Genomic DNA, 114,259 nt, shown 5'->3' with positions numbered 1-114,259 from the left:
GCAAGGTCAAAGCGGCGCTTGCTGAACAGGGGCTTGATGGTCTTTTGATCTTTAAGCAGGAGACCATGTATTATCTGACGGGGTACGACACCACGGGATATTCGCAGTTTCAGGGATTGTACTTTGGCGCTGACGGGGCTTTGGCGCTGCTGACCCGCTCTGCGGATCACCGGCAGGCGATGCATACCTCGTTGATCAAGGACATACGCATCTGGATGGACCGTGAAGGGGCGAGCCCCGCCGAAGATCTGAAGGATATGCTAAGGTCGTATAAATGCGAGGGCAAACGGCTGGGTATCGAACTTGATGCAGGCTGCCTGACGGGCGCACGATGGGATATGGTGCGCCATTCCTTTGAGGGGTTCTGTGATCTCGTGGATGCGTCCAACCTGGTGCAGGCCATTCGTATTGTTAAAAGCCCTGCGGAACTGGAATACGTCACCAAAGCTGCCGAACTGGGCGACAAGGCCATGGAGGACGTCTACGCCGAACTGAAACCCGGCGTCGATGAAGGGCATCTGTTCGCCGTTGCTCATAACGCGATCTATGAAGGTGGCGGCGATTATTCCGCCGGTCGGTTCATCATCGGATCAGGGGAGGGCGCGCTTTTGGTCCGGAACTTCACCGGTCGCGAAAAGATCGGTGTTCAAGATCAGGTCCAACTGGAATTTGGCGCGTCCTACCGGCACTATCATGCCTGTATCATGCGAACGGCCCTCACAGGTCAGGTTTCACCCGAACACCAAAGAATGCACGACGCTTGCAGCGAAGCTCTGGCGGCCTGTCAGCAGGTGTGCAAGCCCGGCAATCTTGTTGGCGACGTGTTTGACACTCACGCCCGGATTCTGGACGACGCCGGGTATAGCGAGCATCGCCTGAACGCCTGCGGTTATTCGTTAAGCGCCAATTACCCGCCGACTTGGATGGAGCAACCCATGTTTTGCACGGGGCAGAGCACTGTCGTCCAACCAAACATGGTGTTCTTCATGCATATGATTTTGGCGGATACGGGCAGGGGGCTGACCATGTCGCTCGGGGAAACTGGAGTTGTGAGTGATACAGGCTTCAACCCGTTGTCCCGACTGACACACGACTTACACGTTAGCTGAAACAAACGAGGACTGCCTGTACGCGCTATAAACGCCTCAAAACAGGCTCGATGTGAGTTCGCCCCATGAAATTTGGACACTGGCGTAAGCTGCGATTTGCTGTCTGCTGATCATCAACACAATCAAAGATGCCCAAACGGAAGCAACATCATCCAGAGTTCAAGGCCGAGGTCGCGTTGGATTCGCTGAAGTGCGAGGAGGCGGTCACCCAATCACGCCGTGGTTGACTACGCCTTCGGACCAAGCGTCGGAACACCGCTATACAATCTCGCTCATACCTACACCGCTCCAACCCTTCGGGACGGGCTCGGATTGTGGGCGTTTTCTGCGCTGCTGCCCGTCGCCTGCGTCTGTCAGGCGCATATCGGTATCGAGCGTGCCTTGAGGTATGGGCTGAAGTTCGAAACTACCTTTGCCCACTAAATCTTGCTGTGAGTAAATTTCCAGGGCGTGCGATTTATTTTTTTCGAGGTGCTGGGATTTGAGATGCCTTAACATGTGGGTGATTTAGGGATAAAGTTAGGGCTAGTATAAATTTTATGTATAAATATCTTTTTGATTCAGTGTGTTGACGTTTTTCTGGCGGAGGAGGTGTCCGTCGTCGTGGTGGCCGATAGAGTATAAGTAATTGAAAGAATTTATAATAAAAGTTGGCGTATAGCAAAATGTATAGCAAGATCTTGGCTTGCGCTCTCGCCAATTCCAGTTCCTCCTTCTGAGCCACATCAACGTGTAAGTGCACCAAGTGCGGTTCCTGGCCATCAATCACCTGAAGGGTTTGGAGATGATAGATGCGCCTGGACGACCGGATCTATTCTCCTCGAGTTCCTTGGGAATATCCCGCAGGAAGATATGACGTCGCGGACTGTCCGGTAGCTCTCGACCCTTTTCCAAACGACATCCGAGCTTGTCGGTGCACGCAGCGGAACAGAGGCGAGGAAGAGCATCTTGCCGAAGAGATACTGCCTGTTCTGTCGGTGTGGCGGAACGAGGATGGACATGGTTAGCGAGCCCGTATCCGTGGTCTCGTTGTCTAGTACGAAGATCCGCCCGTTTTGATATCCGACCTTGCCATCGCAACGTGTCCAGCGGCGGGGCCGGCCTGGTGCCCCCGCCAGAGCCTCGATCAATCGCGAGCGCACCATGCCGGGGGACTCGTCCAGGAACATTGCGTTCACGACGATTGAACCTGGCGCCGCCGTGGATGTGAAGTGGACCTGGTAGGCTCCCAGGTGGGGCCTGAGCGCCGCCAGATTGCCTGGGAAGGCGGTTGCGAGAGGATCACTGCGCCGTTCGGCAAAGGATTGGGTTTGCCTGTGATAGACATTGAGCAGAGCGTCATGGGGGCCGAGCAGTGTGGCGTCCGATAGCCCGAAATACTTGGAGATGCGGCGGAGGTTGTGGGCAGAGGGTCGCGACTTCCCGTTCAGGTATTTGCTGAATTGTTGATGATTGATGCCGATCTCACGGCAGACTTGCGCCACCGATGGCTTCTCGGCGCAGAGGAATTGCAGGTTTTTCTCAAGTTCATTTGTCATATGGAAGTTTGTCGGTGTTCCGAGGTGCTTAGCTTCGCGTTATATAGCTTAAAGTCGCTTAATTGTATAACGCGATGATTCGATTGATGTTCAGGCAAATCCAATCACAAGGAGGGCCTGACATGAACCGGAATGAATATCTCAAGCAGCTTGAAGGGCGACTCCTCAGAGGAGCGATCGGACGCCGCCAATTTATGCGGGGCGCACTTGCTACCGGCATCGGCCTTACGGTGGCCAGCGGCCTTGCTGGACGCGCGGCGGCAGCCACGCCCCAAAAAGGCGGAATGCTCACCGCTGGTCTCGGTCATGGCGCCACGACTGATACGCTCGATCCCGGCCGTTTCGAAGCGGGCTTCCTGATCCCGCTTGCCTATGGAATGCATGGCTACCTGACTGAGATTGACGCGGATAGCGCGGTGCGCCCGTCGCTGTCCGAGTCCTGGGAAGCATCAAACGGTGCTTCGGTCTGGACGTTCACCCTACGCGAGGGGTTGGAATTCCACGATGGGAATTCCGTCACCGCCAATGATGTCATCGCATCGATCAACTACCATCGGGGTGACAGCTCGGACTCGGCGGGTGCTCCGCTGGTCGCGGACGTGACCGATATCAGAGCCGATGGCCCTCGCACCGTCGTTTTTACCCTAGCAAGTGGCAACGCAGATTTTCCGGCGATTCTTAGCGATTATCACTTCCCGATCATGCCTGCGGTCGATGGTAGCATCGACTGGAGGGCAGGGATCGGCACGGGCCCCTATCGTCTCGATAGCTTCAAGCCCGGTGTTTCGGCCGAACTCTCACGCTTCGAGAACCACTGGAACGACGCGGTGGCACATGTCGATCAATGGCGCCTTCTCGCGCTGCTCGACACCAACGCGCGAATGACAGCCGCCGTATCGGGGGATGTCGATTTGATCGACAAGGTCGATCTCAAGACGGCGAACCTGATGGCCCGAAAGCCGGGTGTGACGCTGCATTCGGTGGCCGGCACACAGCACTATACTTTCCCGATGCTCACCAATGTAGCGCCCTTTGACGACAACAACCTGCGCCAAGCGCTGAAATGGGCGATGAACCGGGAGGAGATGGTCGAAAAGGTGCTCTTTGGCTATGGCGCAGTTGGCAATGATCATCCGATCGGTCCAAACCAGCGTTATTATAACGACCAAATGGAGCAGAAGACTTTTGATCCGGACAAGGCAAAGTTCTACTTGGAAAAAGCCGGCATCAGTGACCTGAAAATCCCGTTGACCACTGCCGATGCAGCTTTTCCGGGTGCGGTAGATGCGTGCCTCTTGATACAGAACTCGGCCAAGCAATGCGGCATTACTGTCGACGTCGAGCGTGCGCCAAACGATGGCTACTGGAGCGATGTGTGGCGCTCGCGCCCGTGGTTGCGCCAGCTACATGGCGGGGCGCCCTGTTGTGGATATGATGTTCTCGCTAGCCTACAAGTCGGGCGTGGCGTGGAATGAATCCTACTGGTCCCACGATGCGTTCGACCAGCTTCTTCTCGCGGCACGCGCGGAACTGGACGAGGCAAAGCGCCAGGAAATGTATTTTGAAATGCAGGACATCGCCGCCAATCAGGGCGGCGTGGCGATCCCGATGTTCGCTTCCTACGTCTTTGTCACCGCCGACAGCGTGGGCACTCCAGAAGCCTTCTCTTCCAATCTCGACCTCGACGGTGCGAGGTTCATGGAACGCTGGTGGAAAGCCAGCTAGGCGTCGCCAAAATGACGAAGTGAAGGCTCCGAGTACGTTCCGGGGCCTTCGCGCGGCCCCACTCCTTGGGCTGGGGCTATTCATTAAACTGAGACAACCCGGGAATGACGATGCGGCTGTTCATGGCGACCCTCTCAACCGAAACGAACACCTTTTGCTCGATGCCGACCGCGATGTCGGGCTTCGAAGAGTTCTACCTGCGCCACGGCACTGCAACGCAGGAGGCGCCCAATCTGATGACCGAGGCGCTGCATGTCTGGCGGGCAGGGGCCCTGGCCGAGGGGTGGCAGGTGACCGAAAGCCTCGCCGCGATTGCCGAACCAGCGGGCCTGACTACCGCGCCCACTTTTGACGCTCTGCGCGAAGAAATCCTGTCTGATCTGGAAGCGGTTGGCGGCGCGGATATTGTCCTGTTGCAACTCCATGGAGCGATGGTGGCCGAGGGCACCGAAGATTGCGAGGGGAATATCCTCGCCGCTGTGCGCGCACGCTGCCCGGATGCGGTGATCGGTGTCGCGCTCGATCTGCATTGCCACTTGACGGCGCAGATGTGCGAGGCTGCGGATTTGGTCATTACCTTCAAGGAGTATCCTCACGACGACGCCACCCCGCGTGCCGAAGAGCTTTTCGACATGGCGCGGCGCATGGTGCTGGGTGAAATCGACCCGGTCATGAGAGTCTTCGATTGCCGGATGCTGGGCCTTTACATGACCAAGGAGGGCGAAATGGCACGCATCGTGCGCGAAATGCACGAATTGGAGTCACGACCCGGTATCCTATCGGTGTCTCTGTCGCATGGGTTCGCTTGGGCCGACGTGGCCGATCTGGGCGCTCGGTTTCTGGTGATCGCAGATGGCGATGCGGATCTCGCATACACGACCGCCGAGACTTTCGGGCGCTGCTTTTATGATCGCCGGCGCGTGCTCACGGTAGAGTATCCCACTTTGGGCGAGGCCCTCGACATGGCACAGGACGAGGAGGCCCCGCAGCCGGTTGTGCTTGCCGACATGGGCGACAATTCGGGCGCCGGTGCGCCAGGTGACGCGACTTTCATGCTACGCGAGATCCTGAGCCGCAAGCTGCCGGGCGTCGCGCTCGGTCTGATCTGGGATCCGATCGTTGTGCGCATCTGTTGCGATGCCGGCGAGGGCGCGACTCTGTCGCTGCGCGTGGGCGGCAAGACCAGCGCTTTTTCAGGCGATCCTATCGACATTGAGGCGCGGGTCATGCGCATCGCATCCGGGTTGGGACAGCATCTTGGCCCAGGTCTCGAGCCGCTAGGATGTATGGTGTGGCTACGTATCGGCACGGATACAGACCTATTGGTCAACGATCTGCGCACGCAGGTCTATCATCCCGAGGCCTTCGAGCAGATGGGCATCCGCCTGGCCGAGAAGCGCGTGGTCGCGGTGAAGTCCACCTTTCACTTCTATGCCCCGTTCCGCGCGATCGCCGTGCGCGTGATCCAGGTGGCGACGCCCGGTGGCGCCTCGCCTGACTTCCACAATTTCGAGTTTCGTCGCGGCGGGGCGGAGCTTTGGCCGTTTGTAGAAAACCCGGTCGGACTAGGCGTTCTCGAAATTCACGCATCATCAAATTCGATTGAAGTATAGCTGCCGCGCTTCACAAAATAGGGCGCTACCCACCAGCCACGCTTCAAGGATATCAGGCCAGCGACGATGTTCGACGCATACGACAAGGTGATATGCGGCGAGCCGTAGGCCAGGCACCGGTCTTCAAGCCAGGCGTTCAACTCGGCATAGGGTTTGAATTTCGGGCGTAAGGGCCGTCTGAATCGCCCCGGGTTTGCCGGAGACCATCAACTTAACTAAGGATGATGGTTATGACGAAAAGCAAAATGGCAAATCGCTAATCGCCAGAGGTCCGCGCGCGTGCGGTCCGCATGGTGTTTGAGCATCAAGGCTCATACGAAACGCAGGCGGGCGCGATTGCGGCCATTGCATCCCGCTGACCGGCAGTGGTTTGCTTGCAAGCCATGAGCGGGGAAGAGCGGCTGTATTCCCCCGACCCTGGCAGCGGTTGATATGGATCAAGGCGCATATGCGCTGCGGCGCATAATCATTCGACCATGCAGGATGTACTTACCGCCATTTGCGACCCGACTCGCCGAGCTGCGCTCGCGCTTCTCTGGGATGGGGATGAGCATTGTGTCTGTGAATTGATGGTAAGGCTCGACGTGAGCCAAAGCCGGATGTCGCGGCACATGAAGGTGCTGCGTGAGGTCGGCCTCGTGCTGGACAGGCGCGATGCGCAATGGGTGCGCTATCGCCGGAACCCCGACCTCGCGTCGGAATTCACGGTAGTGATCGACGCTGTGCTGGCTGCAGAGTTCAATCTTGAAAGGAAGGTCGCATGACCGCCGAAACACATGACTCCGCCCCGCATCGCGGTGCGCCCGACTGGCTTTGGTATGTGGGCGTGCCTGTTGTGGGCGTGGTCCTGTATCTGCTTTACGGTCGGCTGATCCCGATTTCGGAATGGGTGACGGCGCTGTTCCCGGTGGCCCGCAACAGCCACAGCGGTGAGGCCATCGCCTTCTTCGTCTATGATGTGCCCAAGGTGCTGTTGCTCCTGACCGGCATCGTCTTCGTCACAGGCGTGTTGCGCAGTTGGTTCAGCCCGGAAAAGACCCGCGCGATTCTGGCGGGCAAGCGGCAGGTCTGGGGCTATCCACTTGCCTCGCTTCTGGGCGTTCTGACGCCGTTCTGCTCCTGCTCCTCGGTTCCGCTCTTCATCGGCTTCGTCTCGGCGGGCATACCTCTGGGTGTCACCTTCTCTTTCCTGATCGCGGGTCCGATGGTTGGGCCGGTGGGCCTCGGGCTCCTCTACGGTCTGGTGGGCTGGGAGATCGCCACGATCTATCTTGTATTCGGGTTCACAATTGCCACCGTGGCGGGGTTTGTCCTCGGGCGCATGGGGCTGGAGCGCTACCTGCAGGATTGGGTGCGCGAACTGAATGCGGGCCCGGTGGGCGATCTGCCGCAAGAGCAGTTGACGCTTGTCGACCGGCTGAAGATCGGCGTCGAGCAGGTGCGCGAGATCGTCGGCAAGGTCTGGATCTGGGTGCTGGTCGGCATCGGCATCGGCGCGGCGATCCACGGTTATGTCCCCGAAGAGATGATGCTGCGGATCATGGGCGGCGAGGCCTGGTGGTCGGTTCCCGCCGCCGTCGTAGTGGGCGTGCCGATGTACACCAATGCGGCTGGCGTTATCCCGATTGTCGAGGCGCTTCTGGGCAAGGGTGCGGCCCTTGGCACGACGCTGGCCTTCATGATGTCGGTCATCGCCTTGAGCTTGCCTGAGATGATCATCCTCAAACAGGTTCTGAAACTTCAACTGATCGCAATTTTCATCGCCGTCGTCGCTGCGGGAATCCTCGCCACCGGATTTCTCTTTAATGTCCTGATGTGAGGGAAGCTCCGGGGCGATGCTATTCTCTGAAAGGATACACACATGAAAACCGTCAATATCTACGGTCCCGGCTGCAAACGCTGCGAAGCGACAGAAACCATGGTCAAGGACGCGGCATCCCGCCTCGGTATCGAGGTCGAAGTCGTGAAGATCAGCGACGCGAAATCCATCGCCTTGGCGGGCGTCATGTCCACGCCGGGCATTTCGGTTGATGGCAAGCTCGTCCATACCGGCGGCTTGCCGGATACGGCCAAACTCGAAGGATGGCTCCGAGCGTGATGCCGCTGAAGACGCCGGGCGGCTAGGTGTCGCAGTCGCCCTGACGCAGCCACCCTGCGTTACGACACTATTTCCGTTAACGTCGTTATGTCCCTGTTGCCGATCCGTTGCGGAGGAGAGGCCGCAGGTTGTCTAGCCGGCTGTCACGACACCACGGAAAAGTTCGATGCCGCATTACGCTGGAGCGGCTCGCCGTCCTCGTGATCGGGGTGCGTTGGTTGACCGGCTACGCAAAGGCGGCATTTCAAGATCAGGTGCGAAGCGGCCCATGGTTTCCCACTTGTTACGCCCTTCGTATCGGGCCTCGTGCGAATGTGTCCGGAACGTCTGTCGGCAACCTGACGGAAGCCTGGAAACCGGAAGACCCACCCGGACGCGGTGACTCCAGAAGGAGCGTGCTTCCGATCCGGTCCGCGATGGCGGCGGCGATGGCGAGGCCAAGCCCGCTGCCATCGGGGCTTGCACTTGCGCGCACGAAACGGGCGGTCAGGCGGTCAAGAGTGTCGCGCGGCAGGACGGGACCGTCGTTCGCTACGATCAGGTGCCCTTCTTCCGTCAGGGTCACTTTGACCGGAGCATCCTTCGCCCCGTGACGGAGGGCGTTTTCAACGAGGTTTCGCAAGAGGATTCCGAAGGCGTCGGGATCAATGTCCGACATGAGGGCCGTCTCCGGCAAGGTCAACGTGATCCGCCCCGGCGCGCCCGCGCGCCCGATATCGTCCACGATGACACGCGCGACGGCTCTCAGGTCCGAGCTTTGGTCCTGCCTCAATCGCCCGCCCTCCGCCCGAGCGAGCTGCATGAGGCGCTCGGAAAGCCGCGTCAGCCGCTTGAGCGTCGCTTCGATCTCTGCAGCGCGTGCGTCAGTGGCCGGGTCACAGGTCTCTGACCGGATCCGCTGCGCCTGCGCAATGGCGCCCGCCAGCGGTGTCCGAAGTTCATGGGCCGCGTTCGCCGCAAAGCTGCGCTCGGCTTCGAAAGCTTCGCGCAATCTGGCCAGAAGGCTGTTGAGGGTCGCGGCCAGCGGGCCGATCTCTGCCGGCAGGTCGTTCGCGGGCACCTCGGACAGGTCACGGGCGCCGCGCGACTCGAGCTGCGCGCGGAAGCGGCGTAGGGGGGCGAGGCTGAATCGGACGGCCAGGATGATGGCTACAAGTGCGACCGGCAGCACGATCAGCAGCGGCAGGCTGAGGCCCATCTGAATTTCTCGCGCGACCGCCTCGCGATGCGCCAGCGGTTCGGCCACCGTGATGCGGATCGTCCCCTCAAGCACCGCGTCGCTATAGAGACGGTAGGTCGCTGTCTGGGTGAATCCTTGGCCCTGATAGGGGGGGAACACGGTTGGGTCCGCCGCGTGGGATTGCAGCAGGATGCGCCCCTCGGAATCGCGGACGAGATAGGTGAAGAATTCGTCGTGCTCCCGGACCGGGGCGAGCCGCTGCGTCACGCCCTGGTCTTCGCGTCCGATGATATCGGTCACAGCCAGCGGCAGGATGCGCTCCGCGGTCTCGCGCAGGGCGCTGTCGAAGACCTCGTCGATTTCGCCGCGGACGATTAGGGACGTTACCGTCGCAGCCAGCAGCCACAGGATTGTCAGCACGAGGCCCAGCGACAGACCGAGCCGCGCCTGAAGGCTGCGCGGCAGGCTCATGGTTTGCCCAGCCTGTAACCCATGCCGCGCTCGGTCTCGATCACCGCGCTGCCGAGCTTCTTGCGCAACCGGCTGACATGGACCTCGATCGTGTTGCTCTCCACTTCGGCGTCAAAGGCATAGAGCTTCTCCTCCAGTTGCGCCTTGGACAGAAGCTGGCCGGGGCGGGCTAGGAAGGCCTCGAACAAAGCCCATTCCCGTGCGGTCAGGTGGACGGGCTTGCCGTCGCGGAGGATGCTGCGCGCGGCCAGATCGACCTCCAGCGCGCCATGGGTAACGATAGGGTTCGGGTTGCCGCTATAGCGCCGAGCGACCGAGCCGATCCGGGCGGACAGCTCAGCAAGGTCGAAGGGCTTCACGAGGTAGTCGTCTGCACCGGCGTTCAGACCTTCGATCCGGTCCGAGATCTGGTCGAGCGCGGTCAGGATGATCACCGGCGTCACGTCGCCCTGTGCGCGCAGGGTTTTGAGGAAACTGATGCCGCGCCCATCTGGCAGCATGAGGTCGAGCAGGATCAGGTCGTAAGAGGTGGTGCGCAGAGCGTCGCCCGCAGCGTCGAGTCGCGTGACCCAGTCCACGGACTGGCCGTCGGCCGCGATCTGGTCGCGCACGGCGGCGCCGAGAGTTGTATCGTCCTCGATCAGCAGAATGCGCATGGTCGTCCCTGTCCTTTCTTGATGGCCCTCCATGATCCGTCTGGCTGACACGAAGCTGAAGCGGGTGGTTCGACCCCTTCAGGTTGCCGTCAGCTTCGGCGCGCATAAATTTCATCAAGATGGCCGCATAGGGGAGTTTGACTCATGAGGAAGACATTGACAATTCTTGGTTTTCTCGCGGCCTTTCCCGCCGGGGTCGCACTGGCGGATGACGACTGCTTCGTGCCGATGGCCGATTGGCAGCCGCGCGATGCCGTGGCCAGCCTGGCCGAAGAGAACGGCTGGACGGTGCGCCGCATCAAGATCGACGACGGTTGCTATGAAATCGAGGGTCGCGACGCCGAGGGGCGCCGGATCGAGGTCACGGTCCATCCGGCAACGCTTGAAGTGATCGAGTTCGAATATGAGGACGACGACGATGACTGAAGCGCACGCTCAGAGTGCGCCCGGTCCCGGCGAAATCGTCTGACCTCCCGGATTTTGTGGGCTGATCGCCCCTCGGTCTTGGCCTGGCCCCGCTCTCACCGGCGGGGCCTTCTCATTTCTGACGGCAAGCTGAAGCGAATTTCGCTCCGACGTCAGGAAAGCCTCAGGTCCACCCTCCAGATTGATCGCAGCAGACACAAAGGAGACCCCGCCATGAACAATACCCTGACCGTATTTGCATTGGCTGCACTTCTGCCCATAGGCGCAGCGCTCGCCGATGACGACGATTGCTCCGTGCCCCGCAGCCAGTGGCAGCCTCGGGAGGCCGCAATGCAGGTGGCCGAGCAGAACGGCTGGAGCGTGCGTGACTTCGAGATCGACGATGGCTGCTACGAGATCGAGGGCCGCGACAGCAGTGGCCGGGAGATCGAGGTGAAACTCGATCCGGCGACGTTGCAGGTTATCGAGATGGAATATGAGGACGACGACGATCGCGGCGGCGCCCGCAATCCAGCGCCGGCCGGCACCGCCCAGCCGCCGGAGAACGGCCTCTTCGAGAACGGCGCTTCTCCTCAGGTTCAGGTGAAATGATCTGCTCCGCTGCACCTCTTCGAACAAGGATCCATCCGATGAAATCGCTATTCGCCACGCTCGCGCTCACCACGGCGCTGACGTTCCCCGGCATCGCCACGGCACGGCCGGTGACGCTTACGACCACCCTCAACAACTATGGCGGGGACGGGGCTTACCTCGCTCTCTACGTCACCGACGCCTCGGGCGCCTATGTTGGCAGCCTCTGGATGGCTGGCGGAAAGTCCAAATACTATGAGCACCTGAGCGACTGGTACCGCGCCACGGGCGGTGACACCGCGCAGGTGAATGGCATCACCGGTGCCAGCGTCGGCGCGGGCCGCACGCTCGAGATCACGCTCGACCTTGCGGATGCGCTGTTCGATGCGGGTTACACGCTCCATATCGACGCCGCCGTCGAGGACATGCGCGACAGTCCGAACGAGGTGGCGGTGCCCCTGACGACCGATGGCGCCGGCACGCCCGTTCGCGGCCGCCGCTACGTCGCAAGTTTCGCTTACGACATGTGAGGAAAGAGGCCATGATACGGGCACTCCATCGCTGGCCAGGTCTTCTGGCACTGGCTCTCGTGACCATCCTGTGCATGAGCGGCGCGGCGCTATCGGTCTTTCCTGCGGCCGAGCGACTCGCCGCGCCGCAGGTGGAAGCCGGTCTGAGCATCGCCACCCTCGCGGACCGCATCCAGGCGGCCTATCCGGGCGTCGAGCAGATCCGCCGGTCTCCATCGGGCCGGATCACCGCCTACTGGTTCGACCAAGGCACGCCCGGCGCTGCCGTGATCGATCCGGCGACGGGTGAGGGCGTGGCCTCAGCCGACCCGAACCAGACCCTCCGCTGGCTCACCAACCTGCATCGCTCGCTGTTCCTCGGGGATGGGGGGCGTATTGCCATGGCGACGGGGGCTTTGGCGATGCTGGTCCTGTCGCTGTCCGGTGCTGCGCTGATCGTGCGGCGGGCCGGCGGCTGGCGACGCTGGTTCGCGCCTCAGCGGGGGCCGCTTGCCGCTCGACTGCATGTCGGGATTGCCCGCATCGCTGTGATCGGTCTCGTTCTGTCGTCCACTACGGCGTTGTGGATGACGGCCTCGACCTTCGATCTTCTCCCTGATGGTGGTGCAGCGCCAGCTTTCCCTGCGAAGGTGAGCGGCCAGACAGGCGTGGCCTTCGACCAGATGGCGCTCCTGACCGATACCCCCGTGGCCGAGCTGCGTGAGCTGAGCTTTCCTCATTCGAGCGATGCCGCCGACGTTTTCACGCTCAAGACAAACGGGGGCACAGGCTATCTCGACCAAGGCAGCGGCGCGTTGCTGGCTTGGGCTGACCTGTCCGGGTGGGAGCGCGTATCGGAAACCATCTACATGCTACACACCGGACAGGGCGCGGCGATGCTGGGGCTTGTGCTTGGACTGATGGCGCTTGGCGTGCCGGTGATAGGCGCGACGGGAGTGCTGATCTGGCTCGCCGGACGGCGCGGGCGGCCCCGCATCCGGGGCAATCAGCCAGCGAGCCGGGCCGAGACGATCCTGCTTGTCGGCAGCGAGGGCGGCAGCACCTGGGGCTTCGCCGCAACGCTGCACGCAGCGCTGTCGCAAGCCGGGCAGAGCGTGCATGTTGGCCCGATGTCGGGTTTCGCACCGAAGCGCTATGCGCGGGCGCAACGGATCATCCTGCTCGCCGCGACCTACGGCGACGGCGCGGCACCGACCTCGGCCAAGGGGTTCCTCGACCGGCTGAACGCCCTCGAACACACGCCGGACGCGCCGCTTGCGGTGCTTGGCTTTGGCGACCGCAGCTTTCCGGCCTACTGCGGCTATGCCCGGACCGTTGCCGAGGTCGCTGCGGCGAAGGGCTGGCCCGAACTCATGCCGCTCGACATGATCGACCGCCAGTCGCCTCAGGATTTCGCGCGCTGGGGTCGTGTGCTCGGAGACGCTCTCGGCATCGAGCTTGACCTGTCGCACCAGCCCGTTCTTCCGAAAAGCCAGACACTGACCCTGGTCTCGCGCCGGGACTATGGCGCCGAGGTGCAAGCCCCGACCGCGATCCTACGTTTTGCCCTGCCGCGCGTCTCGCTCTGGCAGCGGCTGACCGGGGGAGGGTTCGCGCGCTTCCTGGCCGGGGACCTGATCGGAATTTTGCCCGAAGGCAGCGCCGTCCCGCGGCTTTACTCGCTCGCCTCAGGAAGCCGCGACGGCTTCATCGAGATCGTGGTGAAAAAGCATGCCGGTGGCCTCTGCTCGGGCCAGCTTACGGCGCTGGAGCCGGGCGACACGGTGACCGGCTTCCTCCGTCGTAACCCCGGTTTTCGTCCGGGACGGAGCCGCGCGCCGCTGATCCTGATCGGTGCAGGGACCGGCATCGGGCCGCTTGCGGGCTTCATTCGCAGCAACAGGAGTGGCAGGCCGGTACACCTGTTCTTCGGCATGCGTGACCCCGACAGTGACTTCTTCTACGGCGAGGAATTTCCCGTCTGGAAGGAAGAAGGGCGGGTGACCCGGCTGTTCACCGCTGTCTCGCGCGGGGCGCGTCCGCACTACGTACAGGATGCTCTGCGGGGCGAGGCCACTCAGGTTGCGGAACTTATCCGAAACGGGGCTCGCGTGATGGTTTGTGGTGGACGCGACATGGCGGCGGGCGTGGCTGATGCGTTGGTCGAAATCCTCGCGCCGGCCGGGCTCACGCCGGCAGTTCTGAAGGCGGAGGGGCGGTATGTCGAAGATGTCTACTGAGAGTGTGCGCATCGCTCTGAACGGCTCGACGATGGGCACGCGCTGGTCGGCACTGTTCTTCGCGGAGCCGGGTGTCAACTCTGATCCGATCCGCGCGGCGCTGCAAGCGGCCGTGGACGAAGTGGACGGACAGATGTCGACCTGGAAGCCCGACAGCGACCTGATGCAGATCAACGCGGCGCGGGTGGGCCAATGGGTGGCGGTGCCCGAGCACCTTGGACACGTCCTGCGTCTGGGCCTCGAGATCGGGCGCGCCTCGTGCGGGGCCTTTGATGTCGGCATGGGGGACGCGGTGATGGCCTGGGGCTTCGGGCCGGAGGCCGCCGCGCCTGATGGCATCCGTGCCGCGATGGTCGCGCCGCGCCGCCCTGCGCATGAGGTGCTGGAGATCTGTGGCGACCAAGTGCGCAAGTCCGCGCCCATCGCGCTTGATCTCAACGGCATCGCCAAGGGCTATGGGGTGGACCGGCTGGCCGAGACATTGCGCAACCACGGGATCGACAATGGTCTCGTCGGCATCGACGGTGAAATGCGCGCGCTCGGCCTTCGGCCGGACGGAAAGGCATGGACCATCGCGGTCGAAGCGCCGGACCCGGAGCGTCGGGCTCCCCATTCGATTCTCGCGCTGCAGGACGCTGCCGTCGCGACCTCTGGCGATTACCGCCACTGGGTCGAGGTGCAGGGACGACGCCTTGCGCACTCGATGGACCCGAGGCTCGGCGCGCCGCTGATCGCTTCGCCGGCCTCTGTCACCGTCGTGGCCCGTACCTGTGCCGAGGCCGATGCTTGGGCGACGGCCCTCATGGTTCTCGGCGCCGATGCGGGCGCGGCGCTCGCAAGAAGACGCGGGCTCGACGCCCTGTTCCTGCTGCGTGATGATGACCACAGCACAAGGAGCGTGGGATTCGGACGGCTTTTTGCCGAAGAGCCAGCGGCAATCGCCTCGGCAGAGGGGGACGAGCCGCAAGGAAACAATCCGGACCGGTCGCTTAAAGATCGCGCGTTCGGTAGGGTTTTGCGGTGCGGATGGCTGCGCAACCCGCGCGACAGCGTTTACTGGCAACCGTAGGACAGATCATGATAGCTGAGTCTTACATTCCTGTTCTAGCATCCGGGTGGATATCGTGAAAAAGCTTTTTGCTGCAGATCGTGCCCTGGTGTTGACGGGCCTGACGCTCCTCGGGATGCTCCTGGCTGCGCTCGCTCTCTGGCCACTGCGGGACATTGCAGCCCAACGCACTTCCATGGTGGGTCTGCTGCTCGTGTATCTGGCCGGGGGGGTGCCTGCGACTTGGCGGGCGCTTGTGACCCTGTGGCAAGACCGCATTCTGGATATTGATCTGCTGATGGTTGTCGCGGCCATTGCGGCCGCAGCCGTTGGCGCACCCTTTGAGGGTGCGGTGTTGCTGACGTTGTTCAGCGTTTCGACAACCCTGGAAGAACGCGCACTCGGACGCGCGCGGCGGGCTGTCGAGGCCCTGATGGCGCTGCGCCCCGAGACCGCCTTGCGAAAGGCACCCGACGGCAGGGTCATGGAAATTCCAGCCGCCGAGCTGAAGGTCGATGACATCTTTGTTCTGCGGCCGGGTGCGCGCGTGCCCACCGACGGGGTGATCACCACCGGCCGTGGTGCGCTGGACGAGGCGAATATCACGGGTGAATCCATGCCCGTCAGCAAGCAGCAGGGCGCAAAGGTGTTCGAGGCGACGGTCAACCTCGACGGAGTGCTGGAAGTCGCGGTCACGAAAACGGTCGAGGAAAGCACCGTCGCGCGCATGATCGCGCTGGTCACCGAAGCGCAGGCGGAAAAGGCGCCGTCTGAACGTTTCAGCGAATGGTTCGGACAGCGGTATACAGTTGCGGTTCTGCTTGGTGCCATCCTCGCCTTCGCCGCCTTCATCTGGCTTGAGAATGAATGGCACGAGGCGCTCTATCGCGCGGCAGTGCTGCTGGTTGCGGCAAGCCCCTGCGCCATCGTGATTTCGGTTCCCGCCGCAATCCTGTCTGCACTCTCGGCCGCAGCGCGCGGGGGCGTACTGTTCAAGGGCGGGGCTGCGCTCGAAACGCTCGCGGCGGTCAATTCCTTTGCCTTCGACAAGACGGGCACGCTGACGACTGGCAAGGCATCGGTCACCAAAGTTGTTGCGCTTGACGGTAACGAGGAAGAATTCCTGTTCCTTCTGGCCGGCCTCGAAGCCAATTCGGAACACCACAGCGGCGCGGCGATCCGGCAGGAAGCGGCTGATCGCGGGATCACACCCGCCGAGGTGGAGAATGTCGTCACGCTGCCGAGCGAGGGTATCACCGGCGACAGGGCAGGTGAAAAACTGTGGGCTGGCAATCCACGCATGGCGGCACGGATGGGGGCAGGGATCGAACATGCGTCCCTGACGGTGCTAGCCGAGGACACCCAGACGGTCATTTATTTTGGCCGGGGTGCCCGGCTTCTCGGTGCCGTCAGCCTCGCGGATCAGACCCGCCCGAGTTCCAGACCGGCGCTGGCGGCGCTCCGCGAGAGCGGCGTTACGAAAATCCTCATGATGACCGGCGATAGAAAGCCGGTCGCCTTGCGGATAGGTCGCGAACTCGGCCTCCAGCCCGATGAAATCCATGCCGACATGCTCCCCGAGGACAAGCTTCGCATGATCGGCACGCTGGCGGCCGAGGGCAGGATCGCCTTTGTCGGAGATGGCGTCAATGACGCGGCAGCGCTCGCGCGGGCCGATGTGGGAATTGCGATGGGCGCGGCGGGGTCGGAAGTCGCCCTTCAGGCCGCCGACGTCGCGCTCTTGTCGGAAGATATGGGGCAGCTTGCGGAGGCGCACAGGCTGGCGCGCCGGACCGCTTCGATCATCCGTCAGAACCTTATCTTTGCCATGGGCGCCATGATCATACTCGTCACGGGCGGGCTGTTCTTCGATCTGCCCTTACCTTTGGCAGTGATCGGCCACGAAGGGGGGACGGTTCTGGTTGTGCTCAATGGCCTGCGTTTGCTCCGCACACCCCGCCGGAATGGCGAAACGAAAATGCCCGAGAATGCGGAAGCGGTCGCCTCTTGAGTGTTCAACCGGCGTTCACAGCAGCGGATTTTATGTTGAATTTCGAAAGGCAATGGCTTGGTCGGTAGAGAAGGTTCGACGCCAGTTTCGCAAATGACCCCGGCAATACGCTGTTGTCAGCAGCGGAGGTTTGCCAGTAGCCGACAGGATGACTCCTCGATCTGGCCAGTTCGGCTTCGATCATGAGCGATACAGGGCCTAGTCCCTTCGCCGAACTTGACGAGTTCTTTGCCTGGTGAAGACCTACATAGGTGAACTCGGGCTGACGCTGATGGCCTGTGCGCGCCTCGATATCGCTCAAGGAAATCCGGTCGACGAGGTGACCGCTATTGAGTTCGTGCCCGTCTAAGCTGACAGCAATGGCAACCGCAGCAAACGGCCAATACATATTTTCTGTGTTCGGGGAGAAGCACGGAAATATACGTCGAAACGATTACTTAGGAGATGAGCGGACAACTTTGATCGTGTCCTTTCGGTGCGGGCTCGCGTCCAATTCTGCCAAACCGACGTTACACAGGTTTGTACATATCGGAGACTGCCTCAAAGCTTGTTGCCTGGCCGCCACCCTAGAGGTCGGTATCGTTGCGCATTGCGCGTCTACTAAATCCTCAGAAGAAGACGGAGACAAAATGCCGGGGATTGATAAGGATCACTTTCAGAATTGGCTGCACATTTTGTTGCAGCCAAAATTTCGGAATTCCTCATCAGGTACGTGTTCAGTTCAGTCATCGACCAAGCCCTATGATCTTATTGCTCAGTCTTTGTCTTTCATACGTAATTGTCCACAATACGTAAGAATTGTGGCTATTTTGGAAACAATGGAAATTCCCCGCAAAGTTTGTGGCCGGCGAACCCTGCGAGACCTCTGCCGTTGAAGGGTTAGGGGCCATACCCCTTCTGTTTCCCTGCCCAATTCTCACTCGCAATATGTGGACGCCATCAATTTCCAGACAGCACGTTCTGGTTCACTATGCCGTTTGATCGAGAGGCATCGTAGCGAAGTCTTTGAAAACCCGACCCCAATTCGAAATGCGCCCCGGATCAAGACTCGCCAGGCGCATCGCGTGTGCTGCGGTAATGGAAACGGAATCGAGTATCGTAACACCCAGCTCGACCTCTAGCGCCGCGGCCACTGGTGCTCCGCGGAAATTGGTGCAGATAATCGCGATTGCATCAGGTTGCGATGGTGCCACGTCGCGGATCATATCGGCTATGCGCTCGGGCGGATAGCAGCCATAGGAGAAGTTTCCTTGATCCTTGAGGTGCCGTTCAGCGCTGATCTGGTATCCTTGCTTTTCGAAATTCGCGACGATCGTTGACTGTATTTCGCTTAAATATGGGGTGACAAATGCTAACCGTTTGACACCGAAATGGCTGAAATACGCATCATAGGCGAGCATGGACGAGGTGGCCGGGATGCCGGTGCGTTCCGTGATGGCGCGGCAGAGCGCCCGATCCTGTTCGAGTCCCAGCCAAGAGGCGGCCGTGCCACACCACGCAATGCAGTGCGGATTCGCCTCGGCCAGACGATCGGCAGCTTCGAGGATGGTTTCCAATTGGAATTGGTCACGCGAAGCTCCCGAGTTCGAGATTTCGACCACGCGGAAGCGATTGAAATGCACCGAGGCATCTTCTCCGAAGGTGGCGAACATCGCCGAGGTGTAGGGCTCCAGTACCGTGTTCGAAGACGGCACCAACATGCCGACGCGTCGAGCGGGGTGGTGGTCGTTCGTCATAGTTTCAAGCTCCGTGCCAGGATAAGTGCATCGTCAGCGAGCATCCGAACATGATCATTCATGGCTTGTGCGGCCGCTTTTCCGTCGCGATTTTTCAGAGCAAGGGCCAGTGCTTCATGCTCTTTCTCTGCAGTTTCCCGACGGTCGGGTCGGAAGGTGATGAAACGCCTGTAAGGGGTCAGGCGTTTGCCAAGCTGCGTAATTTGATCGGCGAGCGCGCGATTGTCTGCGGCAACATGAATGGCATGATGAAAGGCGTCGTTGCGGTCCATATACAGTGCGGCATCATTGCTGTTCGCCGCCTCGCAGCAAGCCTGATAGGCGCCTGCGATCTGGTCGGCGTGAAAATCGGTCATCCGCTCGCAGGCGAGGCGCGAGGCGACGGCCTCCAGCTCACCGACCAGTTCGAATATTTCCATCACCTCGCTGACAGTCGGGCGCGCCACAACGGCACCGATCCTTGGCTTTAACACGACCAGCCCCGTGGTGGCCAGTGCACGTAGCGCCTCACGGACGGGGGTGCGCGACACGGCAAAACGCTCGCTCAGCGTCACCTCATCGAGCCGCTGACCGGGGGCAATATCGCCGTTGAGAATCTCTGCTTCCAGGGCCTGGATGATGCGTTCGGTTTGGGTGAGTTTTGGGTTTTCCGTCTTTTCTTCAAAAGAACCCTGCGATGCGGCATTATTTTTTATCATTATATTCAAATCCTTATTCCTATAATGCTTAAAATTTAAGCAACGAACGTTTCACCTCAACATTTTTGTATGCATCTCGCATACATAATGCTAGCCTGATTCGAGAGATCTGGCCATCACGGGTGTCCAACAGACATCAGGCTCCATGCGCCGGGCATTCGATATTCTAGAGTTGAGAGGCGTCGATTATGGATCTGAGATTAACGGGCAAGCGCGTATTGATCACCGGGGCCTCGCAGGGGATCGGTGAGGGTGTGGCAGAAGTTTTTGCCGAAGAAGGCGCCGTTCTGCATCTGACGGCGCGCAACGAGGCCAATCTTACCCGAGTTGCCACGCATCTGCGCAAAACATATGGCGCTGAGGTTTCGATTTACCCGATGGATCTGGGGGGTGGTCAGGCCCCGCTGGATCTGGCCGATGCCGTGGGCGATGTGGATATCCTGATCAACAATGCAGGTGTTATTCCCGGCGGTAATCTTTTCTCCACCGACGATGCAACATGGCGCCAAAACTGGGACCTCAAAGTATTCGGCTATATCAACATGTGCCGGGTCTACTACGAGCGCATGAAGGCGGCAGGTGGTGGTGTCATCATCAACGATATCGGAAATGCCGGCGAACGGTTTGATGCCGACTACATTGCAGGGACCACCGGCAACGCCAGCCTGATGGCCTTTACCCGCGCCCTGGGCGGTCGCAGCCTTGACGACAATATCCGGGTTGTTGGCGTAAATCCGGGACCGGTCGATACCACCCGCATCTACACGCTCCTCAAGCGGCGCGCGGTTGATTGGTACGGTGACGAGTCTCGTTGGGAGGAATTGCTGGCGACCTATCCGTTGAAGCGCCCTGCCAAGGTGGCTGAAATCGCCGATCTCATGGCCTTTTTGGCCTCCGAGCGGTCAGGTTATACATCTGGAGCAATCTTCACCGTTGATGGCGGTATTGCTTCTCGGGCCTCGATTATCTGATGGAGCAGGTCACCGCATTTCAACCCTCCATGGATCCTGCATCGGGGCAGAGCTTTCCTCTGCATGTCGGCGGGCAATGGTGTGCGGCGCTAGACGGCGCCCAACGCGATGTGCTGAATCCTGCGACCGGTGCTACGAGTTGGCATGTGGCCGAGGCCGGTCAGGCCGATGTCGCGCATGCCTGCGAGGTGGCGCACGCGGCCTTCCCGGATTGGGCGGCATCTACCACTGACGCGCGAGCCAAAGCGTTGCGCAACTTGGCGCAGATTATCCGCGAGCGGATGGGCGAACTGGCGGTCCTTGAAGCGTCGGTTACCGGACGTCCCGTCCGCGAGATGCGCGCACAGATGGGGCGCATTCCCGAGTGGTTTGAGTATTTTGCAGGCATCATCCTGGGCCTGGAAGGTAGCTCGAACGCGCTTCAGGGTGGGTTCCTGAACTACACGCAATACCGTCCGCATGGTGTTTGCGCGCTGCTGACACCGTGGAACCATCCGATCCTTATCCTGAGCAAGAAATTGGCTGCTGCACTTGCCGCTGGGAATTCGGTCGTTGTGAAACCCTCGGAACTGGCCCCGATTACGCCGCTTATTCTGTCCCAGTGGGCCGTCGAGGCGGGAATTCCCGCTGGGGTCATTAATGTAGTAACGGGTGGGGCCGAAACCGGCGCCGCGCTGGTGGCTGATCCGCATGTCAGGCATATCGACCTGACAGGCGGTACGGAAACCGGCAAACGCGTGGCCGCCGCCGCCGCCGAGCGCCTGGTGCCCTGTGCGCTGGAATTGGGTGGCAAAACACCGGTCATTGTCTTTGACAGCGCCGAACTGGATGAGGCTGTCGCGGGCGCGTTGTTTTCGGGTTTCGTGGCCGCAGGGCAGACCTGCGTCTCTGGTAGCCGTTTCTTGGTGCAGCGCGGCGTATACGACGCTTTCCTTGACCGTCTTTCGGCGCGGGTAGGGATGCTCCGTCAAGGCGACCCGGCCGACCCGGGCACAGATATCGGTCCAGTGATATCGGCCCGGTCGCGCGACCGTTGCATGAATTTTATCCGAGAGGCCGAAACCGCTGGCGCGCGTTTGGTCGCGGGCGGGCATTTGGGCGATTTGCCCGAAGGCTTCGAAAGCGGGTTCTTCGTACCGCCTACGGTGTTTGCAGACGTCACTCAGGACATGCCTCTTTTCCGTGACGAAGTGTTCGGCCCCGTGGTCAGTGTCACTCCGTTCGAGGATGAGGCCGACGCGATCCGTCTCGCCAATGCCGGGCCGTTTGCATTGGGTGCGTCAGTGTGGACGCGCGACATTCTTTTGGCACATCGCGTGACCGAAGGGCTGGATGCCGGTGTCATCTGGATCAACGATCATCACAAGAATGACCCACGCGCGATCTGGGGTGGTTCGGGGGCCAGTGGCTATGGTCATGAAAATGGCTGGGACGGGTTACTGCATTACATGATCAAGCGCTCGGTCACGGTGCGCACGGCTCAGGTCTTCTCGGATTGGTTTGGAGGAGGGCAGCGTTATGGGTAGCACTGTTGTGATGGATGATCCTGCCGTTCAGGTAGAGAAACTGACGCTGATCTATGAGAGTAACAATCAGAGGGTCGAGGCGCTTCACAATGTCGATCTAACCGTAGACAAAGGCAGCTTCGTTTCACTGATCGGCCCGTCGGGTTGTGGCAAGAGTACATTGTTGCGGGTTCTGGGTGATCTTCTGACCCCAACCAGCGGGCAAGTCCTGATCAACAGGAAAACCCCGCGCGAAGAGCGGTTGGAGCGCAGGATCGGCTTTGTTTTTCAAGAGCCGGCGCTGCTGGAGTGGCGTAGCATTCTGGCCAATGTGATGCTGCCGCTTGAATTGCGCGGGACGCCCAGAGAGGAACGCGAGACCCGGGCGCATGAGCTGATGAAAATCGTCGGCCTCACAGGGTTTGAGAATGCCTATCCGCGGCAGCTGTCCGGGGGTATGCGTCAACGTGCGGCAATTGCGAGGGCCTTGTCCACCCGACCTGACATCCTGCTGATGGACGAACCCTTTGGCGCGTTGGATCAGATCACCCGCGACCGGTTGAACATGGAACTTTTACAGATTCATGAGGTGACCGGCATCACCGTCGTTCTGGTGACGCATTCCATCCGGGAAGCGGTGCTTTTGTCTGATCGGATCATGGTCATGTCACCGCGCCCAGGACGTATTTCGCGCATCATTACCAACGATACCCCGCGCCCCAGAACACTGGAAAGCCGCAACAGCGAAGCGTTCGATGCGTTGGTCCGCGAAGGTAACCGAGAGCTTGAAAAGGGCTGTGCCGATGGCTGATACCGTGACACCCCAAAACTCCAGAAGCACGGCAAAACGTGTGATGGACAATGTCGGCCCGCCGCTTGTCGTACTGACCGTGATGCTGATCGTCTGGGAGGCAGCGTGCCGGTGGCTGGATATCGCCGTCTATATCCTGCCTGCGCCGTCGGATGTGTTTTCGGCCTTCGCCAAACATGGCGGAACCTTGCTGTATCATACCGGAATTACGTCGATGGAGGCGGTCTCGGGCTTTGTTATCGGCTCGGCACTTGGCGCGATCCTTGGCACGATGTTTGCCTATTCGCGGTTTCTGGCAAGAGGCTTTCTGCCATTCATCATTGCGGCCAACACGATCCCGGTCGTCGCCATCGCCCCGATCATCATCATCTGGTTCGGACATGGCATCACATCGAAAATCGCTGTGACGGCCTTCCTGTCCTTCTTTCCGCTGGCGCTGAACATGATGAAAGGCCTGCAAAGCTATGATCGCGTGGTGATGGATGTTTTTTATATCGCCGGAGCAAGCCCGATGCAGCGGTTCTTCAAGATGCGGCTGCCGAATGCGCTTCCTTACGTCTTCGTAGGACTGAAGTTGAATGTGACCTTCTCTGTCATCGGCGCGATCGTTGCTGAATTCGTGCAGGCGGACAGGGGGTTGGGCTTTGTTATCATGACTGCCTATCGCTCCATGGGGATGCCACGCCTGTGGGCTGCGATGCTTTTGTCGGCGCTGCTGGGAATTGTGTTTTTCCTGATCATAGCGCTGCTCGAACGCATTTTCGTGCCGTGGCATGCATCCATGGACGAGCGTGACTGAACATCACCAAGCCACAATAGACAAGAAACGAAACGACCCAAAAACAGTAATAAAGCAATCAGGGAGTATCAAATCATGAAAACCAAATCTTATTGCCTTGCCGCGATGGCCGCCACAGCGATTTCCGCCGCAGGCCTGTCTCACGCAGAATCCATGCGTCTGGAATGGGTCATCCAGGGGCAGTTCGCCGGCCCTATCGTGGCCTTTGATAAAGGATACTACAAAGAAGCGGGGATCGAGATGAGCCTGCAACCCGCCGGGCCGGACCTGAAGCCTACCACGATGGTTGCCACCGGCGTCGATAGTTTTGGCATCGGCCATCCACATCAAATGATCGCAGCGCGCTCGAACGATGTCCCTCTGGTCACGGTCAGTCAATGGGGCCAAAAATCCGCGACCACCTATGTGACGCGCAAGGACAGCGGGATTGAATCGCTGGCCGACATGCCCGGCAAATCTGTTGGCCTGTGGTTCGGTGGCGACGAGCACGAGTTTCTGGCGATGCTCGCGAATGAAGGTATCGAGCAGGGCGATGTCAAGATCATCAGCCAAGGATACGATATCATCAGCTGGCTGAATGGTGATTACGACGTGACACAGGTCGCGCGCTACAATGAATTGCTGTTGATCTACGCTAACGGCTACCCACCTGAAAAGCTGAACTTTCTTAATGCCGAAGACGCTGGCGTGACATTCGTCAGTGGCGGGCTGTTCACCACCGAGAAGCAGATCTCCGAGCATCCCGAGGTTGTGCAGGCTGTCGTTACCGCCAGCTTGCGTGGGTGGAAAGAGGCATTCGAAGATCCCGAAGCCGCCGCCGAAATCGTCATGAAATACAACACCGAACTGGAGCATGATTTCCAGGTGGCCCAGATCAAGGCGATGAATGACATTGCCTGTGCCGGCCCATCGTTGGAGGGCAGATTTGGCGAGTCCGAAATGGCAGATTGGGAGACTGTGCAGGGCATCCTGCTGGAGGCGGGGCTGATTGATAGCGAGATCGACTTGTCAAAAGGCTTTACCAATCAATTCGTGGATGCCGCCCCGGCCGAGTATCGGGACATTCCCTGCTCGTAAGTTACCAACACATCAACAGGCGAGCCGCACACTGCGGCTTGCCTATCGCAAAAGGATCCAGCCGCAATGAGAGTAATTCGTATCAGGCTTTTGTGGCACAAACAGGCGCAGTTCGCTGGCTATCTACTGGCAGAAAAGCTGCAACTGGCCCGCAAGGCTGGGGTGGAGATTGTTTGTGAAGGGCTGGATTTCTCCTGCAAACACGTCGCATCAATCTTGACCGGACAGGCCGAAATGGCTGTTGCAAGCCCGGCTCATCTGATGGAATCCGCAGACCCTGATCGTTTGCGCTGGCTGATGACCATTCAGCAGAAAAGCCCGCTGGTCTATCCTGCGCGCCGCTCGGATGGTATTTCGGAGCTGGGCGATTTGCGTGGGCGCAAGGTGGGTGTCTGGCCCGGTGGCGAGGATTTGGAATTCCGCTGGATGTTGCATCACGCCGGGATTTCCGAGGCTGATGTCGAGCGCGTTGAAATGCCCGATACGGTGACGCCATTTCTTGATGGTGAAACCTCGTCAGGGCAAATGACAGTCTATCATGAGCTGCACGCTGTCGAAGACCAAATACCGGCAAGCGATCTCGTCCTTTTCGATGCGCAGACACTGAATTGCAGCATCCTCAAGGATGGTCTTGTCGCCGATGCAGGTCTTTGCCGGGACGAGCCCCAAGTGGTGCAGGCCGTGGTAGACGCGGTGCTGGAAGGTTGGAGCATGACCATTGAGGACCCGGAACAGGCGCTTGATGCCTGTTGCGAGGCGCGCCCGGATATGTCCCGCGCTATGCACGCCGATCAGTTGCGCCAAATTCTCGACCTGTCACTGGTTGGTGCCACTCGAACTCAAGGTCTTGGCTATCCAGATCCGGCACATATGGAGCGCGCCGCACAGGCCATGCGCGATATCGAGGGCCACGCGCCAGACACCGGCCCCCTTCGTGACGCACGGTTTTGGGAGGCCGCACCAGATCAGTTCCGCCGTACTGAATGGCCTGCGGAGCGCAGTAAATGACAGACTTGCCGACATCGTCGGACGTCGTTGTTGTCGGTGGCGGTGTCATCGGCATGTTCATCGCATTTTCCCTTGCCGAAGCCGGAATGAAACCGCTCCTGCTGGAAGCTCGCGCCTTTGGTGGTGCCGTTACGGGGGGCAGCCTTGCAGCTATTGGCACGCATATGCACGGGAGAGAGGAATTCGACATTCTCGCCTATGCCCGAGGCCGCTGGCGGGCGTTTTCAGATGCCTCGCAGGATAGGATAGAATACAACGCCTGCGGCAAGATGGGGTTCATCCTGAATGACGCTGAACTGGCCGCAGGAAAATCTCTGGTCGCCCAGGAAAAATCTCAGGGAGCGCGCTCAGAGCTGCTGACCCCCGAACAGGCGCGACTTCACGAACCGCTGCTGAAAGGCCCAATTCTGGCGGCAACCTTTGATCCCGATACAGCCACGGTAAATCCCTTTCTGGCGGTGCGTGCATTGATGAAGGCGGCGCGTAAGGCCGGTGCGCAACTCCGAGAAAATACGCCTGTTGCGCGCGTGTTAAGTGACGCCGGGCTGGTCACAGGAGTTCAGACTGCTTCAGGGCATTGCATCTCTGCGCCCCATGTCGTGTTGGCCTGTGGTCCGTGGACTGCGAAACTAGCGGCCAATTTCGACATCAATCTATCTATTGTGCCGAGACAGGCGCAATGCCTTGCCTCAATCCGTCAACCACTCGGAACACTGCATAAGGTCATCAGCTCGTGTGAAGCGGAAGGCGGCGTTGACAGCGGCTACACCCAGATTCAACAATGCCCCAGCGGGCAAATTCTGTTCAACACCGTCACGGCCCCGATCCCGACCCCCGAAGGGGCCGAAGATCGCGTGGGCGAGGTGCCGCCGGGCTTTGTCGCGGACTCGGTGGAAACACTGTTGAAGCTTTTCCCCGCGCTGAAAAGCCTGCCGATACTGCGTTCTTGGGTACGGTTTGAGGGGGTCACGCCTGACGCGCGATTTTTGGCCGGGCCGTTGCCGACGGCAGGTCTGTTTGTCTGCGCGGGAGACAATGGATCGGGCTTTTGCCGCGCGCCGCTTTTGGCGCAGTTCATTGCGGATGGTATCACGGGTGCAGGGACACTACCCGACGCCATGCGTCGCGATACAGAGCGTCTTTATAACCCCTTTCGGTTCAGCGAGGGGCACACAGCATGAGCAAAACCATTCAGATTCTCATTAATGGTGACCCGATCACCTGTTCCCCGGGCATTCCGCTTAGTCAGGTTTTGACCCAACATTACACTTCATGGCGCAAAAGCCCGCGGTTGCATCAGCCGCGTGGAATGTATTGCGGTATGGGGGTCTGTTTTGAATGCATGGTGATTGTGAATGGTACGTTGCGCCGGTCCTGTCTGACAGATTGTGCCGATGGAATGACTGTCATCATCGAAAGGACATCCGATGACGGCTGAACATCTTTGCTGTGATGTGGCCGTTGTCGGCGCAGGACCGGCCGGGTTGGCCGCGTCGCTGGCTGCCGCCGAGGCCAATGCTGTCGTGATTTGCATAGATCAATTCCCCCGCGCCGGTGGCCAATATCATATGCAGCCCAATGCATCCGGTACTCCCTTCGCAAACACGCCACAGGTGCAGCAGGGGCAGCAGGCCATCCAGGCCTGCGAGGCCGCAAATGTTCGATTTTTGACCGGAGCCGAACTGTTTTGGGCAGAGCCCCCAAAAACGCCTGACGCTCCGTTCCGACTGCATCTTGCGCGCGATGACCAAGCGATTGTCATTGAAGCGAAAACCGTCGTCGCGGCCACCGGAGCGATGGAGCGACCAATGCCTTTCCCGGGATGGACATTGCCCGGTGTTATCGGCGCAGGGGCAGGGCAGCGGCTGTTGAAAACCTCTGGGGCGACCTGTGCGTTGCCATTCGAGGGCAAGACGGTATTGGCCGGGAGCGGCCCGTTTCTGCTGGCGGTGGCATCCACCTTTGCCAAGGCGGGGCAGGGGATAGATCATTTCGTTGAACGACAGCCCGCAGCGCTATGGACCAAGGCAAAAGCGATGCTGCGGCATCCTTCGCGCCTGCCGGATGCGATTGCATTGCTGCGTGATCTGTCCCGGACCGGCGCAAGGCGTCACATGGGCGCAATCGTGACCCGTGCCATGGGCAACGGCAAGGTCGAGGCGGTTGAGATTTCGCCGGTTGGGGCGAATGGACAACCTGATTTGCAACAGTCGTTCGTGGTGGATGGCGTCGGCGCGTTATGTATCGGTTATGGCTTCCAGCCTGTGATCGATTTGACCACCGCGCTGGGTGCTGCTCATTCCTATGACCTCAGCCTTGGTGGCTGGTATTGTGGGGTCGATGCCATGAGCGGCGCGACCTCCGTTTCCGGCCTTTATGCTGCAGGCGAAGTGACCGGCCTTGGTGGTGCAAACCCCGCACGCATTTCGGGCCAATTGGCGGGTCTGCACGCGGCGGCGACCTGCGTAAAAGAAACGTCTGGTTTAAATGACACGGCTATTCAGGCCATAGTCACGCAACTGAACAAGCACCGCGCTTTTGCCGCCACGCTCGCACAGCTTTATCCGATGCCTGAGAGTTTCCCTGTGCCGTTGGCCGAGGATGACGTTGTTTGCCGGTGCGAGGATGTGACACTGGCCGACATAAACGCTGCGATCGCCGAAGGTGCACGGGAGAATTTGGCAGTCAAGATGTGGACCCGCGCAGGCATGGGGCTGTGCCAAGGCCGAAACTGCGGCGCGAGCATTGCGGCGACCTTGAGAGAAGCGGGCGTTGAGCCTGAGCATACCGGCTACAACCGTAGTCATTTTCCCCTGCGTCCCGTATCTGCGCGGATTGCCAAGGAAGCGCTCACATGTGAATTCTCACCTGATTGAACCTCGCCGCTTGGCCGAAATCCACAAACGATCTTGCCAAGAAAAATATCCAACACCTTGATGCGCATCAGGTGCTCCTCTCTCCACCTATTCCCGCCGCTGTAGCAGCGGTTTGGTGGGACGGCTGTTACATTGACTGGAAGCACCCTGTTTGGCGCTCGAGCCCATTCCGCGTATTCTTTCGGTCATGGGCTACGTTACTTCATTATTTGCACGAAAAATGGTCGCGGCGGCGGGCAATGAAGTCGATGCGGCAGCTTTGCTTGCATCGGTCGGTCTCGATGCGGAGGGCTCGTGGAATCCGAAGGCGATGATCCCCGCCGGCGCCTATTACGACATGCTGGAACGCATCGCCGCGCAGACGGACGTGACAGATCTGCCTGTGCGCGTTGGTGCGTCCATGCGGCTCGACGAGTACGGCGCGCTGGGGCTGGCCTTCAAGGCTGCCACGACTTTGGGCGCATCCTATGGGCGGGTGGAGCGCTATGCCCGGCTCTGGACCAGCGTGGTGGAATACGAACTGCGCCCCCATCCTCGTGGTACGCTTTTCATCCTGCACAGGTCGGGCATGCGGCGATTGGGGCTTCGGCTGTCGAACGAGGCGACCTTGGCCAGTGCCGTATCGATTGGTCGGCAAGTCTGCCCAGTGTCTTTCGTGCCTCTGGAAGTCCTCGTTCAGCATGCAGCCCCGAAAACGATTGCCGCCCACGAGGGATGGTTCGGCTGCCCAGTCCGGTTCGATGCGGGTCTCGACGCGATCCTGCTGTCGCCGGAAGCGCTGGCGCGGCCAAACATTCTCGGCGACGAGGGGATTTCGCGCTACGTGATCTCGCATCTCGATGCCGAGCTGTCAGAGATCGCCGCGGAAGCACCGCTCGTCGCCAGTGCCAAGGATGCCATCGCGCAGGCGCTCAGCGAGGGCGCGCCAAAGATGGCGGATATCGCACGCGGCCTGGGCCTGAGCGCACGCTCGTTTCATCGGCGTCTGTCAGAACATGGGATGAGCTTCCAGACCCTGACCGAGGAAACCCGCCGCGACCTGGCCGAAGGGCTCTTGCGCGACGAGCGGCATTCCCTTGCCGAGATTGCTTTCCTGACAGGGTTCTCCGAACAGAGTTCCTTCACCCGAGCGTTCAAGCGCTGGCTGGGCACAACGCCGGCAAGCTACCGCAAGGATCGCAGGGGCCGTTGACGCCGTTTTGGCGACGGCGGTCAAAACGGTGGCAAGGCCGGTCAATACCGCGCCGACTATCGACGTCTATCCCTTGGCCATCAAGTGGAACCAAGGAGCAAGACCCATGCAAACCAAACCTATCCTTGTCATCGGCGCCACCGGCAAGACCGGCCGTCGCGTCGCTGCAAAGCTGGAGGCCAAGGGCGTGCCCGTGCGCCGGGGCTCGCGCAGTTCTGCCACACCGTTCGACTGGGAGGCGCCCGAGACCTGGGGCCCGGCGCTCAACGGCGTTCGGTCAGCCTATGTCACCTACTTTCCCGATCTCGCCTTCCCCGGTGCTGTGGAGAAGCTGGACTCGCTGTGCGAGACCGCAAAGGACTGCGGTGTCGACCACCTGGTGTTGCTTTCGGGCCGGGGTGAGCATCATGCGCGGCTGGGAGAGGACGTCGTGCGCAATTCAGGTGTGGATTTCACCATCGTGCGGGCCGCGTGGTTTGCACAGAACTACAGCGAGGGCTACTTGCGGGACCCTATCCTCGCAGGCGTCCTGCCTATGCCGGGCGGTGATGTAGCGGAGCCGATCATCGACATCGACGACATCGCCGACGTCGCGGTGGCCGCGTTGACCGAAGACGGCCACCGGGGCGAGCTCTACGAGGTGACCGGCCCGCGCCTGATGACCTTTGCCGCTATGGCGGCGGAGCTATCCGTGGCCACGGGGCGGCCGATCCAGCACATCCCGATCAGCTTCAAGGAGTTCCACGCCAACATTGCGCAGGCGGGCGGGGAGTTCGTGGCCGACGTGTTCACTGCCATCGCCCGAGAGACGTTGGACGGGCACAACGCGCATGTCACCGACGGCGTGCAGCGCGCGCTTGGGAGACCGCCACGCGACTTTGCGGATTTTGCGCGGGCTGCGGCCCGGTCTGGCACATGGCCGGTCGCGGCTTGACCTTCCTCTTGCACCGATCACGAAAGGATATCCCATGACCCTGACCCGCTTGGAAAAGATCGCCCTTGGCATCTCCGGCGTCACGGCGGTCGGCATCGGCGGCTTTATTTTGGCCGCGCCGCAGACCTTCTATGCAAGCTACGGTATCACACTGGGCAACGACGCCAGCTTGCTGAGCGAATTGCGGGCTCCGGCCGCCGGCCTTGCTGCTCTCGGCCTTCTCATGCTGGCCGGAATCCTGCGCCAAGCTTGGGCTGGCACGTCGTTCGTCGCCGCGCTGATCGTATTTCTGGCCTTTCCGGCCGGGCGGTTGGTCGGGATCGTTGCCGATGGCATACCTTCGAGCGGCATCCTTGGGGCGCTCATCCTCGAACTCATGATCGCCGCGCTGTGTCTGACTGCCGTTCGACACAGGCTGTGGCCGATGGCGTTCACGAGGAATCAAGTGGCTACCGATTGACATCGAGGCCTGGGTGAAAGTGCCCGGACCTCCCACCGGCATCTCTCTGACAGGGAACTTTCACAATGTCCCCGTTCTATTTGCTCCTGATGCAATTCGCCGTCATTGCCTATGCGTTGGTCGGCGGTGTCTTCCTTGCTTTTTCCGACTTCATCATGCGGTCGCTGTCACTCACCGGCGGTGTCGGCGGCGTGGAGGCCATGCAGGTGATCAACCGCGAGGTATTTCGCTGGGTCTTCATGGCTCTGTTTCTGGGCATGGCGGCAGCGTCGCTCGTAATCGCGGCCTATGGCGGGCTGCTCATTGGCGGTGGCCCCGGCAAGCTGATAATGCTTGCGGGCCTCGTCTATTTCATCGGCTGTTTCGGCGTCACGGTTATCTTCAATGTCCCCATGAACGAGGCTCTGGCCGGGATGGACCTGTCGTCCGAATCCACCCGCCACTATTGGACCCGCACCTATCTGCCGCGTTGGACCTTCTGGAACACTGTCCGAACGATGGCCTGCGGATTGTCTTCAGCGTTGCTGCTTTTCGGGGTCTTCTGGACAGTGCAAGCCTAGGTGCAAGCAACCTGACCGACCGAATATGGATGGTCAACGCGCCTTCACGTCAGTCAGCCTTGCGATCGGAAGAGGAAACAGAGATGACACCTCAAACTCTTGCCTGCGCGGTGATCCCGGCACGCCCCGAGCGCATGCTCTGGGGCCCGATCACCCTCGCAAGGAGCGCCACTGCGATAAGCGTCTCGTGGCTTTGAAGAGAGATACCACGACGATCTCTGTTCGGCGGTCTGCCCGACTGCTTATTCGACACCGGGCATTGCCATTCTGGCCGTGATCTGGCCGGAAGCTTCATGCATATACTCGTCCTGAAGCAAGAAACCATACCGCTCGTAGAACGGACGCCCGATGGCGTTCGCCGAGAAGACTTCCACCTTCAGCGGGCCCTTGAAGGCGACCACATGGTCCACCATTGCCTTACCCCAGCCCCTTCCATGATGGGCGGGGTCCAGAAACAAACCTCCGATATCATTGCCGATCATGGCGATGAAGCCGATGGGCTGTCCCTGTTGCTCTAGCACCCATGTCTCGGCGTTCGGCAGGTAGATGTTTCGCATGTCCGTCTTGACCTGGGCGACGAAGTCTTGGGGCAGGAACGGATGCGCCAGCGCATTGGCCTTTTCCCAAATTTCGACGAGCGCATCGGTATCCTTGGGTTCGTATGCTCGGATCATTTCTGACGTCCTGTTTTGCTTCTGGATGGGGCGGGTCGTCTTGATGGGGGAGGTCATCGGAGTGTCGCCTTTCTGTATATGCCTAATTGCTGCTGATTGTCGCCGGGTCCGTGACCGGGCAGGGGACAGGGCGTGGCCGCATACCGAAGATCTCCGCCGAAACGCTGCTGCCAGCATTGATGACGAAACCGGTCCCGGCGGGCAGCCCGGCTTTGACAAGGATGTCGGGGGCGTCGCCGCCTTTGCCTGCAACGCCCTCACGGCCCTCGCTGATCAGATCGCGGCCTTCTTAAAGCGCGCGGACCATCGCGGGCTTCTAGACCAGCAGTCGGATCGGGCCACCTTGACCGATTGCAACACCATCCCCGCCGAACTTGCCGGCGATAAAGCGGACGGGCATGCTGTGACACTGTCCGTCAATCCGGATCAGGGCCGTGCGCGCACCGGAATAGCCGTGCAGTTGAAGAAGTGAGGCTTCGTGGGGATCGGGATCGTGATGAGAGTCCAAGACGCGACGGCGGACGTCGACGCGGTGTCTGCTTTGGTGCCTTGCGCCTGCGCGGACGGCATTGTTGTTGCAAGGCCGATCCCTGCGATGATCGTTGCGACGCGACTGGTGAGGATGGGTTTCATTTTTCTTACCTGATCATGCGTCGGGAAGTCGGTTTGCCCAATTGGTGCGCCCGATGCGGCCAAGATGCGTGAGGCCGAAGGCGGTTTCCGATTTCAGGCCAAAGCCCAACGCGCGGTCGATCCCGATATGCGCCAGCCAAACGCAGGCGATCAGAAGCAAGGCGGGGAGCGCCCAGAGGCCAATTGCCGCCAGAAGGGCAGGGGCGACGTAGGTATGGGCGAGATTGTAGAGGCGGGCTCCGACCTTGGGCCCGAAGGCGTAGCCAATCAACGCGAGATCGGGGGCCAGCGCGAAAAGCGCGATTGTCATCCAGCTATCGGTCAGTGAGAAATAGCCAGCAAGGCCAGCGGCAAAGGCGGCGGCGCCTTCGAGGCGGAGAAGGGCAAGGATCGGGCGTTCGGTGATCGGGGTCATGGCGGGGTTCCTGTGGGCGTAGCGATGCGTTCTTATTGCTCTGTCTTTGTGGTCAAATAAACTGCATATCTTCGGATATTGGCTATACAAAAACGTATGAGTAGCAGGATCGATTGGGCGCTGTGGCGCAGCTTTCTCGCGGTGGCAGGCACTGGCAGCCTGTCCGCCGCCGCGCGGGCACTTGACCTGCCCCAGCCTACGATTGGCCGCCACATCGATACGTTGGAGGCAATGGTAGGCCAGACCCTGTTCCTGCGCACGCCGCAGGGCTTGAGCGTTACGGAGACCGCTGCCCTACTGGTTCCAGAGGCGCGGGCGATGCAACTGACCGCGGCTACCCGGATCAGCTTTCCGGGGATAAGCCCATGATATTGATGATCTTTGCCGTACAGGTCGCGCTTCCGCTGATTTTGATCGCTTGGTTGGGTTTCCTCCCAGCCAGCAGCCTTTTCGGCTTCGTGTTGCAGGCAGCAGGCGCTGGCGCGTTTCTTTTTGCCCTGGCGCGAGTCGCGCAATGGGGCGGGCCGGGGTGGTGGATGCCGTGGTGCCATGGCGGGCTTTGGCTGTTGGCGGTTCTGGTCTGGCTTTTGCGCAGAGGCTATGCGGGGGCATCGCTTTTCCCAGAAACACTGCCGGGATGGCTCGGGCTGAGCCTGTCCGTCGCCCTGCTGGGTCTTGGCATCTGGTATGGGGCCAAGGCCGTCGCAGGGCAACGCCCGCCGCCGGTCGACATCGTGGATATCGCCAATCCGTTTGGGCCGGGGCGATACCTTGTCGGGCATGGCGGTTCGAACCGGCTGGTCAATGGGCATCTCAAGACGCTTGATCCATCGGTTGAGCGGTTCCGGCCCTGGCGGGGGCAGTCCTATGCGGTGGATTTCTTCGGGCTGGGCCCGTGGGGGCTGCGCGCGCGGGGGCTGCATCCTGCCGATCCGGTGGCCTATGCGATATTCGGAGCCGAGCTGCGCGCGCCCTGCGATGGCACCGTCGTGGCGGCCGAGGGCGACATGCCGGATTTCAAGGTGCCTGAAAACGATCAGGTCAACCGGCTGGGCAACCATGTGATCCTGCGCTGTGGCGATGCCGAGATCGTGCTGGCCCATATGCGCCAGGGCAGCGTGAGCGTCGCGCCCGGAGAGGTAGTGAAGGCGGGCGACCGGCTGGGCGAGGTCGGCAATTCCGGCGCCTCGACCGAGCCGCATCTGCACATCCATGCCCAACGCCCCGCGCCCGAGGGCGCGCCGCCGCTGGCGAGCGAGCCGCTGGCGCTGCGTATCGACGGGCGGTTCCTTGTGCGCGGCGACAGGTTGAGCGGGCAGGGCGGGTCAGGCCAACCAAGTTAGAATCGCGAGCGCTAGTGCGATGGGCATGCGAGCGAGGCCGACGCGGCGCCATTGGCGCGGATCGGAGAGGCCCGTGACGGCCGCGCGCCCGGTGGGGTTGAACACCAGCGCCACGGCCTTGATGGCCCAGAGTGCGGGGATGACTGCGGCGAAGGTCCACCCCGCCCAGTTGCGGCCCTGCGCGGGGCGTTGGGCGAAATCGGCAAGGCCAAGCGCCCAGAACGCCAGCAGAAGCCCGGCCAGCGCCCAGACCTGCCAGGGACGCCGCGCGCCACCATAGGCGTAGTGTTCGAGCCTCTGCCAATGCCTCGGGGCCAGGATCATGCCCGCGCTCGTCATCGCCGCGATCACGGTTAGCACTGCGCCGAAAATCGTGAGCCAGGGCAGGGTCATTCCCTGCGCTCCTCGGCAACCTCGGCCCCGAAGCTGCGCACCGTTTCGACAAAGCGCGCCGTTTCGGTCAGAAAGGGCGCGTGGCCGGAGGCGTCGAATATCTCCAGTCGCTTGCCCTGTGGTGCCTCAACATGTTCCAGCCAGTCCCGCACAAGGGCGACGGGCGTGTTCATGTCTGCCTCCCCGGTGATGAGGAGCATGGGCACGGGCATTCGTGGCACCTCGGCCATCAGGTCGCGGGCCTGATATTCATCCCACATCGGCCCGCTGCCGCGGTTCGCGCCCTTGAGCCAGCGCAGGTAGTCGGGCAGGCGGTATTCCGGTGCGGCGAGCGCGCGTGGCAGCATGGAAGCGAGCGAGACATTCATGCTGCCGCCCTCGGCCTCGACCGCCTGCATCAGCCGCACATAGAGGGCGTGATCGCGGAAGGCTTCCGGCTTCATGCCGGCAAGTTCGGAGTCCGGTGCGACCCTGCCCAGCCAGTCGAGCGCCAGCGCCACACCGCGCTTCGTGCTCACCTGCTGGCCCACGCCGATATAGGCGGCATAGTCCTCCGGCCAGCGCGCCGCCAGTCGCGCGCCCAGCATCGTGCCCCAGGAATGGCCGAGCAGGATGATGGGCTGGTCGCCAAGACGCTTTCGCAGCAGTGCCGTGACCTCGCGCGCGTCGGAAAGGAAGCGTTCGAGTGTCATGGTCGCGGGGTCGAAATCGGGCGGGTTGGATTTGCCCGCGCCGGGCTGGTCCCAATGTACCACGACGAAATCGCGCTCCAGTTCCGAGGTGACGCGGTGGATCGGCATCTGCGCCGCGCCCGGCCCGCCATGCAACCACAGAAGGATCGGCGCGCGCCGGTCCGCGCCCCGGATCAGCAGCCATTGCGTCATGCCGCCGATATGTGCCGGGATCAGTTCGGTAATCGGGTCGGCACCGGTGATGGGAGGGGTGCGGGCGGGCAGGGTTTTCCACGCTAGCCCGCCCGCGATGGCGGCGAACAGGACCAGCGCGGCAAGGCGCAGGAGGCTCATTTCTGGCGCTCCGGTGTCAGGGCGATCGCGAGCAGGCCGAGGCCCGTCAGAGCCAAGGCCGCCCCCAACCAAGGCCAGAGGCCCGGCAGGATCGAGAAGAGGAACAGGTAGTTTTGTGCCGCCGCCCAGAGCGGCCAGAGGATCAGCACCGCGGCCACTGCGCCCGCAGCGCTCCGGACGAGAGTGGACCGCCGCCCACCGCGATACGCGCCCCATAGCCCGAGCGCCGCCACGCTGAAGCCAAGGGCGATGGCGCCGCGCGCGGCCCGTTCGGCCCAGAGCACCCGCGCCATGCCGACAGGTGCCACGCCGAGGCTGCCCGACCAGTCCCGCAGGATGGCGGCGAAAAGTGGCCAAGCCCGCTGGCTGTTCGACAGAATCACGATGCCGTCGCCCGTTTCGGGCACAAGGTGCATGTGGCTCATCCAGCCATAGCCTTGCCCACCATGCCAGACCGCCGCACGCCCGTCCGAGAGCGTTTCGGTGAAATGGCCGAGCCCGTAGCCTTGCGCGGCAAAGCCGAACAGCCCGCCCACCGCGACTTCGGGGCGGTGCAGGTTGGCCACCGCTTCAGGCGACAGCACCGTCTGCTCCGCGCCCGCCAATCCGGCCATGGCAAAGCGCGTGATGTCCTCGGCAGTTGCGACAAGCCCGCCAGAGGCGCGACCGGGATAGACATAAGGCGCAACGGGCTGCCCGCGCAGGTCATGGCCCACGGGCATGAGGGCTACGCTCCAGTCGAAACTGGCCTGCGCCATGCCGAGGGGCTTCAGAACTTCGCGCGCCATCAGGGCGCTGAAATCCTCGCCCGTGCACTCCTCGATCACGAGTTCGAGCAGGTTGTACCCGGCATCGGAATAGGAAAAACCGCCGCCCGGCGGGGCGATCAGGGTGAAGTCCTGCGCAATGTGGTCGGGAAGCGCGGGGCTGGGCGCTTCGGGTGGGAAACGCGCGGTGAAATCGCCAAGGCCGATGCCTGCGCTGTGGTTGAGCAACATGCGCGGCGTGATTCCGGACGCGGCATCGGGCGGCTGCCAGCGTGTCAGGCAACGGGTTATTGGCGCGTCCAGTTCCAGTTGCCCGGTTTCGGCCAGCCGCATTGCACCCCAGGCGGTGACGGGTTTCGAGATGGATTCGCCCCGGAAGAGGGCGTCAGTGGTCATCGGGCGGCCCACCGCTGGATCAGCCATCCCGAAGGCGCGGGACCAGACCGGCGCGCCGTTCTCGATCAGCACGACAACTGCGCCAGCGACCCCATCCGCCGCCATGCGTGCCTGCACGATGCTGGTCAGACGGTCTGTGCGGTCATGAATGTCCTCCTCAAACGCCTCCGGCGGAATCGCAAACGCCGCCCCCTCTTGCGTCATGGGGGGCGTCGCGGCATTGACCAATGCCAGAAAAGCGGTTGCGATAACGACCTTGCGCATGGACTAAATCCGCAGCTTGGGAAAGAGCTGGGATATTAACCTGGTTGAGCCCGGTTCGCACCCGTCTGAAGGGCCGGTATCAGCCCATTTTATGTGTTCTTCAACGCGATGCGATCAGCGAAACCGGCACCCTCTGGCATCTCAAGCTGGTTGAAAAAACGCAGCCGAAGGCCCTACGGGGCATATTTCCGAATTGCGTCGTCATAGACTGGAGCCGTGTAGGCGGGCATGTCGACCCGGCGCGGCACGTATTCACCGCTCTCGGTAACCTTGCGCACATGCGCCGCGATTTCCTCCATCGGGGCGAACCATACATCGCCCTTGTCGACAGCCTGCTCCAGAAAGCTGGCGACGACGTTCCAGCGTGCAAGCCGTCCGGTGGCAAACGGATGCACGACCGCCACCCAGAGACCACCGTAATCGCGGATTGCGTTGAATTCCTGAATATAGGGCTCGAACCCCATAGCGGGGGACATGATATTGCCCATGTATCCCAGATCCTCGGACTGCACGAATTGCGGCCAGTCATCGAGGCCCCAATGTGTTGGCAGTTCCACCAAGGTTCCCTTGGGCGTGTCCAGCATATAGGGCTGGTCGTCGCCCATCAGCGACGCGTCATAGGAAAAACCGCGTTCGGCGAGCAAGGCGCAGGACGCATCCGACATGTTGTAAAGCGGTGCGCGCCAGCCGCGTGGGGCTTTGCCGGTTGCGCGTTTCAGGATGTCGATGCCGACGTCCAGCCAATGCTCTTCTTCGTCCGGCTCCAACTCATTCGGGTGTTCGTGGATGTACCCGTGATGCCCGATCTCGTTGCCGCCCTTCAGGATCGTCTCGACGGCCTGCGGGTAACGTTCAACGCACCACGCCGGGATAAAGAATGACTGCTTGATGCCCAGCCGACGGTAAGTCTCGACGATGCGCGGAATCGCCACCTCGGGGCCGTATTGCAGCATGGACGTCGTCGCCGCCTTGCGGTGACTGTCTTTGGGATGGTTGATATGCACCAAACTGTCGGCGTCCATGTCGAAGGTGACACAGGCGGCGCATTTGGCCCCGTTTGGCCAGGGAACTGGATTGGCAATCATGGCATGATACTCCCACCGTTTACACCGATGCCCTGACCGGTGATGTAAGCTGCGTTCGGCCCTGCAAGAAAGAGGGCCATTTGAGCGATCTCCTCGGGCTGACCAAAGCGGCCCATGGGAATCGCGAGCTCTTTTTCGCGCCATTCCGGCGTCATGTTCGCGGCGGCCAGCATCGCAGTGTCGATCGGGCCGGGGCAGAGGGCGTTGATCAGAATATCCGGCGCGAATTCCTTGGCCCAGGAGCGCACGAGGCCAAGGACGCCGTGCTTGGACGCCACATAGGGCGAAAACGTCTCGCGCCCGTAATAGGACAGATCCGAAGCGATCATGATGAGCCGCGCCGGCTGACCACTTTGACTGGGCTGCCCGTGCATCGCGCGGATGGCTTCGCGTCCGATCAGGAACGAGCCGCGCAGGTTGACCGCGATGACGCGGTCGAATTCCTCAACCGGCGTTTCCAAAAGCGGGCGTTCGTGGATGATCCCGGCACAGTTGACCGTTGCATGAAGCGGGCCAAGGGTTTCGGCCTTGCGGAAAAGGGCGAGCACAGAGGATTCGTCGGACACATCGCAAACCATGCCTTGCGCGATGCCACCTGCATCGGTGATGCCGGCAACTGTCTCGACCGGATCGTTCAGGTCGGCGCAAAGAACCTGCGCGCCGGCCTGTGCAAAGGCCTTGGCACAGGCGGCGCCGATGCCCCGGCCCGCGCCGGTGATGATGACGTTCGTTCCTGCCAAATCGCTCATGCCATGACCTCGCCGCGATCCAGATGATAGGCTTGACCGGTGATGTCGCGCGCACCATCCGATGCAAGGAAGAGGTAGATCGCTGCCATGTCTTCGGGTTCAAGCAGCCCGTCCAGCACTTGCCCGCCGATGATTTCCTCCAACAGCTCTGCCTCGGGGCGGCCCGTGCTTTCGGCCATGCGCTCGAGTGACAACATCGCCGCCTCCGTTTTGACCCAACCGGGGCAGACCGCGTTCACGTTGATGCCCATCGGCGCCAGCTCATGCGCGATAGAGCGCATGAAACCGATATTGGCGTGTTTGGATGCGCAATAGGCTGAAAACTCGGCAACCGCCGTGCGCCCCCAGATGGAGGAGGTCAGAATGATCCGTCCACCTTTGCCCATCTTTCGCAGCGCGTGGCGCGTCATCAGGAAGGTACCCATGACGTTGATGTCGATGATACGGCGGAAGGTGTCTTCGACCGCGTCATCAGGGTCAGCCAACGGGGTGATGCGTTCAAGGCCCGCGTTGTTGATAAGGACGTCGATTGAGGTGATCTCTCTCAACGCTGCCTTGATCTGCGCGACATCAGTGATGTCGCAGTGGAGCGCCTTTACGGTGGTTCCTGTTTCGGAGGACAGAGCTTCGGCAGCAGCTGTCACGCCCTCATCATCGGCAAGGATGGTGAGGTTCGCACCCGCGCGGGCAAACCCTTTGGCGACGCCATAACCGATGCCCCGACTTGCGCCTGTCACCAGCACCGATTTGCCCGAGAAATCGTAGCTAACCTGACCCATTTCCTATTTCGCCTCTGTCTTGGATCGATTGTGCATGATCCGCCCAATCGTGTTCATCAGGATTTGCGCCGCCAAGATCGCGGTGGTGCCGGTGTGGTCGTAATCCGGTGCCACTTCGACCAGATCCATGCCGACGATGTCGCCGCGCTTGGTCAGACCATCCAGCAGTTCCAGCACTTCGTAGTAAAGGAAACCACCGTGGCTGGGCGTACCGGTGCCGGGGGCGATGGACGGGTCGAAACCGTCGATATCCAAGGTGACGTAATAGCGCACGCCCGCGGGAATACGCTCCAGAACCTTTTGCACGCCCTGCGCGCGAAACTGGCGTACGGACATGATGTCGGACCCCATCGCGCGGGCGTCATCATAGCCGTCCTTGGCGGTGGAGGAGACGTTGCGGATGCCGATCTGCGACAGGCCGGTTACATAGTCCTTTTCCGCTGCGCGGCGCATCGGATTGCCGTGGCCAAAGCGTACCCCGTGGCGCACGTCGACGAAATCAAGATGCGCGTCGATCTGTACGACGTGGATCGGACCCTGATCAGAAAAGGCGTTGATGCAGGGAATGTTGATGGAATGATCCCCACCCAGCGTGATCGGAACGGCCCCGGCGGCCAGGATCTTGCGCACACCAAATTCGATATTTGCGTGGCTTTGCTCGGTGTCTGTGTGGACGATGTCCGCATCTCCGATGTCGACTATGCGCACCTTGTCTGCCGGCAGGTAGGTCACGTCGTCTTCATGATCGTAGGCGCCGCCATGCCCGAAGGAAAACAGAGTGCTGGCTTCGCGGATGCCGCGCGGGCCAAACCGCGCACCGGCTCGCCATTGGGTGCCGAAATCGAAGGGCGCGCCGAGTATTGCAAAGTCGGCGTCGATGCTGTCCCAGTCCTGCACATACTGGTTCTTGCCAAATGTCGAAATGCCGACGAATGGCAGGTCGAGCCGACCCTTGTCGTATCCGTGTGTTGTCATGATTTCCCTCGCAAATTTTTCTGGGGCGCCTTGTCGGCAAAGATGAGGCCGAGGTCGCGGCGGAACCGTTTGTCGGCCTCTTCCTCTTCCTGCGTATGGTCCGAGATGAAGAGGAAAAACCGAATGTTCTGCATCTCGAAAAGGGTGTCTGCGAACGCTCGCGCATCGATACTGCGGCTGAGCGTTCCGCGCCGCTGATAGGACAGAACCAGCTTGGCCATCACTACGACCAGCGCGCGGTCAAGCGCCCGATAGGTGGTGCCGAACTGTCCGGCCCCTTGCAGAATGCTGGCCGCAAGAACTTCGCGCCATGTGCTTTTGGTGAGATATGTCATGGCATGATGGCGCATGATCTTGCCGAATTGGGCGACCGCATCGACGATGTCATCGGGCAGATCGTCGGTGAGGGCGCGCAACTGGGCCAGAAGCCGTTCGTCGCTTTCCTTGACCAGCTCAAGCAGCAGATTGGCCTTGGTGCCGTAGTAATTATAGATCGTGACGGCGGATAACCCGGCCTCTGCCGCGATGCTTTCAATGGTGACTGACTCGTAACCCTCTGTCTGAAACCGGGTGCGTGCGACTTCCAGTATCCGTTTCGAACGCTCGAGCTTTTGTTGTCTTCTAAGTCCCACGCGCACGACGCTCCTTGCTGAATTGTCGAAATTGCCAAGGTCCATACAAGGGCGGGGCGACGAAACATACCCGGAAAAAACCTCTAGACAGAAAGAAGTTTTAGTGACTAAACTTTCTTAGTCAATAAAAATTTCGCAATCAGGAGGGGGAGTGAGATGATTCGAGAAATGGTGATATCGGCGGCTGCGACTGCGGCAGTCATGACGTTTTCGACCGCTGCAATGGCGGATGAACGGGTCAATGTCGGGATCTGCGTGTCCTGGCCGGGCTATGCCATGCTTGAGCTTGCGCAGCGCAAGGGGCTGGCAGAGGGCTACAATATCAACACGGTCATCTTTGACGACCCGCTGGGTGGGCATGCCGCGCTCGCTGCCGGCCAGATTGATGTTTACGAATGCACTGGCGACTACACGCCATTGGCAATCGAACGCGGCACCGGTGTTGTCAACGTGGGGCTGGCCAATCCGTCCTACGGTGTGGACAAGATCATCCTGGCGCCGGGTGTCACGGCAGAGAATATTGCCGGTAAGAGCATCGGCGCGCCACAGGCTTATATCGGCCAGCTTTTGATGGGCGTCTTTCTTGAAACCAAGGGAGTGCCCCTGGACAGTGTCGAGTGGGTCAACCTTCTGGCGGACGAGGCCGTGGGCCCGATGATGTCGGGCGAACTGGCGGGGGCCTACCTTTATGAACCCTGGGTTACCAAGGTGATGGAAAACCTGCCCGGCTCTACCTCGGGCTTTGACACGGCCTATCCGGAAGCATTGAGGACCGGGATTTTCACCGACGTGATCTACATGAACGGCAAGTTCATATCCGAGCGCCGTGATGTTGCGCGCGACATTCTCAAGGCGCGGTTTGACGCTTTGGGCTGGTGGCATGACAATGTTGCGGAAGGCAACGAGATCATGGCCGATTTCCTCAAGTGGCCACTTGCCGACGTTGAATCGGTGATCGGGACCAACGGCAAGTATCTGGATGACGGCATCTACATGTATGATTTCGACGAGGCTGCGCAGGTCTGTGGCGTGCTTGAGGGCGAGCCGCCGTTCGAGATTGGCAACGGGTCGATCACGGGCGTGGTCAGCACGATCAACGAGTTGTGGGTGAGCCTGGGCTTGATGACCGAGATGGTCGATCCGGCGTCCGGTGTTGACTGCTCGCTGATGGCCGATCTGGTGGAGAGCGGCTATCGCCAGTCCTTCGGCGCAAACGAGTAATCGCAACACTTTGACCGATGGCCGGGGTCCGGCCATCGGTCACGCGTAACATGACAGGAAGCCTTGATGTCTGACATTCATGAACCTCTCACACGCAAGCGCTGGCTGGAGCTGCGCAAGCCGGTCTCGCAGACCCAGTCCATCCTGTCGGGGATCCTGATCTGGACGGTTTTCTTTGCGATCTGGGAGGGCGTGTCGCTGGCGGGTCTGGTGAACGACCTGCTGGTCCCGGCGCCTTCGCAAGTCGCCGTCACCCTTGTGGACATGCTGGCGAACAGGGATCTGTTATCGGACATCCTGATCAGCGTTGGGCGCGTGTTTCTGAGCTTTGGCATCGCCTGCGCCGTGGCTATTCCGCTGGGCATTCTGATGGGATCATTTCCGGCGATCGACGCCGTGGTAAACCCGTTCGTTTCGGCATGGCGCTATCTGCCCGCGCCCTCGTTCATCCCCATCCTTCTGATGTGGTTCGGCACTGGCGAGGCGCCAAAGCTGGCCCTGCTGTTTATCGGAGTGGTGTTTTTCCTGATAACGCTGATCATGGATCACACCCGGCAGGTGCGTTCTGAACTGGTGGAAACGGGTCTGACGCTCGGCGGAGGGCGCTGGACCATCGTGCGGACGATCATCTTTCCGGCCGTGATGCCAAATGTGCTTACCGCGATGCGCCAGATGTTGGCGATGACCTGGACCTACCTGGTGATCGCGGAAATCGTCGCCTCCACCACCGGCATCGGCGCGATGATGATGCGGGCCCGGCGGTTTCTGCACACCGACGAGATCATGGCGGGCATTTTTGTAATCGGGGTCTTGGGGCTGGGTTTCGACGTCCTGTTTCGCAAGCTGCATCACTGGCTCTTCCCTTACATCCAGAAGCGGGGACACTGAATTGGGCGACGTCACTACAGAGTTGAAAACAGCACGAACCACCGCTGCCACCAAGCTGGTCATCGATGGCGTTTCCAAACGGTTTCCGATGCAGGGCGGGCGCGACATTCTCGCGATCGAGGATGCGACCTTTACCGTTGAGGAAAACGAGATCTGCATCCTCCTCGGCCCGTCGGGCTGTGGCAAATCGACGGTGCTGCGGATGATCGCGGGGCTGGAGACGCCCTCCACTGGCACGTTGCGGCTGGATGGCAGAGTGATCTCCGAGCCGGACCGGGAGCGCGGCATGGTCTTCCAAGCCTACACGTCGTTTGATTGGCTGAGCGTGCGGGGCAATGTCGAATACGGGATGCGTATCAACGGTGTGCCGCGCGAAGAACGGAAGGCGCGGGCGCAAAAATACATCGACCTCGTCAATCTGGGTGGTTTCGAGGACGCCTATCCCTCGCAGCTATCGGGTGGGATGAAGCAGCGTGTGGCGATTGCGAGGACGCTGGCAAACGACCCCGCGCTATTGCTGATGGATGAGCCGTTCGGCGCGCTTGACGCAGAGACCCGCTGGCATATGCAGGAGCTTCTGGTCGGTATCACCGAGGCTGCAAAAACTACCACCGTCATGGTGACCCACGACATCGAAGAGGCGATTTATTTGGGGGACAAGATTGTCTTCATGTCCAGCCATCCGGGCAGGGTGCACAAGATCATCACCCCGGAGTTCAAGAAAGGCCGCCGGTATGTCAGCAAAGAAGAGGTGCTAGACCTTGATGGCTATGCTGCGCTGGAGAAAACAATCATGGGTCTCATGCGTGAGCAGGGCAGCAATGATACCCACTGACTTTGTCGCCTGATTGATGCAAAGCCCCAGAACGAGAATGGAATGAGATGAGCGACCCGTTTTTTCAACCTGTCTCCGGTTTTGAACTGCCGCGTTTTGCCGGCATTCCCACATTCATGCGCCTTCCGCATGTGCCACTGGACGACCCGCGTCTGCGCGACGTGCAGATTGGCCTGATCGGCGTGCCGTGGGACAGCGGCACCACCAACCGGCCTGGCCCGCGCCATGGTCCGCGCCAGTTGCGCGATCTGTCCACGATGATCCGGGCGCAGAACGGGGCAACCGGGGTGCGCCCCTTCGAGGCCGCCAATTGCGCCGATCTTGGGGACGTGCCGCCCAATCCTGCTGACCTCATGGACAGCATGGAACGGATCACCACCTTTTATCGCAAGGTGATTGCAGCGAACGTTCTGCCGTTGACAGCGGGGGGCGATCATTTGTCTACCCTGCCGATCCTGCGGGCTGTCGCGGAAAAGTCGCCTGTCGGCATGATCCACTTCGACAGCCATACCGATCTGTTCGAGAGCTATTTTGGCGGGACCAAATACACCCACGGCACGCCATTCCGCCGCGCCGTGGAGGAGGGGCTTCTTGATCCCAAGAGGGTCTGCATGATCGGCATACGCGGCTCTACCTATGATAACGAGGATCGCGATTTTGCCGATAGCGTTGGCATCCGCGTCATACCGATCGAAGAGTTCCACGCGCGCGGCGTTGCGGATGTGATGACTGAAGCGCGCGAGATAGCGGGCGAGGGGGATACCTACATCTCTTACGACATTGATTTTGTCGATCCGGCCTTCGCGCCGGGCACCGGAACGCCAGAGATTGGGGGGCCGAACAGCTATCAGGCGCTCGAAGTCGTCCGCCATCTTGCGGGTGTTCGCATTGTTGGAGCTGATCTCGTCGAAGTCTCTCCTCCGTTCGATCCATCAGGCAACACGGCGTTCCTTGGGGCGTCGATCATGTTGGAACTGCTATGTGTGATAGCCGAGACGCTTTGATGCGCCCAACCTAGAGCAGGGGCGGTGTCTGGGGAAAACCGCTGAACCGGGGAGCCTTGTACTTCGCTTAGGCTCAACTGTTCAAAACGCCCGGCCAGCCTGCGGGATTTATGACGTGAATCCCGCAGGTGATTGGTGCAGCAAAGCCCGGCTGGGGTTAACGCTTACGATACATTGAAAGAAAGGCGTCAACTGCACTTCGAGAGGTCGTCAAAAGCCTCTCTTCAGGTGGCGGAGACGTGATTCTGCCGAAAAGGCACTGGCGCCACAAGCCTGCTGTCGAGAGCTCGATAAGTTGATGCGCAGCGAGTGTGATATCTGGAATTTCGAGCGTGCCCTTAGCCGCTTCGTCCTCCAGAACCCTCTCGATAAAGCGCCGCATTCGCAATGGACCGTTATCGTAGAACCGATTGCAGAGTTCGGGCATGCGCTCGGCCATAGCGATCACGGTGCGCTGTGATCGGATCACCTCGGGAGAACAAAGCAATTTTGCCAGCGCAAAAGAGAAATCATAGAGCTTGTCCTGCAGGGGGCGATCACTGGACAGGCTTTCTTCCAAATCCTTGAATACGCGATCTCTTTCTCGATCCAACAGGGCTTCGAACAGGTCTTCCTTGCTACCGAAATAAACATACATCGTACTTTTTGAAACACCCGCAACGCGGCAAATGTCGTTGACGCTTGCTGCATCAAATCCACTGTCCATGAAAACGCGAGCCGCTCCATTGAGGATCGTTTCGCGTTTGGCCGGATCGTGACCTGCGGCGTGGCGGCGTGGTTTCGTTGCTTCAGTTTCCATGATCACAAGTTAATCGAACCGTTCGGTTTGATAAAGGCTTGTATTTGGAGAAATCCCTATTTACATCGAAATCGAACCAAGCGGTACGATCCGCGTTTTATCAAGTCCGCGCGCCTAGGAAAGCAGGGGAAGCCAGATGTCCCGTTACGATCGTACGATTGAGAAGCCTGCCAAGATTGACGTTGCGCCGCCAGCCAGCGACGTGCCGGAAAAGGCAAAGAAGCCCCGCGGCAAGCGGATCGTGGGCATCGCAGTTGCCGTTGCCATCACAGCGGGGCTTGCAAACTTTGGCCATGACTATTGGACGACGGGCCGCTTCATGATCGAAACCGATGACGCCTACGTGACGGCAGATACCACACTGATCAGTAGCAGGGTGCAGGGCTATGTCGTGGAGCTGCCTGTCAAACAGAATGACAGCGTACATGCGGGTGACATTCTCGTGCGGCTGGATGATGGAGATTTCCGCATCGCGCTTGAGAGCGCCATCCAGCGCGTAGAAATCGCCGACCAGACGATCGCCCGTATCGGGGCACAGATCAAAGCGGCCGAAGCCAGCGTCGAGCAGGCGAAAGCGATGCAATCCTTTTCAGAAGCGGAGGTGCGGGCGGCTCAGCGAGACCATGATCGGGCGCAGAAATTACTGGAAAGCAACGTGACTTCACAAGCATCGCTTGATGACGCGACAGAACGTCTTGAAACGGCCACCGCTTCGTTGGCGAGTGCAGCTGCGGCGGTCCTGAATGCCAAGGCGCAGGTGGGTGTCTTGCAGGCCCAGAAGGCCGAAGCCGAGGGGACCAAACGCGAGTTGGAGCTGGCCGTAAAACAGGCACAGCGGGACCTGGACCTGACCGTCTTGCGCGCCCCGGCAGACGGGACAATCGGGAATATGGCAGTTGAGGTTGGCGATTTGGTGACGCCCGGAGTCCGCCTTGCCGCGCTTGTCCCGCTGAGTTCGCTCTATATCGAGGCGAATTTCAAGGAAACGCAGATGTATGATATCGCTCTTGGGGCGGATGTTCACATCACCTTTGATGCCATCCCTGACGAGACTTTCGAAGGCAAGGTGGCCTCGGTATCCCCTGCGACAGGATCGGTTTTTTCGTTGCTGCCCGCCGATAACGCGACCGGAAATTTCACCAAGATCGTGCAACGGGTTCCTGTACGGATCGCCCTTCCCAACGAAGCACTGGAAAGTGGCCACTTGCGCGCGGGGTTATCTGCGGTGGTCGAAGTTGACAGCCGGACAGGCGCACCGCTCCACGCCATTGCTCAGGCTGAGTGACTTCAATGTCGACCCAAACCCAGGACGCCGAAACCGAGCTGACACCTCGGCGCGTCTTTGCCTTTTTCATCATGGTTTTCGGGATGTTCATGGCCATTCTGGACATCCAGATCGTTTCCGCATCGCTTCCGGATATCCAGGCTGGGTTGGGGGCAAGCGCAGATGAAATCAGTTGGGTTCAAACCTCGTATTTGATCGCCGAAGTCATCATGATCCCGCTCTCGGGTTTTTTGGCACGGATGATGTCGACGCGCATCCTGTTCACGATCTCGGCGGCGGGCTTCACGGCGGCAAGTTTCATGTGCGCCACCTCAACCTCAATCACCGAGATGATCATCTGGCGCGCCTTTCAGGGGTTTCTGGGCGGTGGCATGATCCCGTCGGTTTTCGCGGCAGCCTTCACGATTTTCCCGCCATCCAAGCGCAATGTGGTGTCGCCCATGATTGGGTTGATCGCAACGCTCGCGCCAACGGTCGGACCTACCGTTGGCGGGTATCTGAGCCACGCCATGTCCTGGCATTGGCTCTTTCTCGTGAATGTCATTCCGGGCATTGGTGTCGCAATCGGGGCGTGGATGCTGATAGACTTTGACCGCCCCAAGTGGAAGCTGTTCGACAGCTTTGATTGGTGGGGGCTGGGCGCGCTCGCCGCTTTCCTGGGGGCGATGGAATTCGTGCTTGAGGAAGGTCCGGGCAACGACTGGTTCGATGACCATATGGTTTTGCTCATGACTGTCGTCATGGTCGTCGGCGGCATCGTCACGTTTTGGCGCGCCTTCACGCGGGACGAACCATTGGTCGATTTCTCGGCTTTTCGGGACATGAATTTTGCCGTCGGATCAATGTTCAGTTTCACGATGGGGATCGGCCTTTATGGGCTGACGTATCTCTACCCTCTCTATCTTGCATCGATCCGCGGTTATGACAGCCTGATGATCGGACACACGGTTTTTGTCTCCGGCCTTGCCATGTTCCTTAGCGCCCCATTGGTCGGCATGCTGTCGTCCAGGGTTGATTTGCGTGCCATGATACTGGCCGGTTTCATGGGCTTCGCTCTTTCGACATGGATGCTGACGGGTATGACGGCCGAATGGGATTTCCAGGAACTTCTTTTGCCCCAGATCCTGCGCGGTGCCTCCCTGATGTTGTGCATGGTGCCGATCAACAATCTCGCGCTTGGGACATTGCCTGCGGACAAGATGAAGGGAGCGTCGGGGCTGTATAACCTGATGCGTAACCTTGGCGGTGCGGTTGGTTTGGCCGTCATCAACACCGTGCTTTCAGATCGTAGCTATCTGCACAAGGCACGCCTTTCCGAGGCGGTGAATTGGTCAAATTATGAAGCATTGCGTCAGTTGGATCTGATGGCCGCCAATCTGGCCGCGCGAGGCCTCGATGGTCCGACAGGGGCGTTGCAGCAGATGGCAGGGCGCATATTGGCACAGGCAACGGTGATGTCATTTATCGACGTGTTCGTCTTGATCGCTGGCTTGTTTGCCAGCCTCGCCTTTGCAGCGCTATTGATGAAATCCCCGAGCGGCAAGGCATCACCCGCAGCGCATTGATCGCCGCTCGGACCATTTATAGAGTTCCCGGTGCCTCAGACCCATTCAGAAACAGAGCTCATGATGGCGAAGCGCGTTGCGGATTGAAATGCCGCAGCGCATCGGCAGCCAAATCGTGGGTCAGCTTGAAAGCTGTCGTCCGGCGCCCAAGTGGGGCTGATTGACCGCAGTAGTGAGCGCTGAAATCTCTTCTCCCGATTTTCTCGGCAGCGGATCGTATTGGGCCTGATGCGGCGAAACCCTTGGGAGAGGTCGGCGGGGCCTCTGACATCGGACCAAGATCGTAAACCATTCGATTGGCAAGTACCCGGCTTGGCCTGCCGGAAATCACATTGCTTACAACCGTTTCGCTGTTTGCGGCGTCCTCCAGGGATTGCCGATAGACAGGGTTTATGGTGGCCTCGTCGGTGAACAGGTACGCCGTTCCGATCTGCACGGCGCTTGCCCCCAGCGCGAAGGCTGCGACGATGCCGCGGGCGTCGCCGATGCCGCCAGCGGCGATGACCGGCACATCAACCGCGTCGGCAATCTGCGGCACCAGGGCCATGGTCCCGATCTGACTGCCAATGCGTTCGGTCAGGAACATGCCCCGGTGACCGCCGGCCTCAAAGCCCTGGGCGATGATGGCATCACAGCCAAGGCATCACACAATTGCAGGATGCCTACGATGCTGACACTTTTTCATGCCCCGAACTCCCGCTCGACTTCGATTCTCCTCCTGATCGAGGAAATGGGCATCACCGACCGGATCGACGTGGTCGACGTCACGGTTATGCGACAGGATGGCAGTGGAGGTCCGGATGAACGCAATCCGCACCCTGAAAAGAAGGTGCCCTATCTGACCAACGGCGACGACCATGTGCGCGAGCGCGGCGCAATCGTCGCCTACCTGACGGATATGTTCCCCGAGGCCGGGCTCGGTCGGCCCGTCGGACACCCGCAGCGTGGGAAATTCCTGAGCTGGTTGTTCTATTATCAGGGCGTGATGGAACCCGTGCTGGTTCTCGACTGGGCCAAGATCGAACATCCCGCGCTCCATGCGACCTTCCGCGATCTGGATGCCGTTGTTTCGTGCCTTGCCAATGCGCTGGAGGACCAGCCTTACCTTCTTGGAGAGGACTATTCAGCGGTTGATCTGCTGCTTTCCAGCCCCTTCCAATGGCTTCCAGACGCCACGCCGCGACAGCCGTCCATTCAGGCCTGGATAAAACGCTGTGCCAACCGACCGGCATTGACGGCCGACATGGAGCGGGAGAGCGCGAGATTGCAGAAGTAGGGAGCGGGCGCGAAGCAGTCGTTCAGCGAACAAATCGTCCCGAAGCAGCGGGCTCGATCTGGTAGACGGTATCCAGGGGCGGCTCGGGCGATGATGCCTGATAGACTATGCGACGGGGACGTTCAGACACCCACGACGTTGGGGCGAAGGGTGTGAAATATGTAGAGCACTTCAGCTTTCTCATGATCGCCCACGTCAGCATTCGTCAGGGCCTTCATCAGATCATCGACGGCCGCCATATATTCGTTGTCGGAAATGTTCATGTGTTTGTGGGCGCTGAGCATGTCCAACCCGTCATAATTGTTTGGGCCGCCCGAGCCCATCGCGAAGAAATCCGCCGCCTTTTTTTTCATGGCGACCGGATCGCTGCCCGCGAAACGCTTGCCAATCAGCGGATTAGCCACGTGGTTGTCGACGAGATCGGATGCGATTCTGGCGATTGTGTCCGCGCCTCCGAGGCGCGCGTAAAGGGTATCGGTCATAGCTTACTCCATTGCACTAGGGGGGCTGAGAAACAGTGAAAGGAAAAAAGAAAGCACCGATAGTCCTGAAACTGGACTCCCCCCAGGGCTTGACGGCTAGCCGACAATCTTCTTCTGAGCTGCGAAGTGACTGAGGCCCAACCATTGCGCCATGGATCGGGCCAATGCGGGGTCTCCATCAACAAGGAGTTTCGATTGAAGCTCGCTCATCGAAGATAACCCCATCCAGATGGCGGTCATGGTTTTGAGGTCCGTCGTGACCCAGAGGTCGACCTCAAATCCCGGATCCGTCGCACACAGATCGACTTCGACCTTTGCCTTGGGATCAATGATCAGCCACCATTCGCGACGATTGGTGGGGAGTTCCGGATAGCAGAACTGCACGACAGTCCGTTGTGATGGCAGCGGCGCGGGATTGATATTGCGCCGCATATCCCACATCAAAAGCGCAGGATCGAGGTTTTCCAGAGTGGCTTGGGTCTCAACCCATTTCTGCCCCCAGATACCAAAAGATTCGATAATGTGTTTGAGGTCTCGCCCGGCGGCAGTCAGCAGATATTCGTAAATGCCCACCTCATCGGTTACAGGCGTGCGCTCGACAATCCCCGCGGCTTCAAGCTCCTTCAGGCGTTGAGACAGAAGTGTGGGCGACATCCGGGGAACGCCTCGTCGAAGGTCTCCGAACCGCGATGAACCTGCCAAAAGCTCACGGATAAGCACCATGGTCCATCTCGTGCAGAGAACTTCGGATGCCATCGCAACCGGGCAGAATTGTTGATAGCTCCCTCTCGTCATTTGAGTGACCTCTATAGGTCAAAATGACCTAGTGTTTCAGCCTAGCATCAATTCCGCTCAACTTCATTCGTCTTGTGCAGCGCCAGCGCTATCTGATACCGCGAGAGCAATTCGTGCAGGATATCGCTCGTCCTATCCTGCCGGCACCAACCTTACATCTCGAAACTGAAATCTGGAGATTCCGCCATGGCAACCACCGGCAAGCAACTGTTCACGACATTGGACGCGAACGGAACTTTGACAGTCGCGATCGAGGACGTCACGTTTCCAGATCCGACTGGCAATCAGGTACTCGTGAAAATGGAAGCGGCGCCGATCAATCCGTCGGACCTCGCCATTCTGGTTGGTGCGGCTGATACGGAAAATGCCAGCTACTCGCAGGGCAAATTCGTAGCCACCGTGCCCGAGCCGTTCAACGCGGGCTCGAAAGCGCGCCATGGACTCAAGTTGCCTGCCGGGAACGAAGGTGCCGGCACGGTTGTTGCTGCCGGCGACAGTGACACGGCCGAGGCGCTGGTCGGGCAACGGGTCGCTTGCGTTCCGGGCAATGCCTACAGTCAGTATTGTATCGCCGATGCTGGCATGTGCCTGCCGCTTGGCGATCATTCAGCAGAGGATGGCGCGAGCGCCTTCGTCAATCCCATGACCGCCCTGGGGTTCACCGAGAATGCCAAGATGGACGGGCAGGACGCGATACTGCACACGGTCGGGGCATCCAACCTGGGCCAGATGCTGACCCGCATTTGCAAGGAAGACGGCATTGGCCTGGTGAATATTGTCCGCAAGGACAGTCAGGTCGACTTGCTCGCAAAGCTAGGGGCCACGCATGTCGTCAATTCTTCGGATGACGACTTCATGCGCCAGCTGCAAGCCGCGATTCAGGACACCGGCGCATTCTACGGCTTCGATCCGATTGGGGGCGGCCAATCGGTGGACAATGCCTTCAAGGCGATGGAGCAGGTCGCGGTGAGCAGGATGACAGAATACTCGCGCTATGGCTCGAACCAGCCAAAGCGCATGTTCATCTACGGGCGTCTGGACACCGGTCCGACGATATTGTCGCCGAGCTACGGCTTTGGCTGGACGCTTTCGGGGTGGCTGCTGTTTCCCTTCCTCCAATCGGCGGGGACCGAAACCGTCGCCCGTATGCGCAAGCGCGTGCTCGACAATCTCACGACGACCTTCGCCAGCACTTACAAGACGCGCGTCAATCTCGACGAAATGCTGACCAAGGAGGCGGTCACCGATTATCGTGCGATGAAGACTGGTGAGAAATACCTCGTCACGCCATGGTCGTAAGGCTGTGTTGCGAAGGTGGCTGGATCATACTTGGGGGCAAAGGTCATCTATAGGTAGAGGCTGACCTGCTCGAAGCCAGAGCGGGGCAAACCAGTGCTTTGGCTTCGCGCATGATCCGCGCCTTCGCCGCCGCCGCCATTTACGCCGCAGCGGCCCTCGCCATGGCCGAGGTTCTGGATATCCAGCCTGTCACCGATGAACCAAGCGTCATCGACGATACGCTGGAGGGGACACGCGCCTGTACTCCGCCACTCCATACGGGGCGACCGCCGCGACCAGCCCGCCCCAGATGTCGCGCGTCGCCGTTTCCGCCTCTTGCCTCAACAGGCCGCTATTGCAACGACAAGTTGATTCGAAGCCCCTCGCAGCGTATGCTCAGGGGATACTTGGCCCGGGTGGTCATTGTTTTCGATTTCAGTATTCACCTCGGAATGGAGGGCAAGAAATTGATTTTCAAGGAAAAACACTGAACTCCAATCAATGATTGACGGTCTGGTCGGCGGTGCTTTCGATTTGGCAGTCTCATCATGTCAGAAAATTGGCATTTTGGGTACCTCTTTGAGCTAGATCAAAGTCCCCTGATCGAACGACGGATACCTGTGCTGACATGAAGAACCTGATTGCCTCTCTGTTCAGCCTTTTCCTGGTTGCGAGCCTTGCTTTGTACGGCCCCACAGGCATGAGCAAAACGGGCAGTGACGGTGACGTTTTCTCTATGGAGCTTTGCGCCGACGGCGTTTCAAAACCCGTGCTGATCGGGGCCGATGGAAACCCGGTCGAGCCGGCCCATGACTGCGCTGAATGTCTGATGTGCTGCAGCACGGTCCCGGCCCATCTGAACGTGGGTTGTGATACTGTTGCACTGCTTGCCATGATTGAGGTGGCGCCCGGCCGCCCAACCTTCCATCACCCTGTCTTCAATACCCGTAACATCCTCCCGGCGCCGCGCGGCCCGCCGATCATGCATCACTTTGTGCCAGGTTCATTTGACCTGGCCGGGCATGGTCGGGCTTTGACTGGCCACGAAAAGCGTAGCGACGGGCGACCTTTCCCCAAGGACGCCGACGCATGAAGAACCTTCATTTCCTCCTGAAAATCATGACGCTTGTCGCAGCGATGTTGCTGCCCGGGCTCCCCGTTGCGGCCGAGACGGTGCTGGCCAAGCTGCTGCCGGACGTCAAGCCCGGTGAACTGGTCGAGGGCGCCGACGCCTTTGGAGCGTCCCATTCGGACATACCTGCCGTACAGATCCTCAAGGGAGGTGAACGGCTCGGCTGGGCATTTGTCACCTCGGATTTCGTCTCGACCACCGGGTATTCGGGCAAGCCGATCCATACGATGGTCGCCATCGACGATGAGGCTCAGGTGATCGGTGTTCAACTGGTCAAGCATTCCGAGCCGATCGTCCTGATCGGTATCCCCGACAAGAAGATGAAGGCCCTTGTGGCCAATTACCGTGGTCTGGACCTCGTTGCAGAGGCCGAAGCGGGCGGGTCGGCGCACCAGCTTGATATCATCTCGGGCGCGACCGTCACGGTCATGGTGATTGACGATTCCATTGTCCGTGCGGGCCTGAAGGTTGCCCGCCAGCTTGGGCTGGGCGGCTTGGCGGTCGAGGAAACCGGAACCGGCCCACAATTTGAAATCAACCCCGATGCGGAAGCCGCCAGCGACTGGATGACACTGGAAGGCGATGGCACGCTGCGCCGTCTGTCGCTGGATGTCGGGCAGGTCAATGCCGCCTTCGCGGCAATGGAAGATCCGCGCGCGGCCAAACGCGCGCTGAAAGAAGCGCCCGAGACCACCTTTATCGAGATGCAGGCCGCATTGGTGTCGCATCCCGCGATTGCGCGGGCCCTGCTCGGAGAGGCTGTCGCGGAAAACCTTGATGACTGGCTGGACGAGGGCGAGCATGCTGTCGCGATCATGGGGCGGGGGCTCTATTCCTTCAAGGGGTCCGGCTATGTGCGCGGCGGCATCTTTGACCGGATCGTTCTTATCCAGCATGACGTGTCGGTTCGGTTCCGCGACCGAATGCACAAGCGGATCAACACGATCGCTGCCGCAGGCGCGCCGGTTTTCAACGAAGCGGACCTGTTCAAGATTCCGGCAGATAGTGGCTTTGATCCGACCAAGCCATTTCGCATTCAGCTACTGGTGCACCGCGATGTGGCGGCAATCGAAAAGGTGTTCACGACATTCGATCTGGGCTACCAACTGCCGCCGAAATACATCCGCACCGTTGCGCCGCCGCCCGCTGCGAGTGTTCCCCCAAGTGTCGACGAACTGACATCGCAGTCCGAAGCCGACGCGCATCAGGCCCTGTGGAAACGGATCTGGGCCGGCAAGAAGATCGAGATCGCCGTGCTGGCCGTCATGCTGACGATCCTGACCGGCGCCTTCTTCTTTCAGAGCCTGGCAACACGCAATGAACGGGCTTTCTACTGGTTCCGCATTGGGTTTCTTACCGTCACGCTGTGCTACTTGGGCTGGTTTGCCAATGCGCAATTGTCCGTGGTCAACCTGTTGGCTCTATTCGGTTCGGTTGTTTCCGGCTTTAGCTGGCAGGCTTTCCTGCTCGACCCGCTGACGTTCATCCTGTGGTTTGCGGTGGCGGCTGCGCTGCTGTTCTGGGGGCGTGGTGCCTATTGCGGCTGGCTCTGCCCATTCGGCGCATTGCAGGAACTCCTCAACCAGGTTGCAAGGGCGTTGCGCATCCCGCAATGGACTTTGCCTTGGGGGCTTCACGAGCGTCTGTGGCCGCTGAAATACATGATTTTCCTTGGGCTGTTCGGCGTCTCACTGACCAGTATCGAACAAGCCGAGCGGTTGGCCGAGGTGGAGCCGTTCAAGACGGCGATCATCCTGAATTTCGTGCGGGCCTGGCCGTTCGTGGCTTATGTCGGAGCCTTGCTGATCGCGGGCCTGTTCGTCGAGCGGTTCTTCTGTCGCTACCTGTGTCCGCTTGGTGCTGCCCTTGCCATTCCGGCGCGTCTGCGGATGTTCGATTGGCTCAAACGCTACCATGAATGCGGCAATCCGTGTCAGACCTGTGCCCACCAGTGCCCGGTGCAGGCGATCCATCCCACGGGTGAAATCAACCCCAACGAATGCATCAACTGCCTGCATTGCCAGGTGTTGTACCAGTCGAAAACAACCTGTCCCGTCGTGATCAAGAAGATCAAGCGTCGCGAGAAAGTCGGCGCGGCGCCGGATCTCTCGCGCGTGGGATTGGGGCACCCGAACCAAACCAAATAGACAAATCACCAACTGAAAGGACGAACCATGTCTGGAGACAAGAAGCTACCAATTACGCGGCGTGGCCTGTTAGGGGCAACTGCCGGAGGTGCGGCACTTGCCGGGGCGCTTGGCGGCCGGGCCATGCTGGCCGGGGGAGCCATCGGTGGGGCGGCAGTGGCGACTGCCAGCAGCGCCCGCGCTGCGGCCGGTGCCGAAGTCGGCCCGGGCCAACTGGATGAATACTATGGTTTCTGGTCTTCGGGCCAGTGCGGCGAAGTGCGTATCCTGGGCGTTCCCTCGATGCGTGAGCTGATGCGCATTCCGGTGTTCAACACTTGCTCGGCCACCGGCTGGGGCATCACCAACGAATCCAAGAAGATTCTGACCGAGGGCCTGCTGCCCAAGACCAAGGCATATCTGGCAGCCAATGGCCACGAATTCCCGCCCAACGGCGATTTGCACCACCCGCATATGTCCTTCACCGAAGGCACGTATGATGGTCGCTACCTGTTCATGAACGACAAGGCCAACACCCGCGTTGCGCGTGTGCGTTGCGACGTGATGAAATGCGACAAGATCATCGAGATCCCCAACGCCAAGGCGATCCACGGATTGCGCCCGCAAAAATGGCCGCGCACCAACTATGTCTTCTGCAACGGCGAAGACGAAGTGCCGATGATCAATGATGGCAAGATCCTGGACGAGCCGGAGAAGTACGTAAACTTCTACACCGCCGTGAATGCCGACGAGATGACCGTCGCGTGGCAGGTGATGGTGACGGGCAACCTCGACAACACCGATTGCGATTATGAGGGCAAATACGCCTTCTCGACCTCGTACAATTCGGAAATGGGCATGACCCTGGCCGACATGACCGAGGCCGACATGGACCATGTCGTTGTCTTCAACATCAATGAGATCGAGGCTGGAATCGCGGCCGGTGATTACATCGAGTTGAACGGCGTCAAGGTGCTCGACGGGCGCAAGGGCCAGAACAAGAAATACACCCGTTACATCCCGATCCCGAACAACCCGCACGGCTGCAACATGGCCCCCGACAAGATCCACCTTTGCATTGCGGGCAAGTTGTCGCCCACCGTATCGGTGATCGACGTGCGCAAACTGGACGCGGTGTTCGCCGACGAGGCCGAGCCGCGCAGTGTTGTCGTGGCCGAGCCGGAACTGGGTCTCGGTCCGCTACACACATGCTTTGACGGACAGGGCAACGCGTTCACCACGCTGTTCCTGGACAGTCAGGTGGTGAAGTGGAACATCGAAAAGGCGATCCAGCTTTACAATGGCGAGGATGTCGATCCGATCATCACCAAGCAGGACGTGCATTACCAGCCCGGCCACAACTCGACCGTGATGGGCGAAACGCTGGAGGCAAGCGGCAAGTACTACCTCACGATGAACAAGTTCTCCAAGGACCGGTTCCTCAATGTGGGGCCGCTCAAGCCCGAGAACGAGCAGCTGTTTGCCATCGACGGCGACAAGATGACGCTGATCCACGACGGCCCGACCTTTGCCGAGCCGCACGATTCGATCCTGGTCGATCCCAGCAAGGTGAACCCGGTTTCGGTCTGGGATCGCAACGATCCGATGTGGGCAGACGCGCGCATTCAGGCCGAGGCCGACGGCATCGACCTGGACGACTATCAGGACTCGGTCATCCGGGACGGCAACAAGGTGCGGGTCTACATGTCCAGCAATGCTCCGAACTTCTCGTTGGAGTCGTTCACTGTCCGGCAGGATGACGAGGTGACTGTATATGTGACAAACCTCGATGACATCGACGACCTGACCCACGGCTTTACCATGGGCAATCACGGGGTCGCGATGGAGGTCGGACCACAGGCAACGTCGTCGGTCACTTTCGTGGCGGCACAGCCGGGTGTCTTCTGGTACTACTGCCAGTGGTTCTGCCACGCGCTTCACATGGAGATGCGCGGCCGGATGTTCGTTGAGCCGAAAGCGAGCTGACGATGATGCGTGTTCTGACACTGGTGCTTGCGCTGCTGATCGGGCTGCCCGTCTGGGCAGGCGAACGGGCTGTGGCACCGGGGCAGGGCACGCTTGCCAATGCCATCGCCGGGGCGGACCCCGGCGATGTGCTGCTCTTGTCGCGGGGGCGCTACCAGGGGGCGGTTGTCATTGATCGCCCACTGACCCTGACTGGCGGCGCGGGGGCGATCATCGACGGGATGGGAGACGGCACCGTGGTGACCGTTGATGCCGCCGACGTCACGATCCGTGGCCTGACCGTGACCGGATCGGGCCTGGACAGCCAGGCGCTGGATGCCGGGATCAAGATCCTGAAGAAAGCCGACCGCGCGGTGATCGAAAACAACCGGGTACTGGGCAACCTGCACGGCATCGACGTGCATGGTGGCCGTGACGCGCAGGTGCGCGGCAATACGATCGAAGGCACCCGGGACCGCCGGATGAACGATCGCGGCAACGGGATCTATGTGTGGAATTCACCGGGCACGCTGGTCGAGGGCAATACGGTCCGCTGGGGTCGCGACGGCATATTCTCGAACACGTCCCGGAAGGGGACGTATCGCAACAACCTGTTCCGCGATCTGCGGTTTGCCGTTCATTACATGTACACCAACGATTCCGAAGTGTCCGGCAATGTGTCGATCGGCAATCACCTGGGCTATGCGATCATGTTCTCGAATAATGTGGTTCTGAAGAACAACCTGAGCCTGTCGGACATCAGCCATGGTGTGATGTTGAACTTTGCCAACAATGCCGATGTCTCTGGCAACCTGGTCCGTGGCGGGGCGGACCGGTGCACCTTTATCTACAATGCGCATAAGAACCTGATCTATGACAACCGGTTCGAGGGGTGCAACATTGGCATCCACTTCACTGCAGGATCGGAGCGCAACATACTGACAGGGAACGCCTTTCTTGGTAACCGCACGCAGGTAAAATATGTCGGAACGCGTGATATAGAATGGAGTTTCGAGGGCAGGGGAAATTACTGGTCGGATCATTCCAGCTTTGACCTTGGTGGTGACGGCATTGCCGACAGTGCCTTTCGCCCCAATGGCCTGATGGATCATATTCTGTGGTCGCAGCCCGCCGCGGCACTGCTGACGGGCGCGCCGGCGGTTCAACTGATCCGGTGGGCGCAATCCAGCTTTCCTGCAACTCTACCCGGCGGGGTCGTGGACAGTGCCCCGCTGATGGTCGCGCCGACCGTGACCGTTCCACCTGAATATCTCGCCATGGAGGCCGAGGCGATCGCCCGGCGAATTGAAAGCGATATAGATGACTTCGACGTTAACGATCTCAAATCTCACTAAGGATTTCGGCGGGGTCAAAGCCCTGTCCGAAGTGTCGATGCACGTCGCCCCCGGCGAGCGGGTGGCCCTGCTGGGGCACAATGGTGCAGGCAAGTCGACCATGATGAAGGTCATCCTTGGCCTGGTCGCGGCGGACAGCGGCGAGATTTCCGTATGTGGTGCCGCGCCGGGCGATGCCGATGCGCGTTCCAAGGTGGCATACCTGCCCGAAAATGCCATGTTCCATTCCGCGCTGACGGGGCTGGAGCAGATCAGCTACTACATGCGCCTGCGCGGCGAGGATAGCGTGGGGGCGATGGCGCTGCTGGACAAGGTCGGGCTGGGGGCCGCTGCCAAGCGCCGGATCGGCACCTATTCCAAGGGTATGCGGCAACGGGTGGGGCTGGCGCAGGCCCTGATCGGGCATCCGCGCCTGTTGGTTCTGGACGAGCCCACCAGCGGGCTGGACCCGGTCTCGCGGCGCGATTTCTACGAGCTTCTGGATGCGCTGGCCGCCGAAGGTGCCGCGATCCTGCTGTCGAGCCACGCCCTGACCGAGGTTGAGGCGCGCACGGACCGGTTGTTGATCCTGTCCCGGGGCAGGATGGTGGCCGAAGGCTCGCTGGCTGAGTTGCGGCGCGATGCCGCGTTACCGGTGGCCATGCATATCACGGCGATCAACGGGTATGACGCGGATATCCTTGCAGCGATCCCCAATGCCATCCGGGTCAATGACGCGGTGCATGTCACCTGCTCGCAGGACGAAAAGCTGGCCACGCTGGCGCAGGTTGCCGCGATGAAAGGCAAGATTGCCGATATCGAGGTGATCCCGCCCAGCCTTGAGGATATCTACAGCCATTTCAGCCGGAGGGACGGCCAATGATCGCGCGCATTCTGGCCACCGCCATTATCGAATTGCACATCGCACGGCGCAATCTTTGGGTCGTGATCGCCGTGGGGCTGATGGTGGTCTTTTCGCTGGTTCTGTCCGCTGTCGGCTCGGCACCTATCGGTGAGCTTGGCGCGGACCGGCTGTCGGTGACAGTGGCGTCGCTGACGTCATTGTCGGTCTATCTGGTGCCATTGGTGGCGCTGCTGATGTCGTTTGACGCGGTGGCCGGAGAAGCGGAGCGGGGCACACTGCCGTTGCTGCTGACCTATCCGGTTGCCCGATGGGAGGTTCTGGCGGGCAAGTTGCTGGCGCATTGCGCGATCCTGATCATCGCGCTGGTGGCGGGTTACGGCGCGGCCGCTGCAATCGCAATCGTGAATGATCCGGCTGCCTTGTCCGGTATTGGCGCGTTGTGGCGGCTGACATGGACCTCAAGCCTGCTCGGCGCGACGTTTCTGGGGATCGGCTATGCCCTGTCCTCACTGGCACGGCGCACTTCTGGCGCGGCAGGACTGGCAATCGGCCTCTGGTTGGGGTCGGTGGTGTTATATGATCTGGCACTGTTGGCGGCTGTCGTGGCCGACAATGGGGGCAGCTTCACCAAGAACGTCTTTCCTGCCGCCCTGCTTGCCAACCCTGCCGACGCGTTCCGCCTGTTCAACCTGACGGCCTCGCAGGCAGGTGGGGTTGCGGCGGGGATCGGCGGGGCGGCGGGAACCATTCCGCAATGGCAATCCTTGATGTCGATCCTGCTCTGGCCGGTCTTTGCACTTTGGCTGGCCTCTGCGGCATTCAGAAAGGTGGAGCCATGAAGCGCCTGTTGCTTGTTCTGGCTTTGCTGGGCTTGGCAGCCTGCAAGGAGGAGGCGGGGCAGGATACCTCTGCGCTGCCGCTCACGGCGGACGCCGTCGGGCATTTTTGCCAGATGAACCTGCTTGAGCATGACGGCCCGAAAGCCCAGGTGCATCTGGCGGGACTGCCCGGCATGCCCCTGTTTTTCAGCCAGGTGCGGGATGTTGTCGCCTATGCGCGCATGCCCGAGCAAAGCCACGAGATTCTGACGATCTGGGTCAACGACATGGGCGCACCGGGGGCAACATGGGCCGCACCCGGCGCGGACAACTGGATCGCAGCACAAGAGGCAACCTATGTCGTGGGTGGTCGCGCTGTGGGGGGCATGGGGACGCCGGAAATCGTGCCCTTCGCGGAGGCCGAAAAAGCGATCGCTTTCGCCGAGGCTAATGGCGGCAAGGTGATGCCGCTGGACGAGATACCGGATGAAGCCGTTCTGGCGCCTGTCGTGCTGGACGGTGGCAGCGGTGATGACGAATTTGAAAAACGCCTGCGCGCATTGTCGCGCAAAAAAGGAGAGTAAGATCATGACGACGCGCCGCCGCTTTCTGGCAATCAGTGCCGCTGCTGCCGCCTTTCCGACGCTGGGGAGGGCGCAACCGATCTACACGTGGCAGGGGACAGCTCTGGGCGCACGCGCGACGCTGCGTCTGGCGCATCCCGACGCCGCAGCGATCAGTGCAGAGGTCGCAGATGAAATCTCCCGGCTCGAAGATATTTTCAGCTTGTTCCGCGGGCACAGCAGCTTGGTGCAACTGAACAGTTCCGGCGTGCTGCATGAGCCGCCGTTCGAGTTGCTGGAATGTTTGTCGCTGGCGGGCAGGGTGCATGCTGCCAGCGAGGGCCGGTTCGATCCGACCATTCAGCCATTATGGGCGACCTTTGCCGCTGCCTCCGCGACGGGCGCGTTGCCGGATGAGGAAAGCCTTCATCTGGCCGGTGCCCTGACCGGCTGGCAGCGTGTCAGGCTCGATGCGCTCAGCATCACGATGGACCCGGGCATGGCGCTGACGCTGAACGGGATCGCCCAAGGTTACATCGCCGACCGCGTGGCCGAGGTGTTGAGCGCGCGGGGGTTGACGAATATCCTGATTGATACGGGCGAGTTTCGGGCGCTTGGCACGCATCCCGACGGCAAGGCATGGCCGGTCAGGCTGGCAGCGGGCGGGGAAGTTCCCCTTGCGGGGCGGGCGCTGGCTACATCTGCGCCACTTGGCACGGTCTTTGATGAAAATGCCCGGGTCGGGCACATCCTGGACCCGCGCACCTCGCGCCCGACGCGCAGCCGGTGGCAAGAGATCACGGTATCTGCCAGGTCAGCGGCCCTTGCCGACGCGTTTTCGACAGCGGCGTGCCTGTTCGATACCCGCGCCGGTATTGAGGCCTGTCTGGCACAATTCCCGGATGTCAAACTGGAGGCGGTCACGCCCGCCAAAATCGCGATTTGAGCTAGATGAGAGCCGTGAAAATACCCTCGGTTGTGGTTGATATTTTCCGTCTGGTGCCATTGGCAACAGAGGCAACGGCGTTGACCTGCCCGGGTTTCGCGGCGTCAAGCGCGAGCGGATTGGATCTATGCGTCATTGCCACTTCTCCACCCTTTGGTAAGATGACAAAGACGAAAGACGGTGTTGGCCATATGCTTAACCAAATTGGCCGCAAAGTTTTGGAAACAAACCGTTTGTCTGTTTCTGCCTGCGCCCGATCACGACGCTGGCAGATGCGCTTTCGACCGGGACTTGTGGAGTTCTCTCGATGAACAAAGCGATGCGTGCGGTGAAGTGGATCAAGGACGAATGTTTGGAGAACGGGCATATCGTCGCAGAAGCGACCTAATTAGCAGGAGAAATACCATGAAGTTTGGAAAGCTGTTTTCGGTGCTTTCAATTCTAACGATGTCGGCCGGTGTGGCGCAGGCCGGTGACGCGGCCAAGGGCGAGTCCGATTTCAAACGGTGCAAGGCTTGCCACACCATCGTTGCGGATGATGGAACCGTCATCGTCAAAGGTGGCCGTACGGGTCCGAACCTCTATGGCCTCATCGGCAAGACCGTGGGTACGGCCGAAGATTTCAAATACAGCGCCTCGCTCGCTGCGGCTGGTGAAGCCGGGATCGTCTGGGACGAAGAGAAACTCGCGGCATGGGTGACTGACCCCAAGGCATGGCTGGTGGACGTTCTTGACGATCCGAAGGCCAGAACCAACATGACTTTCAAGCTTCGCAAGGGCGGAGAAGACATGGCTGCATATCTGGCGACATTGGGCGGCGAAGCTCCGGCGGACTGATTGTCGGCGGGGTCACGTCTGGGGCAGGGTGAAGCACGACCCGGTCCCGAACAGCACATAGCCTGAATGAATGCGTCTTGCATTTGATCTGACGGACAGATCGAATGCAGGACGCTCACGACACCAAAGGGCGTACGCGGTTTGTGCTTTCCGCTTAGGCAGGCAAAACGCAACAGGCTCTTCGGGATGAACGGATGATCCCCAAGCGTTTTAGTGGTGAGGGTCGTCCAGCGCGCCGTGGACTGCGAATTGTTCCAGTCCTGCGGCCTGCGCTTCGATCACGCGATAGGTTTCCCGGACACCAGCCTCGGTCAGATCACGCGCAACCGTGAGCAGCGTGTTGGTGTCATGCTCGTCGCAGAGGTCAGCCATCTGCGAGAGTTCTTCCAGCGCCACGTTGCGGGCCGCTTCAATCGACGGCGCGCCGTAAATATCGACAAAATGCTGCGCCAGAACGTCGGCCAGTGCGGCGTGCTCGACTGGTTCAATCGGGGTAACGGCGACAAAACTCACCCGGCCAAATGTCTCGCAGCCCATCCAGCCATTGGCAAACGCCTGCCGGGCCTTGCCGGTCAGATCGGCCTCGGACCAATTGGAAAATTCGAACCCGCCGGAAATGCACCATTCTCCGGTTCGGGCCGGGTTGTGAAAAACACGGGTGTCGCTTTCGTCGAAATGAATGGCGCGGGCAAGTTTCATGCGGGCTCCGTCAGCAGGTCGGTCAAGGGGATCAAACGCGAACCGTCGGCGGTTTTCAACAGCAGACCGAGGTTTTCATCCAGCCCGGTGAAGGTTCCGTGATGCCCGGCAACGGATATTTCCTTGCCGCGATCATGTGCCACGCCAAGCCAGTTGGCGTGCAGCCGTGCCGGGCCGTCATCAGCCCAGGCGTTGATCTCGACCAGCGTGTGGCGCACCCAGGCCTCGATCAAGGTTATCGGGTCCACCTCGGTGCAGCCTTCGGCATAAAGCGCGGTGGCGTCGGGTGTCAGGCCGGTCTCTTCCGAGGGTGGCCAAAGCTCCAGTGACAGCCCGACCACGAGCCAGCCAGGCACAACCGCCGGATCGCGGTCGGAGGCGGCAATCTTCAGATCGCCGCAATGACCGCCATTGAGGTAAATCCCGCCGCACCACCCCAGATGTACCGCTACTTCGGGCGGGGCAAGTGCGCCAAGGGCGTTCTGAAATCCAACGCCACAAAGCGGCAGCATGCAGGCGGCGTCGCGCAACGGCACCTCGGGCGCGAATACGATCGCCGCCCGCAGGCGATCCGGGGCAAGATCGTAGATCACCAGCCCCGCGTCGCAAACATTCGCCGCCTTGGCACAGGCCAGCGCGAACGGGTCCGCACCTTCCGCATCAAGCCCGGAGAACAGCGGGGGGAAGGCAGGCCGCGTCATGCGTGACCAAGCGCGATCAATTGTTGTGCCACGGAACGGAAGCCCGCCGCCTGTGCGCTGTCGGGGTTGGAAACCACGATGGGCGCGCCGCCATCCGCGGCCCGCCGGATATCCAGATGCAACGGGATTTCTGCCAGCAGCGGCACGCCGAGCTTGGCTGCCTCTGCCGTCACACCGCCATGCCCGAACGTGTGTTCCTCATGCCCGCAGTTCGAGCAGATATGAGTGGACATGTTTTCAATCATCCCGATGATCTTGGTGCCCAACTGATTGAACATGTCGATCCCCTTGCGGGCATCCAGCAGCGCAACGTCCTGCGGCGTCGACACGATGATCGCCCCGTCAAGCTGGGCCTTCTGCGCCAGCGTCATCTGCACATCGCCGGTTCCCGGTGGCAGATCGACGATCAGAACATCAAGCGCGCCCCATTGCACCTGTGTCAGCATCTGCTGCAACGCGCCCATCAGCATCGGCCCGCGCCAGACGACTGCCTGATCGTCATTGGTCATCAGGCCGATGGACATCATCGTGACGCCGAAATTCCGCATCGGCAGGATCGTCTTGCCATCAGGAGACGATGGGCGGCCAGAGACACCCAGCATGCGCGGCTGCGACGGGCCGTAGACATCCGCATCGAGCAACCCGACGCGCCGCCCCTCGGCTGCCAGTGCACAGGCAATGTTTGCGGCAACGGTGGATTTGCCCACGCCGCCCTTGCCCGAGGCGATGGCTATGATCCGGTCCACGCCGGGCACTTTTTGCGGCCCGTCCGGTTCTGCGCGGCGTTGCGGCTTGAGATCCGGCGGGGCGGCGGGCGTGCTGTGTGCGGTCATGACGACCGACAACGACTCGACGCCAGGCAGGTCTTTCACCTTCGCCTCGGCCTCTTCCTTGACTTTCCCATAGGCGGCGGCATGACTGCCGCTCACCTCCAGCACGAAGCGCACGGCGCCGCCATCGACGGTCAGCGCCTTGACCAATCCGGCATCGACCAGCGACGCGCCGCTGACCGGATCGGTCAGCGTTTTCAGCGTGGCCAGCACATCCTCCCGACGTAATGTCATGTCCGGATCAGGCCTTGATCGTGCCAGTCACCACATGCTCCAGATCGACGCCTTCGACGGTCAGGACCATGCGGGCCTTGAACTGCTTGCCTTCGGTGTTGTCCGTCTTGCGGAAGGCTTCTTCGATTGCCTGTTGCGAGGTGACGCCGACCTGCTTGAGAAACTTGCGCATCGACATGTTGAAATCTTCTTCACTCATCTTCTTTTCCTTCATTTATGCGTGGTTTTGATACACTGTGCTGCGCTGGCTTAATGGTCCTTGCGCTTAGACAGGTAATCTTCGGTGGTGCGCACCCGAGGGCGTTCGGCACCGGTAAAGGGGTTGTCTGTCGAGTGGAATTGCGCCTGAACACGGCAATTGTCGCACATCTGGATCATTCGCGCAGCAGCGGGATTGGCGAACATCGCATGATTTCCCGACAGTTTCTCCATGATCTTCTCGACGGTGGATTTCACGCCGAACAGGCTACCGCATTCGACGCAGGCAAAAGGCTCTTCCTCGTTCAGTACCACCTGGCTCAGCGCCGCGTCGGTCAGGTTCATCTGCGGCTGCAAGGTGATCGCGGCCTCTGGGCAGACATTGGTGCACAGGCCGCATTGCAGGCAGGCGTCTTCCTGAAAGCGCAGTTGCGGCATGTCCGGATTGTCGACCAGCGCGCCGGACGGGCAAAGCGAGACACAGGCCAGGCAGAGCGTGCAGGCATCGGTATCGACGAGCACGGCACCGTAAGGCGCGTGGGCGGGCAGGGGGGTGATCTGTGCGTCTGGCATCAGCGCCTTGGCGGCAAGGCGGGTGATCTGGCGGCGCGAGCCTTGCGGCAGGATCGGGGGTGTGACCTGTACGGTTCGTACGGCGCGGTCGTACAGGTGATCTGACAGCGCATCGGGGTCGGAAATGTCGAGCAGCGTCACGGCATCCCCTGCGCCTATCGCGGCGGCCAGATCGGCCTGCGCCTGCAACACGTCGCGGTCACTTTTCGGGGCCAGCAGGATATCGACGGCGGCAAAGCCGCTTGCCAGCGCGGCCAACATTTCGGCATGGCCGAACATTGCGAGCGCGTCGATTTCAAGAGGAATGACATGCGCGGGCAGGCCGTTGCCGAAACGCGCGGCGAGGCGGATCATTTCGGCGCCGTGTGCGTCATGCACCAACAGCGCGCCGTCCTGACCGCCGGCCTTGCGATAGGCGGTTGCCAGAGTGCCAATGCGGCAGAAGACGTGATCGACCGGCGGCGCGTCATAGCTGATCGCGCCGGAGGGGCACACGGCCGAACACGCGCCGCAACCGGCGCAGATCAACGGATCGATGCTGACATGTTCGCCCGCGGGCAGGATCGCGCCGGTGGGGCAGACATTGAGGCAGTTCGAGCAGGCGGGTTTCTCGGCGCGCGAATGGGCGCAAAGCGACGGCTCCAACCGGATATGCAGTGGTTTTTCGAAGGTGCCGACCATCTGGCTGGCGGCGAGGATGGCATCGGACACTGCAGGCAGGCTGGCCGGATCGGCGCGCAGGTAGCCGTCGCGCTTTTCGGGGGCAGGGAACAGCGGTGTGTCGCCTGTCAGGTCGAGGATCAGATCGCATTGCGATTGCGCGCCATCGCGTGGCTCGGTCAATGTCGGTGCGCCGCGCCCGCCCGGCAGAACCTGCTGGAATGCGTCGATCGAAACCTGGAACTGGCCGAGCGTACCGCTTGCACGGCGCAACTGCCCGATGCAGCAATCAAAGTTACGGGTCACGGGCAGATCCGCGGCCTCTGGCACCAGCACGGTGACGGCCAGGAAATCTGCCAGCTTTTCGGCGGCAGCGAAAGCGGCCTCGGGCGCGCCGATGATCAGGCAGACCCCGTCAGAGACGACATCGACGACCTTGGGCGTGGGGTGCGTCAAGGCGGCCTCGGCCACCAGTGCGGCCATTTTTGCGGTCGTGTCGGCCGTGTCTGCCGTCCAGCCCGCGCGGTCGCGCAGGTCTACGAAATCCGGCACGGGCGCGCCGATGTCTTCGGCAAGGTCGGCAAAACGCGAGGCTTCTTGCTGGCAGGCGATAATCACGTCGCCGGTCGCCAGCGCCTTGGCCGCGAGATCGATCTGGGACTGGCATAGCCCGGTATGCAGGCGCGAGCATTCAAGCCCGGATGCCGCGCTTAAGGCGGCGGCATCAATGGACTGTGTTCCGAGGCAATCACAAATGAGCAGAGTTTTTTTCAATTTGGTCCCTCCCGGTAAACTACAGGTAGGGCGAAATGGCGGTGGATGAAAGACAGTCTTTTACGTTTTCGTGATCATTTTTCAGATGCCGACAGTTTTACTGAATAATAATACCTCTTTGCTTTTTTTCTTTAATAAGTAAACTGGCATTTATTCGAAAACAGACTCAGCCAGCGGGTGCCAGCTTGTCCTTCGTTTTTCCCAATTCGCAATCCATCCCCCTCGGGGTTGTGATACGCAAATCGCCGGGTGTCACGCGGTGGGCGAAATGGGCTTGGCGGGTGGTTGGCATTCTGCCCGGAGCGGCGCCGGCAAACTGGAAGGTTTTGCATACGCACGGAGATGTAACCGAATATCACGCCGCGACTGTGCCGCTGAATCTCTATGTTTCGGATACCGAGGCATATATGCACGAATTGCGGACGCGTGAGCCGTCGGTTTACATCGTTCTGAGCGCTGACACAGCATCGCCGGATTTCCCCTGGAAGGTATCTCTTGTCACGGCCTCGCCTTACGAGGGGCAGGATTATTGCGACTCGGCAGAGGTGTTGGTTGAAAAGGTCTCCATGCCCGAAGGTATGCATGCCTGGATTGCCGATTTCATCAACCGTCATCACGAAGAAGAGACCTTTGTGAAGCGCAAGCGCAAGAACGCGCGCGTGGATGATGTCGAGGACGGCATCGGTGATCCGCGCATCGCGCAAGACAGCGATGTGTACCGGTCCCCCCATCAGCGTCGGGTGGCCATGAAATGACCCGCGGCACGACCTTTTGGGATATGCGCCGCGCGGCCGTTCGCGCAGAGGAAGAGGCGGAGGCCGCCGCTGCGCAGGCGGCGCTGGAAGCCGAACAGCAACGGGCCCTTGCTGAGAAGAGCGACGAGGACATTCTGACAGAGCTGGGCCTGCCCGATCCTGACACGCTGGCCAAGGGCGACGATTTTTCCGCGTTCATGGCAAAGGCGGTTCCCGAACATATCCGCAAACGCGCGCTGCGCAATTTGTGGCGCAGCAATCCGGTGCTGGCCTGCCTCGACGGATTGAACGATTACGATGATGATTACCTGACCGGCAGCTTCGGTAACGCCCCGATCCAGACCAGTTACCAGGTTGGAAAAGGCCTGCTGGCGCATGTGCTTGAGATGGAGCGTCAGGATGAGGTAATTGCCAAGGATCCGGCGCCACTCGACAAAGAGGAAAATTTGGCCGAAGATCATGGTGAGTCCTTTCCGGCGGAAACTGAGCAGGTCGCGGAGCCTGACACCGCGGGAGAGCAGGTACCAGCGCAGCAGGAACCGGAACCCGGCAGACCGCGCAGGATGGTATTTCACTTCGACGGGAATAGCGCATGACACTGGCACAAGTAGATTCCGAGATTGCCGAAGAGGACCGCCTGCGCGCGGATCTTTACAATTACCTCGGCGTCATGCTGGCCGGTCCGCCGGACGAAATCCTGTTGGCGCAGACTGCGGCATTGACGGGCGACAGCTCGCCTCTGGGGCAGGCGATAACCGGGCTGGCGGCAGTTGCAAAAGTCACCAAGCCCAAACCCGCGCGCAAGGAATACAACGCATTGTTCATCGGTCTGGGGCGGGGCGAGTTGCTGCCTTATGCCAGCTATTACATGACCGGTTTCCTGAATGAAAAGCCGCTGGCCAATTTGCGTGCCGACATGGCCGCGCTTGGGATCACCCGTGCGCAGGACACGTTCGAGCCGGAGGACAACATCGCCTCTTTGATGGAGATGATGGGCGGCATGATCGTCGGGCGGTTTGGCCGTGCGGCCCCTCTCGCGCGGCAGAAAGAGTTCTACAACAAGCATATCGGACCCTGGGCCACGCATTTCTTTACGGATTTGCAGGCTGCCAAGGCGTCGGTGCTTTATGCCTCGCTCGGGGCTGTTGGGGCCGAGTTTTTGAAAGTTGAACAGGAAGCATTTCGTATGATGGCGGGCTGATGACTGCCCGTTAACCGGCGGCAGGGGCCGCCATGACAACAAGACTGCAGGGAAAAGGGAGCTAACAGATGGCTGACAAAAAGAACGGCACGACGCGCCGGAATTTTCTGAAGATCGTTGGCACCGCGGTGCCGGGGGCCGTTGCCGTTGCCGCGGGCACCGAGGCGCAGGCCGCGCCTGCACAGGTCGATCTGTCATCGCAGGTGATGCAGGATACCGAACATACGCGCGCGTATCTTGAAAGCGCCCGCTTCTAGGATTGCGGGGCCTGCCCGGCGACGAGAGGGCAGAGGGGACTTGAAGAGTACCAAGACTGCGATAGCGCAGAAGTAGGGAGAGAGAGCATGCTCAGGAAAAAGACAAATGGCAACGCGCGCCGGTCTACGGGACCGCTGGTCGCAAGCGCTGCTTCCGCAACCGTTGACCGCCGCACATTCCTGCGCGGGTCCGGTCTTGCCATCGGTGGGCTGGCCGCGGTTGCCGCAACCGGCGGCACCGTTTCGCAAGCCACTGCGCAAACCGCAGCGGATCGGGCGATCGAGATCAAGAAGACCGTCTGCACCCACTGTTCGGTCGGGTGTACGGTTCTTGCCGAAATCGACAATGGCGTCTGGGTCGGGCAGGAGCCCGGCTTTGACAGCCCGTTCAACCTCGGTGCGCATTGCGCCAAGGGCGCGTCCGTGCGCGAGCATGCCCACGGTGAGCGCCGCCTGAAATACCCGATGAAGAAAGAGAACGGCGAATGGGTTCGCCTGAGCTGGGAACAGGCGATCAACGAGATCGGTGACGGCATGATGAAGATCCGCGAAGAAAGCGGTCCGGATTCTGTCTATTGGCTGGGCTCGGCCAAGCATAGCAACGAACAGGCCTATCTGTTCCGCAAGTTCGCCGCCTACTGGGGCACCAACAACGTCGATCACCAGGCGCGGATCTGCCATTCGACTACCGTTGCCGGTGTGGCGAATACATGGGGCTACGGCGCCATGACCAACAGCTACAACGACATTCACAATTCCAAGGCGATGTTCCTGATCGGGTCGAACCCGGCCGAGGCGCATCCCGTTTCGCTTTTGCATCTGCTGAAGGCGAAGGAGGAAAACAACGCGCCGTTGATCGTTTGCGATCCGCGCTTTACCCGCACGGCGGCGCATGCCGATGAATATGTACGTTTCCGGCCCGGCAGTGACGTGGCGCTTATCTGGGGCATCCTGTGGCACATCTTCGAGAATGGCTGGGAAGACCGGGAATACATGCGCACCCGTACCTGGGGCATGGACCAGATCCGCGAGGAAGTGAAACGCTGGACCCCCGAAGAGACCGAGCGCGTGACCGGCACCCCCGGAGCGCAACTGGAGCGGGTGGCGCGTACGCTCGCCAACAACCGGCCCGCCACCTTGATCTGGTGCATGGGCGGCACCCAGCACAGCAACGGCAACAACAACACCCGTGCGTATTGCATCCTGCAACTTGCGCTTGGAAACATCGGCCGCCAGGGCGGCGGGGCCAATATTTTCCGAGGCCATGACAACGTGCAGGGCGCCACGGACCTCGGGGTCCTGGCCGATACGTTGCCGGGCTATTACGGGTTGTCTGAAGGATCCTGGGCGCATTGGGCGCGAGTCTGGGAAGAAGACCTCGACTGGCTCAAGGGCCGGTTCTCCGATGCGACGGTGGGCGACACCAAGATGATGAACCTTACCGGTATTCCGGTCAGCCGCTGGATCGACGGGGTGCTGGAAGACAAGGCCAATCTTGACCAGCCCGACAACACCCGCGCGATGGTCCTTTGGGGCCATGCGCCGAACTCGCAAACCCGCATGAAAGAGATGAAGACCGCGATGGAGCGGCTCGACATGCTGGTTGTGGTCGATCCCTATCCGACGGTTTCGGCGGTCATGCAGGACCGCACTGACGGTGTCTACCTGCTGCCGGCCTGCACGCAGTTCGAAACCCGTGGTTCGGTGACGGCCTCGAACCGGTCGCTGCAATGGCGCGAGCAGACCATCGAACCGATGTTCGAGGCGCTGCCCGACCATACGATCATGGCGAAGTTTGCCGAGAAGTTCGGCTTTCATGACCGGCTGTTCCGCAACATCGCGATTGACGAGGGCGGTGAGCCGAATGTCGAGGACATCACCCGCGAGTTCAATCGCGGGATGTGGACCATCGGCTATACCGGCCAGAGTCCTGAGCGGATGAAGATGCACATGGCCAACCAGCATACGTTCGACAAGACCACGCTGCGCGCCAATGGCGGCCCGGCGGATGGCGATGTCTACGGTATGCCCTGGCCCTGTTGGGGTACGCCCGAGATGAACCATCCCGGCACCCCGGTTCTGTATGACATGTCGATCCCGGTGGCCGAAGGCGGCCTGACGTTCCGCGCCCGGTTCGGGGTGGAGCGTGATGGTGACAACCTGCTGGCCGAAGGCGTCTATTCAGCCGGGTCCGAGATCAAGGACGGCTACCCCGAATTCACCATGAAGATGTTGATGGATCTTGGCTGGGATGGCGATCTCACGGCAGAGGAGCGTGCGGTGATCGAATCCGTCGCAGGCTACCAGCCTGTCGAGACAGCCGATGATGGCGGGGAAGAGGTCGGCGAGACATCGCAGACCGGTGAACGGCCTTCGGACTATTCCGAAAAGGTCGGTGGCGTGAACTGGAAAACCGACCTTTCGGGCGGTATCCAGCGGGTTGCGATCAAGCACGGCTGCGCGCCCTTCGGCAACGCCAAGGCCCGCACCGTGGTCTGGACTTTCCCCGATCCGGTGCCACTGCATCGCGAGCCGCTCTATTCCAACCGGCGCGACCTTGTGGCGGATTATCCGACCTACGAGGACAAGAAGTTCTGGCGCGTACCGACGATGTACCGCTCGATCCAGGAAAAGGATTTCTCAAAGGATTATCCAATCATCCTGACATCCGGCCGGTTGGTGGAATACGAGGGGGGCGGCGAGGAAACCCGCTCGAACCCGTGGCTGGCGGAATTGCAGCAGGATATGTTCGTCGAGATCAATACGCGCGACGCCAACAACCTTGGCATCCGTGACGGCGAACAGGTCTGGGTCGAAGGGGCCGAGGGCGCCAAGGTCAAGGTCATGGCGATGGTGACCGAACGGGTCGGCACTGGCGTGGCCTTCATGCCGTTCCACTTTGGTGGCCATTTCGAGGGCAGGGATCTGCGGGAGAACTACCCCGAAGGGACCGACCCTTATGTATTGGGTGAATCGACCAACCTGGCCCAGACATATGGCTATGACAGCGTAACCCAGATGCAGGAGACCAAAGCGACTCTCTGCAAAATCTGGACGGCATAAGAGGAGAACGATCATGGCTAGAGCAAAGTTTCTCTGCGACGCTGAACGCTGCATCGAATGCAACGCCTGCGTCACCGCCTGCAAAAACGAACACGAGGTGCCTTGGGGCATCAACCGCCGCAAGGTGGTAACGATCAACGACGGCAAACCGGGTGAACGCTCGATCTCGGTGGCCTGCATGCACTGCTCTGATGCGCCGTGCATGGCGGTCTGCCCGGTGGATTGCTTCTATCAGACGGCAGACGGCATCGTGTTGCACTCCAAGGATCTGTGCATTGGCTGCGGCTATTGCTTCTACGCGTGCCCGTTCGGCGCGCCGCAATATCCGCAAGCGGGCAATTTCGGATCGCGTGGCAAGATGGACAAATGTACCTTCTGCGCCGGCGGACCCGAGGAAAATAATTCTTCCGCCGAGTTTTCCAAATATGGCCGCAACCGGATTGCCGAAGGCAAGCTGCCGATCTGCGCCGAGATGTGCTCGACCAAGGCGCTGCTGGCCGGTGACGGTGACAGCGTTTCCTCTATCTACCGCGAGCGCATCATCGCCCGTGGTTTCGGGGCTGGCGCCTGGGGCTGGGGCACCGCTTACGGCCAGAAGGGCGGTTGATCCGCTCGTCCGCGTTACGCTGAACGGGCGGTCCCTCAACGGGCCGCCCTTCGTTTGCGACACTGGTTAGGGATCGCACGGATGTTTCGACTCTTTGCCGTTATGATACTGATTTGGGCCACGCTGACCCCGGCGTTGGCCCAAGAGAGCGTGGACATGCCGCGTGCCGAGACCGGCGGGGCGCAGACCCTGGAGGATATCCTGCGCCGTCAGGCCAATCAGAAGGTGGACGACACGTTCCGCAGTTCTGTAACGGGTGATCCGGCGGCCGCGGCACCTGCCACTGCGCCCCTTGGCACGCTTGGCGGGCAGTCGGACCCGGACCTGTGGCGCGCGCTGCGCTACGGCTCTGCGGATGTGGCGACGCAATCGCGCGGTCCGGCCGCGACGACCCTGATCCAGGACGGCGGGATGTGGTGGCTGAAGTTCCGGGAGGGGCCGCTGCTGAAATACGGCGCAGGGTTGCTGGGAGGCACGTTGCTGCTGTTGGCGCTGTTCTATCTGATCCGCGGGCGTATCCGCATCGAGGGCGAGAAGACCGGCCGCACAATCACCCGTTTCAGCGCGGTCGAACGGTTTGGTCATTGGCTATTGGCGAGCTCGTTCCTGATCCTTGGCGTGACTGGCCTGATCTCCTTGTTCGGTCGCAAGGTGTTGATACCGACCTTTGGGCACGAGGCGTTCTCGACCGTCGCGATCGGCACCAAATGGGTGCACAACAACATCTCCTGGGCCTTCATCGTGGCGTTGGTCATCATCTTTGTCTTCTGGGTTCTGCATAACCTGCCGGATCGGACCGATCTGGTGTGGTTGGCAAAGGGCGGCGGCATTTTCGGAAAGAGCCACCCCGCGGCCAAGAAATTCAATGCCGGGCAAAAGATGATTTTCTGGTCGGTCATCATCCTGGGCGGGTCCATTTCGGCTTCGGGCATTTCGCTGCTCTTCCCGTTCGAGTTCAACATGTTCGGCGCGACCTTCGCGAAGCTGAACGATTTGGGCGTGCCCGGCTGGTTCGGTGCAGATGCGTTGCCCTATCCATTGTCGCCACAGGAAGAGATGCAATATGCGCAGCTGTGGCACGCCATTGTCAGCCTTGTCCTGACGGCCATCATCTTTGCCCATATCTATATCGGTTCAGTCGGAATGGAGGGGGCGTTTGATGCCATGGGCAGCGGAGAGGTAGAGGAACAATGGGCCCGCGAACACCACAGCCTTTGGGTCGAAGAGGTACAGGAAGCCGAAGTTCGGCAGGGCAAGGAAGCGTAGCATGAAGGCGTTTTTGGCAGCATTGGTGGCTCTGGTGGTGATTACGGTTGGCGCCAACCAAATATTGATGCGGAGCGGTTTTTCGGCAGAGGCCGTCGCGACATCGCCGGACAATGTCAGGCTTTACGATTAATGCGATATTTGACTATTTCGAGAAAACAGATCCGGTCCAATCCGATCTTTATTTGAATTGGCGACGGTTTGTAAAAATTGAAAGTTTTCAACTTTTCGTGACGGGCCAGCGGTTTATTCTCTGGGCCCAATAAAAGATGTCTGTATTTATTTTGGCTGGAAATTCCGGTATATAATACATCCTTGCAAACTCGAAAAATTCTGACATTAATGGACGGGCGAGGCAGGGTGGACCTTGTCAGCTTTATACGAATGATCGATTTGCCGGGCGGGGGATGGAGGAGTGCTCCGCCATACTCGTGCAAATGAGATCTTTGTTGCGGTATTGCCAAGCGCGACCATGCAGAAAGCTGACCGACAGCCTGCGCTCCCAGCAGGATCAGTGGAGGAAAGCATGAAACAAAATACAAACCGTAGAAACGTCCTTCGGACGCTTGCAGGTGCAGGCGCCGCCGGGTTGGCCGCGCCGCATATTGCGACGGCGGCGGGTCAGGGGACAACCTGGAAAATCCAGACCTCATGGCCCGGCGGGATCGGCCTCGCCACCTTCAAGGACTGGTGCAGCACCATCGTGGAGAAGACCGGCGGAGAGCTGGCGTTCCAACCGTTCGGTGCGAATGACGTGGTTGGTGACTTTCAGCTTTACGATGCTGTGAAAAACGGCGTTCTGGACGCGGTGAATCCGTTCACGATCTACGCTCAGGGGATCATTCCTGCCGCAACATTCCTCACCAGCTATCCGCTTGGCATGCGCAACCCGCATGAATGGGACGTGTTCTTTTACAGCCTTGGCGGGCTTGAGATCGCGAGAGAGATCTATGCCGCGCAGGGTATGCATTTCGTCGGCCCGGTCCAGCACGGGGCGAACATCATTCACTCGAAAGTGCCGATCCGTTCGATCGACGATTTCGTTGGCCGCAAGATGCGCCTGCCCGGCGGCATGGTGGCCGAGGTGTTCACCGAGATCGGTGCGGAAACCACGGTTCTGCCTGGCTCCGAGATTTTCCCGGCGCTGGAGAAAGGCACCATCGACGTGGCCGACTATACCGGTCCGGCGGTGAACTACGCGCTCGGCTTCAGCCAGGTGACCAAATACATCTCGATGGGCCCTCCGGGCTTCATGTCGCTCTATCAACCGGTTGACCTGATGGACATCACCGTGGGGCAGGCGGCGTGGGATGCGCTCTCGCCCGAGATGAAACAGTTCGTCGAGATGGAGACGCATGTCTATTCCGACATGCACCACGCGGCGATCCAGGCTGCGGACCTAGAGGCATGGGCCAAATTCGAGGCCGATGGCACCGAAGTGACGCGGCTGTCGCAAGACGACGTGGAGTTGATGACCGACGTGGCCGTGCCGATCTGGTTCAAATATGCCAACCGCGACAAGAACGCGGCGCGCATCTTCAAGATCCAGCTCGACTACATGATGTCCGGCTCTCTCGGCTATGTGACGGCCGAACAGGTCGCGGGGCACACGCTCGACCTCTAGGCCGCGCGCCGTTCCACATCTCTGGCCAGTGGCGGCCCGGTCGGGTCGCCACTGGTTGTCGCTTTCTCCCAAAAAACAGGATCGTCCTATGCCTGGACTCAGTTTCACGCTGCCCCATTGGCTCTATTGGGTCGGGCTGATTGTCTTTCCCGCCATCGCCATGTACCTCGCCCGCCGGCCCCTGCCAGAGCGGCGGCTGTTTTCCATCCCGCTGGGATATACGATCCTGTTCACCGGTGGCATCATCGGGTTGCACCGGTTCTATCTGAAGAGCCTGCTGGGGTTGGTTTTTATCCCGGTGTTCATCTTTATCCTCTATGCCAACAGCGCCGCACATCATGCGCGCTCGGATGTATCGAATTTCACCAATCGCGCCAGCATGGCCCAACGTATCATTGATCGCGAGGGCCCGCGCATCGAAGCCGCGCGTGTCGGGCTGCCGGATCTGAAGGCGGCGGTGGCCGCCAGCGAGGAAGGGTCGTTTGCACGGCGCAGCGCCGAGAAGAAGCTGGCAAAGGCGCAGGAGGCTCTGACCACTGGCGCTGCGAAACTGGAAGAGGCGCAAGCCACTCTGGCGGAGGCGAAGCCGCTTGCCGAGGAAGCGGCATTGGCGCGTGGATACTGGAGCCGTGTCGGCGCCTACGCGCTCTATCTGCTTCTGGGGCTGATCGCGATTGATGCCCTTCTCATGCCGATGCTGGTGCGGCGGGCGAATGCGAGCATCGACGAAAATGAAGATGAGGAAGAAGAGCCTGATCCGTCGCTCGCACAGGTGGAAGCGGCCGAAGCCCCGGTAAAAGATGCAGATCGCGCGGACAATTTCATCGACCGGCTGTCGCTGTTTTGCGGAGAGTTCGTTGCCTATTGGTGCGTGATTGCCGTGTTCGTCTATTACTATGAGGTAATCGCGAGATATGTATTCAACAGTCCGACCAACTGGGCCCACGAAAGCATGTACCTGATGTTCGGGATGCAATACCTGATCGCGGGCGCCTATGCGACGCTGACCGAAAGCCATGTGCGGGTCGATATTTTTTACGCGCCACTGTCACCGCGCCGCAAGGCGCTCGCCGATGTTCTGACATCGGTGTTTTTCTTCATCTTTGCCGGAACCCTGTTGGTGACGTCCTGGATCTTTGCCATGGACGCGCTCGCCGTGCCCTCGGGCAACGGGCTGCTGTCGGATTGGGCACGCGGCCAGATTTCGACAGCCGAGATGATTTCGCGTTTCGACCTTGGGCAGTTCACCGATCCGGCGATCCGCTGGGGCGAGATCAGCTTTAACGAATGGGAAGTGCCGCTCTGGCCGATGAAATGGGCGATGGTCGTCGGGGGGGTGCTGCTGCTGTTGCAGGGCATCTCGAAAGTCGGAAAAGACATTCGCACGCTGGTCAGGGGGTAAGGCATATGGGCATTGATATTTCAATCGAACTTCTGACGCTGCTGATGTTCGGCAGCCTTGTGGTGCTGCTGATGGCGGGCATGCCCTTGGCCTTCGTCACTGGCGGGCTGGCCTGCGTTTTCCTGTTTATCCTTGGCGACGCGAATACCCTGAACATCGTGCCGAGCCGCATCTTTCCGATGATGACCAACTATCAGCTATCGGCCATCCCGCTATTCATTTTCATGGCGGCGATGCTGGAACGCGCGGGACTCATCAGCGAGATGTTCGATGTGATCTACAAGCTGCTGGGCGGTCTCAGAGGGGGGCTGGCTTCGGCAACGATCATCGCGTCGACGATCCTTGCCGCGATGGTCGGTGTGATCGGTGCGGCGGTGGTGACGATGGGGATCATCGCGCTGCCGGCAATGTTGGAGCGGCGCTATGATGCGAAGATCGCCATGGGCGCGATCATGGCCGGCGGCACGCTGGGTATCCTGATCCCGCCCTCGATCCTCGCGATCATCTACGCCGTCGTGGCCGAGCAATCGGTGGGCGAGCTGTTCATCGGGGCGGTCATTCCGGGGCTTCTGCTATCGGGTCTCTACATTCTCTATGTAACGGTGCGGTGCCATTTCAATCCCGATCTCGGGCCGCCGATCCCGGTTGAGGACCGCGTCAGCAATATCGAGAAGCTGCATCTTATCGGGCGGATGGCAGCGCCGATCATCCTGATCATCGTGGTGTTGGGTGTGATCTTCAGCGGGGTCGCAACGCCGGTCGAGGCCGCAGGCATCGGCACGTTCGGGGCGTTCATCGTTGCCGCCATTCACCGCAGGCTGAACTGGCCGACGGTGCGCGAAGCCTGCATCACGACGCTCAAGGCCACGTCGATGGTGATCTGGATCATGTTCGGCGCGACGATTTTCGTCGGTCTCTACGTGCTGGAAGGGGGGCAGGAGTTCGTTCAGGAAAGCCTTGCCGCGACCGGGCTGGGGGCGTGGGGTATCCTGATCACGATGCAGGTTCTGCTGATCGTGCTCGGGATGTTCCTCGACTGGGTGGGCATTCTGCTGCTTGCCGTGCCGATCTTCGTACCGATCATCAAGGCGTTGGGGGCGCAGGCATTCGGGTTGGACGATCCCAATGACCTGGTGCTGTGGTTCGGGGTGCTTTACCTGGTGAACATGCAGATGAGCTTTCTTTCGCCACCCTTCGGCTATGCGCTGTTCTATCTGCGCGGGGTCGCGCCGGATTCCATCCCGATGAGTGATATCTTCCGGGCAGCGCTGCCGTTTTTGGCGATCCAGTTGATCGGGCTGGCGCTATGCATGGTATTCCCCGAAATCATCACATGGTTGCCGCGACTGGTCTATGGATGATCGCCGGATGACGGCAGAGGTTTCTGATCAATCGTTGCTGCCCCTTAGGAACGAGCAGAAGGCGTCGATCAGGTCGGAAATCTGAGCCGCGCGGCTGTCGGGGCCATTCATGGCTGCCAGTTCGCGGGCCAGCTCTGGCAACAGGCCGGTGCGGTCAAGCAGGTCGATCAACGTGCCGATCAGGGTCGGGCCGAGCGTTTTGCGTGCGAACAGGTCGGGTGAGATGTCTTTCGGCCACCAAGGCAACTGCCGGGTCGTTGTGGCGACGGCCTGCGCCAGTTCGGGGCCGGGGGCAGTGCCGTCCATCAAAAGGCGGAGAGGCGCGTGGAATTCAGGCAGGCGGCCCGGAACAACCGCATCGAACGCGGCCTGTGGCAGATCCTCCAGTGGCAATTGAACCCGCACGCGGTCCAGCACGGTCAGGGCGCGGGTGATTTCGGACAGTTTCAGATTTTGGGCCGTGCCGAAGCGTTCTAGCCCCGCCTGTTCGAGCCCCGGTTGCCCCTTGGTCGGCTCTGGGAAAATCATCCATTTGCGCAGCGCCGGGTCGAGCAGGGCGGGATGCAGCATCGGTAATTCGTTTGCGGGAAAATCGTAAAGGTCGGGTGGTACGAGACGGCCCGGCTGGCGTTTCCCCTGACGCTGACGCTGGGACATCAGTATCTGGTAACGCCAGTCGAGCGCGGTTTCTATCTGGCCGGTCGTGGCCGGTAGCAAAGCCTCGCGCCCCAGCGCTGGTTCCAGTGCAGCCGCAGGCGCGTGTGGGGCTGACGCGATGGCCATGGTCATCATGGCGAGCCGCGCGCGGGCGCGGTCCTGTCCCGCGCTCCGGTCAAGGGCCTCCAACAGTGTCGCGGCCCCACCGTCTCTGCCTTCTGTCTCGGCCCAGTTCCTTGCCGCGCGGGCCAGCCCGCCACGCTTGTCCGGCATCAAAGTGGCGATGCTGGCCAGCCATGCGGGATGCGAAAGGTTGAAATCCCGTTTCTCGATTGGGGCCTGCGCCGCCACTTGCGCCCAGAGCGCGCAGGCAAGATGCGGGGCGGCATCGGCAAGCCGGTCGAAGGCAGCGGCGGCAAATTCCGATTGCGCAAGTTCGCCATCATCCGACAGGTAGCTTGCGAAACGGGCGGCGCTGTCGGGCGCGGTCATGGCTTGCGCATCTTCGGCCAGTTCGCTCAGGACGGTCTGCTCCAGCCCCTCGGACACTTGCTGAGCGCGGCGCTTTTGCGTGGCGCGGTTGCGGGCCTCACCGGTCAGCGTGTCGATTTCAGCGCGTGTCAGAACCGAACCCGAGGCTTCGCGCAGCAATGCCTGCACATGGGGTGCAAGGTCCTCTGCCGCAGCGCCAAGATGGTCGGCGATGGCCAGAAGGTCGGGTGTTGCAAGCCCGTCCAGCGCGCCGGGGTCGACAAGGCAGCGGTAGTAGAGCGATTCCCACATATCCGGCCCCGGCTGGCCCGCCGCCGCGTCCTCGTACCAGCGGGCGGCGGTGCGGGCGACATCCTCTGCCGCCGGTAGCGCCAGAATCTGTGGCAGCATCAGCCGGCGCAGGTCGGGGACATGCTCCAGCGCATCACCGGACAGGGCGGGGCGCACCAGCCATACCTGGCCCGCCAAGGCCTCATAGAGCGCATCAGCCTGACCGGGCGGCAGCGGTTGGGGCAGCCCGCATGGGCCGGCCAACACCTCTTCGATCAGTTCAGGGGTGATCCGGCGTAGCACCAGACCGGGGCTGGCCAGCGGGCGCAATTCCGGGTCGGCAATGCGGTGCAGGATGCGCGTGTAAAGGATCCGCTGGCGCATTTCGGTGCCCAGTTCAGCGCGCAACCCGTCATCGCCATCCTCGGCCAGTGTCACGATCTCGCTGCGCGGGCGGTTGCGGCAGAACGTGGCGACGATCTCGATCACCAGCGGGTTGGAGCCGAAGGCGGCGATGAGGTCAGGCACCAGATCAAGGTGATCGATCTTGAACCGGCGGAACGTGTCGCGCAGCTTGGCCCGGCCCGAATTTGTGCCCAGATCCCCCAGTTCGATATGCGCGACGATGGTCAGGCCGGGGAAGTCGCGGCCGACGATCATGTCTGCTTCGCGCCCCGACAGGATGACCCTGAGGTTTTCGATACCCGCGATATCGCGCAACAACATCAGCCAATCCGCGATCAGCCGTACGCGTGCTTCGCCGGCGACCAATGCCTGCTCGAACGTGTCGAAAACCAGCGCGAAACCGTGGGATTTCACCCCTGCGGTTTCCAGATGCGTGCCCAGTTCGGAGAGCGCGCTATAGACGGCGGAGGAGGCCATTTCCAGCAGCGCGCCGTCATCCGTGACTGATGACAGCATGTCGCGCAGCATCCCGCGCAGCGCCGAAAGAGGGTGGTCCAGCTGGGGGTGCAAGAGCCCGATCTGGCGCAACAGTTCCATCGTCAGGGCCACCCGTTCGCCCGAGCGCAACGATGTCTGATCCAGATCGAAGGCCAGAAATGTCATGTCCTTGGCGCGCTCGGCCTTGCGGCGCAGCGCCTCGATCAAGGCCGATTTTCCGGTGCCACCAATGCCCGAGACGACCACCGCGCGGATATCGCCCGATTCCGGGTCTGCTCTCAGCGTCTCCATCACCGGTCGAGAGGCGTGATCGACGGCGTCGCCATTGCGGACATAGTTCATCAGGGCCTTGAGTTCGCGCCCGCGGCCTCGAAAGGGTGTCGGCAGCAACCGGTGCGCGGCGCGCGCGCGCCGGTCGAGCACCACAGCGCGGCGCAATCCGCGTACCGTCGCCGGGTCGGCTGCCCAAGCGGGCAGGGGCACGCCCGCCTCTTCCAGAAGTTCGAGCGCCTGTCCCAGTGTATTCGGATCAAGCCCCTTCTTCTGGGCGATGCCGCCCGTGTGGTTGCTGCCACGGTGCAGCAGCGCGCGCAGGTCCGCACCGGGTTTTGCCGACAGGGCCGCGCGCAAAGCCGCACCGAGCGCGTCGCCCTCAAGCCGGGGGGCGGCGGCAAGGGTTGCCGTGCGGGCCGCCTCGTCGGTGGGCAACAGCGCCAGCCCGGCGCGCCGGGCATCCGGCGTCAGCGCCCAATACCAGCGCCCGTCCATCTCTCGTTCGTTCGCCAGTGCTGCAAGGGCTGCCAGCCGTTCCTCCGCATTCTCGGCGTTCTGCGGAATCAGCGCGCGCGGATCGAACACACCGGCCAGTGCGGCGCGGCGCAGATCGCCGGCGGCAAGGGGGGGTTGCTGGGCGGTCATTTCCATTGGCGTGCCGCCGTCAGCCAGACCTTGGCCAGCACTTCGGACATACGTTCCAGCCTGTTCATGGGAGGGCCGATTGTCTGGATCATGTTGGCCACCCCGGTGACCAGATCCACCTGCCGCCTGAGCTCAGCCGGGGAAGGGGCCAGCATCTTCTCGGCCATAAGGGCGCCGAGGCATGTTTCCAACGCGTCCGGGTCGACCTGTTCGGGATGGTCCATGTACTCTACCCGCGTGATGGCCTGATCGATCCCCGGCAGGGCCGCGTCCAGCCCGATCAACACCACCCGTAGGGTGCGCATCGCTTCGGCATCGGCATAGAGCGCGTCCAGCAGCTCTCGCGCGCCGGTTTGCGGAATCGGCACGATGTCCAGCTCGTCGATGATCAGCCACAGGGTCATCGTCTGGGCCGGGTCGATCCGCAAGAGCGCCATCAGCGCCTGACGCAGCGCGGGCAACAGTGCCGAGCGGATCCAGGCATTGTCGGTTCCGTTCGGCGTGTCGGCACCGGGCAGGGCCGCGACAGCCGCATCCTGCGCGCCGGCTCGGGTCAGGATCAACACCGCCAGTTCGCGCGCTTCGACCGGCATTTCAGAGGCCGAAATCTTGACGATCCGGCGCCGGTGGTGCGGGGTGCAGTCGCGGATCAGTTCGGCGGTAAAGCTTTTGCCCGAGCGCGGCGGGCCGCGTACGTAGAGGATCGGGCGGGAGGCGTTTTGCATCATCTCATGCGCCATATCCTGCGACGCACCGCGCCCCAGAATGGCGCGCGATCCATCCGACAGCTGGGTAATGCGGTCATGGGCGGGGTCGGGCGCGCCAAGATCAGGCATCAGCGCGTGGATCGCCGAAAGGCGCACGGCGCGGTTGAATTGAAACGCGCCATTCTGATCGGTCACGGCGGCATGGTGCAGCGCCAGTGGTTGAAATCGTTGATCCAGACAAAGCCCGCCGGATGATCCTTCGTCGGTCCAGGCTTTGTGTCGCAGAAAATCCGGCCCGTTTGGGTCAGGCGTGACCCCGGTGGTGATGGCAAGCCGCTGCGGATTGGCGAAAGGGTGCTGAAAGACAAAGAAGTGATCGGTTTCGGCGTTCAGCGTGCCGAGCTTGGCCATATCGTAGTAGCCGCGCTCGCGCCCCGGTGAACCGGGCAAGCGCAGGGCGCAGAAATCCAGCGCGTGCGGACGTAGCGCGGTCATGTCGACCATTCCCGGCGGCGCGGGGGCAGAGACGGCCAGCGGGCTGAAATCGACCAGCCAGTCGTCGAGCACCGGAAAAACACGCCCCTGCGCACTGCCAAGGCTTTCGAATGTGCAGCGGATCGACTGTGCGCTGCCCGGCTGCGGCTGGCCTGTCGCCGGATCCAGCAGGGGGGCCATGACATGCCAGTTGGTCAGTACGGTTTGCGGGCCGATCAGAAAGCCGGTGCCCTGCGATGCGCCGGTCTGCACCAGACAGACCCGCCGCGCCGCCAGATTGACCGCGCGCAGCAACACGGACATATCCAGCGTCGCGGCGACATGGGCATTCCAGCCCTGCGGCAATGTCACAAGGCCGGTTGCATCCTGTGGCCAGAGCAGGGCGTCGAGCCCCCCATCGTCGCCCGGTGTCGTCTCAAGCGCAGCAATGACGGCGCCAAGGTCGAGACACCCCAGTGTCGCCAGTTCGGTCAGGAAAGTTCGGTGTATATCCGCTTGCGCGGCTTCAAGGAGTGCCGCCGCAAAGGCGTCTTTGGTATCGTTCAGCCCGAGCGCGACGATCTTGAAATCCCGCAACCGCCCGCCCGAGCGTCGGGCAATTTCGCCATAGATCTGCGACAGTGCCGGGCGTCCCGCGGTGAAATGCGCGGCGATACGGCGCGCCTGAGTTGCATTGATCGCAGCCGGGATCGACGCTTGTTGCGGCGGCGGATCCGGGGCCATCGTCACGGCAGAAGCCCGACCAGACCGGGCCGCGCCGCCAGAACCGCGATCAGATCATGCGCGTGATTGGCGCGCAGCCAATCTCCGGCGAAATGCAGCCCGACGGCAGCCACCTCGTCGGACAAGGTGCCGACCAGAGAGCCGGAATTGCCACCCAGCGTGGTTGCGTCATGGTCGAACACCCATTGGTGCGGCTGCGCCATCATGCTGCCGGGACTGAAATACTTGCGCCGGTACTGCAGGCCGAAAATCGTGCGCAGCCGTTCGATCACGTCCTGACGCATCTGCCCGTCTTCGTCGCGCGGGATGTAATGCGGCGGGGCGGGATAACCGAGGGCGAAGAGGCTTTGCGCCTGGGACGGGGCGTTGGCGGCAATCGCAACGGGCGCTGGCAACGCGCCGCCTGCGTCATTGTTCGTAGCCACGGTCAAGAGCGCCAGATCCAGCTTGGCAAAGCTGACCGGGTAGGTGCGGATCTGCTGCGCGCCCGCAAAGGCTACGCCTGTTATCTTGAAATTTTGCTTAAGATCAACGGCCTGGGGTGAAAAGTTGATCCACGTATCGCGGTAGATCTGCCAACTTTCGGGGTCGTCCAGACGCGGCAGCGGGGCGGCGAATTCCTCCAGCACATGCCGGTTGGTCATGACAAGGCCGGGGCCAACCACCCAGCCGGTGCCAAGGTGGATGCCGTCCCCGTCGATCCGCCCGACCGAGGCCAGCGCGCCCTGTTCCAGCGCAGGCAGCGCGATTGCGGCCATGCCGGCAAAGCGGCCAAACTCGGGATCGTTCACGTCGACGGTCTGCACGGTGTCGCCATCGGGGGTCTGACGTGTGACGACAGGGATCGCTGGGCGCTCGGTCAGGGAGACCAGAGCTTCGAGCCGGATAGCATTGATTTCATTCAGTTTCGCGCCCGTGCCGTGTGTGTGCAATTCGGCCAGCGCGCGGTCGCTTTCTTCGATGAGTGTTTCACCGGCGGCATCGGCGCTGCTCTCCAGTCGTCTTTCCAGCGAGCGCAGCGCGCGGGCCCGGCCGGGTCCATCCAGCGCGGTGCGGCCCTGCTCGGGCGAGACCGAAGCGGCGGCTTCGGGGGCCAGCCCCGGTTGCGCGGCGGCGCCAAAGCCTGACAGCAGCCGCCCCAGCCTTTCCGGCGAGACGGAACTGCGGATCATGATCGAGGGGGCGGCGGGGCGCCCGCGCAGCACCAGATGCGCGATGCGGCTGTCCCGAGAACTGGCGGCAGCTTCTGTCAGCGCGCTGGAAGATTGGCGGAACGCGCGCGCCTCGGTTGCGGCGTCTTCACGGCCACGTCCGGCCCGGATGTCAGCGACGAGCAGCGCCGATAGCTCGGCGCCGTGGGCGGCCCAGTCGAATGCGGGATCGGGTGCGCCGGGGCCGAACAATGCCCCCAGCGCATCGCTGAGCCCGCCAGACGGGTCCGCCGCATCGGGTGAGGCGGTTTCGATCTGTGACGTGCCGATCTGTGGTAGCGGCAGTGCAACGAGGGCCTCTGCGTCGATAACTCCCGCACCCAGCCCCGAGGGGAAACCTGCAGGCCGATGGGCCGTCTGGCGCACGGCGGCGGCGAACAACGCCTGCACGGACACGCCGCGCGTGCGGGCCTTGGCGATCACCGCGCTGCGCCCGTGGCGCTCCAGCCAGAGTGCCGCGATCCCGGCGCATAGGGCGGTGGCAAAGGACGTGCCCTGACCCGGAGCGATGGCATTGGTCTGCGATACCGTGTCCGAGCGGACCGCCTTCCAGACATGCTGGGCGGGGGCCGAGAAATCGACGCTGGAACCGGTCGAGGAGCCTTTCCATTTGCGGTCATCCACATCGGTGCCGCCCACCGCGATCATCTCGGGGTAGCGGGCAGGCCAGACCACCAACCCGACGCAGTTGCCGGCCGCTGACAGAACGATGACATCGGCGGCAATCGCCCGCCGGATCGCGGCGCGCAAGGGGCTGCTCCAGAGGCCGCCCAGACTCATCGTGATGACATGCGCGCCCACCGATACGGCGTGATCGACGGCCCGCGCCACCGGGATGGCGTTGAAAATCTTTACATCGTTGATGCAGCGGATAGGCACGATGGTCGCACCGGGGGCCGAACCCGAGATCGTGCCGCTGCCCGCCGAGGCCAGAACGCTGGCGGTGCCGGTCCCGTGGCCGGGGTTCGACATTGCCGAGGTCAGCGGGTCGGTCGGCTGCTTGCCGCCTTCGATCAGGTTCAGGCTGCGGGTAAAATCGAAATGGGTCTGCGCCAGTTCCTGGTGCTCTGCGATGCCGGTGTCGGGCTGGGCAACGATGATGCCCTCACCCTTGCCCGGTGCCAGCGCCCAGGCGGCAGGGACGTTGGTCTTGGCAAGCGCCCAATCCTTGGGTTCGGGCGGTGTGCCATGAACCCAGCATGTCGCATCAAGGACCGCGCCTTCGGTCGTCGTTGGCGGGTCGGGATCGGGATCACTGAATACCTGCGCCCCGGTATCGGGCTCGCACGAGACCAGATCCAGCTCTCGGCGCAGGTCGTGCGCGATGGCAAAGAGCATTTCGTCGGGAAGCGTCCTGTCGAGGCCGTCGGGGGCAAAGACAAAGAACAGGTTTTCGGCTCCGGACTGGTCCTCGAAGAGTGGCTCGAGGGTGAAGTTGTGCGAGCCGGTGATGGTTTCCAGTCGCGATCTGAGGGTAGGCAGGAAATCGCTTGCGGATTTTCCGTTTTGGGCGAGTTCAAGCGCAAAACGCAATCTTTCAGGTGCATAGAGTGAGCGCGCGTCGGCGTGAGTCTGCGCCATGATCCGCTTCAAAAGCGGTAGTCCAGTCGCATCGGACATTTTAGCTAACCTCCTGAAAGTTTTTATTAAAAACCACCAGATCGCAACGTGAACGACTTGCTGGCGCACCGAGGAAGTACCAAAAAGTTAAACAAGCGCCTGCTCTGGGTCAAAGGAAAACGGCGAATTTCCGCGCTCAGGCTCGTTCGACCTTGGGTGGTGGGAGATTGTACGAATCGTGCAAAACGTGTATGAATGAGGCCTGATCCTGCACGAACGCACAACTTCTGACGTCCCATTTTTGGGCGCCCGAGAGAGGTGTCCGGCAGAGGCGAGCGGTAGACGATTTCGTTGTCCATTTTATTTGGAAGGAAGTTGAAATGACCGACACAATCATCAAGAACGAGTACGGCGAAGTTGTCTATTTGCGAAATCCGAAGCCACCCGGTTACGAAAGCGCGGCCCCAATGGCCACGCCGCAACAGGTCGCCGAGTATTACTTGCGCGGGATGCGCGGAGAGATCGGGCTGGCCGGAACCGCGCTGACCGCGGACGGCGTGCCGGGGCTGGAAGGTGCCTCGGCGCAGCCGGTGATGGAATTCCAGATGGAGAAGGACATCGGCGGCACCAAGGTCGTAGTCTATCAGCAGGCGATCATGGGGCTTGATGTGTTCGGTGCCACGCTGGGCATGCAGATGGACGGTGACAGCCTTGAGCCGCAGAGCATGCAGAATTCGATGCACGGTTCGGTCGTCATCGAGAACACCGAAGCCCTGTCCAAGGCTGACGAAACGCGCAAGGTCACGAATGCCGCGCTGAAGAAGATGTTGGGCTTTGCCCTGCCTGACATGGACAACGCCCGCGTCAAACGCCAGGTCGTCTACCGGTTTGAACCCGACGAGCGCGAGGAAACCCATGATCACGAGGGTTGCGTCGGGGGCGAGCACACGAAGATCCCGGCTTTGCCGAAACTCACGATCAAGGGCATTGCGAAGGGCAAGCACTATATCGTCGACGAGGTGCTGTTTCAGGCCGCAATGACCGAGGGCCAGGCGCAGGTGAACTGGCGCGCGCTGGTCGAGCCGACTTCGGGCGATGTGCTGTACCTGCGGGCCTTGGTCGCCTGTGCCACCGGTATGGTGTTCGCGCCGGACCCGCAGACCCAGACGGGCGCCGCGGTATCGGCCAATTCGACCAACGCTCAGCTCAACCCGTTCCGTAGTTCAAGAACGCTGGACGGGCTGATCCCGTCGATGCCGCAAACCTTGCGCGGGAACTTCGTGCATGTGACCGAGCGGCAAAACCCGGTTCAGGCGCCGCCGACGGTGCCAACCCCGGCCGGTGCGTTCAACTTCAACAGCCAGCACGAGAGCTTCAACGCCGTCAATGCCTACTATCACTGCGACCGGTTGTTCCGCAAAATGCAGGAACTGGGATTCAACGTTTCCACGTATTTCAACGGAACGTCCTTTCCGGTGCCGGTGGATTCACGCGCCTTGGGCGATGCTGTCAATGCGCAGGCGCCCGGCAATGCCGCGGGTAATGGTTTGCTGGAGCTGCGCTTTGGCAAGATCGTGTCGGGGCAGGCGATCGGGATTGCCACGTCGAACCGCGTGGCGTGGCACGAGTTTGGCCACGCATTGCTGTGGGATCATGTAAGCAGCCCGAATTTCGGCTTTGCCCATTCGGCTGGCGATGCGCTGGCGGCGGTCCTGAACGATCCGGGGTCGAATGCCGCGGACCGGTTCGACACCTTCCCTTGGGTGCATGCCGGGGTGCCGGGGCTGAACCGGCGCCATGACCGCGCCGCCACCTCGGGCTGGGCCTGGTTCGGGCCAAACTGGAACACACAGTATGGTGGCGAACAGGTGCTGTCCTCCACGCTCTTCCGGTTCTATCGGTCGATAGGCGGGGATTCCACGAACCTGAACACTCGGCGGCGTGCCGCTGACACGACGGCCTACCTGATCTTCAAGGCGATCGGCCTGCTCACCTCGACCACGCAATTCCCCGAGGTCTACGAGGGCAATCTGGAAACAGCCGACAAGACCACGACCAGCCTTGCGGGCATTCCCGGCGGGGCGCTGCACAAGGTCGTCCGTTGGGCCTTTGAGAAACAGGGGTTGTTCCAGCCGGGGGCCGCGCCGGGGCAGGGCAATAATGTCTCGACCGAGGGCAACCCGCCGGCGGTGGACGTCTATATCGATGATGGACGGGGTGGCGAGTACGAGTATTTGCGCAATCACTGGTCGTGTCAGGACATGTGGGTGCGCCGCTCTGCCGATGGCGGAACCATACACCAAGAGCCCTTTGTCGGTCAGACCAACTATATGTATGTCCGGGTCAAGAACCGCGGCATGCAGACCGCCAATGCGGTGCGTGTGGATGCCTATCACGCATTGCCGGGCAGCGGCCTGGCCTTTCCTGATGACTGGACACCGATGGCGACAGCGACGCTGCCTGCCGCGGGGTCTATCGCGCCGGGCGGCAGTACGGTTGTCGGGCCTTTCGCCTTTGTGCCGACGCAGGTGGGGCACGAATGCCTGCTGGCGATTGCCCATGCCGACGGCGATCCGGGCAACGATACCACGATCACCGGGACAATCCCGGAATCGCGGTTGGTGCCGTTCGACAACAACATCGGACAGCGCAATATCAATCCGATCTGGCCATTCTATCGCTATATCCTGAAGTATCTGCGCAAGCATGTGATCTGGGTGCGCAACCCGTTCAAGAAGCCGGTGGTGGGATATATCGAAATCGAGATGCCGGTCTTCATGCGCCGCCTCGGCTGGGAATTGAATGTGGTGTCGGCCGGTGGTCGCAAGTTCGAGATGGGTCCGCGTGAGAAGCGTGAAGTGGTTCTGTCGATTGAACCGGGCCGCGACTTCGATCCCGACATGGTGCGCAAGGCGATTGCCAAGGGCGATGACCGGATCGAGGTCAGGACCATTCTGGACGGCGAAGTGTCGGGCGGGATGACCTATCAGCTCAGCTTTGAAAAGGACGAGAAGGACGAGCGCGAAGACAAGCCTGATCCAAGGGATCCCAAGGAGCCCAGGGATCCCGACTGGCCGATCCGCCGGACGCAAGACTATCCGGTGATCACGCGCCGCCCGACAATCGAGGAAATCCTGCGCATCCTGCGTGGAACGGCCGATCTTTCGGCCAGCGGCGGCAGGGTCAAGACCGTGCGGCTGGAGTTTGACCTCGATGATGGCAGCGACGACGCCTGACACGCCCATGGGTGCCGGCCCGGAACATCCCGGGCCGGCACCGGACGTCATTCAAGGATAGTTTCCATGGCCAATGAATTTACGCCGATCCTGCGCCGCCGCATTCACGAGGTGCACAAGATTTTGCCCACGCCCACGATCCTGCGAAAGTATCCTCTCAGGATCTGGTCCTCTTCGATGATCCTGGTGCGTCATGCCGAAAGGGAAGGCGGTCCCAACCCGCCATTGTCACAGGCCGGACAAGCCCGCGCGAATTTGCTGTGTCACATGCTGCAGGATGAAAACCTGTCGGCGGTGTTCGTGACCAACACCAACAGATCCCGGCAGACCGGCCAGCCCACCGCCAACGGGCAGGGGCTGCCGTTGACACAGTACGATGCCACGGACGGTCCGGCGCTGGCCAGCACGATCCGTTTGCACCACCCCGGCGGGAAGGTGCTGGTGGTGGCTCACTCGAACACCGTTGACGACATCGCTGGCGCGTTCGGCGTGCCGGGGTTGCAGGAACTGGCCGAAAGCCAATTCGACCGGATGTTCATCCTGTCCCGCAACTGGTGCGGTACGCGCCTGACCCGCCTGCGGTACGGAAACTCGACCCCTTGACGCTTTTCGGCATAGTGCCCGTTCACGACTCTGTGCCGAAACGCCCACCACGATTGAGCGCTGCGCGCGTTTCGAGCCCAAGTCGTGTCTCAACCAAATCTCGAAACGCTATAGGGAGGCTGTCATGACCAAGATCACCAAGGCCGTTATCGTTCTGGATCAGGCCAGCGGCGCGTTACGGCTTGACGAGAACGACCGCCCCGTGGGGCTGGACCTTTTTCCCGATGTGATCCGGCTGGCATCCAGGACGGGGATTGTGGGGCTGGATATCACGCTGGCTGTGCCAGGGTTGATGGGGGCCGATTTTGCTGGTGACGCTGACAGTTTCGCTGTGCCGCCGGGGTTGCGGATAGTGCCGTTGCCGCCCTTGGAATATGGCGACGGCGCTGATCTGGGTAGTCTTTCGGGTGGCGACGAGGCCACTGCGCTTGTTGCGGCCGACCGGCGGCTGCGGGGCGAGGCGGCCGCCGCGGGGCTGGTGCCGGTGCCCCATCCCGCGCTGTTGCCGATGCTGGCTGCCGGGGCGCGGCCCATCGGCGTTCGGGTCACGGGGGATCGCGCCACGCTGGAACGTCTGGTGCGTCAGGGCGATGCGGTGCCGATGTGGTTTCAGCCCGTCCCCGAACCACAATCGCCTGACTGGGCGCTGATTGCGCTGCTATCGCCCGCCCGCCTGATTGATGCCGTGCTGGCCGGGCTGGGGGTGCAGCCGCTGGATTATGACCCGATGACGCAGGATCTGTTCTGGTCGCGGACCGAAGGCGATGCGGCCGAACTTTCCGCGGCGCTGGCAAAGCGCAAGGTTCTCTACGCCGAGCGCGGTCAGATCCTGATCGCCATGCGTCCGGAGGAATCCGCCGAGGCGTTTCACGTGCACGGCGCGCATGGCCACTCCGAGTATCTGGCCCCCGATCCGGGCCTGTTGCGGACAGGCGCGAGTGATAGCGTCGATTTCGAGGCGCCCAAAGTGGGTGAGCTTCCGCAAATTCTGGAAGCGGTCAAGATCCACCCCAAGCTGCGCAAGGCCATCCTGTATCTGCGGCCCGCCTGTTCGACGGTCACGCCCTGTTACGTGGATGATTTGCACCGCTATACGGGCGTCACCGCGCTGGACACGCAGGGGCCCATCGCGTCGCGCCATACGGCGCATCCAGATAACAAACGCGTGGAAAATCAGCTGATGCGCGATCTGCGCGCCATGGGGTATTGCCCGACACGGCATGATTTCACCCATGCGGGTGCCACCCATTCCAACATCATAGCGGACCTGCCGGGGATGGGCCGATTTCGCATCAAGCCGAAGATACTGGAGCGGTATCGCAAGATATTGCGCGAACCACTTCCGCGCCCGCTGCGCCCGTTTCTTGATGAATTGTCCCAGATGATGCCGGAGCTGGGCTTTGCGCCCGACGCCCTGGCCGAATTGCCCGAACGGGTGGTCCGGATCGAAATCGAACGGGTTTTGAAACTGCGCCCCTGGTATCCGTGGTGGAAGCTGAAATGCCCGCTGCCGGGGTTTGGCGCGAAGATCATCATCGTCGGCGCGCATCTCGACAGCACTGCCGGGTTTGACTCGGGCTATAACGCGGCCACCGATGCGGCACCGGGGCAGGATGACAATGGCTCTGGCGTGGCGGCGGTCCTGTCGATGGCGCGCTGGTTCGCTTCGCTTCAGGGGCGGCTGACGCATACGGTAAGGTTCTGTTTCTTCAATGCCGAGGAATCCGGGCTGGTCGGCTCCAAGGCCTATGCCGCCCATCTCAAGGCGATGGGCGCGCCGGTGCACGGTGTCGTCTGCACAGACATGATGGGGTACAATTCGGATGCCGAACTGCTGTTCGAGGTGCATGCGGGCTATACCGACCCGGCGGTGCGTGACCTGAGCGACCCGCTGGCCACCAAGCTGGCGGCAGCGGCGGCAGAATACGGCGCGCTGGGGCCTGCGCAGATCTATCGCGGCACCAGTTGGAGCGGGGCCCCCGACCGCGATGTATATGACGGCGCGATCAACCGGTCCGATCACGCGGCGTTTCATCAGCAAGGTTGGGGGGCGGTGCTGGCGAGCGAGGATTTCTTCGCGAACCTGGCTAGCGAGCCATCCAGCGATCCGAACCCGAATTATCACCGGCAGAGCGATCAGGTGGTGGATACGGCCTATGCCCGCAATATCACCTGCGCTGTTGCGCGCATGGTGGCGTTGATGGCGGTCTGAGCCCGATGCGGGACGGGCGGGAGAACCCGCCCGCATCATGGCCGGGTCAGGACCCGGCTGGCGCCACCCGCTCGACATCGGCCGATGAGGGCGCGTTATCGGGGTCGAGCGCGCGGATACGGTAGGCGGCTGCCTTGGGCTGCCAATCGGCCAGAAGCCTGCCCATATCGCTGAGCGGATCGGAGGAGAAATCGACGCGCAGATCGACATCCTTGATGTCTTCCGTGCCCATCACGATTATCGCACCCGATTGCAGCGGTTCGTTTTCGCTGCCGGCGGCCTCGCCTGCGCGCATGCCCGTCAGAAGCCGTTCCGCCAACGTGCCGCTGGCGGTCTCGAAGGCGTCTACCATGTCGGGCAGGACGCGGTCGCTGCCCAGAAAATTGCCCAGCGACATGGAGTGCGCGCCGATATGGGCGCCGCAATGTGCCAGACAGGAACTGCCGGTGTGATGCGCTGGCGTCCCAGTGGCGGGCAGAACGCCCAGTTGCCGCCAATGCGGCGCGGTGGCGGCAACAACCATCGCGGTAAGGGTTTCCTGCGCGTCCTGCGTTGTCGCCCATGCGCTCAGCCCGACGGCGTGCAGGCGCGGATCGGTCCGGGCCTGTGAAAACACCACGCAGCCTTGCGTGACAGCGCCGACGCGGGCGCCGACACAGACGGATGAGGTGGCCACGGCAAAGCCTATCTGGCCGGTTACCGGGCAGCGCCCGGCGAGCGAATAGGTCATTCGGGCACCTTTATTCCGGTTTGTTCAGTGATCAGGCCGTAATGTTCGATCCGCCGGTGGCGGGCAAAGTCGAAGACCGAGCGGCGGATATAGGCGCCCATGTCCAGATCACATCTATGCGTGATGACCTCGTCGTCCTCCGAGGCCGCGCGCGCCACCACTTCGCCGGTCGGTGCGACGATCATCGAGCCGCCGATCATCGCAAACCCGTCCTCCGAGCCGCCTTTGCCCGCCGCCATCACCCATGCGGCGTTCTGGTAGGCCGCCGATTCAAGGCTGAGGCGGTGGTGAAACTCGCGCAAGTAGGCTGGTTCGTGGTGGTGGATGTTGCGGGTGGGCGTGTTGTAGCCCAGCATGAACACCTCGGCGCCCTGCAGGGCCATGACGCGGAATGTCTCGGGCCAGCGGCGGTCATTGCAGATACACATGCCAAAGCGCCCCGATGGGGTCTTGAACGTGGGAAAGCCCATGTCGCCCACTTCGAAATAGCGCTTTTCCAGATGTTCGAATTCCAGATCACCGATCGGCTCCTTGGTGCCGGGCAGATGGATCTTGCGGTACTTGCCCAGCAAATCGCCGTTCGGTCCCACCAGAACCGAAGTGTTGAACCGCCGCGTGCGCCCGTCCTGATGCACCTTTTCCGCGTAGCCCAGATAGAATCCGACGCCCAGTTCACGCGCGAGATCGAATAGCGGCACCATCGCGGGCGAGGGCAGGCCCTCTTCGAAGAAGGCGTCGTATTCTTCGGGGGTATCATAGATGTAGCGTGGAAAGAATGTGGTCAGCGCCAGTTCGGGATAGGTGATCCATGTGGCGCCGCGGCTGTGGGCGTCGCGCATCATGTCGATCAGGCGCGCGACCACCTGCTCGCGGGTATCGGCGAGGTTTACGGGCCCCATTTGCGCGACGGCGAATACCTCACTACGGGTCATATTTGTCTCCTGAACTGCACTGCACTTGTCGAGGTCGGCAAGACGTCGTGTCTGTAGCCTCTCCGAGCGTTCCTATTTTGCTAGACAGCCAACCTATCAGTGTGAAATAAAATAATGGGCAGATAGAATAATCAGAGGTTATTGGGTTGATAAATGCGCGCCAGCTGGAAGTGCTCTGTGCGGTGATCGAAGTGGGCACGACCGCCAAGGCGGCAGAGCTTCTGGCGGTCAGCCAGCCTGCGATCAGCAACATGATCCGTCACACCGAAGCCCAGGTCGGCTTTGCGCTGTTTGCGCGCGAGCGTGGTCGCCTTGTTCCGACCCCCGAGGCACTGCACATTGCGCAGGAAGCGCAGCATCTGTTCATGCAGCAACGCCGGGTGGCAACCATCATAGAAGAGCTGCGCGGCGGCACCACCGGGCGGCTGAGCATCGTGGCGACGCCGTCGATCGGGCAGGGTATCCTGCCGCATGCGCTCGCCGAATTTCTCAAGACCCGCCCGAAGCTGAACGTGTCACTGGATCTGGGTCATGTCGATCATATCGCCAATCGTCTCGTCAGTGGGCGCGCCGAACTTGGCCTGTCGATCACCGCGCCGCGCCATTCGGCGCTGACCGTGCGGCCGATCTTCGAAGGTCAGATGGTCTGTGTCTGCCCGCAGGATCACGAAATGGCGCTGTCGCGGACGATCCGCATCGCTGATCTCAACCATGTTCGCCATATCTCTTATGCGGCAAACACGCCTTTGGGACAGATGATCGACGCGGCATTCTCGAAGCGCGGGCTAGAGCGGCGTTATTTTTTCGAGGTGCGTCATACCATGGCTGCTCTGGACATGGTGGCGGCCGGGCTGGGCGTGGCGCTGGTCGACGGCTATGCGTTGGTGGGGCGGAATCTGGGCTCGGTCGTGGTGCGCCCAATTGATCCCCCCATTGCGTTGAATATGCATTCGTCGATGTCCAACCTCTTTCCGACATCGAATATAGCATACCAATTTCAGGTGTTTTTCCGCGATTTCGTCGCAAACCATTCGCTGCCGCAAGCGGGTGGTGTGCCGGATATGGTATAACCTGAGATTATTTTCTTGCCTCGGTTTTTTATTTTGCCGTAGCGGTCTGCCGTGTTTTCTGGTCGGTGCGGTCTGCGATTCTGTGCCGCGCTCAACAGAGAGAAACAGCTTGCCCTCATGACCGATCCAATCCTTTCGATCCGCAATGCAGTCAAGACATATGGCAAGATCAACGCGTTGGACCGTGTCGATCTGGATGTCGCCGATGGTGAATTCCTGACGTTGCTGGGCCCTTCGGGGTCGGGCAAGACCACGTTGCTGACGGCGATTGCCGGATTTGCGCCGCTGACATCGGGGACGGTATCGCTGCGCGGGAAGAACATCTCCGGCGAGCCGCCCGAACATCGCGGTTTCGGCATGGTGTTTCAGGGCTACGCGCTGTTCCCGACAATGAGCGTACGCGACAACGTGGCGTTCCCCCTGCGGGTGCGCAAACGCCCCAAGAGCGAGGTTGATGCCCGCGTCGAGGAATGTCTGGACCTGGTGCAGATGAACGCCTTTGCCGACCGGATGCCATCGCAATTGTCGGGCGGGCAACAGCAGCGCATCGCGCTGGCGCGCGCGCTGTCGTTCAAACCGCAAGTGTTGTTGCTGGACGAGCCGTTGTCGGCGCTGGACAAGAAATTGCGCGCGGACCTCCAGTGGGAGCTGAAGGCGCTGCATGACCGGTTGGGGGTGACCTTCATATATGTGACCCACGATCAGGACGAGGCGCTGTCGATGTCCGATCGGATCGTCATCCTCAAGGACGGGCGCATCCAGCAACAGGGCGACCCGGAAACCCTGTACAACCTGCCACGCACCCCGTTCGTGGCGGATTTTCTGGGAAAATCGAATTTCATGGACCTGACCGTGACCGCCCGCGAAGCGACCGGTCTGAGCTGTACTATCGGCAACGCCGCGTTTCCGGTGGATGCCCCCGATGCGCTGGCCATTGGAGAGCGCGTCAAGGTGGCACTGCGCCCCGAGCGCATCCGGCTGGCCGAGGCCGGCAAGGAAATGCTGTCGGGCACTGTCCGGCAGGTCAGCTACCTGGGGGAGCGCTGTCAGGTGATCGTCAAGCATGAGGAGTTGGGCGAGATCCTGGTATCGCGCCCGACCTGGAAAGTGGGCGTACATCCCGAGGCCGGGCTGGCCGTCAGCTTTGGCTGGGATCGCGATGCCTGTGTGGTTCTGGAGAACGACGAGAATGAGGCCGCGTAAGGGCTGATAAAAACTGAAATTTTTAGGAGAAAGCCATGACTGATACAACTGACCATGAAGCAAAGCTGGATCTGGTCGAGATCGCGGCATACCGTTATCGCGAGGGTCGCCTGACCCGGCGCGGGTTCATTTCGGCGATGGCCGCACTTGGCGTGTTGCCCGCGCTTGGCAGCAAGGCGCTGGCCGGGGCTAACGAACTGGTCGTGGTAAACTGGGGCGGTCGTCCGACCGAGGTTCTTCAGGAAGTTCTGGGCGACACCTATACCGCCGCCACGGGCGTGAAGGTCATTGTTGACGGCTCTGGCCCTTCGGGCGGCAAGATCCGCGCCATGGTCGAAAGCGGTGCTGTGGTCTGGGATCTCTGCGACAGCGGCATGGGTACCGCGATCATCCTGGAACAGCAGGGCATCACCCAACCGATCGATTACAACATCGTGGACCGTAACAAGGTTATCGAAGGCACGGCCTATTCCAACGGCGTAGGCAACTATGTCTATTCCTATGTGCTGGCCACCAACTCGAAGATGCTGGGCGGCAACGTGCCAAAGACCTGGGCAGATGTCTGGAACACCAAGGATTTCCCCGGCATGCGCACCTTCCGCAAATCCGTACGCGGGATGCTGGAATCCGCGGTTATGGCACAGGGTGTCCCGACCAAGGACGTTTACGAGGTTCTGGGCACGCAGGATGGCATCAACGGCGCCATCGACATGTTCCGCAAGCTGCGTGAAAACATCATTGTCTGGGGCTCGGGCAGCGACAGTCAGAACCTGTTCCTTCAGGAAGAGGTTGCGATGGGCAATATCTGGCACACGCGCGCCTTCCTGCTGAAGGACCAGATTGAAGGCGGGACGTTCGACATCAGCTTTGACGGCGGTGTGATTGCGCCCGGTGTCTGGGTTGTGCCCAAGAACAACCCCGCAGGCACCGAAGAGGTGATGAAATTCATCGCCCACGGTCAGGATCCGGCGCTTCAGGTCAAGTGGCTTGAATTGATCGGCTCGGGCCCGATCAACCCGGCGGCTGCCGCGCTCGTGCCGCCGGAACTGGCTGCCTGGAACCCGTCCAGCCCTGAAAACCTGGCGACCCAGATCCTTTATAACGATGAGTGGTATGCCAAGAACCAGCAGGCTGCGGAAGAGCTGTATATCGACGCGCTGATCAACTGATCAGCCCGACCCGATACTGTCCGACACGGACTGACAATGGGGCCGGCGTTGCGCCGGCCCCATCGCCGAACAGGAGCGTTTGATGCCACGTTTTTCCGACAAGTTTCGCTATTGGGCCCTTGTTCTGCCCGCGCTTGCGATCATGATCGTCTTCTATATCTGGCCGTTGCTGGGGATCTGGGTGATCTCGTTGAACGAGCCGGTGGTGGGCTTGGGCAACTATGCCAAGATGGCCGATTCCAACGCGGTCAAGACCAGCTTTGTAATCACGTTCCGGGTGGCGTTCGTCACCACGATAGGCTGTCTGATCCTGGGCTATATCGTGGCCTATGCGATCAGCAATTTCGCAGGCCGGGTCAAGCCGCTGATGATCGCGCTGGTGCTGTTGCCGTTCTGGGTGTCGGTGCTGATCCGGTCCTTCAGCTGGATCGTCCTTCTGGGGCGGTCTGGCATCGTCAATGATGCGTTGCGCGGGGCCGGGATCATCGATTCACCTCTGCGCCTGATGCATAATGAATTTGGCGTCGTTCTGGCGATGATCCATGTGATGCTGCCCTTCGCGGTGCTGCCCATGATGGCCAACATGCGGGGTATCTCCAGCTCTTACGTGGACGCCGCGCGCGGATTGGGGGCCAGTGAATGGACCGCCTTCCGCAAGGTCTATTTTCCTCAGACGATGCCCGGCGTGATGTCCGGTGCGTTGCTGGTCTTCGTGTTGTCGCTGGGCTTCTATGTCACGCCGGCGTTGCTGGGGGGCGGGCGCGTCCTGATGATCTCTGAATATATCACCTATCAGATTCAGGAATTCCTGAACTGGGGGCTTGGATCGGCGCTGTCGGTGACACTGCTGGTGGCGACGGCCCTTGTGATCGCGGTTGCGGCGCGGTTCGTCAACCTGCGCAGCGCCTTGTTGGAGCGTGGATAATGGCCCAATCAACCTTTCGCATCTTCTTTTCGACGGGCGCCTGGCTGGTCCTGGCCTTCCTGCTGCTGCCCATCCTGGTGGTGATCCCGGTCTCTCTGACCGATACCAGCTATATCGGACTGCCCAAGGAAGGCCTGTCCTTGCAGCATTATGCCGCTTATTTCCAATCGCCCGGCTGGATGGCCGCGACCTGGACCAGCATCTGGATCGGGCTTGTGGTGGCGGCATTGGCAACGGCGTTCGGAACGGCATTCGCGATCGGGTGCTGGTTCCTGTCTGACCGGGCCTCGACCGTGGCGCGGTGGATCCTGATCACACCGATACTGGTGCCGCCGGTGGTGCAGTCTCTGGGGTTCTACCGGTTCTGGGTGACGCTGGGCCTGATCGACACCAATTTCGGTGTGATCCTGGCGCATACATTGCTGGCGCTGCCCTATGTGTCGATCTCGGTTTTCGCGGCGCTGGCCAATCTGGACCGGCGCATCCCGCAGGCGGCCCGCAGTCTGGGGGCCTCGGTCTGGCAGACGGTGCGGGCGGTGGTGGTGCCAGCCGCGATTCCCGGAATGATCACCGGCGCGATCTTTGCCTTTATCGTCAGCTTTGATGAGATCGTCGGCGTTCTCTTTATCACGGTGCGTAATGTCACCACTCTGCCCAAGAAAATCTGGGAGGGCATTCAGGAAGACATCGACCCGACAATCGCATCGGTGGCGACAATGCTGGTGGTGCTGACCCTTATCGTGACGGCAATCAGGATCCTTCGCAAATGAACACCCGCTATCTGATCAGCAACGCTGCCCATGTGGCCCACGACGACGGCGCGCCGGTGGTGCGCGGCGGCCATATCGCCATCGATGGCGGGCAAATCGTTGCCATAACTGACACCCTGAACGGCACCGATTTCGCCGGGTTCGAGCCGGTGGATATGTCCGGGCGTCTGGTAATGCCCGGCCTGATCAACAGCCATACCCATGCTGTCCTGCTGGCGCTGCGCGGCACGATCGAGGACATCGAAGGCAATCTGGTCTATCAATACATGGTGCCAGTGTCCTATCTGCTGACGCCCGAGGACCGCACCGCCATCGCGCGGCTGGCCTGTGCCGAGGCGATCCGCTCCGGTACGACGACGATGGTCGATCCGCTGCGCCATGTGGCCGACTACGCGCCGGGGATGATCGATACCGGCATGCGGCTCTGGCTCGCCGAGAGCTGCGCCGATGCGGTGACAACCGAAATCGGCGCGGGCACCTATCGGTTCGACCGCGCCTTTGGCGAGACATTTCTGGACCGCACCCGCGATTTGATCGAGCGGTTCCACGGCACCGAGAATGACCGCGTTCGCGTCATCATGGCCGCGCACGCGCCCGACAATTGCAGCCCGTGGATGCTGGATCAGGTGACGGAACTGGCGCGCAAGCACGGGCTGCGCCGCACCATTCACCTGAGCCAGATCATCAGCGAAAAACTTCAGGTCGAAAAGCTGCATGGCTGCACCTCGACCGAGTATCTGGCCAAAAATGGATTTCTGGGCGAGGACCTGCTGGCGGTTCACTGGACCTTCTGCAACGAAAGCGATGTAGCCACCCTGGCCGAGACCAAAACCCGCCTGGTGCATTCGCCCGCGTCGATGTCGGCCAAGGGGCCGCATCCTTTGCCGATGAAGGCCATTCTGGACGCGGGGATCGATATTTCCATCGGCACGGACAACATGACCGAGGATATGTTCCAGGCGATGAAAACCGCGCTGGTGCTGCATCGCGGGGCCTACCAGCGGTCTGTCACGCCGACGCCGGGGGATGTGTTCAACTATGCCACGATCAACGGCGCGCGCGCGTTGGGGCATGACGGGATCGGCACGATTGCGGTGGGCAAGAAGGCCGATCTGGCGGTGGTCAACCTGACCGCGCCTGCCATGGTGCCGCGAATTTCGGCGATCTCCAACCTGGTGCATTATGGCCATCCCGGTATCGTGACCGATACCATGGTCGATGGCCGTTTCCTGATGCGCGATGGTGTGCTGCTGACAATTGACGAGGCCGCCGCCGCCGAAGAGGCCCAGGCCGTGACCCAATCCATGTGGGAACGGTTTGCCGCCAAGGGTACGGATGTGCCGGTTCCAACCCAAGACATGATATAGCCACGTGGAGGTGACGACGTGACGTTTTCGATTATTGGCCGGTGCGAAGAGACCGGAAGTTTCGGCGCAGCCATTACCACATCCGATCTGGGGGTCGGCGCGCGCTGCGTGCGTCTGGCGCATGGCAAGGGTGCGATGCTGTCGCAGCACCGGACCGATAGCCGGCTTGGGGACCTGGGGGTTTCACTGCTGGAAAAGGGCATGACCGCCGACGATGTGGTGACGCAGGTTTGCGCTTCGACAGACAATATCGAGTGGCGCCAGATCGGCGCGCTGGATGCGCGCGGGCGCGCTGCAGTTTATCACGGGCGGCGGATGTACTCGATCTATTCGCACACCATCGGCAAGAACTGTCTGGCGCTGGGCAACATCCTAGACAATGACAAGGTGACCGATGCCATGGCCGAGGCGTTTCAGGCCGGGCGCGATGTGCCCCTGGCCGAACGTCTGCTGCGCGGGTTAGAGGCCGGGCGCGATGCGGGCGGCGAGGTTCTGGGCGCGCTCAAATCCGCGGCCCTCAGGGTGACGGCGGAACATGGCATCGATGCCTACGATCTGCGCATTGATATTTCAGATGGCGATCCGATCGAGGATTTGCGCGCGCTCTACAAGGCTTATGGTAACCGCGAAGAGGTGCTGCGCAATGTGGCGCTCAACCCCGATCCGATCCCGGTGATGCGCTCGTTGTTTGAAGCCAGCGTACGGCGGATCGAGGAGTTGGGCTTGGAGTCGCGGTTTCCGACGGCACGACATGCCGAGCGTTGGACCTTGCGCGATTGAGGCGGTGTTCATGCGATCCGGCGCAGGCAGGTAAACTGCGCCCCGGATGGCGAAGGGATTGAAAGCATGGCCGAACAGGGCGAGCGTATTTACTGGCTGGACACTTGCGATGCCGCGTTGCCGCCCGTCGCGACAGGGCTGCCGAAACGGGTGGATTTCGCCATCGTCGGTGCCGGTTATACCGGGATCACCACTGCGCTCTATCTGGCGCGGGCCGGGCGCAGCGTTGCGGTGTTCGACGCCGTGGCGCTGGGACATGGCGCCTCGTCGCGCAATGGCGGGATGGTGGGGCCGGGGTTGCACAAGCTGGGGATTTCCGGGCTGGTGGCGCATTACGGTGAGGATCAGGCCGTTGCGATCCTGAACGAGGGCCTGCTGGCGTTGGAGCATCTGCAGGCGATGGTCGCCGAAGAGGATCTGGATGGCGACCTGCAAATCCGCGGACGTTTCAAAGGCCTGCGTACCGCCGCGCATTACGAGGCGTCAGCCCGCGAAAGCGACTGGTTGCGCACCAAGATCGGGCTGCCCAGCGATATGGTGCCGCAATCCGAGCAGCGCAGTGAGATCGGCAGCGATTTTTATCGAGGCGGCGTGGTCTATCACCGTGACGGTGGCGTGCATCCGCGCAAGCTGCTGGTTGCGCTGGCAACCCGCGCGGCAGAGGCCGGGGTGGAGTTCCATGCGCCTTGCGCTGTCACGGGCCTGCGCCGGGATGGCAATGACGTGACGCTGAACACCGCCCTTGGCTCCGTTGTCGCGGGCGAGGTGGTGATGGCCACCAACGGCTATGCCGACCGCCACAGTCAGCCGCTGAACCGCCGGGTGGTGCCGATCCGCACCGGTGCGGCGGCGGTTGGGCCGTTGTCGCCCGAATTGATGGCTGATCTGACACCCAAGGCCCGCATGCACGCCGAATCCGCGCGCGTGTTCATGTGGTACCGCCCGACGCCGGATGGGCGCTCGTTCATCTTTGGCGGGCGCTTTGGCGGGCAGGGCACGGCGGTGGAAAAACGCCGCGCCGCGATCCGCCGGTCGGTGTTGCGGGTGTTTCCGCAACTGGAGAACGCCCCGTTCTCGCATGTCTGGTCGGGCAATGTGGCCTATACACCTGATCACTGCCCGCATCTGGGGCGCGAGGATGGCGTTTGGCTGGCGGGGGGGTATTGCGGCTCTGGTGTGACGCGCAGCATCTATTTCGGCACGAAACTGGCGCGCCGGATTCTGGGGCAGCCGGGGTCCGAGACCGCCTTTGACGCCTTGCCGTTCAAACCCGTCCCATTCAAGCCGTTCTCGAAATGGGGTGCCGGGATGCTGATGCGCTGGTATGCGCATCAGGATGCCAAAGAGTTGAAAAACCGCGACTGAATGCAGCCGCGCAAACTGCAAGGGAAGACCCTGACATGACATTCGACACGGTGATCCACGACGGCACGATAGTGGGCGCATCCGGCATGTTCAAAGGCGATATCGGTATCAATGAGGGCCGCATCACCGCCATCGCCGAGCATCTGAGCGGCGGGACGCGCCGCATTGACGCGGGCAATCGTCTAGTCATGCCGGGCGGGATCGAGGCGCATGCCCATATCGCGCAAGAGAGCGCGTCGGGTATCATGACCGCGGATGATTACCTGTCGGGGTCGATTTCGGCGGCGTTCGGCGGCAACTCATCCTTCATTCCCTTTGCCGCGCAGCATCGCGGCCAATCCATCGACGACGTGATCGCCACCTATGACAGCCGCGCAGCACCGTCGGTGATCGACTATTCCTTTCATCTGATCGTTTCGGACCCGAGCGCCGAGGTGCTGGAGGATCAGTTGCCGCGTGCCTTTGCGCGCGGGATCACCTCGCTCAAGGTGTTCATGACCTATGATCTGCTGAATATCGGCGATGGCGGGATGCTGGACATTCTCAGCGTGGCGCGCGCGCATGGGGCGCTGACCATGGTGCACGCCGAAAACAACGACATGGTGGGTTGGATGAACCGCCAGTTGGCTGCGCGGGGCATGACAACGCCGAAATATCACGCCATTTCGCGCCCAGAACTGGCCGAGGAAGAGGCGATCAACCGCGCGATCATGCTGGCGCAACTGGCCGATGCGCCGCTCTTCGTGGTGCATGTCTCCACGGCGGGGGGCGCGGAACGGGTGCAGCGTGCCCGCGCGCAGGGCGCGCCGGTCTTTGCGGAAACCTGTCCGCAATACCTGGCGCTGACGCGCGATGATCTGGACCGTCCCGGCATGGAAGGGGCGAAATTCATGTGCTCACCCCCGGTGCGCGACGCGGCTACGCAAGAGGTCTTATGGCGGCATGTGCGCACTGGCACATTTGACAGCGTGAGTTCCGATCACGCACCTTACCGCTATGATGAGACGGGCAAATTGATGAACGGTGCCGATGCGCCATACCCCAAGATCGCCAACGGGATGCCGGGAATTGCCGCGCGCCTGCCGTTCCTGTTTTCCGAAGGGGTGGTCCGAGGCCGCATCACGCCCGAACAATTCGTGGCATTGAGCGCGACAAATGCCGCGCGGATTTTCGGCGTGACGCAAAAGGGGCGGATTGCCCCTGGGCTGGATGCAGACATTGCGATCTGGAACCCCGAGGTGACGCGCCGCGTGACCCTTGCGGATCAGCATGACAACATGGATTACACCCCGTTCGAGGGGATGGAGCTGACCGGCGTGCCCGAAATCGTGATGACGCGCGGGCAGGTGATTGTCGAGCATGGCCAGTTGCGCGGGGCAGAGGGGCAGGGACGGTTCATCGCCCGCGAACGGGTGGACATGCGCGGGCGCTCGGGGCTGGGCACCAAGGAAACCGCGCTGATGCACAGCGATGAAGCGGGAGCGACGTCATGACCGGCCCGATACTGTTCATCAATCCCAACTCGTCAACGCTGGTGACGGATGGCATCCGCACCGTTCTGGACGCGATGCGCCCCGCGAATGGCCCGGAATTCGAGGTGATCGACATCCCCGAAAGCCCGGCCACCATCGCCACGGCAGAGGATGTGGCGCGCTCGGGGTTGCGGCTGGCGCAGATCGCGCAATCGCGGCCCGATTGTTCGGCTTTCGTATCAGCTTGCTTTTCCGATCCGGGGGTGGAACTGACCCGCTCGCTGGTGACGCAGCCGGTGTTCGGGATGCAGGAATGCGGCATTCTGGCGGCGCTTGCGCGGGCCGACCTGTTCGGCATCATCGCACTTGGCCCGGTGGCAGTGGCACGGCACCGCTTGCGCATCCGGCAGATGGGGGTCGAGGCGCGCATGGTGGCGGAACTGCCGCTGAACAATGCCTCGGCGGCGTCGGTGGGGCACTCGGATCAGGTGTTCGCCGACACGATGGCGCTGGGGCAGATGTTGAAAGAGCGGGGTGCAGGGGCGCTGGTTCTGGGTTGTGCCGGGTTTGCGCCGCGCCGCGCGGCACTGGAAAGCGCGTTGGGCATCGCGGTGATAGACCCGGTGCAGGCGGCGGCAGGGATGGCGCTAGCCGCGAGCTAGGGGCAGGGCGTTCGCGCAAGGCGCGCGCGGCGTGATCAAAGCCCGACCATCTCCGACCGGGTGAAGCCTTGGGCGTAGAGCAGGGCTGTCAGGTCGCCGTGCCGAATATCCAGACCAACCAGGCCGCGAATGACGGGTTTTCCCCGGTAACTGGCGGGCAGGCCGCAGGCGCGCAACATCGCCGCATCATTGGCACCATCGCCGATGCAGCAGGCCATCTGCGGGTCGATGCCCAGCGTCGCACAGCATTCCAACAGCACGTTCTGCTTGGTTTGGGCGGTGCCGATCGGGGGGCGCAACTCTCCGGTCATCACGCCGTCGCGCAGGATGGGATGATTGGAAAAAATCTTTTCAAATCCACAGGTTCTAGCCACGACTTCAGCAAACACATCATAGCCGCCCGTTGCAAGAACCGTGACCGCACCAGATGCGCGCATGGTCTGGACCAGCGCGCGTGCGCCGGGAGCAAGTTGGATGTGTCGGCATAGGTCCCTGAGCAGCGCCTCGGGCGTGCCCGCGAACCGTCTTGTGCGCTCGACCAGCGACTGCTCGAAATCAAGCTCTCCGGCCATGGTCCGCGCGGTGATCTCCGCGATCTCTTCGCCGATGCCCCGCTCTGCCGCCAGCACGTCGAGCATCTCGTTCAGGATGATCGTCGCCTCCATGTCCGCGACGAGCAACTTTCGTTTGGCCGGCGCGGCGTCAGAGGCGTAGACATCCACGCCGGACGTGTCGGCCATGTGCTGGATCACATCCCGGCTCAGGGTGTTCTGCGGATCATGGCACTGGACCAGCCAAGCGGCATCCGCGTCGATCACATGCGCTGTGCCGGGTTGCACCTTAGGCAGCGCGCTTAGCGAAGCAATGAATTTGTGCGCGCCCGCATCAGGCCCGATAACAACAAAATAAGATACCATATCAGCGCCTTGCCCAATGTCAGATATGTGCAGGATGTCTTGGTTTCGGCAGGTTTGCCAGTTCCGAAAATGGGCAATTGTCCACTCAAGGCTGGGAGTGGAGGGCCCAGACCTTCATGAGGGATCGTTCAGATTGATTTCAGCATGTTTAATGCAACGAACGATTGCCTCGCTCTACGGAGGGAAGATTTCTTAGATTTTTCCGGCAATTGGCGGGCATATTTGCGGCGCCACCTTGCGTATCTTCTTTGACAATGTGATGCGCTCAAGAAATAGTGAGTTTTGCGATGCGTGTCATGCGCCAGAGGAGCATTTCTTTGGCCGGTTGACTGCGAAATGCCAAAAGGGAGAGTGATATGCACAAGATTATGAAACTGGGAACGATCGCCGCGACAGCCATGGTCGCTGCGGGCGCCGTTTCCGCGGGGACGCTGGAAAAGGTTCGCGAAGCCGGAGAATTGGCCTGCGGTGTCAGCGAAGGCGTGCCGGGGTTTTCAAACCCGAATTCCGATGGCGTCTGGGTCGGCCTTGATGCCGATTTCTGCCGCGCTGTCGCGGCGGCGGTTCTGGGGGATGCAAATGCGGTTCGCTATGTCCCGCTGGCATCCAAGCAAAAGGTTCTGGCCGTTTCCAGCGGTCAGGTCGACATGACATCGCGCACCACCACATGGACTATGAAGCGTGACAGCGCCGAGGGCGTCGATTTCACGGCAGTGGTCTATTATGACGGGCAAGGCTTCATGGTCAGCGCCGAGGCGGGGATCAACAGCGCCAAGGAAATGGACGGTGCAACGGTCTGCGTCACCACCGGCACCACGACCGAGCTGAACCTGGCCGATTTCGGCCGCGCCAACAATCTGTCGCTTGAGCCTGTCGTGTTTGAAGGCAAGCGCGAGGCCGTCGATGCCTACGCCTTGGGACGCTGTGACGCGCTGACCACGGATATGAGCCAGCTGGCGGCGTTCCGCACCAGCTTTGCCGACCCAAGCGCGCACAAGATTCTGCCCGAAGTCATCTCGAAAGAGCCTCTGGCGCCGCTGGTCGCTCATGGCGACAACCAGTGGAAAGACATCGTCACTTGGGTGGTGTACGGGATCATCACGGCAGAAGAGCTTGGCGTGACTCAAGCCAATGTTGCCGATATGGCTGCGAATTCCGCCGACCCGAGCGTGCAGCGCATGCTGGGCAGTTCCGGCGATACCGGCGGTTTCATCGGGCTGAGCAGCACCTGGATGCTGGATGCGATCAGCGCCGTCGGCAATTACGGCGAAATCTATGAGCGCAACCTCACCGAGACACTCGGGCTGGAGCGCGGCCTGAATGCGCAATGGAAAGACGGCGGTATCCTCTACGCGATGCCGATCCGCTGAACCTACCCGGCGATTTGCCTGAAAAAGCGGTTGGCGTAACAGCCAACCGCACCAAAATGACGTCATAGTGGAAGCGAAAATGTCCTTCACCAAAAGAACGGCGAAACCTGGCTTTTCGGTGCAGAACATTGGGTCTGCACTGTCTCAGGCAGTTGTTCTTACTGTCGTTCTCGGCATCGTTTACGTGCTGTTCACCAATACGCAGGAAAACCTTGCGCTGCGCGGGATCGAAAGCGGATTTGAGTTTCTGGACCATGAAGCGGGCCTGCCGATCGGTGACAGCCTGATCGCGTACAATCCCACGCGCAGTTATGGCTACGCCTTTCTGGTGGGGATACTGAATACGCTTTTCGTTTCGTTTCTGGCGGTGGTATTCGCTACCATTCTGGGCGTTTTCGTCGGGATCGCCCGGGTTTCGCATAATTGGCTGCTGGCCAAGGTTGCCGCGATCTACGTGGAAACGCTGCGAAATCTGCCGCTGCTTCTGACGCTGTTCTTTATCTATTCCGTCGTGCTTGCGGCGTTGCCGCATCCGCGCGCCGCGATCGAGCTGGTGGAAGGGGTCTACCTTTCCAAACGCGGCTTTTACCTGCCGCGCCCGATGGCCGAAGCAGGGTTTTCGATTTTCCTGACCGCCGCACTGGCTGCCTTGGCTCTGGGCCTGGGGTTCTGGCGGTGGGCAGTGACCTACAAGATGCGCACCGGCAGGCCGATGCCGGGGTTCTGGGGCGGCTTGGGGATATTCGTGATCCTGACGGGTATTGCCTACCTGGCAACCGGGCGCCCAATCAGTAGCGAACTGCCGGTCTATGCAGGTTTCAACTTCAAGGGCGGGCTTGCGATGAAGCCCGAATTTGCATCGCTGCTGATCGGGTTGGTGCTCTATACGGCCGCCTATATCGGCGAGAATGTCCGCAGCGGCATCCAGTCGGTTCAGGCCGGCCAGATCGAAGCGGCCAACGCGCTGGGGGTCTCGAACGCGGTGGTCACGCGCAAGGTGCTGTTGCCACAGGCGTTGCGGGTCACGATTCCGGCCACGACGAATGATTACGCTAGCCTCGTGAAAAATAGCTCTCTGGCGGTGGCGATCGGCTATCCCGACATGGTTTCTATCGGCGGGACGATCATCGGGCAGAATGGGCAGGCAGTCGAGATCATCGGGATGTGGATGGCGGTCTATCTGACAATCAACCTCATCATTTCGCTTGGCATGAACTATCTGAACGCCCGCGTTCTGCATGTCGAAAGGTAGCCGGATGGACGACAACACCATAATTTTCCAACCAGCGCCCGCACGACCGGCCCCATCCAACCGGGTCGGACCACGGGCTTGGTTGCGCGCGAACCTGTTCGGGGGCTGGAAGGACACTGTTGTCACGTTGATCCTGCTGGCGATCCTGGCGCTTACGCTGCCAGGGCTGGTGGATTGGATGTTTGTCCGCGCCACCTTTTTCGGTGATGCCGACAACTGCCGGCAGGCGGGCGGGGCCTGCTGGCCGTTCATCGTGGACAAGTTTAATGTTCTTATGATGGGTGTTTATCCGCAGGAACTGGGTTGGCGTCCCGCAGTCTGCGCGATTGCGTTGATCGTGCTTGCGGCGCTGACCTACACGAACCGGGTGCGTGGGATTGTTCTGATCGTGGCTTGGGCGATCCTGCCGGTCTTTGCGCTGTTCATGATCGGTGGCGCGTTCGGGATGCGCGAAGTGGATCAATCGCTCTGGGGCGGGTTGATGCTCAGCATCATGCTGGCGCTGGTCGGAGTGATCGTCTCTATCCCTTTGGGGGTGCTTCTGGCGCTTGGTCGGTATTATGGACCGCCCGTGGTGAAATCGCTTTGTGTGGCGTTCATCGAACTGTTGCGCGGTGTGCCGTTGATCACGATCCTGTTCATGGCCTCGGTGATGATGCCGCTGTTCCTGCCCCCCGATCTGGTGATCAATAATCTGCTGCGCATCCAGATCGCCATGATCCTGTTTTCAGCCGCCTACATGGCAGAGGTGGTACGCGGTGGTCTTCAGGCCATTCCGGCGGGCCAGACCGAGGCTGCGCTGGCGCTGGGAGTGAGCCGGGCGCGCACGATTGCCTTTATCGTCGTGCCTCAGGCGTTGCGCCACGTTCTGCCCCCTCTGGTCGGGCGTTGCATTGCGCTGTTCAAGGATACGTCGCTGGTGATCATCGTCGGGCTGCTGGATTTCCTCGGCATGATCAAGAACGCCTCGCTTGATACCACCTGGCTGGGCTTTCAGGCAGAGGCCTATGTCTTTGCCGCCTTCGTCTACTGGTTGATCTGCTATAGCCTCAGCCTTTATGGGCGCGAGCTGGAACGGCGCGGCCCGTCCGCGCAAAAACGTTAACACAGAACTTGCGGAGACGATCATGACCGACACAATCGAAAGCCAGATTGGCTCTGAGGACGAGATCGTCATCGAGATGAAGGGCGTCAACAAGTGGTATTCCGATTTCCACGTTCTCAAGAACATTGATCTGAGCGTCACCAAAGGCGAGCGCATCGTTATCTGCGGTCCCTCTGGTTCGGGGAAGTCCACACTGATCCGTTGCATCAACCATCTGGAAGAGCACCAGGAAGGGATCATCAAGGTCAACGGCACCTTGCTGAATGAAAACAGCAAGAACATCACTCAGGTCCGGCGCGAGGTCGGCATGGTGTTTCAGCAGTTCAACCTGTTTCCGCACATGACCATTCTCGACAACCTGTGCTTTGCCCCGATCTGGGCGCGCAACATGCCCCGCGCCGAGGCCGAAAAAACAGCATTGCGCTACCTTGAGCGGGTCGGAATTTCTGAGCAGAAGGACAAGTATCCCGGTCAGCTTTCCGGTGGCCAGCAACAGCGGGTCGCAATCGCCAGATCGCTGTGCATGAACCCCTCGATCATGTTGTTTGACGAACCCACGTCAGCCTTGGACCCCGAGATGATCAAGGAGGTGCTGGACGTAATGATCGAGCTGGCAAATACTGGCATGACGATGCTCTGCGTCACCCACGAGATGTCCTTTGCCCGCTCCGTGGCCGACAGGGTGATCTTCATGGATGGCGGTGAAATCGTGGAGCAAAACACGCCTGATGCCTTCTTTGACAACCCGCGTGTTGACCGGACCCAGCAGTTTCTGAGCCAGATACTGACCCATTGATTCGCTTTGCATTTTCCGGGAACAGCAGAAACGCAAAACGCATTAAATCTTGACATCTTTGCGCTGCACTTTGATTGACTTGCTGAGATACCAATCGAAACGATCAGAAAGGGAGCGGGACGTTGCGTTTTCTTGCACGAATTGCCGCATCCATATGCACCGTTAACCTTGTTGTCGGCAGAACATTCGCCTGGCTTTCTCTGGGCATTGTCGCGGTGTGTTTTACCGTGGTCGTTCAACGATACCTTTTTTCGGTCAGCTATCTGTGGATGCAGGACCTCTACATCTGGTTGAATGGTGCGATGTTCACCGCCGTGGCGGGTTTTGCGCTGTTGCGTGACGATCATGTCCGGGTGGATATCTTCTATCGCCCGGCACGGCTGCGGACCCGCGCATTGGCCGATCTGATCGGGGTGATTTTCTTCCTGCTGCCGTTTACCTGGGTGGTTTTCGCATATTCCATGCCTTTCGTGCAGCGCGCGTGGCGCTATCACGAAGGCTCGGCGAATGTTGGTGGAATGCCGGGGCTTTTCATTCTGAAGAGTTTCGTCATCGCGTTTGCCGTTCTCATTGCACTTCAGGGACTGGCCATGGCGATCCGTTCGATCCTCGTGCTGTCGGGCAATGCGCATCTGGTCCCCGAACCGATGCGCTACAGCCCGGATAAAATTCGCTCTGAACCGCCCAAGGGAGCCGCCTGATGGAACCGGTACTGATTGGCGAACTGCTCGCCGCTCTGATGTTCTTTGGCGTGATCGGCTTCCTGCTGATCGGCTTTCCGGTCGCGTTCACGCTGGCCGGTGTGTCGCTGCTGTTCGGCGGTGTCGGGATGGCCTTTGGGGTGTTCGATCCGTCGAATTTCGGGTCGCTGCCCAACCGCTATATCGGTTTCATGACCAACGAGGTGCTGGTCGCCGTGCCGCTGTTCATCTTCATGGGGGTGATGCTGGAACGCAGCCAGATTGCCGAGCAACTGTTGCTGACCATGGGCAAGCTGTTCGGAAATATGCGCGGCGGGCTGGGTATCTCGGTGGTTCTGGTTGGCGCGATGCTGGCCGCCTCGACCGGCGTGGTCGGCGCGACCGTGGTGACGATGGGGCTGATCTCACTGCCGGCGATGCTGCGCGCAGGTTATGATCCGAAGCTGGCGACTGGAGTGATCTGCGCCAGCGGTACGCTGGGGCAGATTATTCCGCCATCGACGGTGCTGATCTTCATGGGCGACATGCTGTCGGGCATCAACAGCCAGGTGCAGATGGCCAAGGGCAATTTCGCGCCGACGCCGGTTTCGGTGGGCGACCTCTTTGCCGGTGCCTTGCTGCCCGGTCTGTTGCTGGTCTCGCTCTATTTGTTCTGGGTTCTGTTCAAGGCGGTGACCGATCCCGCATCCTGCCCAGCAACGCCGGTTTCGGCGGAAGACAAGAGCACCCTTGTGCGCGAGGTGTTCGTCGCGCTGATCCCGCCGCTGCTGCTGATCCTCGCGGTGCTGGGGTCGATCCTTGGCGGGATTGCGACACCGACCGAGGCCGCCTCTGTGGGGGCGGTGGGCGCGATGATCCTGGCGGCGCTGCGTTGGCGCCTGTCCTTTTTGATCCTCAGCGAAACGGTGATCGCCACGGCGACGATCACCAGCATGGTGTTTGTCATCCTGTTGGGCGCATCGGTGTTCTCGGTGGTGTTCCGGATGATGGGCGGTGACAATCTGGTGCATGAATTTCTCAGCAACCTGCCCGGCGGAACGCTGGCGGCGGTCGCGGTTGTGATGATGATCATGTTCTTCCTGGGGTTTATTCTGGACACGTTCGAAATCATCTTCATCGTGATCCCGATTACCGCGCCGGTGTTGCTGGCACTGGATGTCGATCCGGTCTGGCTGGGGGTTCTGGTGGGGGTGAACCTGCAGACCTCGTTCCTGACTCCGCCCTTCGGTTTCGCGCTGTTCTACCTGCGCGGGGTGGCTCCCGCCGAATTGCCGACAAGTGCGATCTACCGGGGTATTCTGCCTTTTGTCGTGTTGCAGATCATCGCGATTGCGGTGCTGTTCGCGTTTCCCCAGATCGTTACCTGGTTGCCGCGGATGGTGGCCGGGTAGAACGCAAAAAGGCCCGGTAAAATCTGCCGGGCCTTTGGTTTCGCATGGGGGCGGTTATCAGTACTTGAGGTACTTTGCGCGCGCCGCGACATAGGGCGAGTCGATCTTTTCGGTACGGGCCCGCA

Annotated in this window: 110 protein-coding genes and 1 pseudogene (2 of these 111 only partly in view); 79 read left to right on the top strand and 32 right to left on the bottom strand. The window is 61.0% G+C overall.

Translation table 11 applies throughout. From position 1 onward, the window contains the following. On the top strand, positions 1–1,109 hold the 3' portion of the coding sequence (locus tag O3306_RS03245; protein WP_272003255.1) for a M24 family metallopeptidase. The gene continues 43 nt to the left of window position 1, outside the view; 1,109 of the gene's 1,152 nt are visible here — the last part of the coding sequence; its start codon lies beyond the left edge, outside the window; its stop codon occupies positions 1,107–1,109. Between the two features lie 219 nt (positions 1,110–1,328). After that, the gene (locus O3306_RS22445) at positions 1,329–1,532 is read left to right on the top strand and encodes a DUF4260 family protein (RefSeq protein ID WP_442969968.1); all 204 of its coding nucleotides are present in this window, start codon (positions 1,329–1,331) and stop codon (positions 1,530–1,532) included. Positions 1,533–1,870: 338 nt separating this feature from the next. Here O3306_RS22445 and O3306_RS03240 read toward each other — a convergent pair whose 3' ends face one another. Then, on the bottom strand, positions 1,871–2,647 hold the full coding sequence (locus tag O3306_RS03240) for a helix-turn-helix domain-containing protein (protein ID WP_272003253.1): 777 nt from the start codon (positions 2,645–2,647) through the stop codon (positions 1,871–1,873). A gap of 122 nt (positions 2,648–2,769) precedes the next feature. Between O3306_RS03240 and O3306_RS03235 the strand changes: the two genes are divergently transcribed. The 7 genes and pseudogenes from O3306_RS03235 to O3306_RS03210 all read left to right on the top strand — a co-directional run bounded on the left by O3306_RS03235 (position 2,770) and on the right by O3306_RS03210 (position 8,083). Beyond that, positions 2,770–4,122, top strand: coding sequence for an ABC transporter substrate-binding protein (locus O3306_RS03235; protein ID WP_272003250.1), 1,353 nt, complete (start codon positions 2,770–2,772; stop codon positions 4,120–4,122). Next, complete coding sequence (locus O3306_RS03230; RefSeq protein ID WP_272003248.1) at positions 4,079–4,372, top strand: hypothetical protein; 294 nt, start codon at positions 4,079–4,081, stop codon at positions 4,370–4,372. The genes O3306_RS03235 and O3306_RS03230 overlap by 44 nt, the downstream gene beginning before the upstream one ends. Positions 4,373–4,476: 104 nt before the next feature. Then, complete coding sequence (locus O3306_RS03225) at positions 4,477–5,985, top strand: M81 family metallopeptidase (RefSeq protein ID WP_272003245.1); 1,509 nt, start codon at positions 4,477–4,479, stop codon at positions 5,983–5,985. 230 nt (positions 5,986–6,215) lie between these two features. Next, positions 6,216–6,341 (top strand): annotated as a pseudogene (locus O3306_RS22440) (IS3 family transposase); the annotation flags it as partial. Between the two features lie 120 nt (positions 6,342–6,461). After that, the gene (locus O3306_RS03220; protein WP_272003243.1) at positions 6,462–6,749 is read left to right on the top strand and encodes an ArsR/SmtB family transcription factor; all 288 of its coding nucleotides are present in this window, start codon (positions 6,462–6,464) and stop codon (positions 6,747–6,749) included. Further along, positions 6,746–7,804 carry a permease gene (locus tag O3306_RS03215; RefSeq protein WP_272003241.1) on the top strand — a complete coding sequence of 353 codons (1,059 nt, stop codon included), beginning with the start codon at positions 6,746–6,748 and terminating at the stop codon, positions 7,802–7,804. Before O3306_RS03220 ends, O3306_RS03215 begins: the two co-directional genes overlap by 4 nt. Positions 7,805–7,846: 42 nt before the next feature. Beyond that, on the top strand, positions 7,847–8,083 hold the full coding sequence (locus O3306_RS03210) for a thioredoxin family protein (RefSeq protein ID WP_272003240.1): 237 nt from the start codon (positions 7,847–7,849) through the stop codon (positions 8,081–8,083). 283 nt (positions 8,084–8,366) lie between these two features. Here the strand turns inward: O3306_RS03210 and O3306_RS03205 are convergent, their stop codons facing one another. Further along, positions 8,367–9,734, bottom strand: coding sequence for an ATP-binding protein (locus O3306_RS03205; protein WP_272003237.1), 1,368 nt, complete (start codon positions 9,732–9,734; stop codon positions 8,367–8,369). Further along, positions 9,731–10,390 (bottom strand): response regulator transcription factor, encoded by a 660-nt coding sequence (locus O3306_RS03200; protein WP_272003235.1) that lies wholly within the window; start codon positions 10,388–10,390, stop codon positions 9,731–9,733. Before O3306_RS03200 ends, O3306_RS03205 begins: the two co-directional genes overlap by 4 nt. Before the next feature lie 144 nt (positions 10,391–10,534). On the opposite strand from O3306_RS03200, the gene O3306_RS03195 reads away from it, so the two are divergent. The 6 genes from O3306_RS03195 to O3306_RS03170 all read left to right on the top strand — a co-directional run bounded on the left by O3306_RS03195 (position 10,535) and on the right by O3306_RS03170 (position 17,194). Then, positions 10,535–10,816, top strand: a complete 282-nt coding sequence (locus O3306_RS03195) for a PepSY domain-containing protein (protein ID WP_272003232.1) — start codon at positions 10,535–10,537, stop codon at positions 10,814–10,816. 213 nt (positions 10,817–11,029) lie between these two features. Further along, positions 11,030–11,407 carry a PepSY domain-containing protein gene (locus O3306_RS03190; RefSeq protein ID WP_272003229.1) on the top strand — a complete coding sequence of 126 codons (378 nt, stop codon included), beginning with the start codon at positions 11,030–11,032 and terminating at the stop codon, positions 11,405–11,407. Positions 11,408–11,445: 38 nt separating this feature from the next. Next, complete coding sequence (locus O3306_RS03185; RefSeq protein ID WP_272003226.1) at positions 11,446–11,916, top strand: DUF2271 domain-containing protein; 471 nt, start codon at positions 11,446–11,448, stop codon at positions 11,914–11,916. 11 nt (positions 11,917–11,927) lie between these two features. Beyond that, positions 11,928–14,135 carry a PepSY domain-containing protein gene (locus O3306_RS03180; protein ID WP_272003223.1) on the top strand — a complete coding sequence of 736 codons (2,208 nt, stop codon included), beginning with the start codon at positions 11,928–11,930 and terminating at the stop codon, positions 14,133–14,135. Then, positions 14,116–15,204, top strand: coding sequence for an FAD:protein FMN transferase (locus tag O3306_RS03175; RefSeq protein WP_272003220.1), 1,089 nt, complete (start codon positions 14,116–14,118; stop codon positions 15,202–15,204). Before O3306_RS03180 ends, O3306_RS03175 begins: the two co-directional genes overlap by 20 nt. 115 nt (positions 15,205–15,319) lie before the next feature. Continuing rightward, entirely contained in the window at positions 15,320–17,194 is a 1,875-nt protein-coding gene (locus O3306_RS03170) for a heavy metal translocating P-type ATPase (protein ID WP_272003489.1), read from the top strand. A 4-nt stretch (positions 17,195–17,198) separates the two neighbouring features. Here O3306_RS03170 and O3306_RS03165 read toward each other — a convergent pair whose 3' ends face one another. The 3 genes from O3306_RS03165 to O3306_RS03155 all read right to left on the bottom strand — a co-directional run bounded on the left by O3306_RS03165 (position 17,199) and on the right by O3306_RS03155 (position 19,628). Then, complete coding sequence (locus tag O3306_RS03165; protein ID WP_272003217.1) at positions 17,199–17,582, bottom strand: hypothetical protein; 384 nt, start codon at positions 17,580–17,582, stop codon at positions 17,199–17,201. Between the two features lie 580 nt (positions 17,583–18,162). Continuing rightward, entirely contained in the window at positions 18,163–18,930 is a 768-nt protein-coding gene (locus O3306_RS03160) for a maleate cis-trans isomerase family protein (RefSeq protein WP_272003214.1), read from the bottom strand. Next, positions 18,927–19,628, bottom strand: a complete 702-nt coding sequence (locus tag O3306_RS03155) for a GntR family transcriptional regulator (protein ID WP_272003211.1) — start codon at positions 19,626–19,628, stop codon at positions 18,927–18,929. Before O3306_RS03155 ends, O3306_RS03160 begins: the two co-directional genes overlap by 4 nt. A gap of 188 nt (positions 19,629–19,816) precedes the next feature. Here O3306_RS03155 and O3306_RS03150 point away from each other — a divergent pair, with 188 nt between their 5' ends. The 13 genes from O3306_RS03150 to O3306_RS03090 all read left to right on the top strand — a co-directional run bounded on the left by O3306_RS03150 (position 19,817) and on the right by O3306_RS03090 (position 31,821). Further along, positions 19,817–20,599: an SDR family oxidoreductase gene (locus O3306_RS03150; RefSeq protein ID WP_272003207.1), complete on the top strand. Its 783-nt coding sequence runs from the start codon at positions 19,817–19,819 to the stop codon at positions 20,597–20,599. A 29-nt stretch (positions 20,600–20,628) separates the two neighbouring features. Further along, on the top strand, positions 20,629–22,125 hold the full coding sequence (locus O3306_RS03145; protein ID WP_272003204.1) for an aldehyde dehydrogenase family protein: 1,497 nt from the start codon (positions 20,629–20,631) through the stop codon (positions 22,123–22,125). After that, on the top strand, positions 22,118–22,915 hold the full coding sequence (locus tag O3306_RS03140) for an ABC transporter ATP-binding protein (protein WP_272003201.1): 798 nt from the start codon (positions 22,118–22,120) through the stop codon (positions 22,913–22,915). The genes O3306_RS03145 and O3306_RS03140 overlap by 8 nt, the downstream gene beginning before the upstream one ends. Continuing rightward, the gene (locus O3306_RS03135) at positions 22,908–23,714 is read left to right on the top strand and encodes an ABC transporter permease (RefSeq protein WP_272003198.1); all 807 of its coding nucleotides are present in this window, start codon (positions 22,908–22,910) and stop codon (positions 23,712–23,714) included. Before O3306_RS03140 ends, O3306_RS03135 begins: the two co-directional genes overlap by 8 nt. 75 nt (positions 23,715–23,789) lie before the next feature. Next, positions 23,790–24,791 (top strand): ABC transporter substrate-binding protein, encoded by a 1,002-nt coding sequence (locus O3306_RS03130; protein WP_272003195.1) that lies wholly within the window; start codon positions 23,790–23,792, stop codon positions 24,789–24,791. Positions 24,792–24,857: 66 nt separating this feature from the next. Then, positions 24,858–25,799, top strand: coding sequence for an ABC transporter substrate-binding protein (locus O3306_RS03125; protein ID WP_272003192.1), 942 nt, complete (start codon positions 24,858–24,860; stop codon positions 25,797–25,799). Next, positions 25,796–26,980, top strand: coding sequence for an NAD(P)/FAD-dependent oxidoreductase (locus O3306_RS03120; RefSeq protein WP_272003189.1), 1,185 nt, complete (start codon positions 25,796–25,798; stop codon positions 26,978–26,980). The genes O3306_RS03125 and O3306_RS03120 overlap by 4 nt, the downstream gene beginning before the upstream one ends. Next, entirely contained in the window at positions 26,977–27,237 is a 261-nt protein-coding gene (locus O3306_RS03115; RefSeq protein WP_272003187.1) for a (2Fe-2S)-binding protein, read from the top strand. Before O3306_RS03120 ends, O3306_RS03115 begins: the two co-directional genes overlap by 4 nt. Continuing rightward, positions 27,227–28,675 (top strand): FAD-dependent oxidoreductase, encoded by a 1,449-nt coding sequence (locus O3306_RS03110; RefSeq protein ID WP_272003185.1) that lies wholly within the window; start codon positions 27,227–27,229, stop codon positions 28,673–28,675. Before O3306_RS03115 ends, O3306_RS03110 begins: the two co-directional genes overlap by 11 nt. 220 nt (positions 28,676–28,895) lie before the next feature. Next, a complete protein-coding gene (locus O3306_RS03105) occupies positions 28,896–29,867 on the top strand; it encodes an AraC family transcriptional regulator (protein WP_272003182.1) in 972 nt (323 codons plus the stop codon). Between the two features lie 106 nt (positions 29,868–29,973). Next, a complete protein-coding gene (locus O3306_RS03100; protein WP_272003180.1) occupies positions 29,974–30,801 on the top strand; it encodes an NAD(P)H-binding protein in 828 nt (275 codons plus the stop codon). Between the two features lie 34 nt (positions 30,802–30,835). Continuing rightward, positions 30,836–31,261 carry a DUF4345 domain-containing protein gene (locus O3306_RS03095; protein ID WP_272003178.1) on the top strand — a complete coding sequence of 142 codons (426 nt, stop codon included), beginning with the start codon at positions 30,836–30,838 and terminating at the stop codon, positions 31,259–31,261. Between the two features lie 65 nt (positions 31,262–31,326). After that, on the top strand, positions 31,327–31,821 hold the full coding sequence (locus O3306_RS03090) for an anthrone oxygenase family protein (protein ID WP_272003175.1): 495 nt from the start codon (positions 31,327–31,329) through the stop codon (positions 31,819–31,821). A gap of 242 nt (positions 31,822–32,063) precedes the next feature. Here O3306_RS03090 and O3306_RS03085 read toward each other — a convergent pair whose 3' ends face one another. Further along, positions 32,064–32,495, bottom strand: a complete 432-nt coding sequence (locus O3306_RS03085; RefSeq protein WP_272003172.1) for a GNAT family N-acetyltransferase — start codon at positions 32,493–32,495, stop codon at positions 32,064–32,066. A 43-nt stretch (positions 32,496–32,538) separates the two neighbouring features. Here O3306_RS03085 and O3306_RS03080 point away from each other — a divergent pair, with 43 nt between their 5' ends. Continuing rightward, complete coding sequence (locus O3306_RS03080; protein ID WP_272003170.1) at positions 32,539–32,967, top strand: hypothetical protein; 429 nt, start codon at positions 32,539–32,541, stop codon at positions 32,965–32,967. A gap of 174 nt (positions 32,968–33,141) precedes the next feature. Here the strand turns inward: O3306_RS03080 and O3306_RS03075 are convergent, their stop codons facing one another. After that, positions 33,142–33,543 carry a DUF4260 domain-containing protein gene (locus O3306_RS03075; protein WP_272003167.1) on the bottom strand — a complete coding sequence of 134 codons (402 nt, stop codon included), beginning with the start codon at positions 33,541–33,543 and terminating at the stop codon, positions 33,142–33,144. 96 nt (positions 33,544–33,639) lie between these two features. Here O3306_RS03075 and O3306_RS03070 point away from each other — a divergent pair, with 96 nt between their 5' ends. After that, entirely contained in the window at positions 33,640–33,912 is a 273-nt protein-coding gene (locus tag O3306_RS03070; RefSeq protein WP_272003164.1) for a helix-turn-helix domain-containing protein, read from the top strand. After that, a complete protein-coding gene (locus O3306_RS03065) occupies positions 33,909–34,886 on the top strand; it encodes a M23 family metallopeptidase (protein WP_272003161.1) in 978 nt (325 codons plus the stop codon). The genes O3306_RS03070 and O3306_RS03065 overlap by 4 nt, the downstream gene beginning before the upstream one ends. Here the strand turns inward: O3306_RS03065 and O3306_RS03060 are convergent. From O3306_RS03060 to O3306_RS03025, 8 genes are all read right to left on the bottom strand, one after another. After that, positions 34,869–35,279, bottom strand: coding sequence for a hypothetical protein (locus O3306_RS03060; RefSeq protein WP_272003158.1), 411 nt, complete (start codon positions 35,277–35,279; stop codon positions 34,869–34,871). The genes O3306_RS03065 and O3306_RS03060 overlap by 18 nt on opposite strands. Then, positions 35,276–36,304, bottom strand: a complete 1,029-nt coding sequence (locus O3306_RS03055; RefSeq protein ID WP_272003156.1) for an alpha/beta fold hydrolase — start codon at positions 36,302–36,304, stop codon at positions 35,276–35,278. Before O3306_RS03055 ends, O3306_RS03060 begins: the two co-directional genes overlap by 4 nt. Beyond that, positions 36,301–37,731 carry a serine hydrolase domain-containing protein gene (locus O3306_RS03050; RefSeq protein WP_272003153.1) on the bottom strand — a complete coding sequence of 477 codons (1,431 nt, stop codon included), beginning with the start codon at positions 37,729–37,731 and terminating at the stop codon, positions 36,301–36,303. Before O3306_RS03050 ends, O3306_RS03055 begins: the two co-directional genes overlap by 4 nt. 173 nt (positions 37,732–37,904) lie before the next feature. Next, positions 37,905–38,816: a polysaccharide deacetylase family protein gene (locus O3306_RS03045; protein ID WP_272003150.1), complete on the bottom strand. Its 912-nt coding sequence runs from the start codon at positions 38,814–38,816 to the stop codon at positions 37,905–37,907. Then, positions 38,813–39,565: an SDR family NAD(P)-dependent oxidoreductase gene (locus O3306_RS03040; RefSeq protein WP_272003147.1), complete on the bottom strand. Its 753-nt coding sequence runs from the start codon at positions 39,563–39,565 to the stop codon at positions 38,813–38,815. The genes O3306_RS03045 and O3306_RS03040 overlap by 4 nt, the downstream gene beginning before the upstream one ends. Next, positions 39,562–40,344 carry an SDR family NAD(P)-dependent oxidoreductase gene (locus O3306_RS03035; protein WP_272003144.1) on the bottom strand — a complete coding sequence of 261 codons (783 nt, stop codon included), beginning with the start codon at positions 40,342–40,344 and terminating at the stop codon, positions 39,562–39,564. Before O3306_RS03035 ends, O3306_RS03040 begins: the two co-directional genes overlap by 4 nt. Before the next feature lie 3 nt (positions 40,345–40,347). Then, on the bottom strand, positions 40,348–41,319 hold the full coding sequence (gene speB, locus O3306_RS03030) for an agmatinase (protein WP_272003141.1): 972 nt from the start codon (positions 41,317–41,319) through the stop codon (positions 40,348–40,350). After that, positions 41,316–41,951 carry a TetR/AcrR family transcriptional regulator gene (locus O3306_RS03025; RefSeq protein ID WP_272003138.1) on the bottom strand — a complete coding sequence of 212 codons (636 nt, stop codon included), beginning with the start codon at positions 41,949–41,951 and terminating at the stop codon, positions 41,316–41,318. The genes speB (O3306_RS03030) and O3306_RS03025 overlap by 4 nt, the downstream gene beginning before the upstream one ends. Before the next feature lie 156 nt (positions 41,952–42,107). Here O3306_RS03025 and O3306_RS03020 point away from each other — a divergent pair, with 156 nt between their 5' ends. The 4 genes from O3306_RS03020 to speB (O3306_RS03005) all read left to right on the top strand — a co-directional run bounded on the left by O3306_RS03020 (position 42,108) and on the right by speB (O3306_RS03005) (position 45,899). After that, positions 42,108–43,172, top strand: a complete 1,065-nt coding sequence (locus O3306_RS03020) for an ABC transporter substrate-binding protein (RefSeq protein ID WP_272003135.1) — start codon at positions 42,108–42,110, stop codon at positions 43,170–43,172. Positions 43,173–43,238: 66 nt separating this feature from the next. Further along, on the top strand, positions 43,239–44,060 hold the full coding sequence (locus O3306_RS03015) for an ABC transporter permease (RefSeq protein WP_272003132.1): 822 nt from the start codon (positions 43,239–43,241) through the stop codon (positions 44,058–44,060). Between the two features lie 22 nt (positions 44,061–44,082). Then, positions 44,083–44,895, top strand: a complete 813-nt coding sequence (locus O3306_RS03010; RefSeq protein WP_272003130.1) for an ABC transporter ATP-binding protein — start codon at positions 44,083–44,085, stop codon at positions 44,893–44,895. A 47-nt stretch (positions 44,896–44,942) separates the two neighbouring features. Then, positions 44,943–45,899 (top strand): agmatinase, encoded by a 957-nt coding sequence (gene speB / locus O3306_RS03005; protein WP_272003128.1) that lies wholly within the window; start codon positions 44,943–44,945, stop codon positions 45,897–45,899. A 157-nt stretch (positions 45,900–46,056) separates the two neighbouring features. Here the strand turns inward: speB (O3306_RS03005) and O3306_RS03000 are convergent, their stop codons facing one another. Further along, on the bottom strand, positions 46,057–46,698 hold the full coding sequence (locus O3306_RS03000; protein WP_272003124.1) for a TetR/AcrR family transcriptional regulator: 642 nt from the start codon (positions 46,696–46,698) through the stop codon (positions 46,057–46,059). A gap of 136 nt (positions 46,699–46,834) precedes the next feature. Between O3306_RS03000 and O3306_RS02995 the strand changes: the two genes are divergently transcribed. Both O3306_RS02995 and O3306_RS02990 read left to right on the top strand, forming a co-directional pair. Further along, positions 46,835–47,983: an HlyD family secretion protein gene (locus O3306_RS02995; protein ID WP_272003120.1), complete on the top strand. Its 1,149-nt coding sequence runs from the start codon at positions 46,835–46,837 to the stop codon at positions 47,981–47,983. A 5-nt stretch (positions 47,984–47,988) separates the two neighbouring features. Then, positions 47,989–49,548: a DHA2 family efflux MFS transporter permease subunit gene (locus O3306_RS02990; protein ID WP_272003116.1), complete on the top strand. Its 1,560-nt coding sequence runs from the start codon at positions 47,989–47,991 to the stop codon at positions 49,546–49,548. Positions 49,549–49,606: 58 nt separating this feature from the next. Here O3306_RS02990 and O3306_RS02985 read toward each other — a convergent pair whose 3' ends face one another. After that, positions 49,607–50,134 carry an NAD(P)H-dependent flavin oxidoreductase gene (locus tag O3306_RS02985; protein ID WP_272003114.1) on the bottom strand — a complete coding sequence of 176 codons (528 nt, stop codon included), beginning with the start codon at positions 50,132–50,134 and terminating at the stop codon, positions 49,607–49,609. 6 nt (positions 50,135–50,140) lie between these two features. Between O3306_RS02985 and O3306_RS02980 the strand changes: the two genes are divergently transcribed. Beyond that, positions 50,141–50,824 (top strand): glutathione S-transferase family protein, encoded by a 684-nt coding sequence (locus O3306_RS02980; protein ID WP_334312338.1) that lies wholly within the window; start codon positions 50,141–50,143, stop codon positions 50,822–50,824. Positions 50,825–50,946: 122 nt separating this feature from the next. On the opposite strand, the gene O3306_RS02975 is transcribed toward O3306_RS02980, so the two are convergent. Together O3306_RS02975 and O3306_RS02970 are read right to left on the bottom strand one after the other, a co-directional pair. Further along, on the bottom strand, positions 50,947–51,306 hold the full coding sequence (locus tag O3306_RS02975) for a group I truncated hemoglobin (RefSeq protein ID WP_272003111.1): 360 nt from the start codon (positions 51,304–51,306) through the stop codon (positions 50,947–50,949). A gap of 96 nt (positions 51,307–51,402) precedes the next feature. Next, positions 51,403–52,062 (bottom strand): winged helix-turn-helix transcriptional regulator, encoded by a 660-nt coding sequence (locus O3306_RS02970; RefSeq protein ID WP_272003108.1) that lies wholly within the window; start codon positions 52,060–52,062, stop codon positions 51,403–51,405. A gap of 225 nt (positions 52,063–52,287) precedes the next feature. Between O3306_RS02970 and O3306_RS02965 the strand changes: the two genes are divergently transcribed. The 11 genes from O3306_RS02965 to O3306_RS02915 all read left to right on the top strand — a co-directional run bounded on the left by O3306_RS02965 (position 52,288) and on the right by O3306_RS02915 (position 63,965). After that, positions 52,288–53,400 carry a zinc-binding dehydrogenase gene (locus O3306_RS02965; RefSeq protein ID WP_272003105.1) on the top strand — a complete coding sequence of 371 codons (1,113 nt, stop codon included), beginning with the start codon at positions 52,288–52,290 and terminating at the stop codon, positions 53,398–53,400. A 110-nt stretch (positions 53,401–53,510) separates the two neighbouring features. Then, positions 53,511–53,870, top strand: coding sequence for a hypothetical protein (locus O3306_RS02960; protein ID WP_272003102.1), 360 nt, complete (start codon positions 53,511–53,513; stop codon positions 53,868–53,870). A 137-nt stretch (positions 53,871–54,007) separates the two neighbouring features. Then, complete coding sequence (locus tag O3306_RS02955) at positions 54,008–54,472, top strand: hypothetical protein (RefSeq protein ID WP_272003099.1); 465 nt, start codon at positions 54,008–54,010, stop codon at positions 54,470–54,472. Next, the gene (locus tag O3306_RS02950; protein ID WP_272003097.1) at positions 54,469–56,658 is read left to right on the top strand and encodes a NosR/NirI family protein; all 2,190 of its coding nucleotides are present in this window, start codon (positions 54,469–54,471) and stop codon (positions 56,656–56,658) included. Before O3306_RS02955 ends, O3306_RS02950 begins: the two co-directional genes overlap by 4 nt. A 27-nt stretch (positions 56,659–56,685) precedes the next feature. Beyond that, positions 56,686–58,623 carry a TAT-dependent nitrous-oxide reductase gene (nosZ, locus tag O3306_RS02945; RefSeq protein ID WP_272003094.1) on the top strand — a complete coding sequence of 646 codons (1,938 nt, stop codon included), beginning with the start codon at positions 56,686–56,688 and terminating at the stop codon, positions 58,621–58,623. 2 nt (positions 58,624–58,625) lie between these two features. Next, a complete protein-coding gene (locus tag O3306_RS02940) occupies positions 58,626–59,957 on the top strand; it encodes a nitrous oxide reductase family maturation protein NosD (protein ID WP_272003091.1) in 1,332 nt (443 codons plus the stop codon). After that, on the top strand, positions 59,923–60,819 hold the full coding sequence (locus O3306_RS02935; RefSeq protein WP_272003089.1) for an ABC transporter ATP-binding protein: 897 nt from the start codon (positions 59,923–59,925) through the stop codon (positions 60,817–60,819). The genes O3306_RS02940 and O3306_RS02935 overlap by 35 nt, the downstream gene beginning before the upstream one ends. Further along, positions 60,816–61,640, top strand: a complete 825-nt coding sequence (locus tag O3306_RS02930) for an ABC transporter permease (protein ID WP_272003086.1) — start codon at positions 60,816–60,818, stop codon at positions 61,638–61,640. The genes O3306_RS02935 and O3306_RS02930 overlap by 4 nt, the downstream gene beginning before the upstream one ends. Then, a complete protein-coding gene (locus tag O3306_RS02925) occupies positions 61,637–62,203 on the top strand; it encodes a nitrous oxide reductase accessory protein NosL (protein WP_272003082.1) in 567 nt (188 codons plus the stop codon). Before O3306_RS02930 ends, O3306_RS02925 begins: the two co-directional genes overlap by 4 nt. 4 nt (positions 62,204–62,207) lie before the next feature. Continuing rightward, a complete protein-coding gene (locus tag O3306_RS02920; RefSeq protein ID WP_272003081.1) occupies positions 62,208–63,128 on the top strand; it encodes an FAD:protein FMN transferase in 921 nt (306 codons plus the stop codon). A 405-nt stretch (positions 63,129–63,533) separates the two neighbouring features. Next, the gene (locus O3306_RS02915; RefSeq protein WP_272003078.1) at positions 63,534–63,965 is read left to right on the top strand and encodes a c-type cytochrome; all 432 of its coding nucleotides are present in this window, start codon (positions 63,534–63,536) and stop codon (positions 63,963–63,965) included. 210 nt (positions 63,966–64,175) lie between these two features. Here O3306_RS02915 and O3306_RS02910 read toward each other — a convergent pair whose 3' ends face one another. The 5 genes from O3306_RS02910 to O3306_RS02890 are packed head-to-tail and all read right to left on the bottom strand — an operon-like array spanning position 64,176 to position 68,634. Further along, positions 64,176–64,664 carry a DUF6505 family protein gene (locus tag O3306_RS02910; RefSeq protein WP_272003076.1) on the bottom strand — a complete coding sequence of 163 codons (489 nt, stop codon included), beginning with the start codon at positions 64,662–64,664 and terminating at the stop codon, positions 64,176–64,178. Further along, positions 64,661–65,365, bottom strand: a complete 705-nt coding sequence (locus O3306_RS02905) for a biotin/lipoate--protein ligase family protein (RefSeq protein WP_272003074.1) — start codon at positions 65,363–65,365, stop codon at positions 64,661–64,663. The genes O3306_RS02910 and O3306_RS02905 overlap by 4 nt, the downstream gene beginning before the upstream one ends. After that, positions 65,362–66,429, bottom strand: coding sequence for an Mrp/NBP35 family ATP-binding protein (locus O3306_RS02900; protein WP_272003072.1), 1,068 nt, complete (start codon positions 66,427–66,429; stop codon positions 65,362–65,364). The genes O3306_RS02905 and O3306_RS02900 overlap by 4 nt, the downstream gene beginning before the upstream one ends. A gap of 7 nt (positions 66,430–66,436) precedes the next feature. Further along, a complete protein-coding gene (locus tag O3306_RS02895; protein ID WP_272003069.1) occupies positions 66,437–66,628 on the bottom strand; it encodes a DUF6494 family protein in 192 nt (63 codons plus the stop codon). A gap of 50 nt (positions 66,629–66,678) precedes the next feature. Further along, entirely contained in the window at positions 66,679–68,634 is a 1,956-nt protein-coding gene (locus O3306_RS02890; RefSeq protein WP_272003067.1) for a 4Fe-4S binding protein, read from the bottom strand. 230 nt (positions 68,635–68,864) lie between these two features. Here O3306_RS02890 and O3306_RS02885 point away from each other — a divergent pair, with 230 nt between their 5' ends. The 11 genes from O3306_RS02885 (at position 68,865) to O3306_RS02835 (ending at position 80,170) form a co-directional block, all read left to right on the top strand. Continuing rightward, positions 68,865–69,389, top strand: coding sequence for a DUF3305 domain-containing protein (locus tag O3306_RS02885; RefSeq protein ID WP_309503385.1), 525 nt, complete (start codon positions 68,865–68,867; stop codon positions 69,387–69,389). Further along, positions 69,386–69,985, top strand: a complete 600-nt coding sequence (locus tag O3306_RS02880; protein ID WP_272003061.1) for a DUF3306 domain-containing protein — start codon at positions 69,386–69,388, stop codon at positions 69,983–69,985. Before O3306_RS02885 ends, O3306_RS02880 begins: the two co-directional genes overlap by 4 nt. Then, the gene (locus tag O3306_RS02875) at positions 69,982–70,590 is read left to right on the top strand and encodes a TorD/DmsD family molecular chaperone (protein WP_272003059.1); all 609 of its coding nucleotides are present in this window, start codon (positions 69,982–69,984) and stop codon (positions 70,588–70,590) included. Before O3306_RS02880 ends, O3306_RS02875 begins: the two co-directional genes overlap by 4 nt. Positions 70,591–70,658: 68 nt before the next feature. Further along, positions 70,659–70,847: a twin-arginine translocation pathway signal protein gene (locus O3306_RS02870; RefSeq protein ID WP_272003056.1), complete on the top strand. Its 189-nt coding sequence runs from the start codon at positions 70,659–70,661 to the stop codon at positions 70,845–70,847. Positions 70,848–70,934: 87 nt separating this feature from the next. After that, a complete protein-coding gene (locus O3306_RS02865) occupies positions 70,935–73,910 on the top strand; it encodes a formate dehydrogenase subunit alpha (protein WP_272003054.1) in 2,976 nt (991 codons plus the stop codon). Positions 73,911–73,923: 13 nt separating this feature from the next. Next, positions 73,924–74,517 carry a formate dehydrogenase FDH3 subunit beta gene (gene fdh3B, locus O3306_RS02860; protein ID WP_272003051.1) on the top strand — a complete coding sequence of 198 codons (594 nt, stop codon included), beginning with the start codon at positions 73,924–73,926 and terminating at the stop codon, positions 74,515–74,517. A gap of 81 nt (positions 74,518–74,598) precedes the next feature. Then, complete coding sequence (locus O3306_RS02855) at positions 74,599–75,783, top strand: formate dehydrogenase subunit gamma (RefSeq protein ID WP_442969967.1); 1,185 nt, start codon at positions 74,599–74,601, stop codon at positions 75,781–75,783. Between the two features lies 1 nt (position 75,784). Further along, positions 75,785–75,916, top strand: coding sequence for a hypothetical protein (locus O3306_RS02850; protein ID WP_272003045.1), 132 nt, complete (start codon positions 75,785–75,787; stop codon positions 75,914–75,916). A gap of 393 nt (positions 75,917–76,309) precedes the next feature. Next, positions 76,310–77,407 (top strand): TRAP transporter substrate-binding protein DctP, encoded by a 1,098-nt coding sequence (gene dctP / locus O3306_RS02845; protein WP_272003042.1) that lies wholly within the window; start codon positions 76,310–76,312, stop codon positions 77,405–77,407. An 88-nt stretch (positions 77,408–77,495) separates the two neighbouring features. Beyond that, positions 77,496–78,809: a TRAP transporter small permease subunit gene (locus O3306_RS02840; protein ID WP_272003038.1), complete on the top strand. Its 1,314-nt coding sequence runs from the start codon at positions 77,496–77,498 to the stop codon at positions 78,807–78,809. A gap of 5 nt (positions 78,810–78,814) precedes the next feature. Then, on the top strand, positions 78,815–80,170 hold the full coding sequence (locus O3306_RS02835) for a TRAP transporter large permease (RefSeq protein ID WP_272003036.1): 1,356 nt from the start codon (positions 78,815–78,817) through the stop codon (positions 80,168–80,170). A 27-nt stretch (positions 80,171–80,197) separates the two neighbouring features. On the opposite strand, the gene O3306_RS02830 is transcribed toward O3306_RS02835, so the two are convergent. Genes O3306_RS02830 through O3306_RS02820 form a run of 3 tightly spaced genes read right to left on the bottom strand, consistent with a single transcriptional unit; the run spans position 80,198 to position 88,166 of the window. Next, complete coding sequence (locus O3306_RS02830) at positions 80,198–83,416, bottom strand: ATP-binding protein (RefSeq protein WP_272003031.1); 3,219 nt, start codon at positions 83,414–83,416, stop codon at positions 80,198–80,200. Beyond that, entirely contained in the window at positions 83,407–85,335 is a 1,929-nt protein-coding gene (locus O3306_RS02825) for a serine protease (RefSeq protein WP_272003484.1), read from the bottom strand. Before O3306_RS02825 ends, O3306_RS02830 begins: the two co-directional genes overlap by 10 nt. A 2-nt stretch (positions 85,336–85,337) precedes the next feature. After that, positions 85,338–88,166 (bottom strand): S8 family serine peptidase, encoded by a 2,829-nt coding sequence (locus tag O3306_RS02820; RefSeq protein ID WP_272003029.1) that lies wholly within the window; start codon positions 88,164–88,166, stop codon positions 85,338–85,340. A 320-nt stretch (positions 88,167–88,486) separates the two neighbouring features. Here O3306_RS02820 and O3306_RS02815 point away from each other — a divergent pair, with 320 nt between their 5' ends. From O3306_RS02815 to O3306_RS02805, 3 genes are all read left to right on the top strand, one after another. Further along, complete coding sequence (locus tag O3306_RS02815; RefSeq protein ID WP_272003026.1) at positions 88,487–91,342, top strand: hypothetical protein; 2,856 nt, start codon at positions 88,487–88,489, stop codon at positions 91,340–91,342. 66 nt (positions 91,343–91,408) lie between these two features. Beyond that, positions 91,409–91,945 carry a histidine phosphatase family protein gene (locus tag O3306_RS02810; RefSeq protein WP_272003023.1) on the top strand — a complete coding sequence of 179 codons (537 nt, stop codon included), beginning with the start codon at positions 91,409–91,411 and terminating at the stop codon, positions 91,943–91,945. Between the two features lie 124 nt (positions 91,946–92,069). After that, the gene (locus O3306_RS02805) at positions 92,070–94,157 is read left to right on the top strand and encodes a M28 family metallopeptidase (RefSeq protein WP_272003020.1); all 2,088 of its coding nucleotides are present in this window, start codon (positions 92,070–92,072) and stop codon (positions 94,155–94,157) included. Between the two features lie 46 nt (positions 94,158–94,203). Here the strand turns inward: O3306_RS02805 and O3306_RS02800 are convergent, their stop codons facing one another. Then, positions 94,204–94,887: a DUF1028 domain-containing protein gene (locus O3306_RS02800; RefSeq protein ID WP_272003018.1), complete on the bottom strand. Its 684-nt coding sequence runs from the start codon at positions 94,885–94,887 to the stop codon at positions 94,204–94,206. Further along, positions 94,884–95,819, bottom strand: a complete 936-nt coding sequence (locus O3306_RS02795; protein ID WP_272003014.1) for an N-carbamoyl-D-amino-acid hydrolase — start codon at positions 95,817–95,819, stop codon at positions 94,884–94,886. Before O3306_RS02795 ends, O3306_RS02800 begins: the two co-directional genes overlap by 4 nt. 146 nt (positions 95,820–95,965) lie before the next feature. Between O3306_RS02795 and O3306_RS02790 the strand changes: the two genes are divergently transcribed. The 10 genes from O3306_RS02790 (at position 95,966) to O3306_RS02745 (ending at position 106,602) form a co-directional block, all read left to right on the top strand. Further along, a complete protein-coding gene (locus O3306_RS02790) occupies positions 95,966–96,889 on the top strand; it encodes a LysR family transcriptional regulator (RefSeq protein ID WP_272003011.1) in 924 nt (307 codons plus the stop codon). A gap of 117 nt (positions 96,890–97,006) precedes the next feature. Continuing rightward, positions 97,007–98,092 (top strand): ABC transporter ATP-binding protein, encoded by a 1,086-nt coding sequence (locus tag O3306_RS02785; RefSeq protein ID WP_272003008.1) that lies wholly within the window; start codon positions 97,007–97,009, stop codon positions 98,090–98,092. 35 nt (positions 98,093–98,127) lie between these two features. Then, positions 98,128–99,261, top strand: a complete 1,134-nt coding sequence (locus tag O3306_RS02780) for an extracellular solute-binding protein (protein ID WP_272003005.1) — start codon at positions 98,128–98,130, stop codon at positions 99,259–99,261. Between the two features lie 82 nt (positions 99,262–99,343). Then, entirely contained in the window at positions 99,344–100,186 is an 843-nt protein-coding gene (locus tag O3306_RS02775) for an ABC transporter permease (RefSeq protein WP_272003002.1), read from the top strand. Then, entirely contained in the window at positions 100,186–100,956 is a 771-nt protein-coding gene (locus O3306_RS02770; protein WP_272002999.1) for an ABC transporter permease, read from the top strand. The genes O3306_RS02775 and O3306_RS02770 overlap by 1 nt, the downstream gene beginning before the upstream one ends. Continuing rightward, complete coding sequence (locus O3306_RS02765; RefSeq protein WP_272002996.1) at positions 100,953–102,323, top strand: amidohydrolase family protein; 1,371 nt, start codon at positions 100,953–100,955, stop codon at positions 102,321–102,323. The genes O3306_RS02770 and O3306_RS02765 overlap by 4 nt, the downstream gene beginning before the upstream one ends. Before the next feature lie 18 nt (positions 102,324–102,341). Next, positions 102,342–103,103: a DUF1028 domain-containing protein gene (locus tag O3306_RS02760; protein WP_272002994.1), complete on the top strand. Its 762-nt coding sequence runs from the start codon at positions 102,342–102,344 to the stop codon at positions 103,101–103,103. Between the two features lie 66 nt (positions 103,104–103,169). Then, complete coding sequence (locus O3306_RS02755) at positions 103,170–104,468, top strand: NAD(P)/FAD-dependent oxidoreductase (protein ID WP_272002991.1); 1,299 nt, start codon at positions 103,170–103,172, stop codon at positions 104,466–104,468. Beyond that, positions 104,399–105,961: a dihydropyrimidinase gene (gene hydA / locus O3306_RS02750; RefSeq protein ID WP_272002989.1), complete on the top strand. Its 1,563-nt coding sequence runs from the start codon at positions 104,399–104,401 to the stop codon at positions 105,959–105,961. Before O3306_RS02755 ends, hydA begins: the two co-directional genes overlap by 70 nt. Beyond that, complete coding sequence (locus O3306_RS02745) at positions 105,958–106,602, top strand: aspartate/glutamate racemase family protein (protein WP_272002986.1); 645 nt, start codon at positions 105,958–105,960, stop codon at positions 106,600–106,602. Before hydA ends, O3306_RS02745 begins: the two co-directional genes overlap by 4 nt. 35 nt (positions 106,603–106,637) lie before the next feature. Here the strand turns inward: O3306_RS02745 and serB are convergent, their stop codons facing one another. Continuing rightward, positions 106,638–107,519 carry a phosphoserine phosphatase SerB gene (gene serB, locus O3306_RS02740; protein ID WP_272002983.1) on the bottom strand — a complete coding sequence of 294 codons (882 nt, stop codon included), beginning with the start codon at positions 107,517–107,519 and terminating at the stop codon, positions 106,638–106,640. Between the two features lie 356 nt (positions 107,520–107,875). On the opposite strand from serB, the gene O3306_RS02735 reads away from it, so the two are divergent. The 6 genes from O3306_RS02735 to O3306_RS02710 all read left to right on the top strand — a co-directional run bounded on the left by O3306_RS02735 (position 107,876) and on the right by O3306_RS02710 (position 114,134). Further along, the gene (locus O3306_RS02735; protein ID WP_272002980.1) at positions 107,876–108,889 is read left to right on the top strand and encodes an amino acid ABC transporter substrate-binding protein; all 1,014 of its coding nucleotides are present in this window, start codon (positions 107,876–107,878) and stop codon (positions 108,887–108,889) included. Between the two features lie 79 nt (positions 108,890–108,968). Then, positions 108,969–110,141: an amino acid ABC transporter permease gene (locus tag O3306_RS02730; RefSeq protein WP_272002977.1), complete on the top strand. Its 1,173-nt coding sequence runs from the start codon at positions 108,969–108,971 to the stop codon at positions 110,139–110,141. Between the two features lie 4 nt (positions 110,142–110,145). Continuing rightward, complete coding sequence (locus tag O3306_RS02725; RefSeq protein WP_272002975.1) at positions 110,146–111,246, top strand: amino acid ABC transporter permease; 1,101 nt, start codon at positions 110,146–110,148, stop codon at positions 111,244–111,246. Between the two features lie 22 nt (positions 111,247–111,268). After that, on the top strand, positions 111,269–112,042 hold the full coding sequence (locus O3306_RS02720) for an amino acid ABC transporter ATP-binding protein (RefSeq protein WP_272002973.1): 774 nt from the start codon (positions 111,269–111,271) through the stop codon (positions 112,040–112,042). A gap of 122 nt (positions 112,043–112,164) precedes the next feature. Further along, the gene (locus O3306_RS02715; RefSeq protein ID WP_272002970.1) at positions 112,165–112,743 is read left to right on the top strand and encodes a TRAP transporter small permease subunit; all 579 of its coding nucleotides are present in this window, start codon (positions 112,165–112,167) and stop codon (positions 112,741–112,743) included. Continuing rightward, positions 112,743–114,134: a TRAP transporter large permease gene (locus O3306_RS02710; RefSeq protein WP_272002967.1), complete on the top strand. Its 1,392-nt coding sequence runs from the start codon at positions 112,743–112,745 to the stop codon at positions 114,132–114,134. Before O3306_RS02715 ends, O3306_RS02710 begins: the two co-directional genes overlap by 1 nt. A gap of 57 nt (positions 114,135–114,191) precedes the next feature. Here O3306_RS02710 and O3306_RS02705 read toward each other — a convergent pair whose 3' ends face one another. Further along, positions 114,192–114,259, bottom strand: the final stretch of a protein-coding gene (locus O3306_RS02705) for a TRAP transporter substrate-binding protein (RefSeq protein ID WP_272002963.1). 1,027 nt of this gene lie beyond the right edge of the window; 68 of the gene's 1,095 nt are visible here — the last part of the coding sequence; the start codon falls outside the window, past its right edge; the stop codon is at positions 114,192–114,194.

Origin of the sequence: Roseovarius sp. ZX-A-9 (assembly GCF_028369135.1) — a bacterium.
Classification (GTDB): Bacteria; Pseudomonadota; Alphaproteobacteria; order Rhodobacterales; family Rhodobacteraceae; genus Roseovarius.
The sequence above is the reverse complement of the archived record's forward strand: the minus strand, read 5'-3'. Positions and strand labels throughout refer to the sequence as shown.

Coding starts and splice junctions, on each gene's coding strand:
- O3306_RS03220 (WP_272003243.1), top strand. CDS start 6,462: ATGCAGGATGTACTTACCGCCATTTGCGACCCGACTCGCCGAGCTGCG.
- O3306_RS02930 (WP_272003086.1), top strand. CDS start 60,816: ATGATCGCGCGCATTCTGGCCACCGCCATTATCGAATTGCACATCGCA.
- O3306_RS03180 (WP_272003223.1), top strand. CDS start 11,928: ATGATACGGGCACTCCATCGCTGGCCAGGTCTTCTGGCACTGGCTCTC.
- O3306_RS02710 (WP_272002967.1), top strand. CDS start 112,743: ATGGAACCGGTACTGATTGGCGAACTGCTCGCCGCTCTGATGTTCTTT.
- O3306_RS02975 (WP_272003111.1), bottom strand. CDS start 51,306: ATGACCGATACCCTTTACGCGCGCCTCGGAGGCGCGGACACAATCGCC.
- O3306_RS03000 (WP_272003124.1), bottom strand. CDS start 46,698: ATGGAAACTGAAGCAACGAAACCACGCCGCCACGCCGCAGGTCACGAT.
- O3306_RS02990 (WP_272003116.1), top strand. CDS start 47,989: ATGTCGACCCAAACCCAGGACGCCGAAACCGAGCTGACACCTCGGCGC.
- O3306_RS02800 (WP_272003018.1), bottom strand. CDS start 94,887: ATGACCTATTCGCTCGCCGGGCGCTGCCCGGTAACCGGCCAGATAGGC.
- fdh3B (WP_272003051.1), top strand. CDS start 73,924: ATGGCTAGAGCAAAGTTTCTCTGCGACGCTGAACGCTGCATCGAATGC.
- O3306_RS03070 (WP_272003164.1), top strand. CDS start 33,640: ATGAGTAGCAGGATCGATTGGGCGCTGTGGCGCAGCTTTCTCGCGGTG.
- O3306_RS02880 (WP_272003061.1), top strand. CDS start 69,386: ATGACCCGCGGCACGACCTTTTGGGATATGCGCCGCGCGGCCGTTCGC.
- O3306_RS03080 (WP_272003170.1), top strand. CDS start 32,539: ATGGGGGAGGTCATCGGAGTGTCGCCTTTCTGTATATGCCTAATTGCT.
- O3306_RS03060 (WP_272003158.1), bottom strand. CDS start 35,279: ATGACCCTGCCCTGGCTCACGATTTTCGGCGCAGTGCTAACCGTGATC.
- O3306_RS03125 (WP_272003192.1), top strand. CDS start 24,858: ATGAGAGTAATTCGTATCAGGCTTTTGTGGCACAAACAGGCGCAGTTC.
- O3306_RS03240 (WP_272003253.1), bottom strand. CDS start 2,647: ATGACAAATGAACTTGAGAAAAACCTGCAATTCCTCTGCGCCGAGAAG.
- O3306_RS03175 (WP_272003220.1), top strand. CDS start 14,116: ATGTCGAAGATGTCTACTGAGAGTGTGCGCATCGCTCTGAACGGCTCG.
- O3306_RS03140 (WP_272003201.1), top strand. CDS start 22,118: ATGGGTAGCACTGTTGTGATGGATGATCCTGCCGTTCAGGTAGAGAAA.
- O3306_RS02765 (WP_272002996.1), top strand. CDS start 100,953: ATGAACACCCGCTATCTGATCAGCAACGCTGCCCATGTGGCCCACGAC.
- O3306_RS03090 (WP_272003175.1), top strand. CDS start 31,327: ATGTCCCCGTTCTATTTGCTCCTGATGCAATTCGCCGTCATTGCCTAT.
- O3306_RS02865 (WP_272003054.1), top strand. CDS start 70,935: ATGCTCAGGAAAAAGACAAATGGCAACGCGCGCCGGTCTACGGGACCG.
- O3306_RS02735 (WP_272002980.1), top strand. CDS start 107,876: ATGCACAAGATTATGAAACTGGGAACGATCGCCGCGACAGCCATGGTC.
- O3306_RS03215 (WP_272003241.1), top strand. CDS start 6,746: ATGACCGCCGAAACACATGACTCCGCCCCGCATCGCGGTGCGCCCGAC.
- O3306_RS02775 (WP_272003002.1), top strand. CDS start 99,344: ATGCCACGTTTTTCCGACAAGTTTCGCTATTGGGCCCTTGTTCTGCCC.
- O3306_RS03020 (WP_272003135.1), top strand. CDS start 42,108: ATGATTCGAGAAATGGTGATATCGGCGGCTGCGACTGCGGCAGTCATG.
- O3306_RS02895 (WP_272003069.1), bottom strand. CDS start 66,628: ATGAGTGAAGAAGATTTCAACATGTCGATGCGCAAGTTTCTCAAGCAG.
- O3306_RS02875 (WP_272003059.1), top strand. CDS start 69,982: ATGACACTGGCACAAGTAGATTCCGAGATTGCCGAAGAGGACCGCCTG.
- O3306_RS02950 (WP_272003097.1), top strand. CDS start 54,469: ATGAAGAACCTTCATTTCCTCCTGAAAATCATGACGCTTGTCGCAGCG.
- O3306_RS03015 (WP_272003132.1), top strand. CDS start 43,239: ATGTCTGACATTCATGAACCTCTCACACGCAAGCGCTGGCTGGAGCTG.
- O3306_RS02730 (WP_272002977.1), top strand. CDS start 108,969: ATGTCCTTCACCAAAAGAACGGCGAAACCTGGCTTTTCGGTGCAGAAC.
- O3306_RS02970 (WP_272003108.1), bottom strand. CDS start 52,062: ATGGCATCCGAAGTTCTCTGCACGAGATGGACCATGGTGCTTATCCGT.
- O3306_RS03040 (WP_272003147.1), bottom strand. CDS start 39,565: ATGAGCGATTTGGCAGGAACGAACGTCATCATCACCGGCGCGGGCCGG.
- O3306_RS02915 (WP_272003078.1), top strand. CDS start 63,534: ATGAAGTTTGGAAAGCTGTTTTCGGTGCTTTCAATTCTAACGATGTCG.
- O3306_RS02755 (WP_272002991.1), top strand. CDS start 103,170: ATGGCCGAACAGGGCGAGCGTATTTACTGGCTGGACACTTGCGATGCC.
- O3306_RS03110 (WP_272003185.1), top strand. CDS start 27,227: ATGACGGCTGAACATCTTTGCTGTGATGTGGCCGTTGTCGGCGCAGGA.
- O3306_RS02855 (WP_442969967.1), top strand. CDS start 74,599: ATGTTTCGACTCTTTGCCGTTATGATACTGATTTGGGCCACGCTGACC.
- O3306_RS03235 (WP_272003250.1), top strand. CDS start 2,770: ATGAACCGGAATGAATATCTCAAGCAGCTTGAAGGGCGACTCCTCAGA.
- O3306_RS03045 (WP_272003150.1), bottom strand. CDS start 38,816: ATGATTGCCAATCCAGTTCCCTGGCCAAACGGGGCCAAATGCGCCGCC.
- O3306_RS02985 (WP_272003114.1), bottom strand. CDS start 50,134: ATGTTCCTGACCGAACGCATTGGCAGTCAGATCGGGACCATGGCCCTG.
- O3306_RS02770 (WP_272002999.1), top strand. CDS start 100,186: ATGGCCCAATCAACCTTTCGCATCTTCTTTTCGACGGGCGCCTGGCTG.
- O3306_RS02795 (WP_272003014.1), bottom strand. CDS start 95,819: ATGACCCGTAGTGAGGTATTCGCCGTCGCGCAAATGGGGCCCGTAAAC.
- O3306_RS03105 (WP_272003182.1), top strand. CDS start 28,896: ATGGTCGCGGCGGCGGGCAATGAAGTCGATGCGGCAGCTTTGCTTGCA.
- O3306_RS02815 (WP_272003026.1), top strand. CDS start 88,487: ATGACCGACACAATCATCAAGAACGAGTACGGCGAAGTTGTCTATTTG.
- O3306_RS02910 (WP_272003076.1), bottom strand. CDS start 64,664: ATGAAACTTGCCCGCGCCATTCATTTCGACGAAAGCGACACCCGTGTT.
- O3306_RS02935 (WP_272003089.1), top strand. CDS start 59,923: ATGACTTCGACGTTAACGATCTCAAATCTCACTAAGGATTTCGGCGGG.
- O3306_RS03135 (WP_272003198.1), top strand. CDS start 22,908: ATGGCTGATACCGTGACACCCCAAAACTCCAGAAGCACGGCAAAACGT.
- O3306_RS03170 (WP_272003489.1), top strand. CDS start 15,320: ATGCTCCTGGCTGCGCTCGCTCTCTGGCCACTGCGGGACATTGCAGCC.
- O3306_RS02925 (WP_272003082.1), top strand. CDS start 61,637: ATGAAGCGCCTGTTGCTTGTTCTGGCTTTGCTGGGCTTGGCAGCCTGC.
- O3306_RS03130 (WP_272003195.1), top strand. CDS start 23,790: ATGAAAACCAAATCTTATTGCCTTGCCGCGATGGCCGCCACAGCGATT.
- O3306_RS03225 (WP_272003245.1), top strand. CDS start 4,477: ATGACGATGCGGCTGTTCATGGCGACCCTCTCAACCGAAACGAACACC.
- O3306_RS02905 (WP_272003074.1), bottom strand. CDS start 65,365: ATGACGCGGCCTGCCTTCCCCCCGCTGTTCTCCGGGCTTGATGCGGAA.
- serB (WP_272002983.1), bottom strand. CDS start 107,519: ATGGTATCTTATTTTGTTGTTATCGGGCCTGATGCGGGCGCGCACAAA.
- O3306_RS02810 (WP_272003023.1), top strand. CDS start 91,409: ATGGCCAATGAATTTACGCCGATCCTGCGCCGCCGCATTCACGAGGTG.
- O3306_RS02840 (WP_272003038.1), top strand. CDS start 77,496: ATGCCTGGACTCAGTTTCACGCTGCCCCATTGGCTCTATTGGGTCGGG.
- O3306_RS02720 (WP_272002973.1), top strand. CDS start 111,269: ATGACCGACACAATCGAAAGCCAGATTGGCTCTGAGGACGAGATCGTC.
- O3306_RS02820 (WP_272003029.1), bottom strand. CDS start 88,166: ATGTCCGATGCGACTGGACTACCGCTTTTGAAGCGGATCATGGCGCAG.
- O3306_RS02850 (WP_272003045.1), top strand. CDS start 75,785: ATGAAGGCGTTTTTGGCAGCATTGGTGGCTCTGGTGGTGATTACGGTT.
- O3306_RS02965 (WP_272003105.1), top strand. CDS start 52,288: ATGGCAACCACCGGCAAGCAACTGTTCACGACATTGGACGCGAACGGA.
- O3306_RS03120 (WP_272003189.1), top strand. CDS start 25,796: ATGACAGACTTGCCGACATCGTCGGACGTCGTTGTTGTCGGTGGCGGT.
- O3306_RS03160 (WP_272003214.1), bottom strand. CDS start 18,930: ATGACGAACGACCACCACCCCGCTCGACGCGTCGGCATGTTGGTGCCG.
- O3306_RS03165 (WP_272003217.1), bottom strand. CDS start 17,582: ATGTATTGGCCGTTTGCTGCGGTTGCCATTGCTGTCAGCTTAGACGGG.
- O3306_RS02830 (WP_272003031.1), bottom strand. CDS start 83,416: ATGGAAATGACCGCCCAGCAACCCCCCCTTGCCGCCGGCGATCTGCGC.
- O3306_RS02725 (WP_272002975.1), top strand. CDS start 110,146: ATGGACGACAACACCATAATTTTCCAACCAGCGCCCGCACGACCGGCC.
- O3306_RS03195 (WP_272003232.1), top strand. CDS start 10,535: ATGAGGAAGACATTGACAATTCTTGGTTTTCTCGCGGCCTTTCCCGCC.
- hydA (WP_272002989.1), top strand. CDS start 104,399: ATGGGGTGCCGGGATGCTGATGCGCTGGTATGCGCATCAGGATGCCAA.
- O3306_RS02920 (WP_272003081.1), top strand. CDS start 62,208: ATGACGACGCGCCGCCGCTTTCTGGCAATCAGTGCCGCTGCTGCCGCC.
- O3306_RS02960 (WP_272003102.1), top strand. CDS start 53,511: ATGATCCGCGCCTTCGCCGCCGCCGCCATTTACGCCGCAGCGGCCCTC.
- O3306_RS02900 (WP_272003072.1), bottom strand. CDS start 66,429: ATGACATTACGTCGGGAGGATGTGCTGGCCACGCTGAAAACGCTGACC.
- O3306_RS03205 (WP_272003237.1), bottom strand. CDS start 9,734: ATGAGCCTGCCGCGCAGCCTTCAGGCGCGGCTCGGTCTGTCGCTGGGC.
- O3306_RS03095 (WP_272003178.1), top strand. CDS start 30,836: ATGACCCTGACCCGCTTGGAAAAGATCGCCCTTGGCATCTCCGGCGTC.
- O3306_RS02835 (WP_272003036.1), top strand. CDS start 78,815: ATGGGCATTGATATTTCAATCGAACTTCTGACGCTGCTGATGTTCGGC.
- O3306_RS03075 (WP_272003167.1), bottom strand. CDS start 33,543: ATGACCCCGATCACCGAACGCCCGATCCTTGCCCTTCTCCGCCTCGAA.
- O3306_RS03055 (WP_272003156.1), bottom strand. CDS start 36,304: ATGAGCCTCCTGCGCCTTGCCGCGCTGGTCCTGTTCGCCGCCATCGCG.
- O3306_RS02785 (WP_272003008.1), top strand. CDS start 97,007: ATGACCGATCCAATCCTTTCGATCCGCAATGCAGTCAAGACATATGGC.
- dctP (WP_272003042.1), top strand. CDS start 76,310: ATGAAACAAAATACAAACCGTAGAAACGTCCTTCGGACGCTTGCAGGT.
- O3306_RS02870 (WP_272003056.1), top strand. CDS start 70,659: ATGGCTGACAAAAAGAACGGCACGACGCGCCGGAATTTTCTGAAGATC.
- speB (WP_272003141.1), bottom strand. CDS start 41,319: ATGACAACACACGGATACGACAAGGGTCGGCTCGACCTGCCATTCGTC.
- nosZ (WP_272003094.1), top strand. CDS start 56,686: ATGTCTGGAGACAAGAAGCTACCAATTACGCGGCGTGGCCTGTTAGGG.
- O3306_RS02780 (WP_272003005.1), top strand. CDS start 98,128: ATGACTGATACAACTGACCATGAAGCAAAGCTGGATCTGGTCGAGATC.
- O3306_RS03050 (WP_272003153.1), bottom strand. CDS start 37,731: ATGCGCAAGGTCGTTATCGCAACCGCTTTTCTGGCATTGGTCAATGCC.
- O3306_RS03210 (WP_272003240.1), top strand. CDS start 7,847: ATGAAAACCGTCAATATCTACGGTCCCGGCTGCAAACGCTGCGAAGCG.
- O3306_RS02955 (WP_272003099.1), top strand. CDS start 54,008: ATGAAGAACCTGATTGCCTCTCTGTTCAGCCTTTTCCTGGTTGCGAGC.
- O3306_RS02825 (WP_272003484.1), bottom strand. CDS start 85,335: ATGGCCCCGGATCCGCCGCCGCAACAAGCGTCGATCCCGGCTGCGATC.
- O3306_RS03115 (WP_272003187.1), top strand. CDS start 26,977: ATGAGCAAAACCATTCAGATTCTCATTAATGGTGACCCGATCACCTGT.
- O3306_RS02995 (WP_272003120.1), top strand. CDS start 46,835: ATGTCCCGTTACGATCGTACGATTGAGAAGCCTGCCAAGATTGACGTT.
- speB (WP_272003128.1), top strand. CDS start 44,943: ATGAGCGACCCGTTTTTTCAACCTGTCTCCGGTTTTGAACTGCCGCGT.
- O3306_RS03065 (WP_272003161.1), top strand. CDS start 33,909: ATGATATTGATGATCTTTGCCGTACAGGTCGCGCTTCCGCTGATTTTG.
- O3306_RS03100 (WP_272003180.1), top strand. CDS start 29,974: ATGCAAACCAAACCTATCCTTGTCATCGGCGCCACCGGCAAGACCGGC.
- O3306_RS03085 (WP_272003172.1), bottom strand. CDS start 32,495: ATGATCCGAGCATACGAACCCAAGGATACCGATGCGCTCGTCGAAATT.
- O3306_RS03155 (WP_272003211.1), bottom strand. CDS start 19,628: ATGATAAAAAATAATGCCGCATCGCAGGGTTCTTTTGAAGAAAAGACG.
- O3306_RS02805 (WP_272003020.1), top strand. CDS start 92,070: ATGACCAAGATCACCAAGGCCGTTATCGTTCTGGATCAGGCCAGCGGC.
- O3306_RS03150 (WP_272003207.1), top strand. CDS start 19,817: ATGGATCTGAGATTAACGGGCAAGCGCGTATTGATCACCGGGGCCTCG.
- O3306_RS03035 (WP_272003144.1), bottom strand. CDS start 40,344: ATGGGTCAGGTTAGCTACGATTTCTCGGGCAAATCGGTGCTGGTGACA.
- O3306_RS03190 (WP_272003229.1), top strand. CDS start 11,030: ATGAACAATACCCTGACCGTATTTGCATTGGCTGCACTTCTGCCCATA.
- O3306_RS03230 (WP_272003248.1), top strand. CDS start 4,079: ATGATGTTCTCGCTAGCCTACAAGTCGGGCGTGGCGTGGAATGAATCC.
- O3306_RS02745 (WP_272002986.1), top strand. CDS start 105,958: ATGACCGGCCCGATACTGTTCATCAATCCCAACTCGTCAACGCTGGTG.
- O3306_RS02940 (WP_272003091.1), top strand. CDS start 58,626: ATGATGCGTGTTCTGACACTGGTGCTTGCGCTGCTGATCGGGCTGCCC.
- O3306_RS03200 (WP_272003235.1), bottom strand. CDS start 10,390: ATGCGCATTCTGCTGATCGAGGACGATACAACTCTCGGCGCCGCCGTG.
- O3306_RS03145 (WP_272003204.1), top strand. CDS start 20,629: ATGGATCCTGCATCGGGGCAGAGCTTTCCTCTGCATGTCGGCGGGCAA.
- O3306_RS03185 (WP_272003226.1), top strand. CDS start 11,446: ATGAAATCGCTATTCGCCACGCTCGCGCTCACCACGGCGCTGACGTTC.